Origin of the sequence: Streptomyces sp. NPDC048441 (assembly GCF_043200235.1) — a bacterium.
GTDB lineage: Bacteria > Actinomycetota > Actinomycetes > Streptomycetales > Streptomycetaceae > Streptomyces.
The window spans coordinates 1-115343 of the sequence record NZ_JBICXM010000015.1 but is presented as its reverse complement, the minus strand read 5'-3'; the positions used below and the strand labels follow the sequence as shown (position 1 = coordinate 115343).

The following is a 115343-nucleotide window of genomic DNA, read 5'->3' as shown; positions in this document are numbered from 1 at the left end:
GCGGCCAGCTCGCCGCGTCCGAGCGTTAGGCTGGCCGGAACACAACTTCATAGCCGGAACACATCTTCATATTCCGACAGGGGAGCGCCACAGCGCTGAGAGTGCGGCACCAAGGACAGGTTGGCCGCAGACCCTCTGAACCTTGCCCGGGTCATTCCGGGTAGGAAGTTCGGACATCACTCAAGCTGTTGCGCCCTGCCCGCAGCCCCTTCAAGGCTGTGGGCAGGGCCGCGTCTCTTCCTGGTCACTCCAGGAGGAATGAACTCAGTTGAACTCAGTGAGCACCACCCGCAGCACCAAGAAGATCACCGTGACCGCGGTCGCGGTCGGCCTCGGGCTCGTCGCGCTCTCCGCGTGCGGCAGCTCGTCGGGCGGTGGCGACAAGGCTGACTCCAAGAGCGTCACGCTTGTCAGTCATGACTCTTTCAACGTTTCCAAGGACGTACTGAAGGCGTTCGAGAAGAGCTCCGGCTACAAGGTCAACGTCCTCAAGGACGGGGACGCGGGCGCCGCTGTGAACAAGGCGATTCTGTCGAAGGACAACCCGCAGGGGGATGTGTTCTTCGGGGTGGACAACACCTTGCTCTCGCGCGCGCTCGACAACGGTCTCTTCCAGTCGTACGAGGCCAAGGGCTCGGACCAGATCGTCTCGCAGTTCCGCGTCGACCAGGACAAGCATCGGGTCACGCCCGTCGACAGCGGCGACATCTGCGTCAACTACGACAAGAAGTACTTCGCCGACAAGAAGCTGGCGCCGCCGAAGTCCTTCGGGGATCTGGCCAAGCCCGCATATAAGAACTTGTTGGTGACCGAGAACGTCGCGACCTCCTCGCCCGGTCTCGGCTTCCTGCTCGGCAGCGCCGCCGAGTACGGCGACGACGGTTGGCAGGGCTACTGGAAGAAGCTCAAGGCCAACGGCGTCAAGGTCGTCGACGGCTGGGAGCAGGCCTACAACGAGGAGTTCTCCGGGTCTGCCGGGGGGAAGAAGGCCAAGGGGGATCGGCCGCTCGTCGTCTCGTACGCCTCGTCCCCGCCGGTCGAGGTGCTCTACGCGAAGCCGCAGCCCAAGGAGGCGCCGACCGGCGTCGCGACCGGTACCTGCTTCCGGCAGGTCGAGTACGCGGGCCTGCTCAGCAACGCCAAGAACGAGAAGGGCGGCAAGGCGCTTCTCGACTTCCTGATCAGTGACAACTTCCAGAACGATATGCCGCTGAACATGTTCGTGAACCCGGTGCGGGAGTCCGCCGAGCTGCCCGAGCTGTTCGTCAAGCACGGCGTGAAGATCGACGATCCGGAGACCATGGCTCCGAAGAAGATCGCCGACAACCGCGAGCAGTGGGTCAAGTCGTGGACCTCGCTCGTACTGAAGTAAGCAAGTCCCCGACGGGCAAGTCCCCGACGGGCGAGTCCCCGACGGGCAAGTCCCCTAAGGGCCAGTCCCGTAAGGGCGGCCAGTCCCGTAAGGGGCTCTCGCGTGGGAGCGCGGCGCGGCTCGGTCTGATGGCCGTGCCCGTCGCGTTCTTCGCCGTCTTCTTCGCCTATCCCGTCGCCGCCATCGTCGCGCGCGGCCTGAAGGTGGGCGGGGACTGGCAGTTCGGGCGGATCGCGGATGTCGTCGGGCAGTCCGACGTACGGCACGTGCTGTGGTTCACCACCTGGCAGGCGCTCGCGTCGACCGCGCTCACGCTGCTTGTCGCGCTCCCCGGCGCGTACGTCTTCGCGCGCTTCGAGTTCAGGGGCAAGGAAGTGCTCCGGGCGATCGTCACTGTGCCGTTCGTGCTGCCGACCGTCGTCGTCGGGACCGCGTTCCTCGCGCTGCTCGGGCGGGGTGGACTGCTGGATGAGATGTGGGGCGTGCGGCTCGACACGACTGTGTGGGCGATTCTGCTCGCACATGTCTTCTTCAACTACGCCGTCGTCGTACGGACCGTCGGCGGACTCTGGTCGCAGCTCGACCCGCGCCAAGAGGAAGCCGCGCGGGTGCTCGGCGCCTCGCGGTGGACGGCCTGGCGGACCGTGACGCTGCCCGCGCTCGGCCCCGCGGTCGCCGCGGCGGCTCTGATGGTCTTCTTGTTCACGTTCACCTCGTTCGGTGTCGTGCAGATCCTCGGCGGACCCGCGTACTCGACCCTCGAAGTCGAGATCTACCGGCAGACCGCCCAGCTCCTCGACCTGTCGACGGCCGCCGTCCTGACCATCGTGCAGTTCGCAGCGGTCGGCATGATCCTCGCCGTGCACGCGTGGACCGTGCGCAGGCGGGAGGGCGTGCTGAAGCTGGTCGACGCCTCGACGGTCCCGCGACGGCCGCGCGGCGCGGGGCAGTGGACGTTGCTCGCCGGGGTCATGGTCACCATCGCCGTGCTGATCCTGCTGCCGCTCGGAGTGCTGATCGAGCGCTCGCTGAGCGCTCCCGGCGGCTATGGCTTCACGTACTACAAGGAGCTGACCTCGGCCGACGGGGGCGCCTTCCTCGTCCCGCCGATCGACGCGGTCTGGAATTCACTTCAGTACGCGCTCGCCGCCACCGCCATCGCCCTGGTGATCGGCGGGCTCGCCGCGGCGGCGCTCACGCGGAAGGCCGGGCGGCTCGTGCGCGGTTTCGACGCGCTGTTGATGCTGCCGCTCGGGGTGTCCGCGGTGACGGTCGGCTTCGGGTTCTTGATCACGCTGGACAAGCCTCCGCTGGACCTGCGGGCCACGTGGATTCTGGTGCCGCTCGCGCAGGCGCTTGTGGGCGTGCCCTTTGTCGTACGCACCATGCTTCCCGTCCTGCGCGCGGTGGACGGACGCCTGCGCGAGGCCGCGGCCGTCCTCGGGGCCTCGCCGCTGCGGGCGTGGCGGGAGGTCGATCTGCCGATGGTGCGGCGGGCGCTGCTCATCGCCGCCGGGTTCGCCTTCGCGGTGTCCCTGGGGGAGTTCGGCGCGACCGTGTTCATCGCGCGGCCGGACAGCCCGACCCTTCCGGTGGCCGTGGCTCGGCTGCTCGGGCGGGCCGGTGAGCTCAACTACGGTCAGGCGATGGCCCTTTCGACGATCTTGATGGTGGTGTGTGCGGTGTCGCTGCTGCTGCTCGAACGGCTCCGTACCGACCGCACGACCGGGGAGTTCTGATGGCCTTGCTGGCGCTGGAGAAGGCGACAGTACGTTTCGGGGCGCGGGCCGTGCTCGACCGTGTCGGGCTCGCGGTCGACGAGCACGAGATCGTGTGCGTGCTCGGGCCGAGCGGCAGCGGCAAGTCGACGCTGCTGCGGGCGGTCGCCGGGTTGCAGGAGCTCGATGGCGGGCAGGTGTTGTTGGACGGGAGGGACCAGCGTGGCGTGCCCGCGCACAAGCGTGGGGTCGGGCTGATGTTCCAGGACCATCAGCTGTTCCCGCAGCGCGATGTGGCGGGCAATGTCGCCTTCGGGCTGCGTATGCATGGCGCTTCGCGGGGCGAACAGGCCGACCGGGTGGCCGAGTTGCTCGAACTGGTAGGGCTGCCGGGTGCGCAGCGGAGGGCCGTCGCCTCGCTCTCGGGCGGTGAGCAGCAGCGGGTGGCTCTTGCGCGGGCGCTCGCGCCGCGGCCTCGGCTGCTCATGCTCGATGAGCCGCTCGGGCAGCTCGACCGGTCGCTGCGGGAGCGCCTTGTCGTCGAACTCCGGGAACTCTTCGGTGAGTTGGGTACGACGGTCCTTGCGGTGACGCATGACCAGGGCGAGGCCTTCGCGCTCGCGGACCGGGTCGTGGTGATGCGGGACGGGCGGATCGCCCAGTCCGGTACGCCACTTGAGGTCTGGCGGCATCCGGCGGACGAGTTCGTGGCGCGGTTCCTCGGCTTCGACAACGTCGTCGACGCGACGGTGGCCGGTGAGGTGGCGGACACCGTCTGGGGCAAGATCCCGGTGCCGGAGGGTGCGCGGGACGGGCGGTGCCGGATGCTGGTGCGGCCCGCCGGCGTGCGGCTCGTGCCTGCGGATGAGGGGCTGCCGTGCGTGGTGACGGCGCGGACGTTCCGAGGGACGCATGTCGCCGTCCACCTGGAGCCTGGGGTGGGGCCGCGGCTCGAGGCGGCCTGTGCGTTGCGGGATGCGCCTGGGGTGGGGGAGGCCGTGGGGGTCGGGTTCGACGTGGGGGATGTTGTGGTTCTGGGGTGAGGCCGGGTGGGGCGAAAACCATGGTGCTCGGGGAGCCGTTGCCGATCTAGGGTGCGCTCCATGACGTCACTGGAGTACGACCGCTACTGCGCCGAAGTGGTGGATCAACTGGGCCTGCTGCGGGCCACCCTGGCCGGAGCCGATCTCTCGGCCACGGTGCCGACCTGCCCGGAGTGGACGCTGGGCCACCTCGCCCGCCATACCGGCGGTGCCGTTCGCTGGGCCGAGCAACTGGTCGCAGGCCGGGCCACGGAGGACATTCCGGAGGAGGAGATCCCGGGCATCCGCGGCCCTGAGGGCGACGATCCCGCCGCCCTCGACGCGTGGCTCGCGGAAACCGCGGAGCTCGCCGCGAAGACGTTCTCCGCCGCGCGTGCCGATACGGCGGTGTGGACCTGGGCCGAGCCGCGGAACGCCGGGTTCTGGGTTCGGCGTATGACGCATGAGGTGGCCATTCACCGGGCGGACGCGGCGATCGCCGCGGGTGTCCCTTACGAGGTCGCGCCGGATGTCGCTGCCGATGCGATCGATGAGTGGCTGGAGATCGTGCGGTACGTGCAGCGGGCCGATCCGGAGGACAGCGCCGCTGAGTTGCGGGGGGCGGGGCGCAGTATTCATCTGCATGCGACTGACGCGGCGGCGGAGCTGAACGCGGAGTGGCTCGTCGAGTTCGGTGACGATGGATTCGCCTGGCGGCGGGGGCATGAGAAGGCGACTGTCGCCTTGCGGGGGCCGCTTACCGAGGTGCTGCTCGCGTTCTATCGGCGGCGGTCGCTGGATGGAGGAGCCGTGGAGGTGTTGGGGGAGCGGGAGTTGCTGGAGTTCTGGTTGGAGCGGGCTTCGTTCGGGTAGCAGCTCATTTGCCCCCCAAGCGTTTGAAGAGCCGGGGCCCTACAAGGGGCTGAATCCCCGCAGTACGCCCGGCACCTCATCCACCGTGTCCACCAAGGCGATCCGCGATTCCATCGAGCGGCCCCGCGCCAGTGCCTGGAGCAAGGGCCATGCGGGGAGGCGTTCCGTCCAGTGTTCTCGGTTCACCAGGATCATCGGCGCGGGCCTGCCCCGCGACTCGTAGTAGTTGGGCGTTGCCGCGTCGAAGATCTCCTGGACCGTGCCGGCCGCGCCGGGGAGGAAGACCACGCCCGCGTTCGAGCGGGCCAGGAGGCCGTCCTCTCGGGTGGCGTTGGCGAAGTACTTGGCCAGCTGGGTGGCGAAGGCGTTCGGCGGCTCGTGGCCGTAGAACCAGGTGGGGATGCCCACCGACGCGCCGCCGGACGGCCAGCGCTCGCGGATGTCGAATGCGGCCCGCGCCCAGTAGGTGATCGACGGGGTGAAGGACGGCGCCTTGGCCAGGAGTTCGAGGGCCTCGTCCAGCATCTCGTCGCGGAACACGGACGCGTACGAACCCAGGTTCGCCGCCTCCATCGCGCCGGGGCCGCCGCCCGTGGCGACCGTGAATCCGGCGCGGGCGAGCGAGCGGCCGAGCCGGGCGGCGCCTTCGTACGCCTCCGTGCCGCGGGCCATCGCGTGACCGCCCATGACGCCCACCACCCGCGCGCTGAGGAGCAGTTCGTCGAGGGCGTCGGAGATCGAGTCGTCGTGGATCGCGCGGAGCATCGAGGAGAAGACGTCGCCGTCGGCCTTCGTCTCCTGGAACCAGGCGTAGGCGCGGGCGTCGGGCGTCGCCTCGTAGCCACCGTCGGCCAGGCCCGCGAACAGGTCGTCCGGGGTGTAGAGAAGACCTCGGTAGGGGTTGAAGGGGAGGCCCGGGACGGGCGGAAAGACCAGGCCACCGGCCGCCCGTACCGCGTCCGCCGCGCTGTCCTCCATGGGGCAGCCGAGGAAGACCGCGCCTGTGGCGTCGCAGGCCCGTAGCGCGGACGTACGCTCCATCAGGTCTATGGCCTGGACGCGGCAGCCGGCGAGCGAGCCGCGCGCGGCGGTCTCGTCGAACTCGGCGAGCGTCTCGATCTCGCGGTCGGCCCCCGGCAGTTGGGGCGACGGCCTGGGGGCGGATGCGGGTTCGGGAGTCGGCTGCATCCGCCCATGCTAAGCAGGCGGCCCCGGGCGAAGGGGGCGGGTGCCCCTCAGCCCTCGACAGCCGCAGGGTCCATCCACATGATTTCCCAGGTGTGGCCGTCCAGGTCGTCGTAGGCGCGGCCGTACATCGTGCCGTAGTCCTGCGTCTTGCCCGCCGTGCCACCGGCCGCCACGGCCTTGTCGACCAGCTCGTCGACCTTCTCCCGGCTCTCCGCGCTCAGACAGATCAGCGTCTCGCTCGTCTTCGTCGAGTCGGCGATCTCCTTCTCGGTGAACTGCTGGTAGTGCTGCTTGCTCAGCACCATCGCGATGATGGTCTCGCTGATCACGACGCAGGCGCAGTCGTCCGTCGAGAACTGCGGATTGATCGTGTAGCCGAGTTCCGTGAAGAACTTCCTCGAGCTCGCGACGTCGTTCGATGCGAGGTTCACGAAGATCATCTGCTGGTACATGAGGCGTCTCCCGTTGCGGTGGTTCTGCGCGGCGCGTGCGGTCCGTGTGCTGTCCTACGGAGGGGTAGACGTACGTTCGACGCAGAACTCATCGCCCATCGCGGATTTTCCTCGCGCCACTTCGGCGGAAGCCCCTCACCCCGCGAGCGGCAGCGCGGCCAGCTCCGCGACGGCCCAGGTCAGCGGCCCGAACACAGCCGCGAGCGCGCCCGCGCGCAGTGCCGCCGTGCCGCGCAGCATCGCCGTCGGTGCCCCCAGCTGGAGCAGCGCCGCCGTCGTGTCCGAGCGCGCGTGCTTGGCCTCGATCGCCGCCGTGGCCAGGGTGAGGACCGCGCAGCCCGCGACGAGCAGCGCGCCGAGCGTGGTCAGCGGGCCGACCGCGGGCCGGTCACCGGAGTACAGGGTGAGCGCCGCGTACGCTGCCGAGCCCACCGCGCACAGCACCCCCAGCGGCCGCCCGATCCGCCGGGCCTCCTCCTGGAGCGCACGCCCCGCGAGCAGCCGCATCGCGCCCGGCCTGACCGCTTGCAGGATCCGCCCGCAGAGATACGTGAGGCCGGGCCCCGCCATCGCGAGGCCGAGCGCGGTGAGCGTCCATCCGGTGAGCACGCCCGCCGGGCTGCCGGTCAGGCCGCCCGGCATCGCGAGGCCCGACGTGCCCTCGGCACGGCTCGCGTACGTCTCGACGGCGAGGCCCGCCGCGAGCAGCGCGACCCCCCAGGGCAGCCCGCTCGGCGGTGCGGCCGGTGCGGCCGGTGCGGCAGGGACGTCCGGCCGCGCCGGGTCGTCCTGACCGCCGCCCTTGTCGCCGCCCTTGCCGTCGCCGGGCTTCGCGGTGCGGGGCCGCAGCACGGCGGCGCTGGCCGCGGAGGCGATCAGCGGGACCAGGGCGAGCAGGGTGAGGGCGGCGGCCAGCGGCAGTGGGTAGTCGGCGGCCAGCAGCTCGGCCGCGGCGCCGTCGAACGGGAGGCCCGTCAGATCGCCGCGCAGGTGCAGGAAGAACAGGAGCGCCACCATCGAGCCCAGCGTGCACGCCACGGCCGTGGAGATCGCGGCGAGCACCGTGAGCCTGGCCGGGCCGAGGCCCACCGCGGAGAGCCCGGAGCGCGGCTGGGTCGCGGGGTCGGTGCGCGCGACGGTGACGGCGAAGTACACGGTGGCCGCGATGGGCGCCACGCACCAGGCGAGCCGAAGACCGGCCCCGCCCGACGCGTCCGGATGCCCCATCGCGTACCCCAGCGTGCAGAGCAGCAGAAAGCCGGTGCCCGCCGACGCCGCCGCGACGAGCAGCCGGCGCAGCTGGACCAGGGGATGGGCGCCGCGGGCTAGACGGAGAGCGAGCACGCGGCCCGGCCTTCCGAGTCGGAGGGGTCGGAGGCGCCGGTAGCAGCACCCGGGACATCCGTGTCCGCCGCCGCGAGGCCCCCGGCCCCCGGCAGATGCACCGTGTTCACGCGCCTCCCGTCGAGCAGCGTGACCGTCCGGTCGGCCAGCGCCGCGATCTCCGTGTCGTGCGTGGCGAGGACCACCGTGATGCTGTGCGAGCGGGCCGCGGTCGTCAGCGTACGAAGGACGTGGGCGCGGTCGGCGCGGTGCAGCGGCGCCGTCGGCTCGTCGGCGAAGATCACGGACGGCATGGTGACCAGGGAGCGGGCGATGGCGATGCGCTGACGCTGGGCCTGGAGCAGCGCGTGCGGCCGCTTGCGGGCACAGTCGCCGATGTCGAGGCGGTCGAGCCACTCCTTGGCCGCGGTCTTGGCGACCCGGTGTCCCTCGCCGCGCAGCATCAGCGGCAGCGCGACGTTCTCCCAGGCGGTGAGTTCGGGCACGAGGTGCGGCTCCGGGTCGATCCACCCGAAGCGGTCCCTGCGAAGCCGCTCGCGGACCAGCGGGCCCATCGTGTGCACCGGCGTGCTGTTGAACCAGACCTCGCCGCGCTCGGGCAGGAGCTGGCCGGAGAGACAGCGCAGGAGAGTCGTCTTGCCGCTGCCGCGCGGGCCGGTGACGGCGAGGATCTCGCCCTCGCGCACACCCAGCGATACGCCGGTGAGCGCGGGCGAGCCGTTGTGCGTGACGTGCAGGGCGCGTGCCCACAGCACGTCGTTGTCCGGCGGGGCCACCATCACGTACACCTCGGTTCAGATCAGTTTGCCTCCCCCGTACGGGGGAACGAAGGCGGGGCCGATCGGTCACTGGGCACGCTAGGGATCCAGGCCGCGCTGCCTGGAAACGACGCGGCCCGGGGGCACCCGTTCTCACTCGAACGGGCGCCCCCGGGGCCGCTGTTGATCACTCGATCACGCGATCACGCGATCACATGATGTGGATCAGAGCTTCGTCCAGGCCTCCGTGAGGACCTGGCGCAGGATGCCCTCGATCTCGTCGAAGGTCTCCTGGGTGGAGATCAGCGGCGGGGCGAGCTGGACGACCGGGTCGCCACGGTCGTCGGCACGGCAGTACAGGCCGTTCTCGAAGAGCGCCTTGGAGAGGAAGCCGTACAGGACGCGCTCGGTCTCCTCGTCGTTGAACGTCTCCTTGGTGGCCTTGTCCTTCACGAGCTCGATGCCGTAGAAGAAGCCGTTGCCTCGGACGTCGCCGACGATCGGCAGGTCGTGCAGCTTGCGCAGGGTCTGGTAGAACGCGTCCTCGTTGTCGAGCACGTGCTGGTTCAGACCCTCCTTCTCGAAGATGTCGAGGTTGGCGTTGCCGACCGCGGCCGAGACCGGGTGGCCGCCGAAGGTGTAGCCGTGCAGGAAGGTGTTGTCACCCTTGTAGAACGGCTCGGCGAGCTTGTCCGAGATGATGCAGGCGCCGATCGGGGAGTAGCCCGACGTCATGCCCTTGGCGCAGGTGATCATGTCCGGGACGTAGTCGAACTTGTCGCAGGCGAACATCGTACCGAGGCGGCCGAAGGCACAGATGACCTCGTCCGAGACGAGCAGCACGTCGTACTTGTCGCAGATCTCGCGCACCCGCTGGAAGTAACCGGGCGGGGGCGGGAAGCAGCCGCCCGCGTTCTGCACCGGCTCCAGGAACACGGCCGCGACCGTCTCGGGGCCCTCGAAGAGGATCTCCTGCTCGATCTGGTCGGCGGCCCAGCGGCCGAAGGCCACCGGGTCGTCGCCGTGGATCGGGGCGCGGTAGATGTTCGTGTTCGGCACCTTGTGCGCGCCCGGTACGAGCGGCTCGAAGGGTGCCTTGAGAGCGGGCAGACCGGTGATGGACAGGGCGCCCTGCGGGGTGCCGTGGTAGGCGACCGCGCGGGAGATGACCTTGTACTTCTGGTGGTTGCCGGTGAGCTTGTGGTACTGCTTCGCCAGCTTCCACGCGGTCTCGACGGCCTCGCCGCCACCGGTGGTGAAGAAGACCTTGTTCAGGTCGCCCGGAGCGTGGTTCGCCAGGCGCTCGGCGAGCTTGACGGCCTGGGGGTGGGCGTAGCTCCAGATGGGGAAGAAGGCCAGTTCCTGCGCCTGCTTGTACGCCGTCTCTGCGAGCTCGTGACGACCGTGACCGGCGTTGACCACGAACAGGCCGGAGAGGCCGTCGAGGTACTTCTTGCCCTTGTCGTCGTAGATGTAGGTGCCCTCGCCACGCACGATGGTGGGCACGGGTGCGTTCTCGTAGTCCGACATGCGGGTGAAGTGCATCCACAAGTGGTCGTACGCGGTCTGGCTGAGGTCCTTGCTCACGGCTATCGGGTTCCCCACATATAGGTCTGCTTCTTGAGCTTCAGGTAGACGAAGCTCTCGGTGGAGCGCACGCCGGGGAGGGCGCGGATGCGCTTGTTGATCACTTCGAGAAGGTGGTCGTCGTCCTCGCAGACGACCTCCACCATCAGGTCGAAGGAGCCCGCGGTCATCACCACGTACTCACATTCGGCCATGGCCGTCAGCGCCTCCGCGACGGGATCCAGATCGCCCTCGACGTTGATGCCGACCATCGCCTGGCGCCGGAAACCCACGGTGAGCGGGTCCGTGACGGCGACGATCTGCATCACGCCCTGGTCGAGCAGCTTCTGGACGCGTTGCCGCACGGCCGCTTCGGAAAGGCCCACGGCCTTGCCGATGGCGGCGTACGGACGGCGTCCGTCCTCCTGAAGCTGTTCGATGATCGCCAGGGAGACGGCGTCGATGGACGAAGAACCGTTCCCTTGCCGGGAACCACTGGAATCTGCGCTGCGACTGGCCACGACCCCATGGTGCACAGGACTCGACAGTTCCGCAAGGTCAGATCGATGAAATTCGTTGTTTGGAGACTCGATACTCACGGATTTCGCAGATCTGGACCCCCGGGTATGTTGAAAGCGTCGGTACACCGACTAGGGTGGGTGTCTCATCCACTGGACATCTGACTGGAGGGCCGGAAGTGACCACCGAGCTGCGCCGCCTGCGTAACTACATCGACGGAGAATTCCGGGACGCCGCCGACGGCCGGACCACCGAGGTGGTCAACCCCGCCAACGGCGAGTCCTACGCCACCGCGCCCCTGTCCGGGCAGGCCGACGTCGACGCCGCCATGGAGGCGGCCGCCGCCGCGTTCCCCGCCTGGCGTGACCTGACGCCCGCCGAGCGCCAGAAGGCCCTGCTGAAGATCGCCGACGCCTTCGAGGAGCGCGCCGAGGAGCTCATCGCGGCCGAGGTCGAGAACACGGGCAAGCCGACCGGGCTCACCCGGTCCGAGGAAATCCCGCCCATGGTCGACCAGATCCGCTTCTTCGCGGGCGCGGCCCGGATGCTCGAAGGCCGCGCGGCCGGCGAGTACATGGAGGGTCTGACCTCCATCATCCGCCGCGAGCCGATCGGCGTCTGCGCGCAGGTCGCGCCGTGGAACTACCCGATGATGATGGGCGTTTGGAAGTTCGCCCCGGCGCTCGCCGCGGGCAACACCGTCGTCCTCAAGCCCTCGGACACGACCCCCGCGTCGACCGTCCTGATGGCCGAGATCATCGGTTCGATCGTCCCCAAGGGCGTCTTCAACGTCGTCTGCGGTGACCGTGACACGGGCCGCGCGATGGTCGAGCACAACACCCCGGCGATGGCCTCCATCACCGGCTCGGTGCGCGCCGGTATGCAGGTCGCCGAGTCCGCCTCCAAGGACCTCAAGCGGGTCCACCTGGAGCTGGGTGGCAAGGCGCCGGTCGTCGTCTTCGAGGACGCCGACATCCCCAAGGCCGTCGAGGACATCTCGGTGGCGGGCTTCTTCAACGCGGGCCAGGACTGTACGGCCGCCACGCGCGTGCTCGTCCACGAGTCCATCCACGACGAGTTCGTGACCGCGCTCGCCAAGGCCGCGGCCGACACGAAGACCGGCCAGCCGGACGACGAGGACGTGCTCTTCGGCCCGCTCAACAACGCCAACCAGCTGAAGCAGGTCTCCGGCTTCATCGACCGCCTTCCGGCGCACGCCAAGGTCGAGGCGGGAGGTCAGCGGGTCGGCGAGAAGGGCTTCTTCTACGCCCCGACCGTCGTCTCGGGCCTGAAGCAGGACGACGAGATCATCCAGAACGAGGTCTTCGGCCCGGTCATCACCGTCCAGTCCTTCACGGACGAGGCGCAGGCCGTGTCGTACGCGAACGGCGTGGACTACGCGCTCGCCTCCTCGGTCTGGACGCAGAACCACGCGCGCGCGATGCGCATGGCCAAGGTCCTCGACTTCGGCTGCGTCTGGATCAACACGCACATTCCGCTGGTCGCGGAGATGCCGCATGGTGGCTTCAAGAAGTCCGGCTACGGCAAGGATCTTTCCGCGTACGGGTTCGACGACTACACGCGCATCAAGCACGTGATGACGTCGATCGAAGGCTAGGCGCGTCGCGTCTGCCGGGTTGCTCGGTGTGGGCCTCCGCGGGCGCGTGGGGGCTGGTCGCGCAGTTCCCCGCGCCCCTTACGGGGCCCTGTTCCCCGGCCCTGTAGCCCGGCTATTAATCGTGTGACTGCCCCTTCGCCCCCGCGTACCGTTGCGTACGCGGGGGCGGCTCCGTGGTGTGCTTCCTTCTTTCTCTTCTCTGCAAAAGATCCGTAGCGCACCCACTCCCCGCCCCCGCCTTTCTTGTACCTACGGGGGTGGGACCTGATGAAGACGACCGACGATCTCGCGGGACTGCTGCTGCGCCGTCGGCAGAGTGTGTACGTTCCCTCCGGCGCCGGACGGTCCGCCGTGACCGATGCGGCCGTGACCGATGCGGCCGTGATCGATGCCGCCGTGGTCGTCCTCGAAGCCGAACTCGCCGACCGCGGTCACCTGTTGACCGTCCCGCTGCGTCGCGCGCTGACCGCTCTGTCCGTCGGCGACCTCGCCACGACCGGCCGCAAGCTGCTCGCCGACGTCGACGCGCTGATGGGCTCGGACCGCCACCACGCCCCGCTGTTCCAGGGCTTCCCGGACGAGATCCCGTACCAGCACGCCTACGACCGCTTCACCTCCCTCGTCGTCGCGCATCTCGCCGCCCAGCCGCACCAGCCCTGCATGAACTGCGCGGGCACCAAGGCCCGCGTCCGCGCGCTCGCGCCCTGCGCGCACCTGCTGTGCGACGACTGCCACCGCAAGAAGGAGGACTTCGGCTGCTGCGACGAGTGCTGCGTCTGGTACGCCTGCCCCATCTGCGAGAACCGCTACGAGACGGACGGGCCCACCGACCCCTGGATCGACTCCGGGACAGGACTCGGCGGTGACGGCGGCGAGATCCTGCGCACGCTGTGCCTCGCGGCGCCGGGCGATGCCTCCGCCGAGCTCGCCGCCCTGCTCGCCCGCCGTACGCCCCTGAGCCCGCAGGACCACGACGACCTGGTCCTGCTGCTCGGCCACCTGGACCCCGCCGACGCCGCCGACTGGCTCCCGGCGGACATACCCCTGCGCGAGAGCAAGGCACTCGCCCTCGCGCCGCTGCTCGATGTGCTCGTCCCGCCGGACGTGCGCGCGCTCGTGGGGCGGTACGCGGACACCGCCACGGATGTGCTGCGCGTGCTCGTAGTCCGTTCCGAAGGCGACCCCGACCTGCTTGAACTGCCGCGCCTGCGCGGACTCCCGCGTCCCGTACGCCGTGAACTCCTCGCCCTCCTCGACGGGTTCGACCTCCGGCGCCTCGCCGAGGACATGGGGCGCAACCCCCGCGCCTGGAAGCGGGTCGGCGAAATCCTGCACCCCTTCGAACAGCCCCACCGCCACACGCGCGTGGCGCTCGCCTTCGCCGTCCTGCGCGGGACCCGCGTCGGTGACGGCCCGCTGTCCGAGGTGCTGCTCGCCGAAGCCGCACACCACGATGACGTCCGCCTCGCAGGTGACCGGCTGCGGATCATCACCTGGCAGGGGCGCGTCGAGGAGGCGCTCGGCCGCTGGGACACCACGGCCGCGGCGGGGCTGCTGCGCGAGCGCCCCGGTGAACTTCTCCGCCGCCTCGACCTGTTGCTGGCCCGCTCGGGCTCGCCGACCCTCCCGGAGCCGGTGGGCGAGGCGCTCGCGGAAGCCCTGCCCCGCTCCGGTCCCGGCCCGCTGCTCGGCGCGTACGGCCGTATGAAGGTCCGTTCCGTGCCGGGACACCGCCGCGTCTTCTTCCCGCGCGGCCGGGTCACCAAGGCGTACGCGGTCGAGGACCACCGGCCGCCGCTGCCCTCCCGCGTGGCGGGGCGTGCCGGAGAGCTGATCGAGGCGGAGGCCGTGCGGCGGCTCGCCGAGCGGGAGGGCGAGCGGTACGACGTGGCCGTCATCGACGCCTCGCTCGCCGACCTGCCGGTGCCGTTCGCCGAGCGCGCTTCGGCGGCCTCGCTGGTCGCCGTGCCGCGCGGCAGCTCGCTGCCCATGCCCGCGGACAGCGAGACCGTCCGGCTCTTCCTGCACTGGCTGCAGCCCAAGGGTGTGCGCGTCGACCTCGACCTGTCCGTCGCGCTCTACGACGACCTGTGGCGCTTCATAGGCCTGTGCGACTACACGCATCTGACGTACGCGGGCGGCGCCGCCCGGCACTCCGGAGACCTCACATCGGCGCCCGCCCCGCACGGCGCCACCGAGTACCTGGACCTCGACCTGCCGCGGCTCGCCGGCACGGGAGTGCGCTTCGTCGTGCCCGCGGTCCTCTCGTACAACAACGTGGCCTTCGATGAACTCCCGGACGCCTTCGCGGGGTTCATGGCGGTCACGGGCAACCGCCGGGCGGCGTACGACCCGCGCACGATCCGGCAGCGCTTCGACCTCGCGGGCCAGGCGGCGCTGCGCGTGCCGATGATCCTGGACCTGCGGACGCGGCACGCCTGGTGGGCCGACGTCACACTCGGCACGGGCGACGGCAACCACGACGTGTGGCGTTACCGCAAGCAGCTGGGCCGCATGGGCAACGACCTGCTCGACACCTTCCAGCCGCGCGGCAGGGCCACCCTGTGGGACCTCGCCTGCTGGACGGCGGCGGCCCGCACCGAAGGGCCCGTGTACGTGCGCGGCCGGGGCCACGTCCTGTGGGGCTACCTCCGTGCCGATGACGAGCCGCGCGCCGACTTCGCGCTGCGCGTCCGCGACGGCTGGGAGCCGGACGTGCTGCGCGCGGAGCCGGAGCTGGCGGGCCGCCGGGCCCTTCTGGCGCTGCTGCACGGCGAGTTGGAGGGCGCGGACGACGTCGCGTCCGGCACGGTGTACCGCCTCTACCCCGGTCCGGTCGACGCGGCACCGACGGCGCGGATCACGGCGGGGGACCTGGCGGGGTGGCTGGAGCCGGCGTGATCGACAGGGTGTCGTTTCCCGGCCGCTCGGCTCGACGCAGCGTCCATTGCCTGTACGTGGCACGCAGGCGCATGCTGCCGGGGTGCGAGCGAACCCCAGAGCCTCCTCAGTTTCCCGTAGGTCCCTGCTGCGTGCCATCGGCGGCGGGGCGGCCGTCAGCACGCTCGCGGGCTGCGGCGTGCCCGCCGCGTACATCGGACCCGGCGAGCGCGCCGCGGGCGACCGCTCCCGGCAGGACGGGACGCTGACCTTCGCCAACTGGCCGCTGTACATCGACACCGATGACGATGACTCGACGAAGCGGCCCTCGCTCGACGCCTTCGAGAAGCGGACCGGCATCGACGTCCGCTACACGGAGGAGATCAACGACAACGACGAGTTCTTCGGCAAGATCAGCCCGTCCTTGATGAACCACCAGGAGACCGGCCGCGACCTGATCGTCATCAGCGACTGGATGTGCGCCCGCTTCGTACGGCTCGGCTGGGTCCAGGCGATGGACCGCGCCCGGCAGCCGAACGTCACCAAGTACCTCGATCCGCTGCTGCGTTCGCCCAGCTTCGACGCGGGGCGCAAGCACACGGTGCCCTGGCAGTCCGGCATCACCGGCATCGCGTACAACAAGCGCAAGGTCGGCCGCGAGATCAAGCACGTCTCCGATCTGTGGGCCGACGACCTCAAGGGCCGGGTCACGCTGCTCTCCGGACTCGATGAGTCGTTCGCGCTGCTCATGCAGGGCGACGGTGTCGACATCACCAAGTGGAAGGCCGACGACTTCCACCGGGTGTGCGACAGGGTGGAGAAGCTGGTGGCGTCGAAGCACATCCGCCGCTTCACCGGCAACGACTACATCAAGGACCTGTCGAGCGGGGACGTCCTCGCCTGCCAGGCGTACAGCGGTGACGTGATCCAGCTCCAGGCGGACGACCCGGACATCGAGTTCGTGGTGCCGCAGGAGGGGGCCGAACTGTGGGCCGAGTCCCTCATGATCCCGAACCTGGCCCGCCACAAGCGGAACGCGGAACGGCTCGTCGACTACTACTACGAGCCCGAGGTCGCCGCGGAGCTCGCCGCCTGGGTCAACTATGTCTGCCCGGTTCCCGCGGCCCGCGACATCCTCGCCTCCTCCAAGGACAAGGAACTGGCCGCGCTGGCCGAGGACCCGCTGATCTTCCCGGACGACGCCATGCGCAAGCGGCTCGCGATCGCCCGGGACATCACGTCGGAGGAACGAACGGAGTTCGCGAAGCGGTGGAACGCGATCGCGGGGCTGTAGGGGAGGAAGCCTGCGCCGCCGCTCCAGTTCCACTCGGACGCCCTGACCGACTTGTGTCTCACTTTGAACACCCGAGAGCCCCGTTGCGTTTCATGGGTAACTGCATGGCGCGCAACCGGAGGCCGACGGCAGCTACGTCTTCCGTTCCTCCAACTGTCGTGCAGACAAGGGCAGTTGATGCCCATCTGGGTACGACATGCGGTCTTCCCGACCCTGAGGGGGCCGCGGAAAAGGAACGAACGTGATGCCCAAGCGAATCGGCCTTCTCGCGGCGCTCGCCGCTCTGCCCGCCGCCCTCCTCACCGTGGCCGTCTCGTCCCCGGTGTTCGCGGCGGACACCCCGGCCTATCAGATCGACCTGGCGCAGCTGAACAGCTCCGGCGCCAAGGGGACGGCCCTCCTGAGCCTGCGCGGCAATGCGCTGACGGTGTGGATCAAGTCCGAGGGCATGGTGCCGGGACAGCCATCGGCGCAGCACCTGCACGGTTCCACCGACGGGCACGACTTCCAGTGCCCGGACGACGGCGACGACACGAACGGCGACGGCATCCTCGACAACACCGAGGCCACCGTCCACTACGGCGACATCAACATCTCGCTGACCGTCTCCGGAGGCACCGACGCGGGCAGCGGCCTCGCCGTGGACCGGATGCCGGTGGCCGACGCGGCGGGCAAGGTCTCCTACAAGCGGACCATCACCGTCGGGCAGGACGTGGTCGACCACATCAAGGACCTGCACATCGTGCAGCACGGCGTCGACCGCAACGACAACGGCAAGTACGACTTCGAGGGCGCGGGCAAGAGCGAACTCGACCCGAAGCTTCCCCAGGAGGCCACCGCCCCGACCGACTGCGGTGTGGTCAAGGGCGCGGCGGTCGGGTCCGTCCCTGTCGGCGGGGTCGAGACCGGCGGTGGGGCGGCTGCGGGAGGCGTGTCCTCCGGGGCTCTGATCGGTAGTGCCGGGGCTGCTTCGGTGGCGGCCGCCGCTGTGCTGGTTCTCGCGCGCCGGCGGATGACGCCGACGCCCGTCGCCGCGGTGGCGAAGACGAAGGCAGGGGGTGCCGCGTGAGCCGTACGGTCCGGAGGATGTGGGCCCGGGTTCGGTACACCTCCGCGGCTGTGGTCGCCGCCCTCGCGGCGGCCCTGCTGCTCACCGCCTGCGCCGGTCAGGACACGGCTGCCTCCTCGCAGGCGCGCCCGGCCCGTAGCGTCCCGAGCGCGGAGCGGGGCGGCGCGTCGGGCGGTAAGGCTCCGGCTGCGGGGCCGGACCAGGGCGTCGAGACCCTGTCCCGGTCGGTGCCGCAGAAGGTCGCCATCCCCTCCCTCGGCGTGACGAGCGAGCTGGAGACGCTGGGGCAGAACGGGGGCGGGGCGATGACGACGCCGAAGAATCCTGATCTCGCGGGCTGGTACGAGCCGGGCCCCACCCCGGGCTCCCAGGGGCCCGCTGTGATCGCCGGGCATGTGACCTGGAACGGCGCCGACGCGGTCTTCAAGAACCTGAAGACGATGAAGGCCGGGGACACCGTCGAGGTGACGCGCGAGGACGGGAAGACGGCCACCTTCACCGTGGACCGTGTCGAGGAGCACCCGAAGAAGGAGTTCCCCACCCTGGAGGTGTACAAGAACATCGACCACGCGGGGCTTCGCCTGATCACCTGCGGCGGTGATTTCGACGCTGACCGGCACTACTACCCCAACAACGTCACGGTGTTCGCGAGCCTGACGGGTGTCGCGTGATCAGCGGCGGATCAGCTCCGGTCCGGTCACTGCTCACCCCGCGGCTCAGCTGAGGGCGGCCCGTGCGATCCGCTCGGCGATCGGGTTCATGTTCTCGCCCTTCGCGTCGGTCGCGTTGACCGAGTAGACGAGGGTGCGGGTGCCGTCCTCGGTGGAGGCGATCATGTTCGTGTAGCCGTAGCGGGAGCCGGTCTTCAGCCAGACCACCTGGTCGCCGAGCTTCATCCGCTGGAGCCCCGCACCGAAGACGGCGTCGTCGATCTTCGCGGGCAGCGTGAACATTTCCTCGAGTTGTGGCTGCGGCACTACCTTCCCGCCGAACAGTGCCTGGGTGAACACCTCCAGGTCGGCGGTGGAGGAGATCATGTCGCCCGCTGCGAACCTGTCCGACTGGTTCCACTCCGTGACGTCGACCAGGCGCGTGATGCCGTCCGGCTGCTTCATGCTCTGGTAGCCGCGGTTGTGCGGGCCGTGGATGCGTGGGTCGGCGCCGGGGAAGTAGGTGTCGCGCAGCTGGAGCGGCCTGAAGATCCGCTGGGCTGCCTGATGGGCGTACGAGTCGCCGGTGACCCGCTCGATCAGCAGGCCGAGCACGGTGTAGCCGATGTTGCGGTAGTGCTGCTCGGCGCCGGGGGAGTGCTCGGGGCCCTTGGCGATGGCCGATGCGACGACCTCCCGCGGCTTCAACGTGTCGTAGCGGTGGGCGTATTCGTCGTCGAAGCCGTCGCCCGACTTCAGGCCACTGGTGTAGTTGAGCAGGCTGCGAACGGGGATGGGCTCGAACTTCCCCTTCGGGAACAGGCCCGGCAGGTAGCGCTGCACCGGCTTGTCGAGGTCAAGCTTGCCCTCGGCGGCCAGCTGTAGCGCCACGGCCGCCGTCACGATCTTGGTCGTCGACCCGGCGCGGAAGCGGCCGTGCGGGTCGGCCTTCCGCCCCGTGACCAGGTCGTGTACGCCGGAACTGCCGCGCCAGGTCCCGTCGGTGCCGCCCACACGGACCAGGGCGGCGGTCGCGTCGGCGTTCGGGAGTCCCTTGATCGCGTCGCGCAGGGCCGCGGCGTCGGGTGCGGAGTCCTCGGCGGGGGCCGTCACGGCCGGGGCGGTGTGCGCCTGGGCGAGTGCGGGGGCGGTCACGGCGCCGGTGAGACCGAGAGCGAGGGCGGCGGCGAGGGTGGTGCGGGCAGGGAACTGCACGGTGTGACTCCAGGGTGGGCTGCGGTGTGCTGTTTCTGCTTCCATCCTGGTGATCGGTCGGGCGGGGCGGATCCTCACTGGGGAGGGCGGGGGCCCGGTGAGCCCTGAGGGGGCAACACCCATACAGATCAGGGGTGTTGGCGGGGTGTCCCCTAGGGGGCGGCTCCTCAGGGAACGGCTCCTCAGGGAACGGGCGCCGTCACCTCGTCATCAGCAGGATGACGAGGACGATGCCGACCAGGAGAGCGATGGTCAACATGCGGCCGGCCGGGTGCCGTGGATTGAGCCGGTGGCCGCGGTAGCCCCGCTCGTCGCGCTCATACACGAAGAGAGGCTCCTCCGGCTTGTCGTCGTCGCTGTTCCCCATGCCCCACAAGTTAGTTGAGGGTCGCCCCGCTACGAGGGTGTGCTTTCGGACGCGCCGCACAGGGCGCGCAACGTGTCGACGCGGTTGGTCGTGATCGAGTCGACGCCGATGTCGATGAGGCGGCGCATCGAGCGCTTCGTGTCCGGGGTCCAGGCCGAGACGAGGAAGCCCTGACGTTGCAGCTGGACGGCCAGCTCGCGGTCGAGCAGAGAGAAGCGGTAGTTGAGCCAGCGGGGCCTCAGCGCGTCGAGCACGCCCCGGCGAGGCGGGGCGAGGGACGTCCAGGTCAGGGCGATCTCGGCGACGGGATCGGCGGCACGCACCGCGAGCATCGTCTCGGCGCCCGCGCAGTAGTACGCCCGCTCCGTCGCCCCGCAGTCGGCGATGGAGCCGACGACCGTGCCGACGGATTCGGGGGTCGCGCCCGGCAGATCCACCATGAGCCGGTGGCCGTCGGTCGCCGCGACGGCCTCTTCGAGGGTGGGCACACCGCCCCCGGTGAGGCCGTGCACCTCGTCCGCGGAGAGCGTGGACAGGGGGCGGTCGATGTCCCACAGGCGTTTGAGGGTCGCGTCGTGCAGCAGGACGGGGACGCCGTCACGGCTGAGACGGACGTCGATCTCCACCGCGTCCGCGCCCCGTTCGAGCGCGGAGCGCAGGGACGGGAGGGTGTTCTCACGGAAGCGGTAGGGATCGCCTCGATGGGCCACGGCAGTCACGGTGCGCATGAGCCCATTGTGGTGCCGGGCTAGGGAGCGAGCCAGGCCTGCGTGTACGTGTCGATCTCCGCGACGAGCTTCGACTTGCCCGCCGGGTCGAGGAACGACACCTCGACGGCGTTCTTCGCCAGGGCCGCGATGCCCTGCTCGTCGAGGTCGAGGAGGCGGGCGGCGACCGCGTACTCGTTGTTGAGGTCCGTGCCGAACATGGGCGGGTCGTCGGAGTTGATGGTGACCGGGACCCCGGCGGCGACGAACTGCTTGATGGGGTGCTCGTCGAGGGTGGCGACGGCGCGGGTCGCGATGTTCGACGTCGGGCAGACCTCGAGCGGGATGCGGTGCTCCGCGAGGTGGGCGAGGAGCTTCGGGTCCTGGGCGGCGCTCGTGCCGTGGCCGATGCGCTCGGCGCGCAGGTCGGTGAGGGCGTCCCAGATGGTCCCGGGACCCGTGGTCTCGCCCGCGTGCGGGACGGAGTGCAGGCCTGCCGCGATCGCGCGGTCGAAGTACGGCTTGAACTGCGGCCGCGGCACGCCGATCTCGGGCCCGCCGAGCCCGAAGGAGACCAGGCCTTCGGGGCGCAGCTTGTCGGTGGTGGCGAGCCGCACCGTCTCCTCGGCGGATTCGAGCCCCGCCTCGCCGGGGATGTCGAAGCACCAGCGCAGTACGACACCGAGCTCGTCCTCGGCCGCCTTGCGGGCGTCCTCGATGGCGTCCATGAAGGCGCGGTCGTCGATGCCGCGGCGCACGGAGCTGAAGGGGGTGACGGTCAGCTCGGCGTAGCGGATGTTCTGCCGGGCCATGTCGCGGGCGACCTCGTACGTGAGCAGGCGGACGTCGTCCGGGGTGCGGATCAGATCCACGACCGAGAGGTACACCTGGATGAAGTGGGCGAAGTCCGTGAACGTGAAGAAGTCGGCGAGGGCCTCTGCGTCCGTGGGCACCTTGGAATCGGGGTGACGGGCGGAGAGGGCCGAGACGATGCGGGGGGATGCCGAGCCGACGTGGTGCACATGCAGTTCCGCCTTGGGCAGTCCGGCGATGAAGACATGTGGGTCGCGTGGGTCGTGTGGCTCACGGGTGCGGTGTGGATCGGTCACGGTTTCCTCCCCAGGAACGGGCTTGATCGGCTGATCGGGTGGGTCGGGGATCATCGTAGGCGGCGGTCCCGTCGGTGCGGGTGGTGGCCGTAGCATGACGGAACGTACGAAAGAGGTGACGCGGCATGTCTGAGGGTTCGGGGGAGTCGGGCTCGTCCGAGGGGCGGGATCCTTGGGCTCCGCCGCCGGAGGTGCCGGATGCGGCGGCTTCTGGGCCGGTGCCGTTGGAGAAGCGGGACCCTTGGGCTCCACCGGAGGAGGTGCCGCCGGGGGCGGGGTGGTCGACTCCTTCGGGGCCGGTCGCTTCCGGGCCCGGCGGGCCTTTCGCGCCGCCTTCGCCTTCGCTTCCGGCGGGTGCGGGGGGCCAGGGTGAGCCGGTGCCGCCGCCTCCGATCGGGCCTGAGGGGCCGGGGCAGGTGCCTTTCGGGTATCCCGGATATCCGGGATATCCGGGATACCCGGGGTATCAGGGGCAGGTGCAGGGCCCGCCCGGCTACGGCTGGCCCGCGATGCCGATGGCGCCCGCCAACGGGATGGGCGTGACCGCCCTCGTCCTCGGGATCATCGCGGCCGTGGGCTTCTGCCTGTGGCCCCTGGCGATCGTCCTCGGCATCCTCGCGATCATCTTCGGCGCGATCGGCCGCGGCAGGGCGAAGCGTGGCGAGGCCACGAATCCCGGTCAGGCCCTGGCCGGAATCATCTGCGGGATCACAGGCATCGTCCTGGGCGTGGCCCTGCTGGTCGTCCTGATCGCGGTCCCGGACGACGCGTTCGAGGAGGACGGGGCGGCTTCGGGCGACGCCGGCTACTCGACGACGCTGGTCGTCCGTTCCTGACCGTCCGCCCGATTATCCCGCAGCGCCACCCAGTCGTTCCCGCGCCTCCATCAACGCGAAGCCCAGCAGATTCGGCCCCCGCCACCTCTCCGGGTCCTGGGCCCGGTCGTCGTCGGCCGCCAGGCCGATCCCCCAGATGCGATCCATCGGGCTCGCCTCCACCAGGACCCGTGTCCCCGTGCCGACCAGGAACGAGCGGAGGGCGTCGGCCGACGCGAATTTGCGGACGCTGCCCTCGACCACGATCCCGAACCGCTCCCGTGCCCATATCGCCTCGTCGAAGCCCCGGACGAGACGCCCCGCCTTCTTCGCCTCCGCGGGCGTACGCGAGGCGAGGACCGCCCGCTCCGCCTCCGCGTCGGAGAAGAGCCGGGCCTTGGACGCCATCATCCAGTGCTCCGCAGTCCCGTACTCCACTCCACCCACGGTGAACGGCGACACCCACCACTGGCTGAAGCAGCTCGCGCCGAGCGTTCCATCGCGGCGCGGAGTGTGTCCCCAGAAGTGCAGATACTCGACCTGTTCCCCCGCACGCACAGCGCCGACCAGCGTGTCCACCGAGTCGATCTTCGTCATGCACGCGAGTCTGGCACGCACCACTGACACTCCGTCCTAGGTTTTCCAGGACGACTCGACACCTGGTCGACAGATTCCGTCGCGTAACCAAAAGGCAACAACGGAATCACTTGTTGGAGGCCTACTGCTCTGTCAGGATCGGCACTCAAATCGATCTGGAGCTACGCCGACCCCAGCTAGACGGGGAGGGCGGCGGAGGAGAGCGTCATGCACAACTTCCAGGCGCAGGACCACTTCGCGGAAGGCGCGCAGTACATCGCGGGGCGGCTGACCAAGGGCACATCGGGGCGTTCTCACGCCGTCGTCGACCCGGCCACCGGCGAGGACGTCCACCGTTACGAACTCGCGGGCGAGAAGGACGTCGACGCCGCTGTCGCCGCAGCGACGCACGCCTTCCCCGAGTGGGCGGGCGCGACCCCCGGAGAGCGCTCCGACGCCATGCACCGCTTCGCCGCCGTACTGGCGGACCGTGCCGAGGAGTTCGCCCAGGCCGAGTCGCTCCAGTGCGGCAAGCCCATCAAGCTGAGCCGGGAGTTCGACGTACCGGGCTCCGTCGACAACGCCGCCTTCTTCGCGGGAGCGGCCCGGCATCTCCAGGGCCAGGCGGCCGGTGAGTACTCCGGTGACCACACCTCGTACGTACGGCGTGAGCCCATCGGTGTCGTCGGGTCGATCGCACCCTGGAACTATCCGCTCCAGATGGCGGCCTGGAAGGTGCTTCCCGCCATCGCCGCGGGCAACACCATCGTCCTCAAGCCCGCCGAGCTCACCCCCTTCACCTCGCTCCTCTTCGCCCAGGCCGCCACCGAGGCGGGCATCCCGGACGGTGTCGTCAACATCGTCAGCGGGGCGGGGCGGGACGCCGGTGAGCGGCTCGTGGGCCACCCCGACGTCGCCATGACCTCCTTCACCGGGTCCACCGGCGTCGGCAAGCGCGTCGCCGAGATCGCCACCTCCACCGTGAAGCGGCTGCACCTGGAGTTGGGTGGCAAGGCGCCGTTCGTCGTCTTCGACGACGCCGATCTGGAAGCCGCCGTGCACGGCGCCGTCGCCGGCTCGCTCATCAACACCGGGCAGGACTGTACGGCCGCCACGCGCGCGTACGTGCAGCGTCCGCTGTACGACGCCTTCGTGGACGGCGTCGCCGCGCTCATGGAAAGCGTGCGGCTCGGTGACCCCTTCGCCGAAGACACCGATCTCGGGCCGCTCATCTCGCACGCCCACCGCGACCGCGTCGCCGGTTTCGTCGACCGGGCGCGCTCCTACGCGCGCGTGGTCACCGGTGGCGAGGCGCTCGACCACCCCGGCGCCTTCTACAAGCCCACCCTCATCGCCGACGCCACGCAGGACAGCGAGATCGTGCAGGCCGAGATCTTCGGCCCGGTGCTCGTGGTGCTGCCCTTCGACTCCGACGAGGAAGGGATCAGGCTCGCGAACGACACCCCGTACGGACTCGCCGCATCCGCCTGGAGCCGCGACGTGTTCCGTGCCAACCGCGCGACCCGCGAGATCAAGGCGGGCTGCGTGTGGGTCAACGACCACATCCCGATCCTCAGCGAGATGCCGCACGGCGGATACAAGGCATCCGGCTACGGCAAGGACATGTCCGCCTACTCCTTCGAGGAGTACACCCAGATCAAGCACGTCATGTTCGACAACACCGCGGTGGTCCGCAAGGACTGGCACCGCACGATCTTCGGGGACCGATAGTCATAGCCGACCAGGCCGCCCGACCAGCGGCCGATCATCATCCCGAAAGGGCAACCAAGCGTATGGAGCAGTACGAGTCCGACCTCCTCTCCCCGGCCCAGCTGGCCGCCATGCACCGCAGCATGAGGAACGGCAGGGCAGCCCTCACCCGCCGTTCGATGCTGCGCGCCTCCGCGGGCGGCGCGTTCGCCATCGGCGGGCTAGGCGCACTCAGTGCCTGCGGGATCCCGGCAGCGAGCAAGAGCCAGGGCGAGGTCTCGTCCGAGGACCACTCGGTCAAGGAGAAGCGGATCACCTTCTCCAACTGGACCGAGTACATGGACGTCGACGACAACGAACGCCGCCCGACCCTGGACGCGTTCACGAAGCGCACCGGCATCAAGGTCAAGTACACCGAGGACATCAACGACAACGTCGAGTTCTTCGGGAAGATCAAGCCGCAGCTCGCAGCGGGCCAGGACACCGGACGCGACCTCATCTGCGTCACGGACTGGCTGGCGTCCCGGCTCATCCGCTTCGGCTGGGTCCAGAAACTGGACCCGGCCAACCTGCCGCACGCGTACGCCAACCTGTCCTCCCAGTTCCGTAATCCGGACTGGGACCCGGGAAGGGCCTACTCGTACCCCTGGACCGGCATCTCCACCGTCATCGCGTACAACAAGAAGGCGACCGACGGCGAAGAGATCACCTCGGTGTCGCAGCTCCTGGACAACCCCAAGCTCAAGGGCCGCGTCGGCTTCCTCTCCGAGATGCGCGACAGCGTCGGCATGACGCTCATCGACATGGGCAAGGACCCCGCGAAGTTCACCGACGACGACTTCGACGCGGCCATCGCCCGCCTCCAGAAGGCCGTCGACAAGAAGCAGATCCGTCGCTTCACGGGCAACGACTACACCTCGGACCTCGACAAGGGCGACCTCGCCGCGTGCCTCGGCTGGGCGGGTGACATCGTCCAGCTCCAGGCCGACAACCCCGACATCGCCTTCCACATCCCGGACCAGGGCTACATCACGTCCACGGACAACCTGCTCGTCCCGAACAAGGCGCGCCACAAGAGCAACGCCGAACGGCTCATCGACTACTACTACGAGCCCGAGCCCGCCGCCCGCCTCGCCGCGTACATCAACTACGTCTGCCCGGTCGACGGCGTACGCCCCGAGCTCGCGAAGCTCGACAAGAAGGCCGCGGAGAATCCGCTGATCATCCCCGACAAGGAGATGGCCGCGAAGTCCCACGGATTCCGCTCGCTGACGCCGGAGGAAGAGACGGCGTACGAGGAGAAGTTCGCCAAGCTGACCGGTTCCTGATCGATTCTCGAGCGGCGCCCCCACGCCCCCTGTAGTCCCTCGACTCTCCCTCGACCCCCTGGACGCACCATGACGACTGCTACAGAACACGGCGGCGACGTCCGCCTCACCGGGATCAGCAAGACGTACGGCTCCTTCAAGGCCGTCCGACCGCTCGACCTCACCGTGCCGCAGGGCTCCTTCTTCGCGCTGCTCGGCGCGTCCGGCTGTGGCAAGACCACCACGCTCCGCATGATCGCGGGTCTCGAGGAGCCCAGCTCGGGCACCGTCCACCTCGGCGACCAGGACGTCACGGCGCTGCCCCCGTACAAGCGGCCCGTCAACACGGTCTTCCAGTCGTACGCGCTCTTCCCGCACCTCGACATCTTCGAGAACGTCGCCTTCGGCCTGCGCCGCCGCGGCATCAAATCGGTGAAGGGCAAGGTCGGCGACATGCTCGACCTCGTCCAGCTCGGCGAGCAGGCCCGCAAGAAGCCGCACCAGCTCTCCGGCGGCCAGCAGCAGCGCGTCGCCGTCGCCCGTGCCCTGATCAACCACCCCAAGGTGCTGCTCCTGGACGAGCCGCTCGGCGCCCTCGACCTGAAGCTGCGCCGCCAGATGCAGCTCGAACTCAAGCGCATCCAGACCGAGGTGGGCATCACGTTCATCCACGTCACGCACGACCAGGAGGAGGCCATGACGATGGCCGACCAGGTCGCGGTGATGAACGCGGGCGGCGTCGAACAGCTCGGCGCCCCCGCCGAGCTCTACGAGAACCCCCGCACCACCTTCGTCGCCAACTTCCTCGGCACGTCGAACTTCATAGAGGCCGAGATCGCAGGACGCAGCGGCGACGACCTCACCCTCAAGGCAGGCGACGGCAAGCTCACGCTGCCCGCCGCACGATGTACGGCGCCCACCACCACGGGCGGCAAAGTCATCCTCGGCGTACGCCCCGAGAAGATCTCCCTCACGCACGCCGACGACGCGGGGCAGATTCCGGACGGGCGCAATCGCATCACGGGCCGCATCGCCGACAGCAGCTTCATCGGCGTATCCACGCAGTACGTCATCAGCAGCCCGCTCTGCGACGGCTTCGAGGTCTACGCCCAGAACATCGAGCGCGACACGCGCCTGGTCCCCGGCGTCGAGGTCGTCCTGCACTGGAACCCCGCGCACACCTTCGGCCTCGACCCGGCCCAGGACATCGACGCGGGCGTCGAGAAGGTCGAGGAGGACGCCTCCGCATGACGACGACCCTCAACGGCGCACCGCCGACGAAAGAGCCCGACGAGGCGCCCCGCAAGATCCGCAAGATCCGCAAACGCGGCCGCCTCGTCCCCTACTGGCTGCTGCTCCCCGGCATCCTCTGGCTCGTCGTCTTCTTCGCGCTCCCGCTGGTCTACCAGGCGTCGACGTCCATCCAGACCGGCTCCCTGGAAGACGGCTTCAAGGTCACCTGGCACTTCGCCACCTACTGGGACGCGCTGAACGACTACTGGCCGCAGTTCCTGCGCTCGGTGATGTACGCCGGTGCCGCAACGATCCTGTGCCTCATGCTCGGCTATCCGCTCGCGTATCTGATCGCGTTCCGCGCGGGCCGCTGGCGCAACGTCATCCTCGTCCTGGTCATCGCCCCGTTCTTCACCAGCTTCCTCATCCGTACGCTGGCGTGGAAGACGATCCTCGCGGACGGCGGCCCCGTCGTGGGCGCCCTCAACACGCTGCACGTCCTGGACGTCACCAGCTGGATCGGCGTCACCGACGGCGACCGGGTCCTCGCCACACCCCTGGCCGTGATCTGCGGACTCACGTACAACTTCCTGCCGTTCATGATCCTGCCGCTCTACACCTCGCTCGAGCGCATCGACGGCCGGCTGCACGAGGCCGCGGGCGACCTCTACGCCAAGCCGTCCACGACCTTCCGCAAGGTGACCTTCCCGCTCTCCATGCCGGGCGTCGTCTCCGGCACACTGCTCACCTTCATCCCGGCAGCGGGCGACTACGTCAACGCCGATCTGCTCGGTTCGACGGACACCCGCATGGTCGGAAACGTCATCCAGACGCAATTCCTGCGCATCCTGGACTATCCGACGGCCGCGGCTCTCTCCTTCATCCTGATGGCAGCGATCCTCGCCATGGTCACCTTCTACATCCGTAAGTCCGGGACGGAGGATCTCGTCTGATGGCTGCCTTCTTCCGCTGGCTCCGTGGCAAATTCGTCATCATCGCGGGTCTGCTGACACTCGCGTATCTGCTGCTCCCGAACGTCGTCGTGACGGTGTTCTCCTTCAACAAGCCGAAGGGGCGCTTCAATTACGCCTGGCAGGAATTCTCGCTCGACGCCTGGAAGGACCCCTGCGGCGTCGCCGACATGTGCGGCTCGCTCTCACTGAGCCTGCAGATCGCGGCCTGGGCGACGATCGGCGCGACCGTGCTCGGCACGATGATCGCCTTCGCGCTCGTCCGCTACCGGTTCCGGGCGCGCGGCGCGGTCAGCTCGCTGATCTTCCTGCCGATGGCGATGCCCGAGGTCGTCATGGCCGCCTCGCTGCTCACGCTCTTCCTCAACATGGGCGCGCAGCTCGGCTTCTGGACGATCCTCATCGCCCACATCATGTTCTGCCTCAGCTTCGTGGTGACCGCCGTCAAGGCGCGCGTGATGTCCATGGACCCGCGCCTGGAACAGGCCGCGCAGGACCTCTACGCGGGCCCCGTGCAGACCTTCGTCCGCGTCACGCTGCCGATCGCCGCACCGGGAATCGCGGCGGGCGCACTGCTCGCCTTCGCGCTCTCCTTCGACGATTTCATCATCACGAATTTCAACGCGGGCTCGACCGTGACCTTCCCCATGTTCGTCTGGGGATCCGCACAGCGGGGTACGCCCGTTCAGATCAATGTGATCGGTACGGCGATGTTCCTTGTCGCGGTACTGCTCGTACTCGGCGGCATGATCGTCGGAAAGCGCCGCAGCAAGCAATCCGCTTGAGCTCTTCAAGAATTCCGAAGGATCTGAAGGAGTTGGAAATCATGGCCCCAAGCGCCATGACCCGTTGGACCAAGTCTCTCGCCGACGCCCAGCCGGTGTCCTACTGGCTGGACGACCCGGGCAGGCCTCGCGCCGAGCCCGCCCTCACCGCCGACGAGCAGTGCGATCTCCTGGTCGTCGGCGGTGGCTACAGCGGACTGTGGACCGCGCTCATCGCCAAGGAGCGCGACCCGCACCGCGAAGTGGTCCTGCTGGAAGGCCGCGAGGTGGGCTGGGCCGCCTCCGGCCGCAACGGCGGCTTCTGTGCCGCGTCCCTCACGCACGGCATCTCGAACGGCCTGTCCCGCTGGCCCGGTGAGATCGGGAAGCTGGAGGAGCTCGGCGCCCGCAACCTCGACGAGATCGAGGCGGCCGTCAAGCGCTACTCCATCGACTGCGACTTCGAGCGCACCGGCGAGATCGACGTGGCCACCCAGCCGCACCAGCTCACCGAACTCCACGAGATGTACGAGGAGATGGCGGAGCACGGCCTGGCGGGCGGCTCCGAGCTGCTCGACGCGGAAGCCCTGCGCGCACACGTCGACTCGCCGACCTTCCTCGGCGGACTCTGGGACCGCGAGGGCGTCGCCATGCTGCACCCGGCGAAGCTGGCCTGGGGTCTCAAGCGCGCCTGCCTGGAGAAGGGCGTACGCGTCTACGAGCACACGCCCGCCCTCCAACTCGCCTCGTCCGGCGCCGGAATGGCCGTACGCACCCCGTACGGCCGCGTCCGTGCCCGGCATGTCGCGCTCGCCACGAACATCTTCCCGTCCCTGGTCAAGCGCGTGCGTGCGTACACCGTCCCGGTCTACGACTACGCGCTGATGACGGAGCCGCTGACCGAGGAGCAGCTCGCGGCCATCGGCTGGCAGAACCGCCAGGGCCTCGGCGACAGCGCCAACCAGTTCCACTACTTCCGGCTCTCCGCCGACAACCGCATCCTGTGGGGCGGCTACGACGCGATCTATCCGTTCGGCGGCAAGCTGCGCGCCGAGCACGACGACCGCCCCGAGACGTACGCGAAGCTCGCGGGCCACTTCTTCACCTGTTTCCCGCAGTTGGAGGGCGTCCGGTTCACGCATGCGTGGGGCGGCGCGATCGACACGTGCTCGCGCTTCTCGGCGTTCTTCGGCACGGCCCACGCGGGCCGCGTCGCGTATGCGGCGGGCTATACGGGACTCGGTGTCGGGGCCACCCGCTTCGGCGCCGACGTCATGCTGGACCTGCTCTCCGGCGAGCGCACGGAACGTACGTCTCTGGAGATGGTCCGCACGAAGCCGCTGCCGTTCCCGCCCGAGCCGTTCGCGTGGACGGGCGTCGCGCTGACCAAGTGGTCCCTCGCGCGGGCGGACGAGAACGGCGGCAGGCGCAATCTGTGGCTGAAGACGATGGACAAGCTGGGCCTGGGCTTCGACAGCTGAGCGGCTCGACAAGCTCCGGGGCTCGGACGGCCCGCTGTCGACTGTTCGTCAACAAGTTCCCGGAACCCGCGTAATGCTCAGGCCCGGCCTCCCTCTCTCCTGTGACATGCAGAGCTGTCGCACAGAGAGAGGGAGGTCCCCCCATGACTGTCTCGGGGGCGAAACCAGCGGTCGAATGGCTGGTGTCGGTGGCGCCGGACCCGGAGGCCTGCCGCTGGGAATGGGAGCGGAATCCCCTCGGGGTCGCGCTCCTTCCGGCGGGCAAGCTCTGGGACGTACTGATCCTTCCCGGCGAACTCGGCTATCCCACGCTCGACGTCCTGACGCGCTGCATCGACCGTCCGGGCCCGGTGCTCGCCGACTTCGGCGACTCCCGCATGGGGTTCTTCGTCCCCGCGGGCACGGTTTCCCGCTGGATCGGCACGGGCGTACGCGGCGCGGGGCGCGGCACCTGGATCGTGGTCCCTTATCCGGGGCGCGCCACGGGCGGTGTGCGCTGGCTCGTCACGCCGGACGGGTCGGGCACGCTGACGGACCCGGCATTGCTCGAACTCGCGATGCACGAGGCGGCGGCGCAGTTGGCGCCGCGGGACGGGGAGCCACCGAGTTTTTGACGGGGCCTTGACAACTTGATTGGTCTGGACCAAATTGAGCGACCCACCCTCCATCCCCCATGCCCGGAGGCAGTTGTGGATCGTTCCTCGTCGCGTTTCCTGAGGCGTCTCACCGTGGCCGTGACCACGGCCTGCGCGCTCACCGCGTCCGGCCTGCTCGCCGCCGAGGCCTCGGCGGGCCCTGGCCCAGCGCCGAATACTGCCGCCGACCACGCCCTTGTCGGCTATCTGCACTCCAGCTTCGCCAACGGGTCCGGCTACACCCGGCTCTCGGACGTCCCCGACAGCTGGGACATCATCGACCTCGCCTTCGGTGAACCGACGTCCGCCACGTCCGGCGACATCCGCTTCAGCCTCTGTCCGCGGGCCGAGTGCCCGAACGTGGAGTCCAAGGACGAGTTCAAGGCGGCGGTCAAGGCCAAACAGGCGGCGGGCAAGAAGGTCCTGATCTCCATCGGCGGCCAGAACGGCCAGGTCCAGCTGACCACCACGCAGGCCCGCGACACCTTCGTCTCCTCGGTCTCCGCGATCATCGACGAGTACGGACTCGACGGCCTGGATATCGACTTCGAGGGCCACTCCCTCTCGCTGAACGCCGACGACACGGACTTCAAGAGCCCCAAGACCCCGTCGATCGTGAACCTCATCGCGGCGGTCAAGACCCTCAAGTCCAAGTACGGCAGCGGCTTCACGCTCACGATGGCCCCGGAGACCTTCTTCGTGCAGCTCGGATACCAGTACTACGGCACCGGGAAATGGGGCGGCCAGGACCCCCGCGCCGGCGCCTACCTCCCGGTCATCCACGCCCTGCGCGACGACCTCACGCTGCTGCACGTCCAGGACTACAACTCCGGCCCGATCATGGGCTTGGACAACCAGTACCACTCGATGGGCGGCGCGGACTTCCACATAGCGATGACCGACATGCTGCTCACCGGCTTCCCGGTGGCGGGCGACGCGAACAACGTCTTCCCCGCGCTGCCCCCGGAAAAAGTAGCCATAGGTATGCCCGCATCGACGAACGCGGGCAACGGCCACGTCCCCACGACCGAGGTCAACAAGGCCCTGGACTGCCTGACGAAGGGCACGAACTGCGGCTCGTACAAGACGCACGGCACCTGGCCGGGGCTGCGCGGCCTGATGACCTGGTCGATCAACTGGGACCGCTTCAACAACGGGGAGTTCTCGAAGAACTTCGACAGCTACTTCGGCTGAGGGGAGTCCGACCCGCTGCCGGGGCGGCGTCCGTACCGCGCCACCACAAGCACCATCCCTCGCAGCACCATCCCGAACAGGCACCAGCTGGCGACGACGTCCAGCGGCCAGTGATATCCGCGGCGCATGAGACCGAGCCCGACCCCGAAGTTCAACAGGGCGCAGGCGATGAGCAGTTCACGCCGTGCGTACGTGCCGCGCAGGTAGGGGAGCAGGAGCAGCACCGCCCCGCCGTAGGCGACCATGGCGGTGGCGGTGTGCCCCGAGGGGTAGTAGCCGCTGCCGTCCATGCCGGGCGGTCCGGTGCGGCCGATGAGCTCCTTGAGCGGGATCACGAGCGCGGGGACCGAGGCCATGGCCACGGCGGCGGCCGCAGGGGCCAGCCACCAGCGGAACGTACCGGCGACGCGAGCGCGCCACCCCGCGTAGACCACGACCACGGCGAGAACTGGCACGGCGATGGCGACCCCGCCCAGATCGGCGAGGAATTCGGCGGCGCCGTCCGGGAGGCGGCTTCCGGTGATCCAGGGACCGAGCCGCTCGTCCGCGTCGCGGAGGGGGCCTTCGGTGATCACTTGCCAGGTGATGAGCGCGAAGAGCAGCGCGCACAGAGGGAGAAGGGCAGGGAGAAAAACAATCGGCCGTCCCGGAACAGGGGGGGTAGTTCCGAGACGGCCGATCTGACCGGCGAACCGCGCGCCCCGGGGGGTTTGGGGCGGACGGCCATCCGATCGGTGAGGAGTTCCAGAGCCTGAAGCTCCGGGTGTGTGCGCGAGGGCACGACCAAGACGGGGCTGGGGAGGCTCCGCCCTGGTGTCGCCCACAGTCCCCTGTGGGCGGGGTGTTTCTCTCATCTGCAGAAACCGTACGTCAGGGAGTGACGGGCCGACAGGCGGAACGGCAACCCGTCATGGGGCCCGCACACGTTCTTCACATGCCCTGACGGTCACCCCAGGTCACGGCCGCTCTCGCGAAGCGAGGTACGCACACGTCAGGGCATGTACGGAAACATGCGGAGCCGGGATCTTCCCCCTTTGGGGTGATCCCGGCTCTCATGGCCGTTTCTGATCGTCCGCGATCAGATACCGACGAACGCTGCCTCGATGATGTCCAGACCCTCGGTCAGGAGGTCCTCGCCGATGACCAGCGGCGGCAGGAAGCGCAGGACGTTGCCGTACGTGCCACAGGTGAGGACGAGCAGGCCCTCCGCGTGGCAGGCCTTGGCGAGCGCGGCCGTCGCCTCCGGGTTCGGCTCCTTCGTGGCGCGGTCCTTGACCAGCTCGATGGCGATCATCGCGCCACGGCCGCGGACGTCGCCGACGATGTCGTACTTCTCCGCGATGGCGTTCAGGCGGGCCTTCATGACCGCCTCGATGGCCTTCGCCTTGCCGTTGAGGTCGAGCTCCTTCATCGTCTCGATGGCGCCGAGCGCACCGGCGCAGGCCACCGGGTTGCCGCCGTACGTGCCGCCCAGGCCGCCGGAGTGTGCGGAGTCCATGATCTCGGCGCGACCGGTGACCGCGGCGAGCGGCAGGCCGCCCGCGATGCCCTTGGCGGTCGTGATGAGGTCCGGGACGATGCCCTCGTCCTCACACGCGAACCACTGCCCCGTACGGCAGAAGCCGGACTGGATCTCGTCCGCGACGAAGACGATGCCGTTGTCGTTGGCGAACTTCACGATCTCCGGCAGGAAGCCCTTGGCGGGCTCGATGAAGCCGCCCTCGCCGAGCACCGGCTCGATGATGATCGCGGCGACGTTGTCCGCGCCGACCTGCTTGCTGATCTGGTCGATGGCCTGCTTGGCGGCCTCGGGCCCGGCGTTCTCCTCGCCCGTCGGCCAGCGGTAGCCGTAGGCCACCGGCACGCGGTAGACCTCGGGCGCGAACGGCCCGAAGCCGTTCTTGTACGGCATGTTCTTGCTGGTCAGCGCCATCGTCAGGTTGGTACGGCCGTGGTAACCGTGGTCGAAGACGACGACGGCCTGGCGCTTGGTGTACGCACGGGCGATCTTCACGGCGTTCTCGACGGCCTCGGCGCCGGAGTTGAAGAGCGCGGACTTCTTCTCGTGGTCACCCGGCGTCAGCTCGGCGAGCTGCTCGGCGACGGCGACGTATCCCTCGTACGGCGTGACCATGAAACAGGTGTGCGTGAAGTCGGCGAGCTGCGCGGTCGCCCGGCGCACGACGGCCTCGGCGCTGGCACCGACCGATGTCACGGCGATGCCGGACCCGAAGTCGATGAAACGGTTGCCGTCGACGTCCTCGATGATGCCGCCGCCCGCGCGCGCAGCGAAGACCGGCAGGACAGAACCCACGCCGCCGGCGACCGCGGCGGTACGGCGGGCCTGCAACTCCTGAGACTTCGGCCCGGGGATGGCGGTGACGACGCGGCGCTCCTGCGGAAGTGCGGTCATGGGGTGCTCCTGGGGGTGGGGCGAGGCTGACGCTCGATGCTTGCTTTCGTGCTGCTTTCTTTCGCAGGTTAGGGGTGGAGGGCGGGGGCGGGCATGCTCCACGGGGGAGTTGTTCGGCGTGGCGGTTGTCCGTGGTGGACATAGTGGCGGGTGGCCGGGGTGCGGCTTTCGTCCCGTTCGGCGGGCGGTGCGGGGCGGGGCGTTCCCGCAGGTCCCGGGCGCGTATGCGGTGAACTACCCGTGTGGGGGCACTAGATTGACGGCTGTACCGACAGACCGGCAGGTCAGGGGGCAGGGGCCATGGACTCCGAAGGCACGCACGACGCTCGCGGCACGCACGCCACACCGGTGCCGCGTCCGGCGGCGCCTCCTGGTTCCGCCGGGCCGCGTGACCGGCAGGGGACGCACATCACTCCGCCGCGCCCCGTGCGGGCGCCGGGACCGGCTGCCGCGGGGGTGCCGCCGCAGCCCGACGGCTCCGCCTTTCTGACCTGGCTGCGTACGCCGCGGCCGGGGGTGCAGCCGGGGGTGTGGCGGTTCGGGCACATGCCGCGGCCCGAGCAGGAGCCGGAGGTGACCCCGGCGCGACAGCTGTTCAGCGGGGCGTTGATCGCATTCCTGGTGGGGTGGCTGGTCTGGTCGCTGCTCTGGAACGGCTATCTCGGCGGCTGGTGGGTCGTACCGCTGGAGCTCTTCCTGCCGGACGCCTGGCTCTACAGCGGCAACAAGATCGGCAACGCGGTCGTCTGGTACGGCTACTACACCCTCATCGTGCTCGTCATCATGATCGGCCTCGGACGTGTCGGCCGCTGGGACGAGATCTGGCGCCGCTACGTAGCCCCCCGCTTCCGCCGCCCCGCCCCGGCGCAGGCGCCGCCCGCCCCCGGCGAGGACCCCGCCCAGTGGCCCCAGCTGCGAGAAGCCGGGGCGGATGCCGCCGCCGAGCGGCTCGCCGCCGATGCGCGGGCCGGGCTCATGCGGGATGTCGACCACGCCCGGATCAACCGGGCCTGGCGGTCGGTGCGGGCCGGGCGCAACTCCCTCTCCGCGTTCAGTGACTCCGTCGTGCGGGACGGGGCCGCCGCCTGCGCTCATCCCTCCGGGGACCGGGATCTGCCCGCCCGCGCCGCCCGCCATGACCTCGCCACGGCGCAGGTGCGGCTCGGGACGACCGCCGATGATCCGCGCAACCCGTACGCCTACCGGGGGGCCGGGCTCGGGCTCGGGCCCGAGCTGCTCGGGACCTCGCTGCTCGCCGTGGGGCCTGCCGGGTCGGGCAAGACGAGCGGTGTGGTGTGGCCGGTCGCCGAGTCGTTGTGCCTGGGGGCGCTCGCCGGGCGAGCCGCCGTGGTCGTGGTCGGGGCTGCGGGGGCCGGGCTCGGGCCCGCCGATGACTATGACGTGGTGGTGCGGGTCGGGCACCCCGACTCCGTGTACGACCTCGATCTCTACGGCGGCACGAACGACCCGGACGAGGCGGCCGCCGTGCTCGCCGAAGCGCTCGTCGGCGACCTCGTCGACCCGCACCCCGGAGGAGACAGCCGCCGCTCGACGACCGTGCTGGCCCAACTGCTCGGCCCCTACTACGCCGTGCACCGGCGTTTCCCCTCCGTGCCCGAGCTGCGCGCCCTGCTCGACGGCGCCCCCGGACCCCTCGGCGCGCTGCGCAAGGCGCTCCAGGACGCGGGGCAGGAGGCGATGCTGCGGGAACTCGACGCCCGCGAGCGGCAGTTGGCCCACCCCGGTGACCCGGGATCCGTCATCGCCGACCGCATCGCGCTGCTCGACCGCCCGGCCTTCGCCGCATTCTTCGACACGTCGGGCCAGAGCACGCCCTTCTCGCTGCGGGCCCTCGACCATCCCGTACGCGTCCGCATCGACCTGCCCGAGCGCGGTCACGCCGACGCGTCGCGGATCCTCGCCCGGCTGATCCTCGCCCAGTTCATGGCGAGCTCCATCGCCCGCGAGGACCGCTCGCTCTTCGCCTGTCTCGTCCTTGACGACGCGACGGGGACGGTCACTCCTGAGTCCGTACGCCGGCTGCAGCGGCTGCGCTCCTCGAACGCCGGGGTCGTGCTGACCCTGCGTACGCTCGACGACGCACCCCGCCAACTGCGCACCCCGCTCCTTGGCTCGGTCGGCTGCCGTATGGCGCTGTCCGGTCTCACCCCGTGGGACGGGCAGGACTTCGCGGAGGTCTGGGGCAAGGAGTGGATCGAGGCGCGGGACGTCACCGACCGGCAGATCATCGCCGAGACCCCGCTCGGCAAGACGGTGCACATGCTGCGCCGGGTGATCACCGGCAACGCTCCGACCGCGCGCGCCGTGACCGTCCGCCAGGTCGAGCGCGAGCGGTGGTCCGCCTCCGAGCTGGCGCACGGGGTACCGCCGGGCCACGCCGTGCTCTCGCTGACGGACGTCCGGGGAGAGCACGCGCCGCCGCTGCTCGTGGATCTTCGGGGTTAGCCGCCGGTGCGTAAGCAGGTGGGCAGGCAGGGACGCACGTACGAGGTAATCGGTCCCGTACGTACCGTACGGTGAGGCAGAATCGACACAGGTCGTTCATACGTACCGGCCAAAAGATCCACATCTCGTCCGGGATTCACCGGGATTCAATGGCCGACCGGAACGCGTGCCTCACCCGCCGCCGCCCGGCCTGCCCCGCCGCCCAGACCTGCTGATCCGACCTGAAGGTCCCATGCCGCCGACGCTCGCCTCCCTCGTCCATCACTCCGCGCTGAAGCTCACCGTGCGCGCCGGTGAGGAACACCTGGACGCGCCCGTGCGCTGGGCGCACGCCAGTGAGCTCACCGACCCCGTGCCCTACATGGAGGGCGGTGAGCTCCTCATGATCACCGCGCTCAAGCTGGACGCGGAGGATCCGGAGGCGATGCGCCGCTACGTGAAGCGGCTCGCCGCGGCAGGGGTCGTCGGGCTCGGGTTCGCGGTCGGGGTGCATTACAAGGACATCCCGGAGGCGCTGGTCCAGGCTGCGGCGGACGAAGGGCTTCCGCTGCTCGAAGTGCCGCGCCGCACCCCGTTCCTCGCCATCAGCAAGGCCGTCTCCGCGGCCATCGCCGCCGACCAGTACCGCGCGGTGACGGCGGGCTTCGCGGCCCAGCGCGAGCTGACCAAGCAGGCGCTGAGCGACGGACCCGAGGGACTGCTCGGCGCGCTCGCCGGACAGGTGGACGGCTGGGCCGCGCTGTACGACGCGTCCGGCGCCCTCGTCGCCACCGCGCCCGAGTGGGCCTCGCGCAGGGCCGCCCGGCTCACCACCGACGTCGAGCGGCTGCGGGACAGGGCCGCGCCCGCGAGCGCGGTCGTCGCCGGCGCCGAGGACCGGGTGGAGCTGCACTCGATCGGCACGGGACGGCGGCCACGCGCCGCGCTCGCCGTCGGCACGGCGTCCACCCTCGGCACCGCCGAGCGCTACGCACTGCACTCGGCCATAGCGCTCCTCACGCTCACCACGGAGCGGAACCGCTCGCTCCAGGCCGCCGAGGCGCGGATCGGCTCCGCGGTCCTGCGGATGCTGCTCGCCGGGGAGCCCGATCACGCGCGGACGGTGGCAGGGGATCTGTACGGGGGCCTGCTCGATGCCCCGTTCCGCCTCGTGGTGGCGGAAGTACCGGCCTCGGCCCCGGAAGGCGGCGACCCGTTCGCCGCGCTGACCGAGGCCGTCGAGTCGGCCGCCGCGCGCGCAGGCGAGGCACTCCTCGTCGTCCCGTACGGCGAGCGGCTCGTGCTGCTCGTCGTGGACGGAGGCGCGGGCGCGGCGGCGTGTGTCTCGTACGCGCAGACGCTGGAGGCCGCGCGTTCCGATGCGCCGGAGCAGGGCACGGGCGACGAGTCGGCTCTTCTCCTCGGCCTCTCCGCACCCGCGGGACCGATCGCGGCCGCCACCGCGTACAAGCAGGCCGACCAGGCGCTGTCCGTCGCCCGGCGCCGGGGCCGCGCGATGGTCGAGCACGAGGATCTCGCCGCGGGCTCGGTCCTGCCGCTGCTCGCCGACGACGCGGTGCGCGCGTTCGCCGACGGACTGCTGCGCCCCCTGTACGAACACGACGCCACAGGCCGCGGCGACCTCATCGCCTCCCTGCGCGCCTGGCTCTCGCGCCACGGCCAGTGGGACGCGGCAGCGGCGGACCTGGGAGTCCACCGCCATACGCTGCGCTACCGGATGCGCAGGGTCGAGGAAATCCTGGGCCGCTCCCTGGACGACCCGGACGTCCGGATGGAGCTGTGGCTCTCCCTGAAGGCGACTTCGAGCGGTACGGAGTAGCTGCGGGGGAATTACGCCCCTGCCAATCCGGCACGGGTTCCCCGGTCAGTACTCCGAGTCGGACAAACGTCCCGCACCCTTACCGCCCCTACGGTGGGGAACGTACCCCCCAAGACACACCTTCGCGGAAGGGCCGGGAATCGACATGACTTCCATCCACGCCTTCTGGCTCGCCGGTCGCCAGACCACCGGTGAGACCACTCTCGACGTCACATCGCCCTGGGACGGGCGGATCGTCGGCAAGGCGGCCGTCCCGACCGACGCCCAGGTCGAGGAGGCCGTCGCCGCCGCGTACGCCGTGCGCGACGAGTTCGCCGCGACCCCGGCGCACGTGCGGGCCGCCGCCCTCGACCACGTGAGCCGCAGGCTCGTCGAGCGGACGGAAGAGATCGCCCAGCTCATCTCCGCCGAGAACGGCAAGCCGATCAAGTGGGCCCGTGGCGAGGTCGGCCGTGCCGTCTCCGTCTTCCGGTTCGCCTCCGAGGAAGCCCGCCGGTTCAACGGCGGCGAGGCCCAGCGCCTCGACACCGACGCCGGTGGCCAGGGGCGACTCGCCTTCACCCGCCGCTTCTCCAAGGGCGTCGTCCTCGGCATCGCACCGTTCAACTTCCCGCTGAACCTCTGCGCCCACAAGATCGCCCCGGCCATCGCGTCCGGCACGCCGATCATCCTCAAGCCGGCGCCCGCGACCCCGCTCTCCGGCCTGATCATCGGCGAGCTGCTCGCCGAGACCGAGCTGCCCGCCGGGTCCTGGTCGGTCCTTCCGGTCGCGAACGACAAGATGCCCGCCCTCGTGCAGGACGAGCGCCTTCCCGTCATCTCCTTCACGGGCTCCGAGAAGGTCGGCTACGCGATCCTGGACTCGGTGCCGCGCAAGCACTGCACCCTGGAGCTCGGCGGAAACGGCGCCGCCGTGGTCCTGTCCGACTTCTCCTCCGACGAGGACCTCGACTGGGCGGCATCGCGCATCGCGACCTTCTCGAACTACCAGGGCGGCCAGTCCTGCATCTCGGTGCAGCGCGTCATCGCCGACGCCTCCGTGTACGACCGGCTCGTGCCGCGCGTCCTCGCGGCCATCGAGGGCCAGGCCACCGGTGACCCGTCCGACCCGAAGACCGACGTCGGTCCGCTCGTCAACGAGGACGCCGCCAAGCGCGTCGAGTCCTGGGTCGACGAGGCTGTCCAGGCGGGCGCGCAGCTCCTTGCCGGCGGCAAGCGGGACGGCGCCTCGTACGCCCCGACCGTGCTCACCGACGTACCGGCCGATGCCACCATCGCCGTCGAGGAGGTCTTCGGACCCGTCCTCACGATCAAGAAGGTGGACGGCGAGGCGGAGGCGTTCGCCGCCGTCAACGACTCCAAGTACGGCCTCCAGGCGGGCGTCTTCACGCACGACCTGCAGACCGCCTTCCGCGCGCACCGCGCCCTGGAGGTCGGCGGCGTGGTCATCGGCGACGCCCCTTCCTACCGGGCCGACCAGATGCCGTACGGCGGCGTCAAGCAGTCCGGCGTGGGCCGCGAGGGCGTCCGCTTCGCGATGGACGACTACACGTACGAGCGGGTCATGGTCATGACGGGCCTCGCTCTGTAGGCAGCCCTTTTACGTCAGTTCACGAACCGGACGGCCGGAGCCCACTGTGCGGGGGCTCCGGCCGTTCTCGTGCGCAAGGGTGGTGCGCGGCGGCCAAACGCTGCGCGAGGACTGGTGAGCTCCGGGCGAATCGGGTACATACGATCCATACGATCGAGTAGCACCAGTCAGTAACCGACCGGGTCAAGATCGGGTCAATCGGAGCCGATCGGCCCCACTCCGCGGCGAGGTGAGCTCCTCAATGCCCGCACCAACCCCTAAGCCTTCCGTCACCGAACGCGAGGCCCGGCAGGTTGCCGAGGCCGCCCGTGAGCAGGACTGGCGCAAGCCCAGCTTCGCCAAGGAACTCTTCCTCGGCCGCTTCCGGCTCGACCTGATCCACCCGCATCCGATGCCCGCCGACGAGGACGCCCAGCGCGGCGAGGAGTTCCTCGCCAAGCTTCGCGACTTCTGCGAGACGAAGATCGACTCGGCCCGCATCGAGCGCGAGGCGCAGATCCCCGACGAAGTGATCAACGGGCTCAAGGAGCTCGGCGCGCTCGGCATGAAGATCGACACGAAGTACGGCGGGCTCGGCCTCACGCAGGTGTACTACAACAAGGCCCTGGCCCTGGTCGGCTCCGCGAGCCCCTCCATCGGCGCGCTGCTCTCCGCCCACCAGTCGATCGGCGTACCGCAGCCGCTCAAGCAGTTCGGCACCCAGGAGCAGAAGGACGAGTTCCTGCCGCGCTGCGCCCGCACCGACATCAGCGCGTTCCTCCTGACCGAGCCGGACGTCGGCTCGGACCCCGCGCGCATGGCGATGGCGGCCGTCCCGGACGGCGACGACGCGTACGTCCTGGACGGCGTGAAGCTCTGGACCACGAACGGCGTCGTCGCCGACCTCCTGGTCGTCATGGCGCGCGTCCCCAAGTCCGAAGGACACAAGGGCGGCATCACGGCCTTCGTGGTGGAGGCCGCGGCGGACGGCATCACGGTCGAGAACCGCAACGCCTTCATGGGCCTGCGTGGCCTGGAGAACGGCGTGACCCGCTTCCACCAGGTCCGCGTCCCGGCCGCCCACCGCATCGGCCCGGAGGGCGCGGGCCTGAAAATCGCCCTGACGACCCTCAACACCGGCCGCCTCTCGCTGCCCGCGATGTGTGTCGGCGCGGGCAAGTGGTGCCTGAAGATCGCCCGCGAGTGGTCGGGCGAGCGGGAGCAGTGGGGCAAGCCGGTCGCGTTCCACGAGGCGGTCGGCGCGAAGATCTCCTTCATTGCGGCGACCACCTTCGCCCTGGAAGCCGTACTCGACCTGTCGTCCCAGATGGCCGACGAGGACCGCAACGACATCCGCATCGAAGCGGCGCTCGCCAAGCTGTACGGCTCCGAGATGGGCTGTCTGATGGCGGACGAGCTGGTGCAGATCCGCGGCGGCCGCGGCTTCGAGACGGCGGAGTCCCTCGCGGCCCGCGGCGAGCGCGCGGTCCCGGCGGAGCAGGTCCTGCGCGATCTGCGCATCAACCGCATCTTCGAGGGCTCGACGGAGATCATGCACCTGCTGATCGCGCGCGAGGCGGTGGACGCGCACCTGAAGGTGGCAGGCGACCTGATCGACCCGGACAAGTCCCTCTCGGACAAGGCGAAGGCAGGCGCGAAGGCAGGCGGCTTCTACGCCCGCTGGCTGCCGAAACTGGTCACAGGGCCGGGTCAACTCCCTCGCTCGTACGCCGAGTTCCACCCCGGCGGCCACGCCGACCTCTCCCCGCACTTGCGCTACGTGGAGCGGAGCGCCCGCAAGCTGGCCCGCTCGACGTTCTACGCGATGTCGCGCTGGCAGGGAAAGATGGAGACCAAGCAGGGCTTCCTCGGCCGCATCGTCGACATCGGCGCGGAACTCTTCGCGATGAGCGCGGCGTGCGTACGCGCCGAACTCCTGCGCACGACGGAGGAGCACGGCCGCGAGGCCTATCAGCTGGCCGACACCTTCTGCCGTCAGTCCCGTATCCGCGTCGACGAGCTCTTCGAGCGCCTGTGGACCAACACGGACGGCGTCGACCGGCAGGTGGTCAAGGGCGTCCTGTCCGGTACGTACACCTGGCTGGAAGAGGGCGTCGTCGACCCCAGCGGCGAGGGGCCGTGGATCGCGGACGCGACACCAGGTCCTTCCAAGCGGGAGAACGTCCACCGCCCGATCCGCTGACGCGCCGCTCCGGGGCGTTCCCCCACAGGAACGCCCTGGAGCAGTCCCGGAGCAGCCCCGGAACACGATTCCTGCCAACTCTTACCGACCAGATCGGGGCGCAGTGCACCCACACACAGCCGCCCAGGCAAGAATGGGGGGATGAGCGAAAGTCCAGCCCCCCTCGCCGACCCGCATCTCGTCTTCGACCCCGTCGTCACGGACAGTCCGCGGGACATCGTCGTCCTCGGCTCCACGGGGTCGATCGGCACCCAGGCCATCGACCTCGTGCGGCGCAACCCCGACCGCTTCCGCGTCACCGCGCTCTCCGCCGCGGGAGGCCGTGTCGGGCTGCTCGCCGAGCAGGCCAGGCAGCTGCGGGTGCGGACCGTCGCGGTGGCCCGCGAGGACGTCGTACCTGCGCTGCGCGAGGCGCTGAAGGGGCAGTACGGCAGTGAGCCGCTGCCCGAGATCCTCGCCGGGCCCGACGCGGCCACGCAGCTCGCCGCATCCGCGTGCCACACCGTCCTGAACGGCATCACCGGGTCCATCGGGCTCGCACCCACGCTCGCCGCGCTCGAAGCGGGCCGCACGCTCGCGCTCGCCAACAAGGAGTCGCTGATCGTCGGCGGCCCCCTCGTGAAGGCGCTCGCCAAGCCTGGGCAGATCATCCCCGTCGACTCCGAGCACGCGGCCCTCTTCCAGGCGCTCGCCGCGGGCACCAGGGCCGATGTGCGCAAGCTGGTCGTCACGGCCTCCGGGGGCCCGTTCCGCGGACGTACGAAGGCCGACCTGGCCGACGTCACGCCGGACGACGCGCTCGCGCACCCGACGTGGGCGATGGGCCCGGTCATCACGGTCAACTCCGCGACCCTGGTCAACAAGGGCCTGGAAGTCATCGAGGCGCACCTCCTCTACGACATCCCCTTCGAGCGCATCGAGGTCGTGGTCCACCCCCAGTCCTACGTCCACTCCATGGTCGAGTTCACGGACGGCTCGACCCTCGCCCAGGCCACCCCGCCCGACATGAGCGGCCCGATCGCCATCGGCATCGGCTGGCCCGAGCGCGTGCCGGACGCGGCGCCCGCCTTCGACTGGACGAAGGCGTCGAGCTGGGAGTTCTTCCCCCTCGACAACGACGCTTTTCCGTCGGTCGGGCTCGCCCGGCACGTGGGGAAGCTCGCGGGCACGGCCCCGGCGGTGTTCAATGCCGCCAACGAGGAGTGCGTGGACGCGTTCTTGAACGGCGCCCTGCCCTTCAACGGGATCATGGAGACTGTCACGAAGGTCGTCGCCGAACACGGCACGCCGTCGGTGGGAACTTCCCTGACCGTCGCGGACGTCCTCGAAGCGGAGACCTGGGCGCGAACCCGGGCACGTGAACTGACGGCGAAGGCGACCGCGGAGGCCCGCGCATGACGACCTTGATGATGATCCTCGGCATAGTCGTCTTCGCGCTCGGGCTGCTGATCTCGATCGCCTGGCACGAGCTGGGCCACCTGTCGACCGCCAAGCTGTTCGGCATCCGCGTGCCGCAGTACATGGTCGGCTTCGGGCCGACGATCTTCTCGCGCAAGAAGGGCGACACCGAGTACGGCGTCAAGGCCATCCCTCTCGGCGGCTACATCCGCATGATCGGCATGTTCCCGCCGGGCCCCGACGGCCGTATCGAGGCACGCTCGACGTCTCCGTGGCGCGGCATGATCGAGGACGCGCGGTCGGCCGCCTTCGAGGAGCTCCAGCCCGGCGACGAGAGCCGCCTCTTCTACACGCGCAAGCCGTGGAAGCGCGTGATCGTGATGTTCGCGGGCCCGTTCATGAACCTGATCCTCGCCGTGGCGATCTTCCTCGGCGTGATGATGACGTTCGGCATCAGTACGCAGACGACGTCGGTCGGCAAGGTGTCCGACTGCGTCATCCAGCAGAGCGAGAACCGCACGAAGTGCGCGAAGGGCGACACGGTCGCTCCCGCCAAGGCCGCGGGCCTGAAGCTCGGCGACAAGATCGTGGCCTTCCAGGGGAAGCCCGTCGACGACTGGTCCGCGCTCCAGGGGAAGATCCGGGAGACCATCGGCCCGGCCACCCTCACGGTCGAGCGCGACGGCAAGAAGGTCGACCTGCACGCCAACCTGATCAAGAACCAGGTCAGCAAGACGGACGGCGACGGCGGCTATGTGGAAGGGAAGTACGTCTACGCGGGCTTCCTCGGCTTCACCCCGGCCACCGGCATCGTCCAGCAGGGCTTCGGCGACTCCGTGAACCGCATGGGCGACATGATGGAGAACGGCGTCGAGTCGCTCATCGCACTGCCGTCCAAGATCCCCGACCTGTGGGACGCGGCCTTCGGAGACGGCGACCGCAAGCAGGACTCCCCGATGGGCGTCGTGGGCGCGGCCCGCGTGGGCGGCGAGGTCTTCACGCTCGACATCCCGCCGGAGAACCAGATCGCGATGATGCTGTTCCTGGTGGCGGGCTTCAACCTCTCCCTGTTCCTCTTCAACATGCTGCCGCTGCTTCCGCTGGACGGCGGGCACATCGCGGGAGCCCTGTGGGAGTCGATCCGGCGCCGGGCGGCCAAGCTCCTCAAGCGGCCCGACCCGGGCCCCTTCGACGTGGCGAAGCTGATGCCCGTTGCCTACGTAGTGGCCGGAATCTTCATCTGCTTCACGATCCTGGTCCTGATCGCGGACGTGGTTAATCCGGTGAGAATCTCCTAGTAACGCGAAGTTTGCGGCGGCCGGGCACTCTTTGTGTCCGGCCGATCACCATTGGGTGGACTTGTGGGCGGGATGTGCCCGAGCCCGGTGTGGTGCCGTAATCTCGAAGCCTGGAGCCCGCCGATCTCGGGACCTTGATCCACACCTTGGGGATGCTCGCCAGATGACTGCCGTTTCTCTCGGAATCCCGTCCGTACCGACCAAGCTCGCCGACCGCCGTGTCAGCCGCAAGATCCAGGTAGGTACGGTCGCCGTCGGCGGGGACGCACCGGTGTCGGTGCAGTCGATGACGACGACGCGTACGTCCGACATCGGGGCGACGCTTCAGCAGATCGCGGAGCTGACCGCGTCCGGCTGCCAGATCGTGCGGGTCGCCTGTCCTACGCAGGACGACGCGGACGCGCTTGCCACGATCGCGCGGAAGTCGCAGATCCCGGTGATCGCCGATATTCACTTCCAGCCGAAGTACGTGTTCGCGGCGATCGACGCCGGTTGCGCCGCGGTGCGGGTGAACCCGGGCAACATCAAGCAGTTCGACGACAAGGTCAAGGAGATCGCGCGCGCCGCGAAGGACTCGGGCACGCCGATCCGGATCGGCGTGAACGCGGGCTCGCTGGACGCACGCCTTCTTAAGAAGTACGGCAAGGCCACTCCGGAGGCGCTCGTCGAGTCCGCCCTGTGGGAGGCGTCCCTCTTCGAGGAGCACGGCTTCAGGGACATCAAGATCTCGGTGAAGCACAACGACCCGGTCGTCATGGTCAACGCCTACCGTCAGCTGGCCGCGGCCAGCGACTACCCCCTGCACCTCGGTGTGACGGAGGCGGGTCCCGCCTTCCAGGGCACGATCAAGTCGGCGGTCGCCTTCGGCGCGCTGCTCTCCGAGGGCATCGGCGACACGATCCGCGTCTCCCTCTCGGCCCCTCCGGCCGAGGAGGTCAAGGTCGGTATGCAGATCCTGGAGTCCCTCAACCTCAAGCAGCGCCGCCTGGAGATCGTCTCCTGCCCGTCCTGCGGCCGCGCCCAGGTCGACGTCTACAAGCTGGCCGAAGAGGTCACCGCGGGCCTCGACGGCATGGAGGTCCCCCTCCGCGTCGCCGTCATGGGCTGCGTCGTGAACGGCCCCGGCGAGGCCCGCGAGGCCGACCTCGGCGTGGCCTCCGGCAACGGCAAGGGGCAGATCTTCGTCAAGGGCGAGGTCATCAAGACGGTCCCCGAGTCGAAGATCGTGGAGACCCTCATCGAAGAGGCGCTGAAGATCGCCGAGCAGATGGAGAAGGACGGGATCCCTTCCGGGGAGCCGACAGTCGCCGTCGCGGGCTGATTCTTGTCACGTGGGCCCCGCCACCGGGTTGGTGGCGGGGCCCACGTGCGTCCGGGGGCCGGGTTTCCCCGGGTTTCCCCGGATTTGCCCGCCAACCGGCCCGCGGGGAAGGGGAGACAAAGCCCCCTCCAAGCCACCCCAGGGCACAAGGCGCCCTCGCCAGGTACAGTGCGGAGATCTAGCAGACCGTTTGGTGAGGGCCCCCGCACGTGTTGACTCAGACCACCACCAGGGTCCTCGAACCGAGTGACCTGGACGCCGCGCTCGCCGTGCTCGACCGCGAGCCGGTGGCGAATGCCTTCGTGGCATCGCGGGTGCGTGTCGCGGGCCTCGACCCCTGGCGGCTCGGCGGCGAGATGTGGGGCTGGTACGAGGACGGAATGCTGGAGTCCCTCTGTTACGCGGGCGCCAACCTCGTCCCGATATGCGCGACTCCCCGTGCCGTACGCGCCTTCGCGGACCGCGCCCGCAGGGCAGGCCGCCGCTGTTCCTCCATCGTCGGCCCCGCAGAGCCCACCGCCCAGCTGTGGCGGCTGCTCGAACCGTCCTGGGGGCCTGCCCGCGAGGTTCGGCCCCAACAGCCCCTGATGGTCACCGACCGGCTTCCCCCGGACATCGCCCCCGACCCGTACGTCCGTCGCGTCCGCAAGGACGAGATGGAGACGATCATGCCGGCGTGCGTGGCGATGTTCACCGAGGAGGTCGGCATCTCGCCGATGGCCGGTGACGGCGGCCTGCTCTACCAGGCGCGGGTCGCCGAACTGGTAGGCGCCGGACGGTCGTTCGCGCGCCTCGACCGTGAAGGCAAGGTCGCCTTCAAGGCCGAGATCGGCGCGGCCACGGGCCTCGCCTGCCAGGTGCAGGGCGTCTGGGTGGCGCCCGAGTACCGGGGCCAGGGCCTCGCGGCGCCCGGCATGGCGGCGGTCCTGCGCTACGCCCTCGAGGACGTGGCACCAGTCGTCAGCCTGTACGTCAACGACTTCAACACAGCGGCCAGGGCGGCGTACCGGCGCGTGGGGTTCCAGGAGGTCGGGGCGTTCATGAGCGTCCTGTTCTAGCCCCTGTGCGTCTCGCCCGCGCCCCGCACGTACCCGCGTCAGCGAGTTAAAGTTCGGCGCATGACTGACGACGTCGTGTTCGGGCCGCTGGACCTCGCCGCGCACGTGGACGAAGCGCTGCGCGTGCAGGCCCACGCGTTCGGGCTCAGCGACGACGAGGTCACCGTGCGGCGGCAGATCGTGCTGCGGCACATCACCTACCCCGGCGCCCGCGCGCTCGGCGCCACCACCCCCGAGGGGCGGCTCGTCGGCTTCGTCTACGGAATGCCCAACGACCGCGGCCACTGGTGGTCCACGGTCGTCGAGCCGTATCTGCGCGCCCAGGACATGGACGGCTGGCTCGACGACTCCTTCGTGATCACCGAGCTGCACGTCCAGCCCGGCTACCAGAACCGAGGCGTCGGCCGCACCCTCATCACCACCATCACGGACGCCGTGAGCCAGCCCCGCTCGATCCTCTCCGCGATCGACACGGAGAGTCCCGCACGCGGCCTCTACCGCTGCCTCGGGTACGCGGACCTGGCCCGCAACGTCCAGTTCCCCAGCGCGCCGAAGCCGTACGCGGTGATGGGTGCGCCGCTGCCGCTGAGGCGGCCCGGCACCTAACCGATTTCCGCCCGCACCCGGCCCCCGGCTAACCTCCTGCACATCATTCTTTCCACGCAGGAGATCACCATGGCCCAGGTCCAGCGCATGTCCCGATTGATGATCAAGACACTGCGCGACGACCCGGCGGACGCCGAGACGCTCAACCACAAGCTGCTCGTCCGGGCCGGATACGTCCGCCGCACCGCCGCAGGCATCTGGTCCTGGCTGCCGCTCGGCAAGAAGGTCCTGGAGAACATCAGCCACGTCGTGCGCGAGGAGATGGACGCCATCGGCGCCCAGGAGGTCCTCCTGCCCGCGCTCCTGCCCAAGGAGTCGTACGACGTGACGGGCCGCTACGACGAGTACGGCGACCTGCTCTTCCGCCTCAAGGACCGCAAGGGCGCGGACTACCTCCTCGGCCCCACGCACGAGGAGATCTTCACCCAGATCGTCAAGGACCAGTGCTCGTCCTACAAGGACCTGCCGGTGATCCTCTACCAGATCCAGACCAAGTACCGCGACGAGGCCCGCCCCCGCGCCGGTGTGCTGCGCGGCCGCGAGTTCCAGATGAAGGACTCGTACTCCTTCGACACGACGGACGAGGGCCTCGCCGAGTCCTACGCCCTGCACCGCGCCGCGTACATCAAGATCTTCGAGCGCCTCGGTCTCGACCACCGCATCGTCTCCGCCGTCTCCGGCGCGATGGGCGGCTCGGCGTCCGAGGAGTTCCTGGCGCCCGCGCCGGCCGGTGAGGACACGTTCGTGGACTGCCCCGCGTGCGACTACGCGGCGAACACGGAGGCGGTGTCGTTCGTCGCCACCGAGACTGCGGACGGCTCGGCGCACGGCCCTGTCGAGGACCTGGACACCCCCGACACCCCGACCATCGAGACGCTCGCGGCGCACCTCGGCGTGCCCGCGTCCGCGACCCTCAAGAACCTCCTGGTGAAGGTCGACGGCGAGATCGTCGCCGTGGGCGTCCCCGGCAACCGCGAGGTCGACCTCGGCAAGCTCGGCGAGCACCTGGCGCCGGCCGTCGTGGAGCTGGTGACGGCCGAGGACTTCGAAGGCCGCGACGATCTCGTACGCGGCTACGTCGGCCCGCAGGGCCTGGAGAAGGTCCGCTACATCGCCGACCCGCGGGTGGCGGCAGGCACGGCCTGGATCACCGGCGCGAACAAGATCAACACGCACGCGAAGAACGTGGTCGCGGGCCGCGACTTCGAGGTCGACGAGTACCTCGACGTCGTGGTCGTCGAGGAGGGCGACCCCTGCCCCAAGTGCGGCACCGGTCTTCAGCTCGACCGCGCGATCGAGATCGGCCACATCTTCCAGCTCGGCCGCAAGTTCGCCGACGCCTTCCAGCTGGACGTCCTCGGCCAGCAGGGCAAGCCGGTCCGCGTGACCATGGGTTCGTACGGCATCGGCGTCTCGCGCGCGGTGGCCGCGCTGGCCGAGCAGACGGCGGACGACAAGGGCCTGTGCTGGCCCAAGGAGATCGCCCCCGCCGACGTCCACGTGGTGGCCGCGGGCAAGGCGCTCCAGACGGAGCTGGCGCTTGATGTGTCCGAGCAGTTGAATGCGGCGGGTGTGCGGGTTCTGGTCGATGACCGGGCTGGTGTGTCGCCGGGCGTGAAGTTCACGGACGCGGAGCTGATCGGTGTGCCGACCATCCTGGTGGCGGGGCGGCGCTCTGCCGAGGGTGTTGTGGAGCTGAAGGACCGGCGGACCGGGGAGCGCGAGGAGCTGACTGTGGCCGAGGCGATCGCGCGACTGACTGCCTGAGGGGGCTGGGGCGGGGGCCCTGCGGGGCCTTCCCCCATCCCGCCCCTTCCCGGCTGCGTCTATTGGCGGCTCCGCCGCGCAGGGGCTCCGCCCCAGACGCCGGGGAAATCTCAGCCCGTCCGGCGTTTGAGGACGAACTCGGCGGAGCCGGTGATTGACGGTACGCAAGGCCCCCGCGCCGAGCGGGTTTTCGGGAAGGGGCAGGGCTGGGGACAAGAAACCCGCCCCCTACAACCAACCCGCGAACTCCAACAACAGCTCCGCATCCTGCTCCCGCCCCACACGGCGGGCCCGCACCCCCGACTCCACGGCCCGGAACAACGTCCAGCCCCGCAACCGCTCCTGATCCACATCAAGCGACTCGGCCAGCTTCTTCACCCGGCGGCGGGTGATCGAAGACCCCGAGGGCGAGGCGATCAGGTCCTCGACGCGGTCCCGCACAAGACGGGCCAGGTCGAACGCGCACTCACCCACCACCGGATCCGGCCCCACGGCAAGCCACGGCAAGCGGTCCCCCTGAAGCACCTTGCTCTGCCGGAAGGTGCCATGCAGCAGCCGCACCTCCGCGTCCCCGCCCAGCAACTCGTCCCGAGCCGCGAGCGCCGCGTCGACCAGCGGCGTGACCTCCCCGTCGGCAGCCGCCCGCATCGCGTCGGCCTGCCGCCCCGTCCGCTCGGCCACCGTCTCGAAGCGGTGCCCCGCAGGCGGCTCCACCCACAGGCGGCGCAGTGTGCCCGCGGCCTCCAGGAGGGCCTTGGCCTCCGGCAGCGAACGGACCGAGACATCGCGGTGCAGCCGCTCGAGGAGCAGCGCCCCGTCCGCGGCGGTCGAGGGCGGATCCAGGAGCCGTACGGCACCGAGGCCGCCCCAGTGCGCCAGCGCGGCCCGCTCGCTCTCGGGCCGCGACCTCGGCGGCACGAGCTTCAGCACGGCGGGCGTGCCGTCGGCGAGGTGTACGAGGGCGACGAGGCTGCTGCGCCCGCCGGGCACATGGACCCGCTCGATGGTCAACTCGCGTAGGGCGGCGGCCCGTTCCACCGCCTGAGGCAGTTTCTCCAGCCAGTCGTCACCGTCCTGCGCCGCCTCACCGAGTGCGGTGACGAGACGCTGCGGCGGTTCGAGAGCCATACGCGAGTTGTTCCCTTCCTGACCTTCGTGACTGTCGTGAGCGCCTTGCGCGGTGGCTGCCTTACGCCTTGGGCGCCGGCCGCTCGGCGAGACCAGGGAAGGTTACGCTCCCGCCGCGCCACCGCGCCGCACGGACCGCCGCCTCCCGCAGCGCCTCCGCGGCGCTCCCGCGCCGGGCGCCCGTGGACGCCCGTACGAGATCCGAGTAGACCCCCGCGACCCGCTCCTCGAGCTGCGTCGCAAGACGCACGGCCGCCGCGGAGTCCGGGACGGTGAACGGCAGCGCGTAGGCGGCGGCCGACGGCTCGGGCTCGCCGCCCAGGTCGCGCACGGCGCGCTGCAGTTCGTCGCGCCGGGCGCGATGCGCGTCGTACGCCGTGCGCGCCTCGGTCCTGCGCCCCTCGCCGACCCGGCCGCCGACGACCCCATAGCCGTACACGGCGGCGTGCTCGGCGCCGAGCGCGGCCTGCACGGCCTTCAACTCACCTTTGGAATCGCCCACTTCGCTCACTGCACTCACTTGTCGCCCTCCGTCAGCAGATACGCGTGCGCGGCACCGGCGGCCGCCACCGATGCGAGGAGCCTGGCCAGCTCGTCGGGCGCGTCGAGCAGCGCGCTCCCGCGCCGCCCCGCCAGCTCACGCTCGGCCTTGGCGAGATCCCGTACGGCTTCCTTCTCGTCCGTGGGTACGGAGGGGGAAGCAGCAGGCGAGGGCGACACAGAAGGAGAAGCGGACGGAGAAGCGGAAGCGGAGGCAGACGGAGAAGCCAACCCCTCGGCGAACGCCGCCTCGTGCCGCTTCACCTCCACCCGCAGCGGTTCGAGCCGCCCGGCGAGTGCGGGATGCGCGGCGAGCACGGCGTCGTACCGCCCGAGCAGCTCCCCGCTGTCCCGAGCGGCACGCGCGCGTAGGCGCTCGGCGGTGGAAGGGCGCTCGTCGGAGTCCGTGGAGGCGGAATCCGAGCAGCCCGAGAGCAGCGCGGCCCCGGCCGCTCCGGCGGCCCCGGTCAGCAGACTCCTGCGGCGCGGCCCTGGACGGGAGCGTGAGGCGATGGGATACGACGGCACAGCAGACGTCCTCGGAAGGAAGGCCAGCAAGGCAGGCAGGGGGACAGGCAGGGTGAAGCGGGGCGGTCCGAGCCGGGCGTGAGCCCGGTGATCACCGTACCTTCGGCCTGCCCTCGTACGCGTGAGCGGCTCGAAGCCGGGTGCACGGCGGTCGGACGACGGGTGGACAGCGGGCCGATGGCGGCGGCAACACCTCTCGGGAGCGGATACCCTTTGACCTGACACACGACGATCCCACAACAGCACACGCGGCCGAGGAGTCACCCGGATGAGCACCACCCAGAGCGAGAGGCTGCGAGAACTGCTGGAACCGCTCGTCAGCTCGAAGGAACTGGATCTCGAAGAGATCGAAGTGGCCTCGGTCGGACGTAAGCGTGTGCTGCGAGTCGTCATCGACTCCGACGACGGCGTGGACCTGGATCAGATCGCGGAGATCAGCCGCGAAGTCTCCGAGAAGCTCGACGAGAGCGACGCGATGGGCGAGGGGGAGTACACCCTCGAAGTCGGCTCCCCGGGCGCCGAGCGCCCGCTGACGGAGCACCGCCACTATCTGCGTGCCGTCGGCCGCCTGGTGAAGTTCCAGCTGACGGAGGGCGGCGACGACGTGATCGCCCGCATCCTCGAGGTGGACGACGAAGGCGTGGATCTTGAAGTACCGGGCGTGAAGGGGCGCAAGCCCACCGCCCGCAGGCTCACCTTCGACGCGATCGCCAAGGCGCGCGTCGAGGTCGAGTTCAGCCGCAAGGACAAGAAGGAAGAGGAGGCGTAGCCGTGGACATCGACATGAGTGCCCTGCGGGGTCTGGTCCGGGAGAAGGAGATCTCCTTCGACCTGCTGGTCGAGGCGATCGAGTCCGCTCTCCTCATCGCGTACCACCGCACCGACGGCAGTTTCCGTCGTGCCCGCGTGAAGCTGGACCGCGAGAGCGGCCATGTGACGGTGTGGGCGACGGAGGACCCGGCGGACCTCGAAGAGGGTCAGGAGGCCAAGGAGTTCGACGACACCCCGTCGGACTTCGGCCGCATCGCCGCGACGACCGCCAAGCAGGTCATCCTCCAGCGTCTGCGCGACGCCCAGGACGACGCGACCCTCGGCGAGTACGCGGGCCGTGAGGGCGACATCGTCACCGGCGTGGTCCAGCAGGGCCGCGACCCGAAGAACGTGCTCGTCGACATCGGCAAGCTCGAAGCCATCCTGCCGGTGCAGGAGCAGGTGCCGGGCGAGGAGTACACCCACGGCTTGCGCCTTCGTTCGTACGTCGTCCGGGTGGCGAAGGGTGTCCGTGGCCCCTCGGTCACGCTGTCCCGTACGCACCCGAGCCTCGTCAAGAAGCTCTTCGCGCTCGAGGTGCCCGAGATCGCCGACGGCTCGGTCGAGATCTCGGCCATCGCCCGCGAGGCCGGTCACCGGACCAAGATCGCGGTGCGCTCGACCCGCTCCGGGCTCAACGCCAAGGGCGCCTGCATCGGCCCGATGGGCCAGCGTGTGCGCAACGTCATGGCCGAGCTCAACGGCGAGAAGATCGACATCGTCGACTGGTCGGACGACCCGGGCGAGATGGTCGCCCACGCGCTCTCACCGGCGCGGGTCAGCAAGGTGGAGATCGTCGACCTCGCGGCCCGTTCCGCGCGGGTGACGGTGCCCGATTACCAGCTGTCCCTCGCGATCGGCAAGGAGGGCCAGAACGCCCGCCTGGCCGCGCGGCTCACGGGCTGGCGCATCGACATCCGCCCGGACACCGAGCAGCCGCAGGACTCCCGCGAGTCCTGATCGGACCCTGATCGAGTTCTGATCAAGACAACAACCGTTCGATTTTTGCCCCAAAGGGGTGACGTCGGTGCGGGGAGGTAGACTTAAACGTGTCTGGCCGGACGCAAGCCCGCGCCTGCCCTGAACGCACCTGTGTGGGGTGCCGGGAGCGAGCGGCCAAGAGCGATCTGCTGCGCATCGTGGCGAAAGAGGGCGCTTGCGCCCCCGATCCAAGCGGTACGCTGCCCGGCCGGGGTGCGTATATCCACCCCGTCCCGGTCTGTCTCGACCTGGCGGTCCGACGCAGAGCGTTCCCGAGGGCCTTCCGGGCCCCGGGCCCGCTCGACACGGAGGACTTGCGCCGAGCCGTCGAGACAGTTGCCCAGCAGGCAACACCGTAAGGAAGGTCGCGCGGAACCCCGCGCGGCCCTGGTATTCCGCGAGTTGGAAGTAGGTCGAGATTGCGATGAGCACTCGATGAGCACGCGATGAGTACGCCCATGAAGTAGCGACGGTCCGGCGTAACCCGGACCTAAAAGGAGCGAAGTGGCTAAGGTCCGGGTATACGAGCTCGCCAAGGAGTTCGGCGTAGAGAGCAAGGTCGTCATGGCCAAGCTCCAAGAACTCGGTGAATTCGTACGTTCGGCGTCCTCGACGATCGAGGCGCCGGTAGTACGCAAATTGACTGACGCATTGAACACGGGCGGTGGCAACGGCAAGCCCGCCGCCGCCAAGCCCGGGGCGCCGCGCAAGCAGGCCGCCCCCAAGCCGGCGACGCCGTCGGCCCCCTCTCCCGCGCAGGCCGCCCGTCCGGGTCCGGCCGCGCCCAAGCCTCCGGCGCCGGCTGCCAAGCCCGCCGCCGAGGCCGACAAGCCTGCCGCAACCCCGGCGGCCTCCGGCCCGCGTCCCGGCCCCAAGCCGCCGACGCCCAAGCCGGCACCGGCCGCCCCGGCGGCTCCCGCGGCTCCGGCTCCGGTCACCCCGGCCGCGCCCGCCGCACCGGTCTCCCCGGCTCCGGCCGCACCGGAGTTCACCGCTCCGCCGGCCGCTCCGGCTGCCCCGGCCGCCTCCTCGGCGCCGGCAGGCCCCCGTCCGGGCGCTCGCCCGGGTGCCCCCAAGCCCGCGGGCCGTCCGGCCCCCGGCCAGGGTGGTCAGGGTGGTCAGGGCCGTAGCGACCGCGGTGACCGCGGCGACCGTCAGGGTGGCGCTCCGCGTCCGCAGGGCCAGGGTGGCGCAGCGCGCCCCGGTGGCCGTCCGGCAGGACCGCGTCCCGGCAACAACCCCTTCACCTCTGGTGGCTCCACCGGCATGGCGCGCCCGCAGTCGCCTCGTCCGGGCGGCGCCCCGCGCCCCGGCGGCCAGGGTGGCCCCGGTGCTCCCGGCGGCGCCCCGCGTCCGCAGGGCCAGGGCGGCGGCCAGGGTGCTCCTCGTCCGCAGGGTCAGGGCGGCGCTCGCCCCAGCCCCGGCGGTATGCCTCGCCCGCAGGGCGGCGCTCCGCGTCCTGGTGGCGGTGCCCCCGGCGCGGGCGGTAACCGTCCCAACCCGGGCATGATGCCGCAGCGTCCCGCTGCGGGCAGCCCGCGTCCCGGCGGTGGCCCCGGCGGTGGCCGTGGTCCCGGTGGCGGCGGTCGTCCCGGCGGTGCCGGTGGCGGCGGCGGTCGTCCCGGTGGCGGCGGCTTCGCAGGCCGTCCCGCTGGTCCCGGTGGCGGCGGCGGCTTCGCCGGCCGTCCCGGTGGTCCCGGTGGCGGTGGCGGCGGTTTCGCAGGCCGTCCCGGTGGCGGCGGTGGCCGTCCCGGCTTCGCGGGTCGTCCGGGTGGTCCCAACGCCCGTGGTGGCACGCAGGGCGCCTTCGGCCGCCCCGGCGGTCCCGCGCGTCGTGGTCGCAAGTCGAAGCGGCAGAGGCGCCAGGAGTACGAGTCGATGCAGGCTCCGTCGGTCGGCGGCGTCATGCTGCCGCGCGGCAACGGCCAGGCGGTCCGCCTGTCCCGTGGTGCCTCGCTGACCGACTTCGCCGAGAAGATCAACGCCAACCCGGCGTCGCTCGTCGGCGTGATGATGAACCTCGGCGAGATGGTCACTGCCACGCAGTCCGTCCCGGACGAGACGCTGAAGCTCCTCGCGGACGAGATGAACTTCGTCCTCGAGATCGTCAGCCCGGAGGAGGAGGACCGCGAGCTCCTCGAGTCCTTCGACATCGAGTTCGGCGAGGACGAGGGCGGCGAGGAAGCACTCGTCGCGCGTCCGCCGGTCGTGACCGTCATGGGTCACGTCGACCACGGTAAGACCCGACTTCTGGACGCGATCCGCAAGACGAACGTCATTGCGGGCGAGGCCGGCGGTATTACGCAGCACATCGGTGCGTACCAGGTCGGCGCCGAGGTCAACGGCGAGGACCGTCGGATCACCTTCATCGACACCCCCGGTCACGAGGCGTTCACCGCCATGCGTGCCCGTGGTGCGAAGTCCACCGACATCGCGATCCTCGTGGTCGCGGCGAACGACGGTGTGATGCCGCAGACGATCGAAGCGTTGAACCACGCCAAGGCGGCCGACGTGCCGATCGTGGTCGCGGTCAACAAGATCGACGTCGAGGGTGCCGACCCGACCAAGGTGCGCGGTCAGCTCACCGAGTTCGGTCTGGTGGCAGAGGAGTACGGCGGCGAGACGATGTTCGTCGACATCTCCGCCAAGCAGGGCGAGAACATCGAAGCCCTCCTCGAGGCCGTGGTCCTGACCGCGGACGCCTCGCTCGACCTGCGGGCCAACCCGGAGCAGGACGCGCAGGGTATTGCGATCGAGTCCCACCTGGACAAGGGCCGCGGCGCCGTCGCGACCGTCCTGGTCCAGCGCGGTACCCTCCGCGTCGGTGACACGATGGTGGTCGGCGACGCGTACGGCCGAGTCCGCGCGATGCTCGACGACAAGGGCGAGAACGTGGAAGAGGCGGGTCCTGCGACTCCGGTCCTCGTCCTCGGTCTCACCAACGTCCCGGGTGCCGGCGACAACTTCCTGGTCGTCGACGAGGACCGTACGGCCCGTCAGATCGCCGAGAAGCGTGCCGCCCGTGAGCGCAACGTCCGCTTCGCTCGCAAGGGTGTGCGGTTCTCCCTGGAGAACCTGGACGAGGCCCTCAAGGCCGGTCTGGTGCAGGACCTCAACATCATCATCAAGGGCGACGCGTCCGGTTCGGTGGAGGCTCTCGAGTCCTCGCTGCTCCAGCTCGACGTCGGCGAAGAGGTCGACATCCGCGTCCTGCACCGCGGTGTGGGTGCGGTCACCGAGTCGGACATCGACCTGGCGACCGGCTCCGACGCGATCGTGATCGGCTTCAACGTCCGTGCGGCCGGTCGTGCCGCCCAGATGGCCGAGCGCGAAGGTGTGGACGTCCGGTACTACTCGGTCATCTACCAGGCGATCGAAGAGATCGAAGCAGCCCTCAAGGGCATGCTCAAGCCGGAGTACGAAGAGGTCGAGCTCGGCACGGCGGAGATCCGCGAGGTCTTCCGCTCGTCCAAGCTGGGCAACATCGCCGGTGTTCTTGTCCGCTCCGGCGAGGTCAAGCGCAACACCAAGGCGCGCCTCATCCGCGACGGCAAGGTCATCGCGGAGAGCCTCAACATCTCCGGTCTGCGCCGCTTCAAGGACGACGTCACGGAGCTCCGCGAAGGGTTCGAGGGCGGTATCAACCTCGGCAACTTCAACGACATCAAGATCGACGACGTCATCGCGACGTACGAGATGCGCGAGAAGCCTCGCGGCTGATCAACGCAGCTCGGGTCGGGGCCGGTCGAGGGGAAGTAAATCCCGTCGATCGGCCCCGGTCGTTCCGTGTACGGTTCTTGTGTCCCTGCCAAGTGGTTGGCGGGGCACGACCCCGAACCGGCGGGACATCCGGACACACATGTATGTGGGGACACTGTCCTTCGATTTGCTCCTCGGCGACATTCACTCGCTGAAGGAGAAACGCTCCGTCGTCCGCCCGATAGTCGCCGAACTCATGCGTAAGTACGCGGTGAGTGCGGCGGAGACCGGGAACCAGGACCTCCATCGCAGGGCCGAGATCGGCCTGGCGCTGGTCTCCGGGGAGACGGGGCACCTCACCGACGTACTGGACCGGTGCGAGCGTTTGGTCGCCGCCCGTCCGGAGGTGGAGCTGCTCTCGGTTCGACGCAGGCTCCACGGCGACGAAGACTGATTGCACAGCAAGGCGAAGAAGGAGACGGAGCAGTGGCCGACAACGCGCGGGCGAAAAGGCTGGCGGACCTCATTCGAGAGGTGGTTGCCAAGAAGCTTCAGCGCGGGATCAAGGACCCGCGGCTCGGTACGCATGTGACCATCACGGACACCCGGGTCACGGGTGATCTGCGGGAGGCGACCGTCTTCTACACGGTCTACGGGGACGACGAGGACCGCGCGGCGGCCGCCGCCGGTCTGGAGAGCGCCAAGGGCGTCCTCCGTTCCGCGGTCGGCGCGGCTGCCGGTGTGAAGTTCACCCCGAGCCTCGCCTTCGTGGCGGACGCACTGCCGGACAACGCCAAGGCCATCGAGGACCTCCTCGACAGGGCGAGGCTCTCGGACGAGAAGGTGCGCGAGGTGTCCGCGGGCGCCGAGTTCGCCGGCGGGGCCGACCCGTACCGCAAGCCTGAGGACGAGTCCGACGAAGAAGACGAAGAAACGGACGGCGACGCCCGCGCATGAGCAGCACCAGCAACAAGACGCCGGACGGACTTGTCATCGTCGACAAGCCGTCCGGCTTCACTTCGCATGACGTGGTCGCCAAGATGCGCGGGATCGCCAAGACCCGCCGCGTCGGCCACGCGGGCACCCTCGACCCCATGGCGACGGGCGTTCTCGTCCTCGGGGTCGAGCGGGCGACCAAACTCCTCGGCCATCTCGCGCTGACGGAGAAGGAGTATCTCGGCACGATCCGTCTTGGCCAGAACACACTCACGGACGACGCCGAAGGCGAGCTCACCTCGTCCGCCGACGCCTCCGGCATCAAGCGGGAGGCCATCGACGAGGGCATCGCCAAGCTCTCCGGCGACATCATGCAGGTGCCGTCGAAGGTCAGCGCCATCAAGATCGACGGCAAGCGGTCGTACGCGCGAGCGCGCGAGGGCGAGGACTTCGAGATCCCCGCACGCCCGGTGAAGATCTCCGCCTTCACCGTGTACGACGTCAGGGACGCCGTGGCCGAAGACGGCACCCCCGTCCTCGACCTGGTCGTTTCGGTGGTCTGCTCGTCGGGGACGTACATCCGCGCGCTGGCCCGCGACCTCGGCGTGGACCTCGGGGTCGGCGGCCATCTGACGGCGCTGCGGCGCACGCGCGTCGGTCCTTACAAACTGGACGCGGCGAAGACCATCGACCAGCTCCAGGAGGAGCTGACGGTGATGCCGGTGGCGGATGCCGCCACCGCCGCGTTCCCGCGCTGGGACGTGGACGAGCGGCGGGCGAAGCTGCTGCTCAACGGCGTGCGGATCGAGATGCCTGGGGAGTACGCCGGTGTTGGCGCCGTCGCGGTGTTCGACCAGGAGGGCCGGTTCCTGGTCCTGGCCGAGGAGCTGAAGGGCAAGGCCAAGAGCCTCGCGGTCTTTGCCTGAGGCCTTCCCGTCGTGGAGCGGCGCACAGTTGTCCGCCGCTCCACGGGAACCCCCTGTCTGAAGGTGTATCCATCTGGCCGTACGGATTCACCCCATCGGGCAGGCGCTCGGAGTGAACCGAGGGGGCGGAAGGGGGCGCGTTCGCGACGCGTTCTGTCCTGCTGATCACCGGAGACCTACCGTCGGAAGGACGGGGCGCTGCGGGGAGGTCGGGCATGACGGGACAGAACGACCCGGCGGCGCTCGACGGCTCCCTGGTACGGATCTGCGATCTGGCCGGGCGTCCACGGGGGATGGGATTCGCCGCCGACGACCACGGCACGGTGATCACCAGCCATGAGGCCGTCGACGGCCTCGCGCGGATAGTGCTGCACGCGGCGGGGGAGCGCGTCTGCGTGGTGGGCGCCGACGCCGTCGTCGCTCTTCCCGAGGCCGATCTCGCACTCATCCGTACGGAGGAGCTCGCCCTGCGGCCGCTGCCGGTCACGGTGCGGGACGCCGTTCCTGTGGGCGCCTACGTACGCATCGTCGCGCGCGGGCAGCGTGAGGCGCGGGTTCTGGGCCCCGCCTCTGTGACGTACACGGCGACGGACCGCTTCCATCTGATCGACGCCGCCATGGAGTTGGCGATCGGCACGGACGGCGCCGACGCGCTGCGGCTGGGCGGCGGGGCAGCGGGCGGGCCGGTCGTCGGCGCCTCGTCCGGGGCCGTGCTCGCCGTCCTGGGCACCGCGCTGCACGGTGAGCACCGGGCGGCGGGGTTCGCGGTGCCGCTGCGGGAGGCGGCCGCCGTCGATCCGGGCGGGCCGCTCGCCGAGCTCCTTGCCCGCAACGCGGCGACGGTTCCGGCGTACGGCCGCGATCTGAACCTGGCGGGCGCGCTGCATCTGACGGCGACGTCGGTCGGCTCCGACGGGCCTCGCCCCGCCCTCCTGGAACCGGTCGAACGCCCCGATACGACACGGGAGTTGGCGGACTTCACCGGCGGGCCCGCACAGGTGCTCGGCCTGGTCGGCGACCCCGGCACAGGCCGGACGACTGAACTCGCCGCGCTGGCCGCACGCCGGGCGAGGGGCGCGGAGCCCACCCCCACGCTGTGGCTGCGGGGAGCCGACCTTCAGGGCGCCGACGGGGGAGTGGGCGACGCGGTGGAGCGGGCCCTGGAGCGGGCGGGCCGGATCCTGGAGGCCTCAGCCTCTGCCTCAGCCTCTGCCTCAGCTCCGGCCTCTGCCTCAGCTCCGGCCTCTGCCTCAGCTCCGGCCTCGGCCTCGGAGGAGGTGCTTGCCGCGGCGGACGACGGGCTCGGGGACATTTCCGCGGGGCGCGTGGCGCGGCTCGTGCGGGACGCGGGGCGGCCGTTGTTGCTGTTGCTCGACGGACCTGAGGAGATGCCGCCGGTCCTCGCGCACCGCCTCGCGGAGTGGAGCGCGGGTACGGGCGAGTGGCTGCGGGGGACGGGGGCGCGGCTCGTGGTGGCCTGCCGGGCGGAGTACTGGGAGCAGGCCGCGGCGCACTTTCCGGCGGAGCTGCTGCCGGGGTGCGCCTGCCTCGGGGATCTGCCCGAGCGGCAGGCGCGGATCGCTCGGGCGCGGTACGGCATCCCGGACGGGGCGCTGGCCGCGACGGACGCGCGGCATCCTCATACCCTGCGGCTGCTCGCCGAGGTGCGGGCGGCTCTGCCGGAGGAGCCGCCGCCGGGGCGTCCTGGCCGGGAGGAGATCTTCGAGGCGTACGTGGACGTGCTCTGCCTGCGGGTGGCGGTGCGGCTCGCGGCGGCGAACGGACTCCGGGGCGCGGCGGTACGACGCCTCGCGGCGAAGGTGTCCGGGCAGCTGCACGAGGCCGCCCGGCGGTGCCTCGGGCCGGGGCAGGGGGAACTCGACCGGGCGTCGTTCGAGGAGGTGTTCCCGTGGGGAGCGAGGTGGGCGTCCGCGGTGCTCACGGAGGGCCTCCTTGTCCCTGCCGGGGGTGGCTACCGGTTCGCCCACGAGGAGCTCGCGGACTGGATCCAGGGAATGCATCTGGATGTGGACGGGGCCCTGTGGTCGCTGGTGCACCGGCATCGCGCCCCGCTGCCGGAGGCGGCACTGCCGGTACCCCGGCATCGGATCGGCCCTGTGATCCAGGCGCTGCTGCTTCTCGGCCGACAGCGGGGCCCTGCGGAACTGGAGGCCCGGCTACGGGACTTGGCCCGGTTCGGAAAGCTTCACCCATCGCCCGTCGAGTCGCCCCCCGGCATCGTGGGCTGTGCCCACCCGTCCCGCCGTGCGGGACGATTGCCCACAGCGGCGGGGACGGCGACGGACGGCGAGGGCAAGGGCGCGCCCGTTGTGGGTGGTGCGTCGTGTGGCGCGAATGCCAAGGCCGCCCCTGTTGTGGGCAGGCGTTCCGCAGGGCGATGGGGGTCCCCCCGATCGAGCGAAGCCGAGAGTGGGGGAGGGTGGGCACAACCCCGACCGCTGGGTGCCGAGAAGCAGGGGGACACGGGCAACGCGCCCCCACCCCCAGGTGCCGATACACAAGGGGACACGGGCAACGCACCTGCGGAGCCCCCGCCTGCCGATACCCCGGGCGACGCCCATTGGTGGGCCACGCACCTGCTGAGAGAGACCCTCTCCAGGGTGGGCGACGCCAGCCCCTTCCTCGGGCTGCTCAAGGAGCTCGCCGAGCAAGGCGCCCCGCACCCCGCCGAGTTCTGGCTGGGCCTGCCCCTCACCGATGCCGACCGGTTCGACCTGCTGCGGGACGCAGTGATCCACGACCCCCCGCCCGGCCCCAGCCGGGCCCGCTGCCTGGACGCGGTCGCCGAGCTACTGGCCACCGCACCCGCGACAGCGCAACCGCACCTCACCCGATGGTTCACCGACGAGCGTCCCCTCGAAGCCACCCCCCACGCCACCGTCGCCTCCGCCGCGCAGGCCCTCCTCCACACCCACCGCCACCGCGCCATCGACGACCTCATCGAGGCCCTGGTCGACTGCGCCCACGCCCGCGCCGACGAACTCCTCGCCGTGCTCGCCGAGGAGGAGCCGTCCGCCATCTGCCGGGCCGTGGACCGCTGGGTCCACGACGAGCGCCCCGCTCGGCATGTCGCCGCCGTCACCTACGGCCTGCGTGCCGCCCCACACGCCACGACGGACGCCGACCGCAAGCTCCTGCGGTACGCGGCCTTCGCCCTGCTCGCCCGCACCGCCGACGACACGCTGCACGGCGCCGCCCTGGCCCTCCTCGTGCGCGACCCGCAGACCCGCGAGCGCCACCTGCCACCCGCCCTGAAGCGTTTCTCCGCAGGCGACCCACAGCTGCCCATGAGCGCCCTCGTCGCGGCCCTGGCCACCCACCCCGACCCCGTCATCGCCGCTTTCCGGACCCGACTGCACGGACCGGGACCCGCACCGGGAGAGGTACTGCGCGGCCTGGCCGACGTGACGGCGCCGGGACTCGCCCGGCGGGTGGCGGATCTCGTACGCGACGTGCTGGAGCTGCGCCCCGACCTGGCGGGGCACGTGGCCGCGTATCTCGACCTGCGTCTCGAGCAAGGACCTGGCGTCCGCGCCGTCATCCTCCCGCTCACGGTGGGCCTGCTGCGCGACCGTCCGCCGCAGGTGCGCGCGGCGCTCGCCGCCGCCGTCGCCGCACCCGGCACCGACGCCTCGCGTGCCCTGCGCACCGAGCTCCTGGAGGCGCTGCTCGCCGAAGAGCGGGAGCCCGACGTCCTGGACGCGGTGCTCTGCGCCGTGGCGGGCGGCGCCGACAAGGAACGGGTCCGCGAGCTCGTGCACCGCACCGCCGTCCTGCTGGTCCGCACCCCGGCGGGCGCGACCTGCTTCGACCGGCGCCTGGTCGAGCTGGCCCGTTCCGTACCGGGCTTCGCCGCCCTGGTCGGCCAGTGGATGGGCGGCGCCCCGCAGGACTGGGCCGCCCTCGTCGGCCCCAGCGCCCGTCGCATGATCGAGAACCTCGCCGGCGTACGCGTCCCCGCGTGACCCCGCGTGACCCCCGCCACCCCATCCGATGCGAGCCGGATCGCGCGGGCATGGCAGTCTTAGACCTGCGCAATCGGCAACGGGACGTACACACACTCGGACACGGGTTCGGCGAGGAGCAAAGACAGTGCAGCGCTGGCGTGGCTTGGAGGACATCCCCCAGGACTGGGGGCGCAGCGTCGTCACCATCGGTTCCTACGACGGCGTACACCGCGGACACCAGCTCATCATCGGCCGCGCGGTGGCACGTGCCCGTGAGCTCGGAGTGCCCGCCGTGGTCGTCACCTTCGACCCGCACCCCAGCGAGGTCGTGCGCCCCGGCAGCCACCCGCCGCTGCTCGCCCCGCACCACCGGCGCGCCGAACTGATGGCGGAGCTCGGCGTGGACGCGCTCCTCATCCTGCCGTTCACCACGGAGTTCTCGAAGCTGTCGCCCGCCGACTTCGTCGTCAAGGTCCTCGTCGACAAGCTCCACGCGCGCGTGGTCGTCGAGGGCCCCAACTTCCGCTTCGGCCACAAGGCCGCGGGCAACGTCGCCTTCCTGACCGAGCTCGGCGCGACGTACGACTACGAAGTCGACGTCATCGACCTGTACGTGAGCGGCGAGGCCGGGGGCGGTGAGCCCTTCTCGTCCACGCTCACCCGCCGCCTGGTCGCCGAGGGCGACGTGGCGGGCGCCGCGGAGATCCTCGGCCGCCCGCACCGTGTCGAGGGCGTCGTCGTCCGCGGCGCGCAGCGCGGACGCGAACTGGGCTTCCCCACCGCCAACGTGGAGACGCTGCCGCACACGGCCATCCCGGCCGACGGCGTGTACGCGGGCTGGCTGCACGCGCAGGACGAGGCGATGCCCGCGGCGATCTCCGTCGGGACGAACCCGCAGTTCGACGGGACCGAGCGGACCGTCGAGGCGTACGCGATCGACCGTGTCGGGCTCGACCTGTACGGCCTGCACGTGGCCGTGGACTTCCTGGCCTTCGTGCGCGGCCAGGCGAAGTTCGACTCGATCGACGAGCTGCTGGTCGCCATGGCGGACGACGTGAAGCGATCGCGCGAGCTGATCGAAGCGGACGGCGCCTAGTTCCGCGCCCCGTAAGGGGCGCCGGCGCGGGGAACTGCGCGAGCAACCACGACGCACCCGCACCCGCAGACGCTAGGGCGTGCCTTCGGCAACCAGCGCCTCGGCCCAGTGACAGGCCACCTGCGTCCCGCCCCCGCCGGACAACACCGGCAGATCCTCACTCCGGCAGCGGTCCGCCACCCCGGCCCTCTCGGCCTCACCCGAGTCGAGAACCTGGCACCGTGCGTGGAACCGGCATCCGCCCGGGATGCGGGACGGGTCCGGCGGCTCTCCGGTAAGGACCACCGGATCACCGGGAGCCTCCGGCAGGACGGACAACAGGGCCTGGGTGTACGGATGCTGAGGCGACGTCAGAACCTCCTCCACCGTCCCCGTCTCGACGATCCGCCCCAGGTACATCACCGCGACACGGTCCGCGATGTTCCACGCGAGCCCCAGATCGTGCGTCACCACGAGCGCGGAGAGCCCCAGTTCCGCACGGAGCCGCAGCAGCAGAGCGAGGATCTCGCCGCGTACGGACGCGTCGAGCGAGGCCACCGGCTCGTCCGCGACGATCAGTTCGGGCTCGAGGACCAGCGCGCCCGCGATGACGACACGCTGGCGCTGACCGCCCGACAGCTCGTGCGGATAGCGCAGGAAGAACCGCTCGGGCGGGCGGAGTCCGGCCCGCGAGAGGGCCCCGGCGACCGCCGCCCGCTCGTCACCCGCGTACCCATGGATGCGCAGCCCCTCGGCGACAGCCTCGTACACGGTGTGACGGGGATTCAGCGACCCGCTGGGGTCCTGGAGCACCAGCTGTACGCGCTTGCGGTACGCCTTCAAGGCCCGCCCGGAGTAGTCGAGCGGCTTGCCGCCGAAGGTCACCTTGCCCGAGGTGGGCGCCACCAGACCGAGCAGGGAACGGGCCAGGGTCGTCTTTCCGCAGCCGGACTCGCCGACCAGGGCCACGATCTCGCCCGGCCCGATGTCGAGGTCCACGCCGTCCACGGCCCGCGCGGGCGGGGCGCCGCGGCGGCCGGGGAAGGTGATGTGCAGGTCGCCCGCAGACAGCAGCGGATCAGCCGAAAGCGGGGGATCAGCCGACAGCGGGGGATCATCGGTGGTCGTCATGCGTCGCTGCTCCTCGGTACGTGATCTGTCGGGGCCCACGGCATCGGGCCTCACGGCGTCCGCTCCGCCGTAGCCGGCGCGGACGTCGGCTGCGCCGGAAGCGCTGCGCCCGCGTGCACGCACGCCGCGCGATGCCGGGGGCCCGCGTCCCGCAGCGTCTGGTCCTCTGTCGTACAGGAGTCGATGGCGACCGTGCAGCGCGGATGGAACGTGCAGCCCGTGGGGAGCGCGGACGGGTCCGGCGGGTCGCCGGGCAGGCCGCGCGGCGCGAAGCGGGACGCCGCGTCGCCGATGCGCGGGAAGGCCGCCGACAGGGCCTTGCCGTACGGGTGTTGAGCGTTCTCGTAGACCTCGGAGGCAGGGCCCTCCTCGACGACGCGGCCCGCGTACATCACCGCGAGCCGGTCGCAGGTGTCGGAGAGCACCGCGAGGTCATGGCTGATCATGATCAGACCCAGGTCCTGCTCGGCCACCAACTGCTCGATCAGGCGCAGGATCTGAGCCTGGATCATCACGTCGAGGGCGGTCGTCGGTTCGTCGGCGATGATCAGGCGTGGATCGCAGGCGAGCGCCATCGCGATCATCACGCGCTGCCGCTGCCCGCCCGACAGCTCGTGCGGATACGCCTGCGCGCGAGCGGCGGGAAGTCCCACCTGCTCGAGCAGCTCACCGACCTTCTTCTTCGCACCCGCCGCCGTCGCCTTCTTGTGCAGCAGGATCGGCTCGGCGATCTGGTCGCCGATGCGGTGCACGGCGTTGAGGGAGTGCATCGCGCCCTGGAAGACGATCGAAGCGCCCGCCCAGCGGACCGCGCGGACCTGCCCCCATTTCATGCTGAGGATGTCCTTGCCGTCGAGCAGGACCTCGCCGGTCACCTTCGTCCCCGCGGGCAGCAGCCGCAGCAGCGCGAGCGCCAGGGTCGACTTGCCGCACCCGGACTCGCCCGCGACGCCGAGCTTCTGGCCCGCGTCGACCGTGAGGTTCACGCCGCGCACCGCGGCCGCCCCGGTCGCGTACGTCACTTCGAGATTTCGTACGTCGAGGAGGCGCTGTTCCGCGGTCTTGTCCGTGCGATGTTCCGTCACTTCGGTCTCCGTCACCTTGCTCGAATCACTCAACGGGAGACCCCCAGCCTGGGGTTGAGCACGGACTCCACGGCGCGCCCGCACAGCGTGAACGCGAGTGCGACGACGGCGATGGCGAGTCCGGGCGGAGCGAGGTACCACCAGTCGCCCGCACTGACCGCGCCCGCCTCACGCGCGTCCTGGAGCAGTCCGCCCCAGGAGACGCCTGTGGGGTCGCCGAGGCCGAGGAACGCGAGCGTCGCCTCGGTGAGGATGGCGTTGGAGATGACGAGAGTGGTCTGGGCGAGGACGAGCGGCATGACGTTGGGCAGGACGTGCCGGGTCATGATGTGGCCGTGACCGCCGCCGAGTGCCTGCGCTCGCTCGATGTACGGGCGCGACTCCACGGCGAGGGTCTGGGCGCGGACCAGGCGCGCTGTCGTCGGCCAGGTCGTCACGCCGATCGCCAGGATGATCGTCCAGATCGATCCTGACATCACCGCTGCGAGCGCGATGGCGAGCACCAGCGTCGGCATCACGAGGAACCAGTCGGTGACGCGCATGATGACCGTGGAGTACCAGCCCTTGAAGTGCCCGGCGGTGATCCCCACGAGGGTGCCGATGGTCACCGAAAGGAAGGCGGCGAGCAGCCCGACGGTCAACGACATCCGTGCGCCGTACACCAGGAGGCCTAGCAGGTCGCGCCCGAACTGATCGGTGCCGAGGGGGAATTCGCCGCTCGGCGACTCCATGGGTTTGCCCGGAGCGTCGGTCACGTTCTGCGCGTCCGAGCCGACGAGGACCGGTGCGAAGACGGCGACCAGCGCGATCACGACGAGGGCCGCGAGCCCGAAGAGCCCGGCCCGGTGGGTGCGGTACGCGCGCCAGAAGCGGGCGGCCGAGTGCCGCCTGCGGGCCCAGGCGAGGGCTCGCGCGCTCTTCAGCTGGGCCGGCGGTGCGGATTCGGCCGGTGTGGATTCGGTCGGTGCGGATTCGGTCGTCATCGGCCCACCCGGGGATCGAGCAACGGATAGATCACGTCGGCCACCATGTTCATCAGGATCACCGCGGCGGAGAAGACGAAGAACAGGCCTTGGACGAGGGGCAGGTCGGGCACGCTGAGCGCCGCGTAGAACAGCCCGCCGAGCCCCGGCCAGGAGAAGACGGTCTCGACGAGGATCGCGCCCGCCACCACCGTGCCGAGGTTCACGAACATCAGCGTGACGGTGGGCAGCATGGCGTTCGGGACGGCATGACGACGACGTACGAGATCGTCCCGCAGCCCCTTGGCGCGGGCGGTCGTCAGATAGTCGCTCCCCATCTCGTCGAGGAGGGACGAGCGCATCACGAGGAGCGTCTGCGCGTATCCGACGGCGACGAGCGTGATGACGGGGAGCACCATGTGGTGCGCGACATCGAGGACGTACGCGATGCCGGTCTCGCCCCCCGATTCGAGCCCGCCGGTCGGGAAGAGCCCGGGAATCGGACCCACCCCCACCGAGAAGGTGATGATGAGGAGCAGCCCGAGCCAGAAGGACGGTACCGAGTAGAGGGTGAGCGCGAGGCCCGTGTGGACCCGGTCCCCGAGCCCGCCGTTGCGCCAGGCCGTGCGGGTGCCGAGCCAGATGCCGATAAGGGTGTAGAGGACGAACGCGGTGCCGGTGAGCAGGAGCGTCGCGGGCAGGGCGGTGGTGATCTTGTCCATCACCGGGGTGTGGAACTGGTAGGAGGTGCCGAAGTCGCCGGTCAGCGCGTTGCCGCAGTAGTCGAAGAACTGCGTCATGACCGGCTGGTCGAGGCCGAACTCCTTGCGCATCGAGTCCAGTTGCTCGGCGGACACGCGTTTTCCGCCCGTCATCTGCTTCACCGGGTCGCCCGGGATCAGCCGGAACAGGAAGAAGCTGGTGACGAGGACGGCGAACAGCGAGACGGCGGCGCCGCCCAGCTTGCCCGCCACGTACAGGAGATAGGCACGGGTGCCCGAGGCCCGGGGCCCGCGGGCCGACGGCCCGGCGACTGCCGGATCGTCGGTCGCCGCGGTGCCCTCGGTGTCGAGCAGTGCGGGATTGCTGTCAGCGGTCATGCGTTACTCGCGGTCCTCTGCGGTCGAACGGCGGCGCAGGGCGAACAGGACTCCACCGCCGACGAGCACCACCGCGGCGGCGGCGATACCGATGATGACACCGGTCGAGCTTCCATCCTTGGAGGAACTCTTCCCATCCGCGGGCTCCGCCGACCACCAGGACCAGTAACCGTCCTGGCCGTAGATGTTGCCCGCGGCGGTCGGCATGGTGGTGATGGACTTGATCTGGTCGGTGCGGTAGGCCTCGACGGCGTTCGGGTACGCGAGGACGTTCATGTACCCGGAGTCGTAGAGCCAGGACTGCATCTGCTTGACGGTCTCGGCGCGCTTGGCCGGGTCGTACTCGGCCAGCTGCTTGTTGTAGAGCTCGTCGTACTTCTTGTCGCAGATGAAGTTGTCCGTCGCGGCGCTCTCCTTGGCCTTCACCGGGAGCGCGTTGCAGGCGTGGATGCCGAGGACGAAGTCCGGGTCGGGGTTGACCGACCAGCCGTCGAAGGCGAGGTCGTACTCGCCCGCGTACCAGGGCACGGACACATCATCGAGGCAGTTGACCTTGAGTCCAATCCCAAGATCCCCCCACCACTCCTTCAGATACTTCCCGACCGCCTTGTCGTTCGGGTCGGTGGCGTGGCAGAGGATGCGGAAGTCGAGCGGCTTGCCGTCCTTGCCGACGCGCTTGCCGTCGCCGTTCTTCTTGTACCCCGCCTGGTCGAGGAGTTGGCCCGCCTTCTTGGGGTCGTACGACAGCTTCTGCTCGGCTGAGGGCTTCCAGGCGTAGTCGGAGAAGCGGGGCGGGATGTAGCCCGCGCCCTCTACGGCGTGACCTTGGAAGACCTTGTCGACCAGCGCCTCGCGGTCGACGGAGAGGAAGAGCGCCTGGCGGACCTTCTTGTCCAGGAGGGCAGGGTTGCCGTCACCGAACTTCTTGCGGTCGCGGGTCTGGGCGCCGGGATTGGTGGCAAGGGCGAAGAAGCGCCGTCCCGGCCCTTCGTTCACCTTGATGTTGTCCGTGCCCTTGAGCTCGGCGGCCTGCGCCGGGGTGAGGGCGGGCTGGCCGGCCACGAAGGAGACCTCGCCCTTCTTGAGCGCCGCGACGGCCGCGTCCTGGTCCTTGTACGTCTTGAAGACCAGCTCGTCGAACTTGGGCGCGCCGCGCCAGAAGTTCTTGTTGGCCTTCAGCTTCACGTACTGGTCGGTCTTGTAGTCGGTGAGGATGAAGGGGCCGTTGCCGACGATGGGGAAGGTCTTGTCGTTGTTGTACTTGCTGATGTCCCCGACCTTCTCCCAGATGTGCTTGGGAACGATCGGCACATCGAGAGCAGCCATGGTGGCCTGCGGCTTCTTCAGCTCGACGACCAGCTCGGTGGGGCTGGGAGCGGTCACCTTCTTGAAGTTGGCGACGAATCCGGAGTTGGCGGTGGCGGTGCCTTCCTTGGACATCAGCTTGTTGAACGTCCAGGCGGCGTCCTCGGCGGTCGCCTTCTTGCCGTCCGACCACTTGGAGTTGTCCCGGATGGTGTACGTCCAGGTCAGCTTGTCCGCGGAGGGCTTCCACTTGGTGGCGAAGCCCGGGATCGCGTGGTTGTCCTTGGCGTCGTAGTTCGTCAGGTACTCGTTCGTGAGGCGAAGGATGCTGGTGCTGAGCAGCCGCTGCGCGAGGAACGGGCTGAGCGAGTCGACGCTCTGCGCCACCGCCACGGTGAGCGTCTTCTTACCGTCCGCCTTGGCCTCGGCCTGCTGGGGCGCCGGATTGAGGGGAGAGGCGAGACCTGCCGTCAGGGCGAGGGCGCCGGCTCCGGCGGCCAGGAGGAGATGGAGACGGCGGCGTGGTGGAGCCTTCGTGGTGGGATGAGACCGTGTTCTGCCGTGCTGATCTTGTGTGTCCATGGGTCGGTGACCTCGCGTCATCGCTCGCACAGGGATGGCTAGTTGATCAAGTAACGCCAGCTGGTTGATGTGTGTGTCTACCAGCGCCAGTCTGCGCCAGTCAACGGCAGGTGAACCCCATGTGGCCTGCGGAAATAACGAGTTGACCCGGATTTCATCCGCATTGGTCAAGACCTGTGAAGCGTGGCTGGTCGGGGGGTGACGGTGGGGGGAGGGGCAGGTGGGGGAGTGTGGGGGCGGAGGCTGGGGTGGCCCGGCGGGGTGTCGGCCCACCCGCCCATGCTCTCTTCGCTGCTTGGTCAAGGCTGCGGGGCAATCGGACGGGTGGGTGGGAAAGTTTGTTCGTCAGCGAGGACTGCGGGGGCTGCGGGGACTGCGAGGACTGCGGGGGACTGCGATGACTGCGGGGCGCCTGGTCAACGAACTGGGCCCGCACCAGAAAGCGGTGCGGGCCCAGTCATGATCGACGGAGGCTACTGCTGAGGCGCGCCCGGCGGCTGATAAGGGGCGCCGGGCTGGTACGGCTGCCCAGGCGCAGGGGCCTGCGGAGCCGCCGAGTTCTGCCACCCCTGCGGAGCCCCCGGCTGCTGCGGATAGGGCTGCGCACCGGGCTGCGGCTGAGGTTGCGGTTGCTGCTGAGGCTGAGGCGCGTACGGCTGCTGCGGCGCTTGCCCGGGGTGGGGCGCTTGCCCGGAGTGGGGCGCCTGTCCGGGATAAGGCGCCTGTCCAGGCTGCGGGGCCTGCCCGGGATAGCCCCCCTGCCCCGGCAGGGGCGGAGCCACGACCGGCGGCGGATTCCCGTCGGAAGTCCAAAGCCCCTGCTGCTGCTGAGCCCGTACAAAGTCCTCCGCGACCATCGCGGAGAGATTGAAGTACGCCTCCCGAACCTTCGGCCGCATCATGTCGAGATCGACCTCGGCACCGGCGGCGAGATGTTCATCGAACGGAATGACGACAACACCCCGGCACCGCGTCTCGAAGTGCGACACGATGTCGTCAACCTTGATCATCTTCCCGGTCTCACGCACTCCCGAGATGACGGTGATGGAACGCGAGACAAGGTCGGCGTACCCATGCGCGGACAACCAGTCCAACGTCGTGGACGCACTGCTGGCCCCGTCCACGGACGGCGTCGAGATGATGATCAGCTGATCGGCGAGATCGAGAACACCCCGCATGGCGCTGTAGAGCAGCCCGGTACCGGAGTCGGTCAGGATGATCGGGTACTGCTTCCCCAGTACGTCGATGGCGCGCCGGTAGTCCTCGTCATTGAAGGTCGTGGAAACGGCCGGGTCGACGTCATTGGCGATGATCTCGAGCCCGGACGCGGCCTGCGAGGTGAAGCGCCGGATGTCCATGTATGAGTTGAGGTGCGGGATCGCCTGGACGAGGTCACGGATGGTGGCCCCGGTCTCGCGCCGCACGCGGCGCCCGAGCGTGCCCGCGTCGGGGTTGGCGTCGATCGCGAGGATCTTGTCCTGTCGCTCGGTGGCGAGCGTGGACCCGAGCGCGGTGGTGGTCGTGGTCTTACCGACACCACCCTTCAGGCTGATGACGGCGATGCGATAGCAGGAAAGGACCGGAGTCCGGATCAGCTCCAACTTCCGCTGCCGCTCGGCCTCTTCCTTCTTGCCGCCGAGCTTGAACCGCGAACCACCGGCCGCGGGCCGACTGCTCTTGGCCTTCGGCTTGTTGTTGCGGAGAAGGCGATCGGAGGAGAGCTCGACGGCGGCGGTGTAGCCGATCGGCGCCCCGGGGTTGGTCCGCTCGCGCTGATCGTGCTGCACGGTCTGCGGCCAGGCGGCGCCGGTGCGGGGGTCGATGGGCGGCTGAGGCTGCGCCTGCGGCTGGGGCTGCTGAGCCGGAAGCGGCTGCTGCGGCTGCGGCTGAGGCTGTACGGGGGCAGGGGGCTGGGGCATTGCCTGCGGTACGGGCAGGTTCGGGTTGGCCTGCGCCAGTGCCGGGGGTGCGGGCTGGGGCTGCTGGGCTGGCGGCGCGGGCGGCTGCGGGAACCCGTAACTGCCCTGCGGGGGAGGGGAGTTGGGATTGACCGGGGCGGGAGGGCTCTGCTGCGGGAATCCATAACCGGCAGGCGGGACGGGAGCTTGGGGGGCCGGAGCCGGGGCCGGGGCCGGAGCCGGGGCCGGTGCAGGCGCACCGGCCTGCGGGAAGCCGTACCCGGTCGGCGGGACAGGAGCGGCGCCCTGCTGCGGGAATCCATAACCGGCAGGCGGAACAGGCGCTTGGGGAGCCGGAGTCGGAGCCGGAGCCGGAGTCGGGGCGGGCGCGGGCGCAGGCGTCACGGGAGTCGGAGCGGGTGCACCGGCCTGCGGGAAGCCGTACCCAGTCGGCGGGACAGGAGCATCGGCGACCGGCGCGGGCGCGACCGGCGAAGGAGCCACCGGCCCGGTAGGCGAGGGCCACGCCGGAGGCGCGGGCAGAGGAGCCTGCGGCTGAACGGGCGCAGGGGCAGGGGCAGGGGCAGGAGCGGGAGCAGGCGCGGGCTCAGCCTGCTGCGGCACCGGCGCCTGCTGCTGCACGGGCTCGGGCCACTGCGGCGCGGACGTGGGCGCGGCGGGCTGGAAGGCGGGCGGCAGCGGCGGAAGCCCACCGTGCGGCGCGGGCGGCGGAGTCCAAGAGGGCGGCACGGAGTCCTGTACCTCATCGACAGGCGAGGAGGGCACGGCGTCCTGAGGAACGGCATCGCTGATGTCGTCGACGACATCAGAGCCGTCCACCTCATCGGCTTCATCGGCTTCATCAGCCTCTACCTCATCCGCAGCCACAGCGTCGTCATCATCCGAATCCGAATCATCGGAGTCATCCGAGACAGGCGCTTCGAGGTCGACGTCGAGATCGGGGGCACGGTCGCCAAGTTCGGCTACAGGCTCGACGGAAGCGGAAGGCGAATCGCCACGGTCGTCAGCATCGACCTCACCGGCCTCATCGGCGGCCCCAGCAGACTCCTCGGAACCAGACTCCACGGAACCGACCTCGTCCGACTCATCCGCATCCGAGGCCTCCGAAGAGCCAAGGTCATCCCCTGCGCCATCCCCTGCGCCAACCCCTGAGTCATCCGCCTTCTCGGCATCAGCCCCCTCAGCAGCGGCCCGCTCCGCAATCTCTCGCTTGAGCGAGGCAGAGGAGAACCGCATGGTGGCGCCACTCTCCAGGTCGCCACCCCCAAGGCTCTCAACCTCAGCCGCAGGCTCAACCTCAGGCTTAGGAACCACCCCGGTCACATGCACAGAGGAGGCCACACCGGCAACGGCACCACTCCAGTCGGCAGCACCCCCCGAAGGCGTCTCCCCCTCAGGAGCAGCCGGCTCCGGAGAAGGCTGAAACCCGCTCCCCACAGGCAGCTTCGGCACAGCGGCAGGCGGCCCGACCGGCGGAACCGGAGGCTCAGGGGCTACGGGGGGAGCGGAGGGCGCCGAAGCAGCCGCAGTCGGAGCAGCCGGAGTCGGCTCAGCAGAGGCCGCAGGCGCACCCGCACCCGCATCCGTAGGCGACGCCGAAGGCGAAGGCGTCTCCCCCGCGCTGCCGGACGCATTCTGCGTATACCAGGCAGGCGGGGCGTAGTCGATGGTGAACTCGCCCGTCGTCTCGGCAGCGGACTCCGCGTCGGACTGATCATCGACGGGTGAGTCCCAGCCCCCGCGGATCTCGTCCCGATCGCTGTTCACAATGCCTCCTGGTGTGGTCGAGCACCCTCGTGCCGTGGTGGGGGGCGACCGTTCCTGTCGTCCGATCCGCCTTGGCTCTCCCCGTTGGTGACGCGAACGACCCACTCGTGGGTTCTGGCGTCGCGCCCTGTCCCAGCCTAATCACCAAAACCACCAGCACGGCAGGGCAGGCCACCCCACGAACACTGTCCTTTCCGTCACGCCCCGCTCCGTAGCTCCGCACACCGTCGAAACAGCAGGGGCAAACCACGCAACAAGCGACAACATGGCGCAAATTCGAGAGGCGAGCGCAAGTCCGTCCTCTCGGGCCTCTCGGGCCTCTCGGGCAGAATCCCCACCCGCCACACGCACGTGATCACCCGCCCTGCATAGTGGGTCCGATTTCGACGAAGAGCTTCGACAAAAAGCTTCGACAAAAAGCAGTGGGTGGCGGACTCGCGCCCCGAGACCCGCGTCGGTGCAGAAAGGACCTCACGAAGTGAGCTTCGGCCCGCCTCCCTCCTCGTACACGCAGTCCACGCTGGTGGCAGACAGCACACAAAGGAATCGCCGCCGCAGGAAGCTGCTCGGTGTTGTCTTCGTCGTCGTGGTCGCGGTGCTGTGCGCGGGTGGCGGCTTTCTCTGGTTCGGGGGCGACGACCCCGCGGGCGGCGACAACAAGTCGACGTCGGCCACCGTCCCGCAAGGGCGGCTGGACGTCAGGCAGACGGTCGAGAAGCGCCCGGCGAACACCTCGGGAAGCATGGCCTTCCGGTTTTCCGCCGATGACATGGGGCCCGGCGAGGAGTACACGACGCCGGGCACCTGGGCCACGGACAAGATCCTCGCCAAGGGCATCAACAGAACGCTGGTGGGATTCAAGATCGGCAAGGACGCGGCGGCGGGCGACGAGACCTGGAGCATCAGGCTCGCGGGCCCGATCTGCGGAGTGACGCGCCACGTGACCGTGCAGGGCCGCACCGCTGTCCTCCACCGGTCGGGGGAGGACGAGGAGTCGCCGTGCGACCACGTGTCTTTCGTCGACCTGAACACGGGCGACAAGCTCTGGGACAAGAGCTTCCCCACCTCCGACACGGTCTTCGGGCAGGACCCCACGAGCGTGACCCTGACGCACGGCACGGTCGCCGTTACCTGGGGCGACGGTTCGGCGGCGTACGACATGGACAAGGGGAGCCGTCTCTGGAAGAAGAGCCGTGTCTCCGACTGCAAGCACATGGGCCTTGCGGGCGATCGAGGCCTGCTCATGCTGCTCTCCTGTGTCCACCCCAAGGACACGACGTACCAGGTACGGAAGCTGGACCCGCGTACCGGCGACGCGAAGTGGACGTACCAGGTCGCTGACGGCGTCAAGGGCGTCAACCTGCTCTCCGCCGAGCCCGCGGTCATCGCGCCCGCGGCGGGCGACGTCGAGGTCACGCACCTGATCTCCCTCAACGACCGCGGAAAGCAGCGCGCCACCGTCCGGCTGGAAGGCGGCCACTACGTCGTCAACTGCGAGGACCCACTGGACTTCGGCGCGGTCGACAACTGCCCCTCGACTGTCGTCAGCGGCGACCAGGTCTTCGTCACGAGCCGCGAGGACCCGCACGGCGACATGGTCAACAACGCGAACCGGATCGTGTCGTTCGATCTCAAGACCGGCAAGACGGTCCTGAAGTTCGAGTCGGGGCGCAACCAGCTGCTCTACCCCCTGCGGATGAGCGGCGACCAACTCCTCGCGCTCCGCGACAGCACCGACCACATCACGCCCTCGGCACTGGTGAGCCTGAACCCGAAGACCGGCAAGGAAACCCCGTACTTCTACTACAGCCTGCCCATCGAGGGCTGGACACTCACCGCCCCGGACTCGAACGACATCGTCGTCCAGAACGGCCGCCTCTTCTTCGGCGCCCCACGGGCGATGGGCCCGACCGGGGGCAAGAAGAAGGAGTGGGTCTGGCTGACGATCGGAATCGAGAGCGCGAAGCAGGGGCGCGCGAGCTAATTCCTGGGCGGTAACTCCAGGGCGGTATCTCTCCGAGGCAACTCCCGAGCGGACCGGCCCGCATCATCCGCCGGTCCGCCAGGCTCCTCCCTCGGCCACCGCAGATCAGTCCATGCAGATCCGCCCATGCGGATCAGTCCATCCGCCGCGCGGTACCCAGCAGTCCGTTCTCGGCATCGGTGGCCTGCGTCATCACGTACTGCCGGTCACGATCGCCGCACCAGAGTGTCACCCCGTCCGTGAGAGTCGGCAGGGCCTCGACGTCACCGCTGGGCAGTGCCAGGGACCGCCCGATCTGAGTCGCCTCATCCGGCGACACCCGCTGTACCCCCACGAGCCGGGCCTGCCGGATCAGCCGTGGTGCCACCGGGCTCAAGTACGGCAGCACGGTCAGCACCGACTGCCAAGGGCCGGACACGACCCGCCCGCGCGGAGGCCGCATCCCGCAGTCCCGCACCACAAGCACCGGACTCCCGGCTGACGCGCCCATCGGCGGCACCCGCCCCACGTCATGCACCGACATCCCACTCGGCCCGACACCAAGCGCCCGCACCAGCTGACCCCAGGCCTCCGCCCGCCCGGTCTCCACGGCCACCCGGGCTCCCGTCGCGGCGGCCCGCAACGCGATGACCTGGGCCGTCCACAGCCCGCCGATCAGCAGCACGTCGTACGGAGTAGGCCGATTGACCCCGAGGACGGCGGGCTGCCCCTGCCCGTCCACGCCGATCACGACGCCGTCGTCACCGATGGGCAACGCGAGCGCGTCCACCTGCTCGGCGGAAATCGTATGGCGGCCGTGCCGCGGCCCGAGCAGCCCGAACCCACTGCGCACCGCCGCACGGAACCCACGGCCCGGAGCGGACGGCACGGCGGGAGCCGCGGGAGCCGCGGTGGTCGTGACGGCCATATCAGCGGGTACCTCCGAGCGGAAGAGTGGCGAGCATTCCCGGCAGCTGCTCACGATCGAGCCGCACCAGTCCGGTTCCCGCCTGCCGGGCTCCCTGCTCCAACGCACGCCGAGCAGCGACAAGTTCGGCATCACTGCGCCCGGTCACGCGCACATGCCCGCACAGAGAGACCTCCTGCCGCTCGCCGCGCCGCAGGGTGAGGCTGAACGTCGTGGCCAGCGTCGGGAGGGCGGTGAGCGATGCGACGAGCTGAGGCAGCGACGGACCACCCGCGTTCCCCAACTGCGGCCAGCGCCGCACCCAGTAGGTCGTGTGCCGACGGTTGTCGCAGCGCCACGCGCGCGCGGACTCCTCAGTCCTGCGCTCCGGCAGTTCGGCCCGCCCGGCCTGCGCCGTGACGAGCGGATTGGCACACGCCGAGGTGGCGATGGCGGCGGCCAACTGCTCCTCGGTCAGCGCAGTAGCCCGAAACCCGGCCCCGGTCAGCCGACTGGCCAGCTGATCCATGGCCCGCACCACGCACTTCTGAGCCCCCACAAGCCCACCCCCACGCGCCGCCACCGCCTCGGGGCAGAGCTCAGGATCAAGCTTCAGGGCAACCCAGGTAATCCGTACGGCTGGTGCTCCGGTCTGGGCCTGAAGGGGCGCGTAGTTGCTGACAGCCACGGACTGCTGCGGCAGATGCAGCGCGGGCGCAGGCTGGGTGTGCTGCACGATCTGCGCCGACTCGAGCCGAATCCCGTCCACCTCCAAGGCGTCTCGTACGAGCCCAACCGGCAGTGGCTGCCGCCCGCGCTCGGCCCGCAAGGCGGTGGCATCCGACTCGATCTGGAGCACGGCGGTCACGAACGTCCCGTCCCCGACCATCCCGACCTGCCGCCGATCCCGGTCTCCGTAGGCGTACGTACGGAGGGCGGGGTCGCATTCGACGGCCGGGGCGAACGCAGGCTCCGTACCCGGCGGTATCGGCGTACTCATGGCTCGGCGCTTGCGTGCCCGCAACGCCTTCGCGGTGCCGAACCATTCGTGCCATGCGTGGCCACGACGGCGTACGACGGCAAGCAGCACCAGCACAGCGGCGACGACGGCGGTCGGCACGACGGCCAGCGGATCCACCACCCACGCGGCCAGCAGAAGGGCCGCCGCGACCTCGATCAGCACCAGTCGTTGCAAGCGGGACGATCCGAACTGCGCGGAACGCGCCCGCAGATGGAACACGACAGCCCCACGGGTCGACGACGCGCCGGCCCCAACGGCCCCTGCCTGCCCCTGAGCTCCGGTCCGAGCTGCGGAAGCCATCAGCCCACCCACCCCCCCGTAAATCTCCCGAATCACCTTGCTGGGAACGGAACATGCACCCCAGAAATACCTGGGAACCTTACCCACCCCACACGCGCGATTACTCAACAGGCATAGTAGGGGCCGGGTCTGACAACGGAGGGTGGGGGTCACTTGCCCCCGGCGCTGCACGGGGAGAAGCAGACACTCATGGCATCACGGCGGGACGAACTCAACGCCTACACCTTCGCGAAGCGCCGCACGCTGGCGTCCTTCATCCAGCCGTCGCCTTCGGGTTCGGAGGAAGGCGCACCGCGCCCGCTGCGAGGCATCGTCCCCGGCATCATCGTCGGAGTGATCGTCCTGGCTGTCTTCGGCGCATGGGGCATGTTCAAACCGGCGGCCAAGCCCGGCTGGGACGAGCCGAAGCAACACGTGATCATCGCGAGCAAGTCCACGACCCGATACGTCGTCCTGGAGACGAAGGGCAAGCCCCAGCTCCACCCGGTACTCAACATGGCCTCGGCGAAGCTCCTCCTGGACGCCGACAAGGGCGATGTCATCAACGTCGACGAATCGGTCCTCGACAAGGGCAAGATCCGCCACGGCGCCACCATCGGCATTCCGTACGCACCCGACCGCCTGCCCTCCGAGTCCGAGGCGGGCGCCGTCAAGCGCTGGGCGGTGTGCGAGCGTCCGGGCGAGGGTGGCAGGGCCATCCAGAAGGCCGCATTCATCCTGGCGGAGCGCGACCAGAACAAGACCGAGGGGCGCGAACGGCTGCGCGGCGGCGAACTGTTGTACGTAGTCGGCCCCGACAAGGTCCGCTACGTCGTCGATGCGCGGGGAACCGCGTACCGAATCGCGGAGAAGAACAAACTCAACGTCCTCCTGCGCACCATTGTGGGCCTCGGCCGTGAACCGCAGCGGGTCTCCAAGGAGTGGCTCGAAACGCTGCACTACGGAGACCCGATCACCTTCCCGAAGGTGGAGGGCGTCCCCGGAGCTGCCGCCAACGTGCCGAGCCTCCAGGACCGGGAGGCGAACCAGGTCGGCATGGTCCTCCATGCATCCGACGGAGCTGAGAAGCAGCACTACGTAGTCGAGCCCGGACGGATCACCCCGGTCTCCGACTTCACCGCGAAACTGCTCCTGGCCAGCCCTGACCTTGTCAAGGTGGGCCAGGACGGCCACGCCCGCGACCTGAGCACCGGCGCCTTCACACCGGACCCCGAGAAGGCCGACGCGCAGCGCAGATGGCCGAGCGAGGCGCCGAAGGCGGCCAACGAAGCCTCCGACGAGGCAGGGAGCCGCAACACCATCTGCAACGTCCTGCGCAAGGTAAACGGCGACAACGGCCACACCACACTCAGCACATGGGCGGGAACGGACTTCCCCGCCCCGCTCCCCACCGGCTCGTCCAGCGCGTACGTCACGGCCGGATCGGGCCTGCTCTACCGGCAGTTCACCGGGTCACAGACCAAGACGGGCGGCATCTTCCTGGCCACGGACACAGGCCTGCGCTACGCGATGCAGTCCAACAGCGACAGCGCGACGGACGACGCGGGCATCGGCACTTCGGCCAAGGAGCGCAAGCAGCAACAGCAGGAGGCGCAACAGGCGCAGACCCGCCTGGGCTACGCGAATACGGACGTGACTCCAGTCCCGGCCCCCTGGTCAAAGTTCCTCCCTACGGGCCCACGCCTCTCGACATCGGCGGCACGCCAGCCGCAGGGCTCCTAGGCGTAGGGGGGGGCGGACGATGACGTACGCACAGCGCTGGTCGCACGCTGCAGCAGCCACGGCAGCGACCCTGACGGCGGTGATCGCGACGACAACGCTGCTCTCCGCATCCACCGCGACGGGGGCTTCCGGAGACCAGTGCACGTTCGGTGACAAGAAGTACGAGGGCCGCCCCTGGTCCCTGCAGCGAGTCCTCCTGGACGAGCTGTGGCGCCAGTCCACAGGGAAGGGCGTACGGGTAGCGGTGATCGACACAGGCGTGGACGTCAAGAACCCACAACTCAAGAGCGCGGTGGACGTGTCGCGAGGCCGCAATCTCCTCCGCAAGAACCTCAAGGACGACAACGGCGACAAGATCAAGCGCGGCAAGGAGAACGGCACGACGGACACCGTCGGCCACGGCACGCGCGTGGCGGGCATCATCGCGGCCCGCCCGGCCAAGGGCACCGGTTTCGTCGGCCTGGCCCCCGACGCGACGCTGATCCCCATCCAGCAGAACGACGCGGAGGGCCACGGCACCGCGGAGACTCTCGCGGCGGCAATCAACTACGCGGTCGCGGCGGACGCGGACGTCATCAACATCTCCCAGGACACGGCCAACGCGGTAAAGCCGACCCCGATCCTGAAACAGGCAGTGGACAAGGCCCTCAGCCACGAAAAGGTGATCGTGGCTTCCGCCGGCAACGACGGCGTGGGCGGCAACGTCAAACCGACCTACCCGGCCTCCTACGAGGGCGTATTGGCGGTGGCGGCATCGGACCGCAACAACGAACGGGCCCCGTTCTCCCAGTCAGGCAAGTGGGTGGGTGTGGCAGCCCCCGGCGTAGACATGATCTCCACAGTGCCCCTGGGCGGCCACTGCTCGGACAACGGCACAAGCTTCTCGGCGCCGTACGTCGCGGGGGTGGCGGCCCTGATCAAGTCCAAGCACCCCGGCTGGACGTCCCGCCAGATCACCGCCCAGATCAAACAAACAGCAGAACGCTCGGTAGCGGGCCACGACCGCCTGGTCGGCTGGGGAGTGGTGGACCCGGTCCGAGCCTTGACGGAAGACGACCACCCGATCGAGACCCCCCACGCCCGCGAGGGCGTCACTCGCGCGGAGGCCCCAACTCCCGCGAAGCTCCAACTTGATGAGACGGCGGAGGAGCGAACGGCTCGGATTGCTACGTACGTGGCTGTGGGGGCGGGGGTTGTGGTGGCGGGGCTTGGTGGGGTGGGGGTGGCTGTGCGGGATAGGCGTGCGCGGGGCCGCAGTCGTGGCCGTGTCCGTGGGGAAGACAGCTGACGGAGACCTGATGGTCCCTCATCGGCGTCTGGCTCAAGGGCAGCTTGGGTTCGTCGGACCGCCTGCCGTGTGACCCGGCGCTGCGAGGCCACCCTGTCAGCGACGTCGAACTCATAGCTGCCAGTGGCTATCGGCGGTTGCCGTATAGCCCCTGATTTGCTGAGTGTTCCAGAGCTCTCCTGGGTACGGCTACTCATGCGTCACCGAATGTCGATGCCTACCGTCACATGCATGTTCAAGGTTCGTGTATCCAGAGCCCGGACCTCCGGGCGATGCGTTCTGTATGCCATCACAGGGCTCGCAATGATGGCGCTGCTAGTCGCTGCCGTGGTGCTGGGGAACGTCGTGTGGAACGGTACGCCGTATCCTCCGGCCAGCCCGGACGCGGTCGCGCAACGGCTTAAGGCGCGGTCCGACGAGGTGCACGACGGCTTCGCGCTGCCCGAAAAGTATGCCGCGGACTCGGGCAGGATCGATACGGGCGCCTGCTACTACCGCGGGTTGAGGGGCATCGCTCACATTGACGAGGCACGAAGCGACGTCCGCAGCTTCGGCCTTGATTGGAGCGTGCCCGACGTTCCCGAAGCCACCGCCCGAGGGGCACAACGGCGCGTGCGCCAGCAGCTGGTGCAGAAAGGTTGGAAACTCACCCACGAAGGCGACCGTACAGGCGCAACCTTCCGTGAACTGGGCTTCCGATTCGAGAACCCGGAAGGCGGCGACCATGTCGACGTGCAGTGGAACGAATTGACCAAGACTCTGTTCATCAGGGTCTACGCCCCCTGTTTGCAGGTTCCCGACCAGTTCGTGGAGCACGGCTGGTCTGAAGCGGACTGGCACCCGAAGGAGCAATCCGCTGATCTTTGAAGGGATGCCCCCCTCAGGATTGGAATCGATTCGCCTCTCGTCTGGATTTACTGGCCCATCGGCTGACTTCATCCCCATCCTGGATTGGCCCTCAATTGATCAGACCCGCTCAAGAAGCGACGGGGAGTTTCGCTGGGAGTTCGCATCGTGCCTTCTGCTGGGAGAATTTGGCTGTACCGATTGCCAAATCGATCAAGCTCTCGCGTGCTTCCCTCTGGTCGGATTCTCCAATTTCCTTCAACTTGACAATCACGCTGAGGCTGTAACTCCCGCCTGGAATTTGACCAGCTGGCGTGCACGGGACGAGTACAGCGGCCATTCGACCTGAAGCTACGCCCCCTGCCCCGGCCGTGAAAGGCTTGAGGTCTTGAGCATTTCGTGTTTCACTCAGGACTTCATCTTCGACCCAGTCCTTCGAAGGCTCGGCGAGCATCATTTCCGTCCGAGCGCTAAGGATAATCTTGTCCTCGGCGCTCACGAAACAGGCTGATGTGTAGCTGCTGTCGTCATCGCCCACTCGTGTCCCGGGCGTTTCTTCGAAGGAGTAGCTGGCCTCAGACGGAAGCACCTGCCGGAGTGCCGGAACCGCCGAACGCCCCATGGACTCGCATACATCTCTGGACTCGATGGTGTCTGACTTCTGCTCAAAGGGCGGCAGATTGAGCAGATAGGCCGTAGCCCCGATCAGTGCGACTCCGGCGAGCGACGCAATAGCGGCAATGAATCTCTTCCGTGCTGCGAGCATGTATCAACTTGGCCTTTCCAGCTGGCGCGGGACGCCCTGACCGTCAAATGCGTCTGCGACATTGGTCTTGGCGTTGTTGAATCCTGATTCCGCCGCAGTTGCCGCAGCTGAGATGATATGCGTCGAATGCGTTCCTGCGCTATCTCCAGCTTTTTGGGCGGCCTTTTCGACAAGCTGATATGTGGATTCTTTGGTCCCTTCCATTTCTTGACCATTGCGGTAAATTACATTACCGGCGTCGTCCTTCATGGAACCCTCGGTGATGGCTTCAATGATTTCGTTGGCAGCCGTGCCGCCTACACCCCCGACCACGATCCCACCTGGTCCAAGCATGGGAGCAGTACCTAGACCGATTCCGATCCCTACAGCGGTTCCTCCCCAGGTGCTTGCATGCTTCAACGCAGTGTTATAGGCATCGTCCTTTGCTCCACCCTCCTGTTCTCCCTCGTACGTGCGGCCTGCGCCGATGGTGCCTTCAACCTCTCCGGCGACCCTTGCGATGTCTTCGATCCCCTTCTTGAGATTATCGTTCTGGGAAAACGAGGAATCGTTGATATATGCCTCAGGATTCCGGAAGTGATATTCCATCAGAGATGTCGTGTAGCTGTGCTGGCCCAGGTTTACAGCGGCATATCCTTCTGGGTTTCGCCCCACGGTGTAGAGGAACCGAGTGGCGTCGTGTTCGCCGAGATTAGCTGCAGATCCCGCGATCGGGAAAAGTTGGTCTTCGTTCACCCTGCCTGGATGCATCCCTCTGTGAATATCTGGCATGTACTCAGCTGCAATTTGCCCCATGCTGTCAGACATGTAGCTGTGTTCGGTAAGGTATTCAGGATTCTTGGAGATTGACTTGATGAGATCTTCCGTCAGCTTGGTCTGCTGGGCATTGTGGGCAGGCGTCTCCTTTGTCGGCATTTCTCCACCTGGATGTCCTGTGGTCGCTGCCTCGAGTGCCAAAGCCAGGTTGTTTCGTCCGGTGTCGCTGGGCTCACCCTCGGAGTCGGATTCGCTGGGCCAATCTCGTTCCTCGAACAGGTACTGAAAATTGGACTTGTTCTGCCCATTGAAGGGGTTATCTTCATCGTTCTTCGAAATGAACCGGTCGTTGAAAAAGTTCGTCGCTGCGTCAGGGCTATTCGAAAGGCCCTTCATGAACCCGGTCACCGGGTCCCATCCGGAGTCGCTTCCCGTGCGGTTGAGGTAAGGGTCGGAGGACGTTCGCTGCCATGCTCTGCCTTCGCCGTTTCCTGTGAACTTCTTCTCGGTCTCCATCAGTTGCGTGCCGTAGCTGTGAAGGAACTGGTCGTCGTAGTTGCCCCACCGCATCAGGTTGCTCATGACTTGGAATCCGAGGGGGCCGCCGCTTCCCCGCACAGGTTGATTACCGAGGTCAACCACCCTGTTTGTCCATTCCGTCATGCCAAGCGCATCGCTCTGGGTAGCGGTGGAAAGGGTTAGGCTGAGGTTCTTCTGGAGGTCGTCGAACTTTTCATGTCTCGCCTGGTTCAACTCCGGGTTTGCGTCTGGGGTATTGATGCCGACCCAGAACTCCAGCGTCCCCTTTGCCCCAAGATTGGTGGCGAATCGCTGTGAGAACAGCTCGTCGTCCGCGAACCTCTTGAGGCCGGAGTTCAACCTGTCGAATTCAGCCGTGCTGAGATCTTCCGGGTCCTTCTTGGCCAGCTTGGAGAGCTCATCTGCGTTCTTGATGGCGTCGGCTGCTTCATCCCTGTCGCTGTAGTCCACCCCGGAAAAGCCGACCGTGCTCTGATCTGCGATGGCCCGCAGGACTGTACTGGCTGTGCTGTCGCTCTCGGTGGCCTTGTTCAAGAGCTCCTGGATCTCGTCACGCAAAGCCGTGACGTCGGCCCCGCTCGTCTCAGAGGCCGCCGCCCCCTTCGCAACGCCGTCGGTGTGGCTGTCCTTCCTGACAGTGAATCCACTGCCGGACGAGGTGACCTTCAGGTTCTTGTCCTGGCCATTCTTGATGGCTGTCTTCAGCTTGCTTTGATAGTCCTTGAGCTCATCTCGAGTGTCTCTGAGGATGTCGCGGATGGACCTTGCCTGAAGGTGGGCGTCGCTGAACTCATCGGCAGTCTTGCCGATGAACTCCTTGGAAACTGTGGCGTTCACCCCAGCCCAGCTGGCCTTGTTGGCTGCGGTCGTCAGCCCCTTATGGGCCGACTCCTCCATCCGGTCGAGGTTGTCGACCATCGTCGTCCAGTCAGTGATGGCGTCGTCGAGCAGTGAGAAGTTGGCGGAACGAAGTGCTTCGAGATCCATCAGTCGCCCTTCTTCTTGCTTGGCTCTCCATACACCGGGTTCGGCTTACCGGGCTCCCCGACTCGATCGTTGAATCCTGCATCGAGAGCATCGATGCTGCTCATCTGGCGGTAGATGTAGTCCTCGTCGCCGGCATGCAACTTCTTAGTGACCCGCATGTGGTTGGAGATGTGCCCGCAGGCGTCTCGCAGAGACTTGAGTTGTTCATCCCATCGGGTGGATACCTGCTGCAGGGCTCCGCCTAGTGCGAAGCCCTGCGTCGCCAGGTTGCCTGCGGCTTTGTCGGTGGTCGGCACTGCCGATCGCCCCTCTTCCCAGAGGCGCACGAACAGGTCGTGTGCGTGCTCACCGATCTTCGCCAGCCCGGCTTCGCTGACCTGCAGGTCGCCGTAGGAGCTGGGCTCTGCGGTGGGACCGCCACCCATCCCGGGATCGGTCTGGTTCAGTTGCATGTGCGTTGGCTGGCCCTCCGCCGCCTGAGACTTCAGCTGTTCCCACTCATCCCACGCCATGGGCACATCCTTCCCCCGTGAGCCCGGCCACCCCCGACGGATGGCACCGCTCCGGCTCAACCTAACAACGCGCCTACTCTCATGGAGTGTTGTGCAGCGGCGTCTCGATTCCGTTGGCCGGTAGCGGCCCTGTCGATGTGCAGAGTCACGGCTTGTGACTGGATTTGGCACCTGTCGGCGCTTCGTCCCCTGGCCGATTCGCAACTGTCCCCTTGCAAAGTCCAGTTGGCTGTCACGCTGAGTGTGACTAGAGTGACGCGGGCGCGATAAGTGACCACCGAGCCGCCGCGATCGTGAACGATCAGAGCAGGCCGGTAACGGGGAGGGAAGGCATCGTGCTTGCTACAGATGGGCACGGAGGTACGGCGCCGTCATCGGGCGCTGACCTCAAGCGGGGGCTGGAGGCGCTGAAGACCTTCCGTCGGCGCGTCAACACGCTGCTCACGGAGTTCGAGGGTTCGGCGGGCGGTTCGAGTGAGGTCGGGGGATACAAGCTCTCCCGGGGGTCGTTCAGCGGTGGAGGCAGCGCGTTTCCCGCGGCCGACGGCCTGTACTCGCAGTACGACCAGGTGCACGAGCGGCTGACCTCACTCTCCAAGATGCTCGGTGACCAGATCGACGCCATGAGCATCGCGGTGCATGGTGCGGACGTCGGCTTCGACAATCTTGACGAGGACTTGCGACAGCGCTTCTGGGCAATCCAGACGAGGGTCGACCGTGATGAGGCCGCAGCTCAGCGTGGAATGAACGGCATGCCCGATTCGCCCCGTAGCAATGGCGACGACGGCTCTGACTCGGGGTGGCGCTAGTGAGCTTCGAAGGCCACCGTCTCAACGACATGATCGACTTGGTCGAGCAAGCGAATCCTGCCGACTTGGAGAGCGCTGGGGAGGCGCTCAAGAAGGCGCGCAACGCGATCGCCGCCGCCGCCAAGGAACTCGGTGAGCACATCGATCGAGTCGACTGGGAAGGGGCGTCGGGGGAGGCGTTCCGCAAGTGGGGCAAGAACCTCGTCACGGACACGCATCAGCTCTCCGACTTCGCCGACACCGCCAGCGTTCAGATTGCCTCGGCCGGTGCGGGGCTGGCTTCGGTCCGTAGCTCCATGCCGCCCCGGGACCAGCGCACCGACCCGAAGACGGTTGAGGACATCCCCACCCCCAAGAGGGTCGAAGGCAATGCGGAGTACGACGCCGCGGCCAAGGCGGAGAACCATAGGCAAGAGGCGATCAACCAGATGAACCGGTTGTCGTCGTTCTACCAAGTGTCGCAGCACTCGATGGCTGGGCAGGAGCCGCCTACGTTCTCGGCGATGCCGGATGTGGGAATGCCGAACGGGAAGCAGGGCCTCGCTCCCGGCCCGGAGCGGGGTGCGGCATCATCCGCAATGGCCGCCGGCAGCGCTCAGGTCATGCCTGACGGCTCTACCGCCACCGTGACGGGAGGTGACCCACGTCCGGACGAACCGTTGCCCCCGGCCCGCATTGGTGAACCCAGCCCAGTCGCCTCGCCGGACTCGATCGCTTCGCCGGATCGGCCTGTCGGCACGGAGATTGACAACGTCGGCACTCTACCGCCGCAGACCGTAAGCCCCGCCCCCGGTTCGCCACCTCCGACACAAGTTCCAACGGGTGGGGCTGGAGACCCTGTTCCTCCCATGGCAACCGGCCCCCGTATCCCTGGGACCGGCCCTATTACACGTACCCCAGTTCCTGGATCAGGCCCGAAGACCTCACTACCGAGCCAAGGCCGAACAGGTACGACAGGCCCAGCGCGACCAACCACAGGCCCTGGACGAAGTCCTTCGGTCCCGATTGGGCGTACAGGACCGACGGCCCAAGGGAGAACCATCAGCGGTCCGACGACCGCCGGGCAACCCCCTGCAGGGCGTGCCGTCACCGGAGGGGCACCTCGTCCCACTGCGCCAGGCCCGCGTTCTGGCCTGCCAGGTACTGGTGCGGGGCGCGCCGAAGGCATCGTCGGGGGGCGGCCCGCTCTTGGCCCCGCGACGGGTAACAGGTTGCCGCGCGGCCCGGTCATCGGAACCGAGGGCTCGGCTGGTTCAAGGCCAACGAACGGAGCCGGAGGACAGCGCGGAGTCGTTGGAGCGGCGCCGCACGGCACAGCCGGCAGCGGGCAGACGACTCGTCGAAGTGTCAGAAATCCCGACGGCGTGGTCGGTACTCCCAAGGAACGCACGTCTACCGCCGTAGGCCGTAGGAACGGATTCACAACCGGTGGTTCTGGCCTGGTACGTGGTCCTGCGGGAACACCACAACGTCCGGATGATGACGAGGGTGAGGGTGTGCAGCGGCCCGACCATCTGGTCGAGCACGAGGAATCACATCTGGCAGGCGACCGGCGGCACATGCCGCCGGTGATCGACTAATCGCGAGCAAGGACGTGCAGGGCATGAGGTCAGAGGCCAGTCGACGCGGCAACCGGGTCGCGCCGTTTGACCGCGGTGCAGGAAGTCGCGTCGCCTCCGTGGGCTTGGCAGTCGGTGTGCTGGCTCTCGCGTCCCTAGGGATCGCTCCGGGTGCGACGGCAGACGACACGACGACAGACGACGTCCAGTCGAAGCTGTGGCACCTGGAAGCCATGGGCGCTGATGACCTCTGGGATGTCAGTACTGGAGAGGGCATCAAAGTCGCGGTCGTCGACACTGGCGTTTCCGAGACGCCGTCACTCAAAGGCCGCGTACATCCCGGCAAGGACTTCACAGGCATGGCTGGTGCCTCGACAGATGACTACGACGGGCATGGAACCACGATGGCGGAGCTGATCGTGGGATCCGGCCGAGGCGGGGGGATCAAGGGCTTGGCGCCTGGATCAGAGGTCGTGTCCTACCGGATCGGTCTGGGTGGCAAGTTCGCGAAGAAGGGAGGCCGAAGCGCCGAAGCAATTCGGGCCGCGGCCGACAGCGATGCTCGGATCATCAGCATGTCGTTCGGTTCTGACTTCATCGACCCAGCCGAGAAGGAAGCGGTGAAGTATGCGGCTCAAAAGGGCAAGTTGATGGTCGCTGGCGTCGGAAACGACGGAGAAAAGAAGAACTTCATCGGCTATCCCGCTGCGCTTCCTTCGGTCACCGGAGTTTCCGCCGCCGACAAGTCAGGGAAGGTCGCCAAGTTTTCTGAGCGCGGAGACTATGTGGATTTGGCGGCGCCGGGCCTGAATCTCCCCCAGTGGTGCGATGAGACGTTCCGCTCATACTGCGACGACGGAGGCGGCACGAGTGCTGCAACCGCCATCGCCTCCGCCTCCGCCTCCCTGATCTGGTCCAAACACCCCAACTGGACGTCCAACCAGGTCCTCCGGGTCCTCATCGATACCGCAGGCCGCGACTGGCCCAAGGACGATCCGAGTGTCTACCTCGGGTACGGACTCGTCCGACCGGCTCCCAACTTGCTGGACGGCAAGGGAGACCCAGGCCCTGCGGATGTTGACCCCCTCACGAACCAGAAGACTCCGGGTGTTGGTTCCGGGAAGACGGCTTCCGCTTCTCCTTCCGAACCAGCTCCATCGCAAGCTTCTAAAGGTTCGGCAGGCGGCGAAGCCGCGGCGGCAGCATCAAGCTCGAAGTCAACTGAAAGCAATAGTCAGTTGTGGTTGATCATCGGTTCCATCGCTGTCGTCGTGGTGGTCGGCGGCAGCACCTTCGTAGCGATGCGTGCTCGGCGCAGGGCCTGAAGCCAGCGCAGCATCACCCGACACATCCCCAAAGAAGTTCAAGAAGGGAGCCCAGCAGTGGCTGACGGCCAGAAGTTGAACAACGAGCAAGTGGCGCTTCTGAAGAAAGAGATCGTGGGCAAGTACGAATCGGTCCAGCAGCAACTCAAGCGCCTCCAGGGCACCCTCGACACGATGGAGGTCAACTGGCGAGGCGTCGGAGCTCATGCGTTCGACAAGAAGCAGACTGAGATCAACGAGCGCATGCAGGTGATCGGGCGAATCCTGGTGGATTTCCTGGAAGGCATCAGCGGTAACGAAAAGCTCGTGGACGGGCTTGAGGACCAGGTCCGGTCGACGATGGACAGCATCGACGTGCAGTACGGCGGCAAGCACTCGGCCATCAACAGCTACTGAAGAGCAGAGGTTCTTGGGGAGCGCGTTCCCCTCAACTACCGAGAGACGGGGCAGGCATGGCAAACGTTCACTTGGACGAGCTCGCGGTCAAATACGGCGGTCTTGACGCCATTACGACTGAACTCGGCATTCAAGCAAAGCAGTTGGAAGCCGATCTCGCAGATATCAAGAGGGCCGTGGTGAAGGTGGCCGAGGGCTGGGAGGGAGAAGCCCACAAGTCGTACCTCCTGAAGCAGAAGGAGTGGGACAACCAGGTCGAGGGCATCCATCGGGCTCTCGTCGACATCGGCCAGAAGGTCAGCCAGGCCGGCGGTGACTACCGTGGTGGTGACCTGAAGGGGGCCAGCTACTTCCAGTGAGGGCTGGCAGTATCACGCAACGGGGCGGGGCAGGCGCGCGCGGGAGGCGCCTACCCCGCCCCGTTCGCGGTGGCGCAGCCCTGCCTGCCCAGGCTTTCTAGGCCATCAGGCCCTTCGCCAGTGCCCCCGTGAACTGCACCCACGCCCCACGCCCCACCGTGGCCATCGCTAGCTCTGCGTCCTTCGAATCGCGTACGGCGATCAGGTCCCCGAACACGGCTATCTCGACGCAGGCGTTGCCTGACGCCTCTGAGTGGGAGGACTTGACCCACTTCAACTCAGGCATGGGGATCCCCTCTTACAACTCTCCGGCGATCTCGAGGATGAGGTCCCTCGACTTGTTCGGATTCAACGCCACCTGTTCGACCAAGCCCAGTCGACGGCGGAAGTTGGCCAGTTGGGTCGGTGAGTCGAAGAAGGCCGCGCCGATGGGGGAGTCCACCTCGACCGTATCCAGGTGCGGGCTGCTCGCGCAGACGTACATCATCGTGTCCCCCGCCATGGGAAAGCTTTCAGCGGCGAACGGGATGACGAGGAGTCGTACGTTGGGCCGCTCGCTCTCGTCGAGGAGGCGGGACAGCTGGGCCTTGGCGGTTGTGCGGCCACCTGTATGCAGCCGCAGTGCCGCTTCGTGAACCAAACCGACGTAGGGCACTGCTGTTTCACCTGTGATGACGCTGTGATGCCGTCGGCCCGCATCCGTGCCTCGTATCGGGCGATGCGGCCGATCAGCCGCTGCACCCCCTCGATCTCCGCCGTGGCTGAGGGGCGGCGTGGGTGGCCCGGTTGCGGCGGGTGGCGGGCCGAACGACATCCTTCTACCAGGGGTCAGGCCAGATCGTGCTGGCATTCCTTGGGATATGAATGTGCTTTATGAGGCTGGTCTATTCTGTGCCGCGCAGCGGTCCGAATTGCGACGGTGTGTGGTGGTCTCCCTGGTCCTCGTGCCAATGGCAGCTGGCTGCTTGAACGTACCCATCTCCGTCGTTCAGTAGAAATAGGACGCCCCTGAGGGGGGCTACTCCATGGCGCACTAGGAAATCGGCCCCTTCTTTTGCGTTCAACTGTGTGATCTTGAGTTCTTGATAGCTGGGTTGTAGTTTCATCAACTCTACTGCTGGAAATGCGACATCGATGCGTGTGTCATGGATTCGGGGATGGAAGCTCCTCAGGAGCAATACAGAGTGCGATACCGAGTATTGCCAGACTTGAAACTTTCGCTGCCATGCGGCAATCTGATGCAATTCAACTCCCAGGCGTGGGCCAAGCCGACGGCTCGGGCACCTTTATCTTCTGTCCATTTTCGTAGAAATCGATGCTATCCCAGCTTCGATCGCCGAGTCGAATGGCCTTTCCAACGTGGTACATCTCGCGCTCAGTTGCAAACCAGTTGTCACCCATCCCGTTTCGGTACGCGTTCATGAAGCGTTCTGAAGGAGTGGTACCGGCGAAGCCATCCATAGAGACGTGTAGTCGAATATTTGGGTTGTGTGCGGCTGCCCTGACCTCGCTTTCAAAGTCTTGCCAGTTGTCAAGGTAGTGCGTGAAGCCGTTGGAGTCTGCGAATTCCCGTAGCCCTTCCTCGCGAATGCCCAATGCCACCTCGTTCGGGCATGGATCTGGCGCCAAGCCTAAGTGGTCGGTTCTGAGGAGCGGGTTGATTACGTACGTGACAGGGATAGGTGCAGGTGAGAGGCCGAGTGGGTCGGGCGTGAAGTATCGACCCGTCTCGGCATCGTAATACCGAGAATAGTTGTAATGCAGCCCCGTCTCCGGATCAAAGTACTGCCCCGGAAAGCGAAGCGGAGTGTAAGCCGAACTGTTCGCCGCCCACGCCGTCGTACCCCACAGCGTGCTCCGCGTCCGCCACGCGATTTCCCCCTGCTCGTCCACGAGCTCACTCGGCGTCCCCACCAAGTCCGTGACGATGGCGAAGAAGCGGGAGTCGATCTCCTCCTGGGGCGCGTCCTCCGCCGTGAGCGCTGTGGTCACCGAGGTCGCTGTCGCCGCCGTGATGCGTTCCGTCTGGGCAATGGGATGCAGGCCGCGATGGTCCCAGGTGAGCGTGACAGGGTTCGCCAACTCGGCGGAAGACGTCGTCTGTTCGCACAGCGTCGTCCCATCCCACGTGAAGTCGACCCGCTCGACGACCGTCTCCCCGTCGTCCGCGAGCCGCAGCTTCGCCGTGCGTCGGCCCAGTGGGTCGTACGTATAGCGCCACACCGTCCCGTCCGGCGTAACCGTCGACGTCAGGCGGTCCTCCGCGTCCCACGAGTACCGCCACGTATCCGGCTTCCGGGAGAGGCGGGTCTTCTGGCGCAGGGTGATGCGGCCGAGGGCATCGTGCTCGTAGCGGACGGCCCCGGCGTGCGTGATCCGCGTGCCGACGTAGGCCCGCCGCCCTGTCGCCTCCTGCCCAGGATGCCCGGCAGGCCAGGACGCCTCCGTCTGGTTTCCTGCCTCGTCGTAGGCGTACGCCTCGGTCCAGTTCGCCGCGTGGACGGCTGTGACCCGGCCCGCCGCGTCCAGGTCGAAGCGCCGGGCGCCCGACAGCTGATCGTCGATGCCGATCAGATTGCCGTCCGCGCGGTAGGAGTACGCGCGGTGCTGGACTGATCGGCCGCCCGGCGTCGTGACCGACTGAGTGGTGAGTCGGCCCAGTTCGTCGAAGGCGTGGTCCAGCGTGATGGAATCGCCGATGTGGCGGGTGAGTTCGTGCCCCGCGGAGTCGTAGGCGAAGTCGATGTTGCGTCCCGACGTGACCAGCCGACTGCGGCGGCCCGCCGCATCGTACGACCACGTGCTCGACGCCCCGGTTGGGGTGGTCCTGCCGGTACGGCGGCCCAGTTCGTCGTACGTGAAGGTGAGCTTGCGGCCGTTGACCGCCTCGGATCTGAGTCGGCCGAAACGGTCGCGCAGGAGGGTGAGAGTGGTGTCCGGGCTTGTCGCCTGGGCGAGTTGGTCCGTCAGGTCGTACGCGAAGGTCGTGACCGTGCCGTCCGCGTCCTTCCGCGCCACTTGCCCAAGGGCGTTGCGCTCGAAGGAGATGGTCTGGCCGGTGCCGTTCGTGCGGGACGTCAGGTGGCCCGCGCTGTTGTGGGTGTAGGTCAGGGTGCGGTCGTCGAAGTCCGTTTCCGATGTCAGGCGGCCCGCCGGATCGTAGGCGTAACTCCACTTCAGGCCCTGGGGGTTGGCTACCTGGGTGAGTCTTAGTTCCTTGTCGTGGGAGAACTCGTAGCGCACGCCGTCCGTACCCGTGCGGGCGGACATCAGGTCGAAATGGGTGTACTCGTACGTCGAGACTGCGCCCATCGCATCCGTATGGGTTGTGCAGTTGCCCTCTCCGTCGTACGTCCATGATTCCGCCGACCCGTCCGGAGTGGTCCGGCAGGCAAGCCGTCCCTCGACCGTCCACTTCAGTCCGGTCGTCGCACCCAACGCGTCCGTGATTCCGACAGGTCTGCCGAAGGAGTCCCGTTCGTAGTGGGTCACCGCGCCGAGAGGGTCGGTGATCATGGTCGGGAGGCCGGTCCGGTCGCAGCGGACATGCGTCGTGGCACCCAGCGGGTCGACGACCGTGGTGAGGTGGCCTGCCTCGTCGTACGTGAAGTGCGTCGTCCTGCCCGCCTGGTCGGTGACCGACGTGCGGTTGCCCCGCTCGTCGTACGACTGCCTCCGGACCGTGCCGTCCGGGCCCGTCACCCGCAGAGGCAGCCCGAGTGCGTTGTACTCCGCCTTTGACTCGCGACCGTCCGGCCGCGCGACTCCCACCAGGTTGCCCGCGTCGTCGTAACGGAACGACGTGGTGTGGCCGAGTGGGTCCGTGCGCGACAGCAGCCTGTTGTGGCGGTCCCGTTCGTAGCGCGTGACCGCGCCCAGTGGGTCTACATCGGCTACGACCTGCCAGGCCTCGTTGACCAGGAAGCGGCGGGTGTGCCCCTCGCCCGTCGTGGTCGTCGTTGCCCGGAGGCCGGTCGTCGGGTCCACGTCGTCGTAGGCGAGCCGCAGGCTCATGTGGCCCTCGGAGCCGCCCTCGGCTATGCAGCGGTCTTCGTCGTCGTACGCGTACGTGTAGGCGCGGTCGTTCGTGTCGGTCCACGACGTGACACGGCCCGCGTCGTCATAGGTGAAGCGCAGGGGCACGCCGGAGGAGTTGATTACCTCGGAGAGGTGGCCCTCGGTGTCGTAGCCGTAGCGGACCAGCTCCTGGTCAGCGGCCTCCGCGCCCTCCGGGCCGGCGCCGTCCGCCAGGTGCAGCGCCGTGACGCGGCCGTCGTCCGTCGTGAGCCTCAGGTGGTAACCACCGCTGTGGACGACCGACCGCGGCGCGCCCTCGGCGTCGTACTCGAAAGTGAGCCAGTTGCCGTTGCGGTCGTCGATCTGTTCCAGGATCGCCAAGTCGGGGCCGCTGTCTACGAAGTGCCACCGCCGCAGCGTGGCCGGATCGGAGACCGTGTAGCCGTTTTCCTCGCGGTCCAGCGGCCAGCGCGGGCCCCGGATCGGCAGGGTCGGCAAGCCCGGCGCCGGATGCGGGTAGGAGAGCAGCAGGCCGTCCTCGGTCACGAAGACGACGCCCTCGGAGTCGATCTCGAGGCGTTGGTCGACCGTGGAGGACCAGGAAGGGCCGAACCAACGTCCCAGGCGGTAGCCGGACTCAACGCGCCGCTTGAATACGAGGGGCAGGGCGCCCGGGAGGGCCACGTCGGTCTGCGGCAGGTACATCTTGCCGGTCGCGAGGTCGACCGGGTCCGTGCCCTTGCTCATCCGGGAGTCGTCAGTGCGCCCGTGCTTCGCGGGGTCGTCCCCCAGGGCTTCACGTGCTCCACGCCGTGTCCCTGACTCGGCGGCCTCCTTCGCCCCCTGCCGGACCCCCGACCGCACTCCGCCCTTCGCGAGGCCCATTCCCCTGGACCCCACCACCTCCGGCAGCAGCCTGCCGCCAAACTCGGCGGGATCCTCCTTGAAGCTTTCGTACCCGGCCTTCACCGCACGGTCGGGGTGCGTGGCCGTGGACGCGAGACCGCTCAGCGTCATGCTCAGGTTCTGCAGGTATGCCGCCGGGTGCGTGACGTTGTACGGGTCGATCGGGTTCAGGCCGCGTACGAAATTGACCAGGCCGCCCGTCCCTTTGAGAGCTCCGCCCATGACGTGGGTGAGCTCCGTATTGACCGACTTGAGGCCGTCCAAGGAGTTGGACTTCAGCCGGTCCAGCGGCGGCGGCTCGGCGGGAGCGTGGGTCAGGGCCGCCTTGACCGTGGCGGCGGCGAGTTGGCCCGCTTCGTTGCGCTGGCGGCGGGCCTCGGCGAGGATCTCGTGCGCCCGCGCCACGTCGGCCTTGCCCGGGTCCTTGAAGGGGGCAGGGCGAGGGCCCGGGTCCTTGTCCGCCTTGATGGCCGCGTTGTACGCGTCGGCACGCTTGTTGTACGCCTCCACCGCCGTGTCGGAAGCGCTCTTGCCTTTCTTGTACAGGTCGATGGCGTCCTGAGCCTGGCCCTGAGCCCATTTGACCGCATCCGCGTACCTGTCCAGGGCTTGACCCGCGTGATCGCAGGCGTCCGCCGCGTGCAGCCACTTGGTGGGGTGCACGGCGAACTTCTCGCGGAAGGTGTTGGCAGCCTCGCCTCTCCAGTGGGAGGAGTCGAGGCGGCGCATGCCCCTGCCGACCTTGTCGAAGGCCTTGTGGAAGTCCGTGAGGTGCCGCGCGCTCTCGCGGATCTTGCCTGGGCTGCCGTGGATCAAGTCCCCGGGGTGGTCGGTCTCGCCGAGCTGCTGCTCGTCGACGTTCGCCCCCAGCTTGGACGCGACACCCGCACCGACGGACTTGACGGCGTCCGCCGCGCCCTCGGCACCGATGTGGTCGAGACCGTCCGCCAGCTGTTCGCTGCCCCACTCGATGCCCTCGCCGGCGACCTTCTTCGTCGCGTCCCAGCCGTCCTCCAGCTCGCCGAAGCCGGAGCCGACTATGTCGCCTATGCCCATCAGCCGCGCTCTCCGCCTGCGGCCCGCTCCTCGGGTGAGGGCCCGAAGGCCTCGTCGAGCAGGAACTCGTACTCTTCGTCGGTCATGTCGGCGGTCCGCTGGACGGCTCCACTGCCGAGCATGTCCGAGGTGAGGACATCGCGGCCGGCGTCCTGCCAGCCCTGCTTCATGTTCTCCCCGGCCTTGTCGAACGACTCCTCGCTGTAGTCCGGGTCGGCGAAGGCGTGATGGTCGCCCAGCTCGTCCCAGCTCATGCCGGTGACCTCGTCCTCGGTGGCGTACGGGTTGCCACCCAGGGAGTTCGAGACCACCTTCAGCGAGCCGTCCACGTACACGTCCGTCTCGTGCAGTGTCCCCGCCGCGAGGCCCACCCCCTCGGCGAAGTCGTTCCCCTTATTGACCAGGGAACGCACGCCCCATTGCCATCGCTCGACGAAGGAATCGAAGGCGCTGAGCAAGCCAGGATGTCCCAGCTCCATCCCGGAGAGGGCGATGTCCTCGAAGCCCCGTCCCTCCCCGGCCGCACCGATCGGGCCGAGTTCTCTGAGCTCGTCCAAGGTCAGGGTGATGCCGTGAGCGATGAGATCGAGGCCGCCCGCCTGGAGGTCCTTCTGGTCACCACTCACCGCTGGGACCCCCTGTCACCCTCGCTGCCCACACCCCTGCCCACAGCCCTGCCCACAGCCCTGCCCACAGCCCCGTCCGCATCCCCGTTCCAGTTCTCATCCACCGCCGCCCAATCCGGTACGACCCCCACCACCGGCGGGAGCAGCACCTCGTCGCCCTCGCTCCCGACGTCCAGCGCCACACCGCAGGGCACACCAGCGGCCGGAACGGCGGCGTCCAACACGCGTGCACCCAGGACTCGTCGGTAGTTCCACGCCCGCTCCGCCTCGCCCCTCGCTGACGCGAACCGTGCAAGCGCCTCCTCGTCGGAGAACGCCAAGATCCACCGCACTCCGTTGAAGTCGGCCGTCAACGGCGACGCGTCATCCCCGCCGAGCGGCAACAGGACAGCCGTACGCCGGAATTCACCGAGCAGCGTCGAGAACTCCCGGCGGATCCGGACGGCGTCGCTGACGACGACGGGTCGGCGGTTCGCCCCCGGTGCGGGGCTCACGACGGTCTGGTCCGCGAGGTCCGCGAGCCGGGAGCGCCTCACTGGCCGCTACTCCGACGCCACACCGCCATTGCGCGGCGAAGGCTCCAAGTCGAACTCCCCGTCCCGTGCTCCCAGTACGAAGGCCCGCCACTCCGCCTCCGTGTACCGCAGCACGGTGTCCGGGTCGAGGGAGGACCGCATCGCCACGGCGCCCTCGGGCAGATACGCGATCTCCACGCGCTCCTCGTGCGCCTCCGTGCCCGGGGCGCTCTGCCACTCGACGCCGGAGATGTCGAGGGCGTAGAGCTCCTCCTTCTCGCGTTCCTTGCGTGCCTTTTCCTGCGCGTCGTCGCGTGCATCGGTCATGGCGGAGGGGTCCCTTCAGGACGTACGAAAGTGCTGTGAGCTCACATTACTTGGGGGCTTCACCGCTGTTCACGGCTTCCGAAGCCGTCACCCTCAGTACTCCCCGGCCATCAACCCCGTCTGCACCAACGGCTTCCCCCGCCGCCGCGACACAAAGGTCCCGCGCCCTGCCGGCATCGGCCGCGGTCGCACCCCTCCGAGCACGTCGCCCTCGCCCGGGTCACCGGCGAGCACCACACCCTGCGCCCCCAGCTCCAGCATCCGCTGCATGAACGGCTCGTACGCCGCCCGGCCCGCGCCCGCCGTCGACCGCGCGATGATGAAGCGGACGCCCACATCGCGGGCGAAGGGAAGCAGCTCGGTGAGCTGTCCCAACGGATTGCCGCTGGAGTTGGACACCAAGTCGTAGTCGTCGACGACCACATACACCGTCGGGCCCCGCCACCAACTGCGCTCGCGGAGCTGCTGAGCGGTGACGTCGGCCGTGGGTGTGCGGCGGTTCATCAGGTCGGCCAGCGCCGCCATGTGGTGGTCCATGGCGTTGGACATGGGGATGTACTCCGCCAAGTGCGAAGCCGGGGTCACGTCGAGGAGGGAGCGGCGGTTGTCGACCACGAAGAGTTTGCAGTCGTCGCCGCTGAAGCGCTCCGTGAGGCGGGTGATCAGCAGCCGCAGCAGGTTCGACTTGCCCGACTCGCTCTCGCCGAAGACGACGAAGAACGGGTCCTGCTCGAAGTCCACGAAGACCGGTTCGAGGTTGGTCTCGTCGAGGGCGAAGGACACACCTCGCTTCGGGAAGACGTTGCCCGGCGGGAGCTGTTCGGAGGGGAGCTCCCTCGGCAGCAGGCGGACCTGCGGTGCGCCCGGCTCCGTCCAGTGGCGGGACACCTCGGCGGTCAGGATGGCCGTGGCATCGGCGAGGTCCGTGTCGGACGACAGGCCGTCGATGCGCGGGACCGCCGCCATGAAGTGCTGTTTCTGCGGGGACTGGCCCCGGCCGGGCACCCCTGCGGGGACATTGGCGGCGACCTTGCGGTCGAACTCCGAATCCATGGTGTCGCCCAGGCGTAGCTCGAGGCGGTTCATGAGGTGGTCCTTGAGGTTCGCGCGGACCTCCATCGACCTCGATGCGGTGAGGATCAGGTGGACGCCGTAGCCGAGGCCGCGCGCCGCGATGTCCAGGACGGCGGGTTCCAGGCCCTCGTAGTCCGAGCGGAAGTTGCCCCATCCGTCGATGATCAGGAAGACGTCGCCCCACGGCTGGTCGCCCACCGTGATGTCACCGCGTGCCCTGCGTGCCCGGAAGTCGGCGACGGATGGGATGCCTGACGTCCGGAAATACTCCTCGCGGCGCGTCATCACGCCGTACACCTCGGCGACCGTACGCCGCACCCGCTCGGGGTCGAGACGTGAGGCGACCCCGCCGACATGGGGGAGCCCGGCCACGGATGCCATTCCGCCGCCGCCGAAGTCCAGTCCGTAGAGCTGCACCTCGTACGGAGTGTGAGTGAGGGCGAAGGACGCCATCAGCGAGCGCACCAAGGTCGACTTGCCGGACTGTGGGCCACCGACGATCTGCATGTGGCCCGCCGCTCCCGAGAAGTCGCACCGCAGTGCGTCACGGCGCTGCTCGTACGGCTTGTCGACCAGGCCGAGGGGGACGACGAGCCGCCCCGCTCCCGCGTATTCCGGCTGAGTGAGCCCGCGCCCCTGCACGGCAGCCAGCCCCGGAAGCAGCTGGTCCAGCGACGGTGGGCTGTCCAGCGGCGGCAGCCACACCTGGTGGGCCGCCGGGCCCTGTGCCTCCAGGCGGCGCACGATGACGTCGAGAACGGTGTCGGCGAGTGCGTCGTCCGTGTCCGCCCCGGACCGGGTGCGCGGATCCGGCACCGGCGCTGCGGCATAGCGCACAGGGACCTCCGCCGCCGTGAACAGCACCGGACGGCGGTCCACAGGGCGCGGCCCGCCCAGCGCCGCCGCGGCCTGCTCCGATCCCGAGCGGTACACCCCGGAGACGTACGCCGCCTTGAAGCGCACCATCTCGTCCGTGCCGTACTTCAGATATCCGGAGCCGGGCACGTTCGGCAACTGGTAGGCGTCCGGCACACCGAGCGCCGCGCGCGACTCCGCCGCGGAGAACGTACGCAGACCGACGCGGTACGAGAGATACGTCTCCAGGCCGCGCAGTCGGCCCTCCTCCAGGCGCTGCGACGCGAGGAGCAGATGCACGCCGAGCGAGCGGCCGATGCGGCCGATCTGCACGAACATCTCGATGAAGTCGGGCTTGGAGGTGAGGAGTTCGCTGAACTCGTCGATGACCAGGACCAGGGACGGGATCGGCTGGAGCGGGGCTCCGGCCGCGCGGGCCTTCTCGTAGTCGTGGATGTTGGCGTAGTTGCCCGAGTCACGCAGCAGCTCCTGGCGGCGGTTGAGCTCGCCGCGGATGGAGTCGCCCATGCGGTCGACGAGCGTCAGGTCGTCCGCCAAGTTGGTGATCACGGCGGCGACATGCGGCATCTGCGCCATGCCCGCGAAGGTCGCACCGCCCTTGAAGTCGGCGAGCACGAAGTTCAGGCTCTCGGAGGAGTGGGTGACGGCGAGGCCGAGGACCAGAGTGCGCAGCAGCTCCGACTTGCCGGAACCGGTGGCTCCCACGCACAGCCCGTGCGGGCCCATGCCCTCCTGCGCCGCTTCCTTGAGGTCCAGCATCACGGGACGGCCGTCCTCGCCGACACCGATCGGCACGCGCAGCCGCTCCGCCTGTGCGCGCGGGCGCCATGTCCGGGCCGTGTCGACCGAGTCCGCGTCCCCCAGGCTCAGCAGATCCGTGAACTCGAGGTTGGCCAGGAGCGGTTCGTCGTCGTCCCCGCCCGATGCCACTCGTAGGGGGGCCAGTTGCCGGGCCAGCGCCTCGGCGGCTTCGTAGGAGAGGAGGTCGGGCGTGCCCTCGTACACCAGGCCGTGTCCGGATTCGATGCGCAGCGACTTCGGCTGTACGACGACGGACAACCCGCCCCGTCCGCCGCTCAGTTCCCCCGGCACGACCTCCACGACCGTCACGCCTTGCAGCCCCTCGGGGGAGGCGAGGACCGACATGGGAGGCAGTGACAGGCCATCGAGTACGACGACGATGTGCGGCTCGTCCGGTACATGGGCCCCACCGGGGTGAAAGCGGGGGCGACCCTGCAGCCGGGCGGAGAGCATCGCCTCGAGCTCCATCGGGTCACCGGTGATCAGGCGGCGGCTGCCCGCACCGTCCGCGGTGCCTTCCGTCTGGCAGTGCGGCAGCCACTTGGACCACTCCCAGTCCGGGGCGGAGGACCGTCCCGCCGCGACCGCGATGACCAGGTCCTGAGGGGAGTGGAGCGAAGAGAGAGAGCCGGTCAGCGCGCGGGCCGCTGCCCGCACAGTGCTGGGGTCACCGCTGACCGTCACGTGGTAGAAGGCCCGTAGGGAGACCGCCATCGGCAGGTCCTCCAGCGTGCTGTGCGCGGACAGGAAGCGCTGCATCGCACCCGCCGTGAGCGGTTCCAGTTCGTCCACCGGCGCGGTCTGCGGCGGGACGAGCGGCGTGGCGAGTGTCTGCGGGCCGAGTCCGACGCGCACCTGCCCGAAGTCCTCGTCCCCCGTGCGGCGTTCCCAGACCCGGCTGCCCTCGGCGACCAGGGCCCACAGCTGCTCGGGGGAGGGGTGGAGGTAGTACTGCGCGTCGCGCTGGGCCCTCGCGGTGTCCAGGGCCTGCCGCCGGGTCTGCTTCAGGTACCGGAGGTAGTCGCGCCGCATGTCTGACAACTGACCTTGCGTCCCACGCCGGTAGCGGATCAGCATCGCGACGGACATGGCCACCGTCGACACGACCATCACCATGCCCATGATCTTCATGAACGGATGCGAATTGGGCATGAAGAAGAACACCACGGAGCCGCCCATGCCCAGCATGGGAAGGAGCTGCATCATCGCGCCCTCCTGCTGACCGCGCGGCAGCTCGGGCGGAGGTTGCAGGACGATTTCTTCAGTGGGCACCTGGGACGGCAGAGCCCGAGGCGGGCGCTTGACGACGATGTGGCTCACTACGCACCAATTCCCCTACAGGGCCGAGGTGTTCCGTCCGCCACCCCGTTTCCAGGCGGACGCAGGCCGCTGCGTGATCCTACTGATACTGATGGTGACCGGCCGACGGTAGGGTGCCGAGGTGGGCGTGAGCACCTGCTATTCCGGCCGAAGGGGCGTCCGGGCAACTGGGCGATGAATCCGGGCATTTAGCGGTATGTGGTGAGGGTCGGCCCCAAGAACCAGCCAGCCGGACCCGATTGTGCCGCGACACGCCGTGCGTTGCGGGACAGTCGGCGGACACGCCGAGAACGCAACACGAGCATCACTGATGACATCGCCATCAGGACCAGCAGCGTTGAGCGGGACCAGCAGCGTTGAGCGGGACCAGCAGCATTGAGCGGGACCAGCAGCATTGAGCGGGACCAGCAGCATTGAGCAGGACCACCAGCATTGAGGGGGAGCAGCAAGGTGAGCATGACGGCCTCCACGACGGCCACCGGATCGGGCCGACCCGGCCAGGGAACGCCTCCAGGGCCAACCCCCTCCGGGACCGGCACGGGATTCGGCTTCTGCCGGGTCACCATCGTCGCGCCCGACAGCCGGATCGACGTGGCGCTGCCCGATGACATCCCGGTCGCCGACATATACCCGGAGATCCTGCGCCTCTCCCGGCAGAGCCCTGCCGAAGGCGCTCCCGTCGGCTACCACCTCGTACGTCGTGACGGCGCTGTCCTCGACAGCGCCCGCTCCTTCGCGGCACAGCGCATCCTCGACGGTGAGCTCCTCACCCTGCGCCCGTTCTCGGAATCGCTGCCGCCCGCCGTCTTCGACGACGTGTCCGAGGCCGTCGCCTCCGCGGTGACCCGTGACCGCACGCTGTGGAACGGCGACCTGACGCGGGTGGCGGGCCTTTTCGGCGGCGCCGTTCTGCCGGCCCTCATCGCTTTCGTGGCGTGGACCGCAGAGCCCCGCCACGACATGAACAGCCTCCCGGGCATCCTCGCGGCCGTCACGGGGCTGTTGCTGCTCACCCTCGCCTGCGTGCGGGCGCGGATCTATGACGACCGGGGCTCGGCTGTCGCACTCGGCCTCGGCGCCCTGCCGAACGTGGCGGTGGCCGGCTCCGGACTGTTGCCCCTGACCGAGGGCGAGGGCATCGGCAGGCTCCAGTTCCTGCTCGCCTGCACGGCCGTGCTCATCGCCTCGGTGATCCTCACCCTGGTGTCGCCACGCGGGGACGGTCCGTTCGTCGCCTTCGTCTTTGCCTCCGCCGTCGGCCTGCTCACTGTCTTCATCGCGACGCTCAGGAACCTGGAGCCGATCGAGACCGCGGCGCTGTGCGCACCGCTGGCCGTGGGGGCCCTCGCGTTCCTGCCGGGTCTTTCCATGCGGTTCGCGCGTCTCCCCATCGGTTTCGAGTCCCCGCACGCCGCGCGCGGTGAGTACGGCGCGGAGCCCGAGCCGCAGCAACCGATCGACGCCGACCGCATCGCCGCCCAGGCCCGCCGCGGTCACGAACTCCTCGTCGGCCTGGTGGGCGGCTGCGCGCTGGTGTCCGTAGGGGCCGCCGCCGTACTCGGCTTCTCCGACGACGTATGGGGGCAGCTGCTGGCCTTCGCCACCGGCGTCGCGATGCTGATGCGCGCCCAGCTCTTCCGCTATACGGCACAGGTCGCCGCCACCCTGGCCGCGGGCCTGGGGGTGCTGGTGCTGCTCGGGCTCGGCCTCTGCATCAACCCGCCTCGCGAGCTGATGGACGATGCCCTGCTCGGCGACAGTGCGGCTCTCAATGTCCGTACGCTGTGGCTGGTCGCCGCGATCGCTGCCGCCACCGCGCTGGTCACCGCCGTAGGCCTGATCACGCCGCGCCGGGGAGTCACTCCCTTCTGGGGCCGTTTCGTGGAGATCGCGGAGGGCTTCGTGCTCTTGACGCTGGTCCCGCTGACCTTGGCGGTCTTCGACGTCTACGCTGCCGCTCGCGCGATGACCGGCAGCTGAACCGGCTGAAACGGCCCGCGGTAAGCCCTCCACAAGCCGACTGGTACCCTGTGTAACGGCCGTATGTGTACGCGCCCCCGGATCCCCTCGATCGAGAAGCTGATCGAGGATCGAGGACCTGGAGGCAGCGCCCAGCGGACCTCGCCTCCCGAGTTACGGAAGCTCCCCTGAGACTTAGACCAGGGGCACTCGGTGGCCACGTAAAGACTACGAGGAGTAAGCGTGTCGCTCGACGCCGCTACGAAGAAGCAGATCATGACCGAGTTCGGCCAGAAGGAGGGCGACACCGGCTCCCCCGAGGTCCAGGTCGCCATGCTCTCGCGCCGCATCTCGGACCTGACCGAGCACCTGAAGACGCACAAGCACGACCACCACTCCCGTCGTGGTCTGCTGATCCTGGTCGGTCAGCGTCGCCGTCTGCTGCAGTACCTGGCCAAGAAGGACATCAAGCGCTTCCGTGCGCTGGTGGACCGTCTGGGCATCCGTCGCGGTGCGGCGGGCGCGAAGTAAGACATCGTGAAGGGGGCGGTTCCCACGCAAGAGGGGGCCGCTCCCTTTGCTGTATGCAAGTTGCAGTATGCAAGCGTGCCGTACGTCATGTACGCCTGATGTAGGCACGCTCTACATGCGAAGTGTCACCGGCTCTTTGTAGTCTGGTCGCACAACGTCATAGACAACGTCATACGCACACTCCATACCGGACTGGGCAGAATCGGACTGCACAGTCCACAGACGTAACGGCGTCGCACATGGCGACGAGACGACGTCACACCGTACGAGGAGAAGCGCACCTCAAGGAAAGCCGCCGCCGGTCCTCGGTAGTGGCGCCCGGGGTACAGGGAGAGCTTGAAGCGTCGAGGAGAACTCGAACATCGAGCAATCGAGTACCGCCCGGGTGCTTCGATCGAAGACCGGCCCGCACCAGCAGGAGCGCTTCTCCGCCACCGTCCCCGTGCCACACGGGCCAGGGGACGAAAGACGACAAGTAACGGAGAAAACGCTAGTGGAGAACGAGACCCACTACGCCGAGGCTGTTATCGACAACGGCACTTTCGGCACCCGCACCATCCGCTTCGAGACGGGCCGCCTGGCCAAGCAGGCCGCAGGCTCCGCCGTCGCGTACCTGGACGACGACACCATGGTGCTGTCGGCCACCACCGCTTCCAAGCGGCCCAAGGACCAGCTCGACTTCTTCCCCCTGACGGTGGACGTCGAGGAGCGGCAGTACGCCGCCGGCAAGATCCCCGGTTCGTTCTTCCGTCGTGAGGGTCGCCCCTCCGAGGACGCGATCCTCACCTGCCGCCTGATCGACCGCCCGCTGCGTCCTTCTTTCAAGAAGGGCCTGCGTAACGAGATCCAGATCGTCGAGACGATCATGGCGCTCAACCCCGACCACCTGTACGACGTGGTCGCGATCAACGCCGCCTCCTGCTCCACGCAGCTGGCCGGCCTGCCCTTCTCGGGCCCGATCGGCGGCACGCGCGTGGCGCTCATCAAGGGCCAGTGGGTCGCCTTCCCGACGCACACCGAGCTCGAGGACGCCGTCTTCGACATGGTCGTCGCCGGTCGCGTCCTCGAGGACGGCGACGTCGCGATCATGATGGTCGAGGCCGAGGCCACCGAGAAGACCATCCAGCTCGTCGCGGACGGCGCCGAGGCTCCCACCGAGGAGATCGTCGCCGCCGGTCTGGAAGCCGCGAAGCCCTTCATCAAGGCGCTCTGCAAGGCCCAGTCGGACCTCGCCGCCAAGGCTGCCAAGCCCACCGGCGAGTTCCCGGTCTTCCTGGACTACCAGGACGACGTCCTCGAGGCCCTCACCGCCGCCGTGAAGTCGGAGCTCTCCCAGGCCCTGACCATCGCCGGCAAGCAGGAGCGCGAGGCCGAGCTCGACCGCATCAAGGAGATCGCCTCCGAGAAGCTGCTCCCGCAGTTCGAGGGCCGCGAGAAGGAGATCTCCGGTGCCTACCGCGCGCTGACCAAGAAGCTGGTCCGCGAGCGCGTCATCAAGGACAAGGTCCGCATCGACGGCCGTGGCGTCACGGACATCCGTACGCTCGCCGCCGAGGTCGAGGCCATCCCGCGCGTGCACGGTTCGGCGCTGTTCGAGCGTGGCGAGACCCAGATCCTGGGCGTCACCACCCTCAACATGCTCCGCATGGAGCAGCAGCTCGACACCCTTTCGCCGGTGACGCGCAAGCGCTACATGCACAACTACAACTTCCCGCCGTACTCGGTCGGCGAGACCGGCCGCGTCGGTTCGCCGAAGCGCCGCGAGATCGGCCACGGCGCGCTCGCCGAGCGCGCGATCGTGCCCGTGCTGCCCTCGCGCGAGGACTTCCCGTACGCGATCCGTCAGGTCTCCGAGGCCCTCGGTTCGAACGGCTCGACGTCAATGGGCTCGGTCTGTGCCTCCACGATGTCGCTGCTCAACGCCGGTGTGCCGCTGAAGGCCGCCGTCGCCGGTATCGCCATGGGTCTGATCTCCGAGGAGATCGACGGCAAGACGCACTACGTCGCCCTCACCGACATCCTCGGTGCGGAGGACGCGTTCGGTGACATGGACTTCAAGGTCGCCGGTACGAAGCAGTTCGTGACCGCGCTCCAGCTCGACACCAAGCTCGACGGCATCCCCGCCTCGGTCCTGGCCGCCGCGCTGAAGCAGGCCCGTGACGCGCGTCTGCACATCCTGGACGTCATGAACGAGGCGATCGACGTTCCGGACGAGATGTCCCCGAACGCGCCGCGCATCATCACGGTCAAGATCCCGGTGGACAAGATCGGTGAGGTCATCGGCCCGAAGGGCAAGATGATCAACCAGATCCAGGAGGACACCGGCGCCGACATCACGATCGAGGACGACGGCACCATCTACATCGGTGCCCAGCAGGGCTCGCAGGCCGAGGCCGCGCGCGCCACGATCAACGGCATCGCCAACCCGACCATGCCGGAGGTCGGCGAGCGCTACCTGGGTACGGTCGTCAAGACCACCACCTTCGGTGCGTTCGTGTCCCTGATGCCGGGCAAGGACGGTCTGCTGCACATCTCGCAGATCCGTAAGCTCGCCGGCGGCAAGCGCGTGGAGAACGTCGAAGACGTTGTCGGCGTGGGCCAGAAGGTCCAGGTCGAGATCGCCGAGATCGACTCCCGCGGCAAGCTCTCCCTCATCCCCGTAGTCGAGGGTGAAGAGGGCGACGACACGAAGGACGACACCGACAAGTGACGTCGCGTAGCACCACGACGACGGCCCGCCCCTCTTCGGAGGGGCGGGCCGTCGCCCGTACCCAAACCCTCCTCAAGGGCAAGGACGGCATCGGCACGGTCCGCCGTACGACGCTGCCGGGCGGCCTCCGGGTCGTCACCGAAACCCTGCCGTCCGTACGCTCCGCGACCTTCGGGATCTGGGCGAACGTCGGCTCCCGCGACGAGACCCCGTCCCTGAACGGCGCCACGCACTACTTGGAACACCTGCTCTTCAAGGGCACCAAGAAGCGCAGCGCCCTCGACATCTCGGCCGCGCTCGACGCGGTCGGCGGCGAGATGAACGCCTTCACGGCGAAGGAGTACACGTGCTATTACGCACGCGTGCTCGACACCGACCTGCCGCTCGCCATCGACGTCGTCTGCGACATGCTGACGGGCTCCCTGATCCTCCAGGAGGACGTCGACGCCGAGCGCGGCGTCATCCTCGAAGAGATCGCGATGACCGAGGACGACCCGGGCGACTGCGTGCACGACCTGTTCGCGCACACGATGCTCGGCGACACCCCCCTCGGCCGTCCCGTCCTCGGCACGATCGACACGGTCAACGCCCTGGACGCCGACCGGATCCGCCGCTTCTACAAGAAGCACTACGACCCCACGCGCCTGGTCGTCGCCGCCGCGGGCAACGTCGACCACAACAAGGTCGTACGCCAGGTCCGCGCCGCCTTCGAGAAGGCGGGCGCCCTCCAGCGCACCGACGCGACGCCGGTCATCCCGCGCCAGGGCTCCCGCGCCCTGCGCACATCGGGCCGCGTCGAGGTCGTCAACCGCAAGACCGAGCAGGCCCACGTCATTCTCGGTATGCCGGGCCTGGCCCGCACGGACGAGCGCCGCTGGGCCATGGGCGTCCTGAACACCGCGCTCGGCGGCGGCATGTCGTCGCGCCTCTTCCAGGAGGTCCGCGAGAAGCGCGGCCTGGCCTACAGCGTGTACTCGTACACGTCGGGCTTCGCCGACACCGGCCTCTTCGGCGTGTACGCGGGCTGCCGTCCGAGCCAGGTGCACGACGTACTGAAGATCTGCCGCGACGAACTCGACCAGGTCGCGCAGAACGGCCTGAGCGACGACGAGATCGGCCGCGCCATCGGCCAGCTCGCGGGCTCCACCGTCCTAGGCCTCGAGGACACCGGTGCGCTGATGAACCGCATCGGCAAGAGCGAGCTGTGCTGGGGCGAGCAGATGTCGGTCGACGACATGCTGGCCAAGATCGCGGCGGTCACCCCGGACGAGGTCCGCGAGGTCGCCCGTGACGTCCTCGGCCACCGTCCGTCGCTCGCGGCGATCGGCCCGCTGAAGGACAAGCAGGCCGCCCGTCTGCACGACGCGGTCTCCTAACTCCCTCAACTCCCTCAAGGAATCAGGCACATGAGCAAGCTGCGCGTGGCGGTCATCGGGGCGAAGGGCCGGATCGGCTCAGAGGCCGTCCGAGCCGTCGAAGCCGCCGACGACCTGGAACTGGTCGCCGCGCTGAGCCGGGGCGACAAGCTGGACACGCTGGTGGAAGCCGGTGCCCAGGTCGTGGTTGAACTGACCAGCCCCGATTCGGTGATGGGCAATCTGGACTTCTGCGTACGGCACGGCATCCACGCCGTGGTCGGTACGACGGGCTGGACCTACGACCGCATCGCGCAGCTGGAGACCTCACTGGCCGCATCACCCGAGACGGGCGTCCTGATCGCCCCGAACTTCTCCATCGGCGCGGTCCTCACCATGAAGTTCGCGCAGATCGCGGCGCCGTACTTCGAGTCCGTCGAGGTCGTCGAGCTGCACCACCCGAACAAGGCGGACGCACCCAGCGGCACCGCCACGCGCACCGCTCAACTCATCGCCGAGGCGCGCAGGGAGGCGGGCAGCGCCCCGCAGCCCGACGCCACGACGACGGCCCTGGACGGCGCCCGTGGCGCGGATGTGGACGGCGTTCCCGTGCACTCGGTGCGCCTGCGCGGCCTCCTGGCCCACCAGGAGGTGCTGCTCGGCGGCGAGGGCGAGACCCTGACCGTCCGGCACGACTCGCTGCACCACAGCAGCTTCATGCCGGGCATCCTGCTCGGCGTACGCCGTGTGGTGAGCACTCCGGGGCTGACGTTCGGCCTGGAACACTTCCTGGACCTGAACTGACACGGGGCTGAACCGACCGTCATGCGAGCAAAGATCACTTACGCCGTCACGGCTGCCGTCCTGGTCGTCTACTTCGTCCTGGTCGGCAGCCGAGGCGTGCTCCTGATACAGCACGGCACGGTGCTCACCGTCACCTTCGGTGTCGCGGTGCTCATCCTGCCGTTCATCGGCATCTGGTTCCTCTGGAAGAACACCCAGTTCGTCCAGCGCGCCAACCGCCTCGCCGCCGAGCTCGAAGCCGAAGGCGGCCTGCCCGTCGACGAGTTGAGGCGCACGCCCGGCGGCCGTATCGACCGCGACTCGGCCGACGAGGTCTTCGCACGGCGCAAGGCCGAGACCGAGGACGCACCGGACGACTGGCGCTGCTGGTTCCGCCTCGCCGTCGCCTATCACGACGCCCGGGACACCCCGCGCGCGCGAAAGGCGATGCAGCGCGCGATCGCCCTGCGCGCGGGCCGGCCGGTGAACGTCTAGCTCCGCTGCGGTTCAGGCGGTTCAGGCGGTTCAGGCGGTGCGGCGGTACTCGTCGGCCCACACCTCGATGGAGTCGGCCGCTCGATTGAAGGCCTCGTACCGCGCCAGGAAGTCGGCATTACGGTCGGTGAGCAACGGCTGCTGCCCATCTGCCCGCTGATCCCGTCGTACGAGGACGAGTGCCTGCCCCTGCACGGTGCGGGGCAGACCCAGCCACCGCACGGGCTGCTGCGTCGTACGCACCGTCACGACCTGCGCCCACGGCACGGTCTGCGTCGTCAGGAAGGCCACACGACGCAGCCCGTGCGCGCTCACCCAGGTGCCCATCCGAAGCAGCCGCAGGGCGCTCACGATGATGACCACAGCGAGCGCCGCGCAGACGGCGGCACCTGCCAGTGAGTCCGCGAACGCGATGATCACGGCGGCGACGAGGACGAACGAGGCGAGCAGCAGAAGCAGCGCGGCCGCCCCCACCCGCCATGGTCCTGGCCGATAGGGCCGCCGCCAGTGGTCGCGGTCGTCGAACGGCAGCGGAGCGTCGTCCGCTGCCTCGTCAAAGGCGCGGTCCGCCGTCAGGAAGGGCAGGGGCACGACTGATCCTCACTCAATCCACGCATGGGCTGTGCCCGGTGAGGCTACCGAGCCCTGCTGCCGCCTACCACCCTTGGGGGGCCATGGGGGTACCTCCCACGCCTTTAGGGCAGTGGGGGAGAGTCAGGGGCACTGTTGGTCGTACGAGGCTGACGCTAGCGATCGTCAGAGGCCTCGGACTGCTGCGTATGCCCGGTTGACTGATCGGGCGACAAGGCAGGCATCCCGAACAGCAGGGACCCCGCGAGCCCGGCGGCCACGACGAGGCCGACCAGGGTGCGGCCCACGACCTGCGAGGCCGAAGGGCGCTCGCGGGGCGGGGGAGTGACATTGCTGCGGAACTTGTCGGCTTCGGCGATGAAGGCGAACGGGACGGGCTCGCGCCGACGGAACATGGGGTGCGGTTCTCCTCACACGAATCGAACGAAACTCTGTTGCCTAGACAGACGCTCGAAACGCCCAAATGGTGCCCTGTTTCACCAAATTCGTCGAAGATTGTCATGACGAGCCACCGAACAGCCGATTGTCAGTGCCGGGCCATAGAGTGGGCGCCGCCCGAGTGATGCACATGGAAGGACCCCGCCAGTGAGCGAGACCCCCACCGAAGACCTCAAGCCCAGCTTCCGCAGCGAGGTCACCGTCGAGTTGGTGAAGCATGCCGCGACCGACTCCGACGTCCTGTGGGCCGCCCGTGTCTCCACCGCCGGGGAGCAGTCCCTGGAGGAGCTCACCAAGGACCCCGAGCGCTCCAAGGGCTTGATCAACTACCTGATGCGGGACCGCCACGGCAGCCCCTTCGAGCACAACTCGATGACGTTCTTCATCAGCGCCCCGATCTTCGTCTTCCGCGAGTTCATGCGGCACCGCGTGGGCTGGTCGTACAACGAAGAATCGGGCCGCTACAGGGAGCTCCAGCCCACGTTCTACGTCCCGGACGAGTCCCGCAAGCTGGTCCAGCAGGGCCGCCCCGGGAAGTACGTCTTCGTGGAGGGCACCCAGGCCCAGCAGGAGCTCACAGGCCGCGTCATGGAGGACTCGTACCGCCAGGCGTACGAGGCCTATCAGGAGATGCTCGCCGCGGGCGTCGCCCGCGAAGTCGCCCGCGCGGTCCTTCCGGTCGGCCTCTTCTCGTCGATGTACGCGACGTGCAACGCCCGTTCGCTGATGCACTTCCTCGGCCTGCGTACGCAGCACGAGCTCGCCAAGGTCCCGTCCTTCCCGCAGCGGGAGATCGAGATGGTGGGCGAGAAGATGGAGGAGCACTGGGCCAGGCTCATGCCCCTCACGCACGCGGCCTTCAACGGCAACGGACGTGTGGCTCCGTAAGGCACTGATGTACGGGTGGGCCGAGCGAGGTGTCCGTATTGCGGCATTTAGCGAAGTTCATCTAGCCTGATCAAACGGACCCGGCACTGCTTGAACCCCCGAGCAGGCAGTGCCGGGCTCCTCACTTGTCAGGTCCGCACACATCCCCCGAGGGGGGACCCCGCGCTGAGCAGCGAGTAGCGTGTTACCCATGGCTCCGACCTCCACTCCGCAGACCCCCTTCGGCAGGGTCCTCACCGCTATGGTCACGCCCTTCACGGCGGACGGCGCACTCGACCTCGATGGCGCGCAGCGGCTCGCCGCCCACCTGGTGGACGCAGGCAACGACGGCCTCGTCATCAACGGCACCACTGGCGAGTCCCCGACCACCAGCAACGCGGAGAAAGCCGAGCTCGTACGAGCCGTAGTGGAAGCAGTCGGAGACCGCGCCCACGTCGTCGCGGGCGTCGGCACGAACGACACCCGCCACAGCATCGAGCTCGCCCGCGACGCCGAGCGCGTCGGAGCCGATGGCCTCCTGACGGTCACGCCGTACTACAACAAGCCCCCGCAAGAGGGCCTGCTCCGGCACTTCACCGCGATCGCGGACAGCACCGGGCTGCCGGTCATGCTCTACGACATCCCCGGCCGCAGCGGCGTACCGATCAACACCGAGACGATCGTCCGTCTCGCCCAGCACCCCCGGATCGTCGCCAACAAGGACGCCAAGGGCGACCTCGGCCGCGCCAGCTGGGCCATCGCCCGCTCCGGCCTCGCCTGGTACTCCGGCGACGACATGCTGAACCTCCCGCTGCTCTCCGTCGGAGCCTGCGGCTTCGTCTCCGTCGTGAGCCACGTCGTCACCCCGGAGCTGCGGGCGATGCTCGACGCGTACGTCACGGGCGACGTACAGAAGGCCACCGAGATCCACCAGAAGCTGCTCCCTGTCTTCACGGGCATGTTCCGTACGCAGGGTGTGATCACCACCAAGGCGGCGCTCACCCTCCAGGGCCGCCCCGCGGGACCGCTGCGGCTGCCCCTGGTCGAGCTTTCGCCCGACGAGACGGCCCAGCTCAAGATCGATCTCGCGGCCGGCGGGGTACAGCTCTAACCACAGACTTCACACCAGACTTCAGACCAGACTTCACAACTGAATACGCGAAACCGCAGGACACGGTCCTGCACCCACACCAAACAACTGCTACTGCACGAACGTCATGCGCGCCACGTGCCCTGGAGGTACGTGGCGCGTGTGGTGAGGAGAGTCTTTTGAGTCATCCGCATCCTGAACTCGGCGCCCCGCCGAAGCTCCCGAAGGGCGGCCTGCGGGTCACCCCGCTGGGCGGCCTCGGTGAGATCGGCCGCAACATGACCGTCTTCGAGTACAACGGTCGTCTGCTGATCGTCGACTGCGGAGTGCTCTTCCCCGAGGAGGAGCAGCCCGGAATCGACCTGATCCTGCCGGACTTCACGTCCATCAGGGACCGCCTCGACGACATCGACGGCATCGTGCTCACGCACGGCCACGAGGACCACATCGGCGGTGTCCCCTACCTTCTCCGCGAGAAGCCGGACATCCCGCTGATCGGCTCCAAGCTGACCCTCGCGCTCATCGAGGCGAAGCTCCAGGAGCACCGCATCCGTCCGTACACGCTCGAGGTCGTCGAGGGCGACCGCGAGCGCCTGGGCCCGTTCGACTGCGAGTTCATCGCGGTCAACCACTCCATCCCGGACGCCCTGGCCGTCGCCGTCCGCACCCCTGCGGGCATGGTCGTCGCCACCGGCGACTTCAAGATGGACCAGCTGCCGATGGACGGCCGCCTCACCGACCTGCACGCGTTCGCGCGGCTGAGCGAGGAGGGCATCGACCTCCTTCTCTCCGACTCGACGAACGCCGAGGTCCCGGGCTTCGTCCCGCCGGAGCGCGACATCTCGAACGTGATCCGGGGCGTCTTCGCCGGCGCCCAGAAGCGGATCATCGTCGCGAGCTTCGCCAGCCACGTCCACCGCATCCAGCAGATCCTGGACGCGGCCCACGAGTACGGCCGCAGGGTCGCCTTCGTAGGCCGCTCGATGGTCCGCAACATGGGTATCGCGAGGGACCTGGGCTATCTGAAGGTCCCGCCGGGCCTAGTGGTCGACGTCAAGACGCTCGACGACCTGCCCGACAGCCAGGTCGTGCTCGTCTGCACGGGCTCGCAGGGCGAACCGATGGCCGCCCTCTCCCGGATGGCCAACCGTGACCACCAGATCCGCATCGTCCAGGGCGACACGGTGATCCTGGCGTCGTCGCTCATCCCCGGCAACGAGAACGCGGTCTACCGCGTGATCAACGGCCTGACCCGCTGGGGCGCGAACGTCGTCCATAAGGGCAACGCAAAGGTGCACGTCTCCGGCCACGCGTCGGCGGGCGAGCTCCTGTACTTCTACAACATCTGCAAGCCCAAGAACCTGATGCCGGTCCACGGTGAATGGCGCCACCTGCGCGCCAACGCCGAGCTCGGTGCCCTCACCGGCATCCCGCACGACCGCATCGTGATTGCCGAGGACGGCGTCGTCGTCGACCTCGTCGAGGGCAAGGCGAAGATCGTCGGCAAGGTCCAGGCGGGATACGTGTATGTCGACGGCCTCTCGGTCGGCGACGTCACGGAGTCCTCCCTCAAGGACCGCAGGATCCTCGGGGACGAGGGCATCATCTCGGTCTTCGTGGTGGTGGACTCCAGCACCGGCAAGTTCACCGGAGGCCCGCACATCCATGCCCGCGGCTCCGGCATCGATGACTCGGCCTTCGCGGCCGTCATGCCGAGGGTCCAAGAGGTCCTCGAGAAGTCGGCCCAGGACGGCGTCGTGGAGCCCCACCAGCTGCAGCAACTCATCCGCCGCACGCTGGGCAAGTGGGTCTCGGACAACTACCGCCGACGCCCGATGATCCTTCCCGTGGTCGTCGAGGTCTGACCCGACACCGCGCGAACTCGGAGCGGGGCGCCTCGATTTGCATCGGGGCGCCCCGCTCCAGTACGTTTACGTCTCCGCCTGAACGGGAAGCCCCCGGCACTCACGTGCTCGGAGCAACCCCGAACGGGGCGGGGAATTCCGACTCAGAATCTCTGATAAAGTCGGACTCGCCGGAAAGGGAAACGCGAAAGCCGAAAGGCCGGAGCGGGAACCGGAAAGGCGCCGAGGAAATCGGACACGAAAGAGTCTGATAGAGTCGGAAACGCAAGAACGAAACACAGAAACACAGTACAAAAGAAACACCGAAGGGAAGCGCC

The 115343-nt window shown here is 68.8% G+C and carries 89 protein-coding genes, 2 pseudogenes and 1 riboswitch (1 of these 92 running past the window's edge); of the genes and pseudogenes, 55 read left to right on the top strand and 36 right to left on the bottom strand.

Going from position 1 to position 115343, the window contains the following annotated elements; all coding sequences use genetic code 11:
- The 5 genes from rlmN to ACGFSB_RS30995 form a co-directional block, all read left to right on the top strand.
- On the top strand, positions 1-29 hold the 3' end of the coding sequence (gene rlmN / locus ACGFSB_RS31015; RefSeq protein WP_393406096.1) for a 23S rRNA (adenine(2503)-C(2))-methyltransferase RlmN. The gene continues 1078 nt to the left of window position 1, outside the view; the window shows 29 of its 1107 coding nt (coding positions 1079-1107); the start codon falls outside the window, past its left edge; it ends in the stop codon at positions 27-29.
- 39 nt (positions 30-68) lie between these two features.
- Positions 69-185: riboswitch (TPP riboswitch) on the top strand.
- An 83-nt stretch (positions 186-268) separates the two neighbouring features.
- On the top strand, positions 269-1372 hold the full coding sequence (locus tag ACGFSB_RS31010; RefSeq protein ID WP_393406094.1) for a thiamine ABC transporter substrate binding subunit: 1104 nt from the start codon (positions 269-271) through the stop codon (positions 1370-1372).
- 128 nt (positions 1373-1500) lie between these two features.
- Complete coding sequence (locus tag ACGFSB_RS31005) at positions 1501-3111, top strand: ABC transporter permease (protein ID WP_393406227.1); 1611 nt, start codon at positions 1501-1503, stop codon at positions 3109-3111.
- Positions 3111-4133 carry an ABC transporter ATP-binding protein gene (locus ACGFSB_RS31000; protein ID WP_393406092.1) on the top strand — a complete coding sequence of 341 codons (1023 nt, stop codon included), beginning with the start codon at positions 3111-3113 and terminating at the stop codon, positions 4131-4133. The genes ACGFSB_RS31005 and ACGFSB_RS31000 overlap by 1 nt, the downstream gene beginning before the upstream one ends.
- A gap of 60 nt (positions 4134-4193) precedes the next feature.
- Positions 4194-4985, top strand: a complete 792-nt coding sequence (locus ACGFSB_RS30995) for a maleylpyruvate isomerase family mycothiol-dependent enzyme (RefSeq protein ID WP_393406090.1) — start codon at positions 4194-4196, stop codon at positions 4983-4985.
- A 39-nt stretch (positions 4986-5024) separates the two neighbouring features.
- On the opposite strand, the gene ACGFSB_RS30990 is transcribed toward ACGFSB_RS30995, so the two are convergent.
- The 6 genes from ACGFSB_RS30990 to ACGFSB_RS30965 form a co-directional block, all read right to left on the bottom strand.
- A complete protein-coding gene (locus ACGFSB_RS30990; RefSeq protein ID WP_393406088.1) occupies positions 5025-6173 on the bottom strand; it encodes an LOG family protein in 1149 nt (382 codons plus the stop codon).
- 47 nt (positions 6174-6220) lie between these two features.
- Positions 6221-6625 (bottom strand): VOC family protein, encoded by a 405-nt coding sequence (locus tag ACGFSB_RS30985; RefSeq protein ID WP_393406086.1) that lies wholly within the window; start codon positions 6623-6625, stop codon positions 6221-6223.
- Positions 6626-6760: 135 nt separating this feature from the next.
- Positions 6761-7969 carry a hypothetical protein gene (locus ACGFSB_RS30980; RefSeq protein WP_393406084.1) on the bottom strand — a complete coding sequence of 403 codons (1209 nt, stop codon included), beginning with the start codon at positions 7967-7969 and terminating at the stop codon, positions 6761-6763.
- Entirely contained in the window at positions 7951-8748 is a 798-nt protein-coding gene (locus tag ACGFSB_RS30975) for an ABC transporter ATP-binding protein (protein WP_393406082.1), read from the bottom strand. The genes ACGFSB_RS30980 and ACGFSB_RS30975 overlap by 19 nt, the downstream gene beginning before the upstream one ends.
- Positions 8749-8952: 204 nt before the next feature.
- Positions 8953-10332 carry an aspartate aminotransferase family protein gene (locus ACGFSB_RS30970; RefSeq protein ID WP_393406080.1) on the bottom strand — a complete coding sequence of 460 codons (1380 nt, stop codon included), beginning with the start codon at positions 10330-10332 and terminating at the stop codon, positions 8953-8955.
- The gene (locus ACGFSB_RS30965) at positions 10317-10829 is read right to left on the bottom strand and encodes an Lrp/AsnC family transcriptional regulator (protein WP_393406078.1); all 513 of its coding nucleotides are present in this window, start codon (positions 10827-10829) and stop codon (positions 10317-10319) included. Before ACGFSB_RS30965 ends, ACGFSB_RS30970 begins: the two co-directional genes overlap by 16 nt.
- A gap of 161 nt (positions 10830-10990) precedes the next feature.
- Here ACGFSB_RS30965 and ACGFSB_RS30960 point away from each other — a divergent pair, with 161 nt between their 5' ends.
- From ACGFSB_RS30960 to ACGFSB_RS30940, 5 genes are all read left to right on the top strand, one after another.
- A complete protein-coding gene (locus ACGFSB_RS30960; RefSeq protein ID WP_393406076.1) occupies positions 10991-12430 on the top strand; it encodes a gamma-aminobutyraldehyde dehydrogenase in 1440 nt (479 codons plus the stop codon).
- Positions 12431-12697: 267 nt separating this feature from the next.
- Positions 12698-15331, top strand: coding sequence for an MXAN_6230/SCO0854 family RING domain-containing protein (locus tag ACGFSB_RS30955; protein WP_393406074.1), 2634 nt, complete (start codon positions 12698-12700; stop codon positions 15329-15331).
- An 82-nt stretch (positions 15332-15413) separates the two neighbouring features.
- Positions 15414-16604, top strand: a complete 1191-nt coding sequence (locus tag ACGFSB_RS30950; RefSeq protein WP_393406072.1) for a PotD/PotF family extracellular solute-binding protein — start codon at positions 15414-15416, stop codon at positions 16602-16604.
- A gap of 241 nt (positions 16605-16845) precedes the next feature.
- Positions 16846-17673, top strand: a complete 828-nt coding sequence (locus ACGFSB_RS30945) for a hypothetical protein (protein WP_393406070.1) — start codon at positions 16846-16848, stop codon at positions 17671-17673.
- Positions 17670-18344 carry a class F sortase gene (locus tag ACGFSB_RS30940; RefSeq protein ID WP_393406068.1) on the top strand — a complete coding sequence of 225 codons (675 nt, stop codon included), beginning with the start codon at positions 17670-17672 and terminating at the stop codon, positions 18342-18344. The genes ACGFSB_RS30945 and ACGFSB_RS30940 overlap by 4 nt, the downstream gene beginning before the upstream one ends.
- A 45-nt stretch (positions 18345-18389) precedes the next feature.
- Here ACGFSB_RS30940 and ACGFSB_RS30935 read toward each other — a convergent pair whose 3' ends face one another.
- From ACGFSB_RS30935 to ACGFSB_RS30920, 4 genes and pseudogenes are all read right to left on the bottom strand, one after another.
- Positions 18390-19538, bottom strand: a complete 1149-nt coding sequence (locus tag ACGFSB_RS30935) for a serine hydrolase domain-containing protein (protein WP_393406066.1) — start codon at positions 19536-19538, stop codon at positions 18390-18392.
- A 199-nt stretch (positions 19539-19737) separates the two neighbouring features.
- On the bottom strand, positions 19738-19905 hold the full coding sequence (locus ACGFSB_RS30930) for a hypothetical protein (RefSeq protein WP_393406064.1): 168 nt from the start codon (positions 19903-19905) through the stop codon (positions 19738-19740).
- A 29-nt stretch (positions 19906-19934) separates the two neighbouring features.
- The gene (locus ACGFSB_RS30925; protein WP_393406062.1) at positions 19935-20633 is read right to left on the bottom strand and encodes a glycerophosphodiester phosphodiesterase; all 699 of its coding nucleotides are present in this window, start codon (positions 20631-20633) and stop codon (positions 19935-19937) included.
- A 20-nt stretch (positions 20634-20653) separates the two neighbouring features.
- Positions 20654-21782 (bottom strand): annotated as a pseudogene (locus tag ACGFSB_RS30920) (adenosine deaminase); the annotation flags it as partial.
- Positions 21783-22137: 355 nt separating this feature from the next.
- Between ACGFSB_RS30920 and ACGFSB_RS30915 the strand changes: the two are divergent.
- Positions 22138-22557: a DUF4190 domain-containing protein gene (locus ACGFSB_RS30915; RefSeq protein WP_393406060.1), complete on the top strand. Its 420-nt coding sequence runs from the start codon at positions 22138-22140 to the stop codon at positions 22555-22557.
- A gap of 12 nt (positions 22558-22569) precedes the next feature.
- Here ACGFSB_RS30915 and ACGFSB_RS30910 read toward each other — a convergent pair whose 3' ends face one another.
- Positions 22570-23133, bottom strand: a complete 564-nt coding sequence (locus ACGFSB_RS30910) for an NADAR family protein (protein WP_393406058.1) — start codon at positions 23131-23133, stop codon at positions 22570-22572.
- A gap of 207 nt (positions 23134-23340) precedes the next feature.
- On the opposite strand from ACGFSB_RS30910, the gene ACGFSB_RS30905 reads away from it, so the two are divergent.
- The 8 genes and pseudogenes from ACGFSB_RS30905 to ACGFSB_RS30870 form a co-directional block, all read left to right on the top strand.
- The gene (locus tag ACGFSB_RS30905) at positions 23341-24843 is read left to right on the top strand and encodes a gamma-aminobutyraldehyde dehydrogenase (RefSeq protein ID WP_393406056.1); all 1503 of its coding nucleotides are present in this window, start codon (positions 23341-23343) and stop codon (positions 24841-24843) included.
- Between the two features lie 62 nt (positions 24844-24905).
- On the top strand, positions 24906-26150 hold the full coding sequence (locus ACGFSB_RS30900) for a PotD/PotF family extracellular solute-binding protein (protein WP_393406054.1): 1245 nt from the start codon (positions 24906-24908) through the stop codon (positions 26148-26150).
- Positions 26151-26219: 69 nt separating this feature from the next.
- The gene (locus tag ACGFSB_RS30895) at positions 26220-27380 is read left to right on the top strand and encodes an ABC transporter ATP-binding protein (protein WP_393406052.1); all 1161 of its coding nucleotides are present in this window, start codon (positions 26220-26222) and stop codon (positions 27378-27380) included.
- Positions 27377-28315, top strand: coding sequence for an ABC transporter permease (locus ACGFSB_RS30890; RefSeq protein ID WP_393406050.1), 939 nt, complete (start codon positions 27377-27379; stop codon positions 28313-28315). Before ACGFSB_RS30895 ends, ACGFSB_RS30890 begins: the two co-directional genes overlap by 4 nt.
- Complete coding sequence (locus tag ACGFSB_RS30885) at positions 28315-29118, top strand: ABC transporter permease (protein ID WP_393406048.1); 804 nt, start codon at positions 28315-28317, stop codon at positions 29116-29118. Before ACGFSB_RS30890 ends, ACGFSB_RS30885 begins: the two co-directional genes overlap by 1 nt.
- Before the next feature lie 41 nt (positions 29119-29159).
- On the top strand, positions 29160-30578 hold the full coding sequence (locus ACGFSB_RS30880) for an NAD(P)/FAD-dependent oxidoreductase (protein WP_393406046.1): 1419 nt from the start codon (positions 29160-29162) through the stop codon (positions 30576-30578).
- Between the two features lie 143 nt (positions 30579-30721).
- On the top strand, positions 30722-31192 hold the full coding sequence (locus tag ACGFSB_RS30875) for a hypothetical protein (RefSeq protein ID WP_393406044.1): 471 nt from the start codon (positions 30722-30724) through the stop codon (positions 31190-31192).
- 210 nt (positions 31193-31402) lie between these two features.
- Positions 31403-32407, top strand: a pseudogene (locus ACGFSB_RS30870) (chitinase); the annotation flags it as partial.
- Here the strand turns inward: ACGFSB_RS30870 and ACGFSB_RS30865 are convergent.
- Both ACGFSB_RS30865 and gabT read right to left on the bottom strand, forming a co-directional pair.
- Entirely contained in the window at positions 32395-32982 is a 588-nt protein-coding gene (locus ACGFSB_RS30865; protein ID WP_393406042.1) for a phosphatase PAP2 family protein, read from the bottom strand. The pseudogene ACGFSB_RS30870 and the gene ACGFSB_RS30865 sit on opposite strands and share 13 nt — an antisense overlap.
- 503 nt (positions 32983-33485) lie before the next feature.
- Positions 33486-34820 carry a 4-aminobutyrate--2-oxoglutarate transaminase gene (gene gabT / locus ACGFSB_RS30860; RefSeq protein ID WP_393406040.1) on the bottom strand — a complete coding sequence of 445 codons (1335 nt, stop codon included), beginning with the start codon at positions 34818-34820 and terminating at the stop codon, positions 33486-33488.
- Between the two features lie 300 nt (positions 34821-35120).
- On the opposite strand from gabT, the gene ACGFSB_RS30855 reads away from it, so the two are divergent.
- From ACGFSB_RS30855 to ACGFSB_RS30810, 10 genes are all read left to right on the top strand, one after another.
- A complete protein-coding gene (locus tag ACGFSB_RS30855; RefSeq protein WP_393406038.1) occupies positions 35121-37286 on the top strand; it encodes an ATP-binding protein in 2166 nt (721 codons plus the stop codon).
- 232 nt (positions 37287-37518) lie between these two features.
- Positions 37519-39105 (top strand): PucR family transcriptional regulator, encoded by a 1587-nt coding sequence (locus tag ACGFSB_RS30850; RefSeq protein ID WP_393406036.1) that lies wholly within the window; start codon positions 37519-37521, stop codon positions 39103-39105.
- Positions 39106-39250: 145 nt separating this feature from the next.
- On the top strand, positions 39251-40696 hold the full coding sequence (locus ACGFSB_RS30845) for an aldehyde dehydrogenase family protein (RefSeq protein ID WP_393406034.1): 1446 nt from the start codon (positions 39251-39253) through the stop codon (positions 40694-40696).
- Positions 40697-40937: 241 nt separating this feature from the next.
- Positions 40938-42878, top strand: coding sequence for an acyl-CoA dehydrogenase family protein (locus ACGFSB_RS30840; protein WP_393406032.1), 1941 nt, complete (start codon positions 40938-40940; stop codon positions 42876-42878).
- Positions 42879-43019: 141 nt separating this feature from the next.
- Entirely contained in the window at positions 43020-44276 is a 1257-nt protein-coding gene (gene dxr, locus ACGFSB_RS30835) for a 1-deoxy-D-xylulose-5-phosphate reductoisomerase (RefSeq protein WP_393406030.1), read from the top strand.
- Positions 44273-45574 (top strand): M50 family metallopeptidase, encoded by a 1302-nt coding sequence (locus ACGFSB_RS30830; RefSeq protein WP_393406028.1) that lies wholly within the window; start codon positions 44273-44275, stop codon positions 45572-45574. The genes dxr and ACGFSB_RS30830 overlap by 4 nt, the downstream gene beginning before the upstream one ends.
- 163 nt (positions 45575-45737) lie before the next feature.
- Positions 45738-46895 carry a flavodoxin-dependent (E)-4-hydroxy-3-methylbut-2-enyl-diphosphate synthase gene (ispG, locus tag ACGFSB_RS30825; protein ID WP_393406025.1) on the top strand — a complete coding sequence of 386 codons (1158 nt, stop codon included), beginning with the start codon at positions 45738-45740 and terminating at the stop codon, positions 46893-46895.
- A 209-nt stretch (positions 46896-47104) separates the two neighbouring features.
- Positions 47105-47953, top strand: a complete 849-nt coding sequence (locus tag ACGFSB_RS30820; protein ID WP_393406023.1) for a GNAT family N-acetyltransferase — start codon at positions 47105-47107, stop codon at positions 47951-47953.
- Positions 47954-48013: 60 nt separating this feature from the next.
- Positions 48014-48559: a GNAT family N-acetyltransferase gene (locus tag ACGFSB_RS30815; protein ID WP_393406021.1), complete on the top strand. Its 546-nt coding sequence runs from the start codon at positions 48014-48016 to the stop codon at positions 48557-48559.
- A 69-nt stretch (positions 48560-48628) separates the two neighbouring features.
- Positions 48629-50326: a proline--tRNA ligase gene (locus ACGFSB_RS30810; protein WP_393406019.1), complete on the top strand. Its 1698-nt coding sequence runs from the start codon at positions 48629-48631 to the stop codon at positions 50324-50326.
- Between the two features lie 228 nt (positions 50327-50554).
- Here ACGFSB_RS30810 and ACGFSB_RS30805 read toward each other — a convergent pair whose 3' ends face one another.
- The 3 genes from ACGFSB_RS30805 to ACGFSB_RS30795 form a co-directional block, all read right to left on the bottom strand.
- Positions 50555-51454 (bottom strand): aminoglycoside phosphotransferase family protein, encoded by a 900-nt coding sequence (locus ACGFSB_RS30805; RefSeq protein ID WP_393406017.1) that lies wholly within the window; start codon positions 51452-51454, stop codon positions 50555-50557.
- A gap of 61 nt (positions 51455-51515) precedes the next feature.
- Positions 51516-51974, bottom strand: a complete 459-nt coding sequence (locus tag ACGFSB_RS30800) for a ferritin-like domain-containing protein (protein ID WP_393406015.1) — start codon at positions 51972-51974, stop codon at positions 51516-51518.
- Positions 51971-52522, bottom strand: a complete 552-nt coding sequence (locus ACGFSB_RS30795) for a hypothetical protein (RefSeq protein ID WP_393406013.1) — start codon at positions 52520-52522, stop codon at positions 51971-51973. Before ACGFSB_RS30795 ends, ACGFSB_RS30800 begins: the two co-directional genes overlap by 4 nt.
- Positions 52523-52790: 268 nt before the next feature.
- On the opposite strand from ACGFSB_RS30795, the gene rimP reads away from it, so the two are divergent.
- From rimP to ACGFSB_RS30750, 9 genes are all read left to right on the top strand, one after another.
- Entirely contained in the window at positions 52791-53291 is a 501-nt protein-coding gene (gene rimP, locus ACGFSB_RS30790; RefSeq protein ID WP_393406011.1) for a ribosome maturation factor RimP, read from the top strand.
- Between the two features lie 2 nt (positions 53292-53293).
- A complete protein-coding gene (nusA, locus tag ACGFSB_RS30785) occupies positions 53294-54292 on the top strand; it encodes a transcription termination factor NusA (protein ID WP_393406009.1) in 999 nt (332 codons plus the stop codon).
- A gap of 89 nt (positions 54293-54381) precedes the next feature.
- On the top strand, positions 54382-54672 hold the full coding sequence (locus ACGFSB_RS30780) for a DUF448 domain-containing protein (protein WP_393406007.1): 291 nt from the start codon (positions 54382-54384) through the stop codon (positions 54670-54672).
- A gap of 145 nt (positions 54673-54817) precedes the next feature.
- Positions 54818-58033: a translation initiation factor IF-2 gene (infB, locus tag ACGFSB_RS30775; protein WP_393406005.1), complete on the top strand. Its 3216-nt coding sequence runs from the start codon at positions 54818-54820 to the stop codon at positions 58031-58033.
- Between the two features lie 139 nt (positions 58034-58172).
- The gene (locus ACGFSB_RS30770) at positions 58173-58466 is read left to right on the top strand and encodes a DUF503 domain-containing protein (RefSeq protein ID WP_393406003.1); all 294 of its coding nucleotides are present in this window, start codon (positions 58173-58175) and stop codon (positions 58464-58466) included.
- A 32-nt stretch (positions 58467-58498) separates the two neighbouring features.
- Entirely contained in the window at positions 58499-58969 is a 471-nt protein-coding gene (rbfA, locus tag ACGFSB_RS30765) for a 30S ribosome-binding factor RbfA (protein WP_393406001.1), read from the top strand.
- On the top strand, positions 58966-59874 hold the full coding sequence (gene truB, locus ACGFSB_RS30760) for a tRNA pseudouridine(55) synthase TruB (RefSeq protein ID WP_393405999.1): 909 nt from the start codon (positions 58966-58968) through the stop codon (positions 59872-59874). Before rbfA ends, truB begins: the two co-directional genes overlap by 4 nt.
- 215 nt (positions 59875-60089) lie before the next feature.
- Entirely contained in the window at positions 60090-63860 is a 3771-nt protein-coding gene (locus tag ACGFSB_RS30755) for a trypsin-like peptidase domain-containing protein (protein ID WP_393405997.1), read from the top strand.
- A 127-nt stretch (positions 63861-63987) separates the two neighbouring features.
- Positions 63988-64938 carry a bifunctional riboflavin kinase/FAD synthetase gene (locus ACGFSB_RS30750; RefSeq protein WP_393405995.1) on the top strand — a complete coding sequence of 317 codons (951 nt, stop codon included), beginning with the start codon at positions 63988-63990 and terminating at the stop codon, positions 64936-64938.
- A 72-nt stretch (positions 64939-65010) separates the two neighbouring features.
- On the opposite strand, the gene ACGFSB_RS30745 is transcribed toward ACGFSB_RS30750, so the two are convergent.
- The 6 genes from ACGFSB_RS30745 to ACGFSB_RS30720 all read right to left on the bottom strand — a co-directional run bounded on the left by ACGFSB_RS30745 (position 65011) and on the right by ACGFSB_RS30720 (position 74768).
- Positions 65011-66048 carry an oligopeptide/dipeptide ABC transporter ATP-binding protein gene (locus ACGFSB_RS30745; protein WP_393405993.1) on the bottom strand — a complete coding sequence of 346 codons (1038 nt, stop codon included), beginning with the start codon at positions 66046-66048 and terminating at the stop codon, positions 65011-65013.
- A gap of 50 nt (positions 66049-66098) precedes the next feature.
- Positions 66099-67274: an ABC transporter ATP-binding protein gene (locus tag ACGFSB_RS30740; protein WP_393405991.1), complete on the bottom strand. Its 1176-nt coding sequence runs from the start codon at positions 67272-67274 to the stop codon at positions 66099-66101.
- The gene (locus ACGFSB_RS30735; RefSeq protein WP_393405989.1) at positions 67163-68116 is read right to left on the bottom strand and encodes an ABC transporter permease; all 954 of its coding nucleotides are present in this window, start codon (positions 68114-68116) and stop codon (positions 67163-67165) included. Before ACGFSB_RS30735 ends, ACGFSB_RS30740 begins: the two co-directional genes overlap by 112 nt.
- Positions 68113-69195 (bottom strand): ABC transporter permease, encoded by a 1083-nt coding sequence (locus tag ACGFSB_RS30730; RefSeq protein WP_393405987.1) that lies wholly within the window; start codon positions 69193-69195, stop codon positions 68113-68115. The genes ACGFSB_RS30735 and ACGFSB_RS30730 overlap by 4 nt, the downstream gene beginning before the upstream one ends.
- Positions 69196-69198: 3 nt before the next feature.
- Positions 69199-71082: an ABC transporter substrate-binding protein gene (locus ACGFSB_RS30725; RefSeq protein ID WP_393405985.1), complete on the bottom strand. Its 1884-nt coding sequence runs from the start codon at positions 71080-71082 to the stop codon at positions 69199-69201.
- A gap of 473 nt (positions 71083-71555) precedes the next feature.
- Complete coding sequence (locus ACGFSB_RS30720; protein ID WP_393405983.1) at positions 71556-74768, bottom strand: SCO5717 family growth-regulating ATPase; 3213 nt, start codon at positions 74766-74768, stop codon at positions 71556-71558.
- Positions 74769-75246: 478 nt separating this feature from the next.
- Here ACGFSB_RS30720 and ACGFSB_RS30715 point away from each other — a divergent pair, with 478 nt between their 5' ends.
- Positions 75247-76752, top strand: a complete 1506-nt coding sequence (locus ACGFSB_RS30715) for a PQQ-binding-like beta-propeller repeat protein (RefSeq protein ID WP_393405981.1) — start codon at positions 75247-75249, stop codon at positions 76750-76752.
- A 133-nt stretch (positions 76753-76885) separates the two neighbouring features.
- Here the strand turns inward: ACGFSB_RS30715 and ACGFSB_RS30710 are convergent, their stop codons facing one another.
- Positions 76886-77659: a hypothetical protein gene (locus ACGFSB_RS30710; RefSeq protein WP_393405979.1), complete on the bottom strand. Its 774-nt coding sequence runs from the start codon at positions 77657-77659 to the stop codon at positions 76886-76888.
- Between the two features lies 1 nt (position 77660).
- Positions 77661-78959 carry a type VII secretion protein EccE gene (gene eccE, locus ACGFSB_RS30705; RefSeq protein WP_393405977.1) on the bottom strand — a complete coding sequence of 433 codons (1299 nt, stop codon included), beginning with the start codon at positions 78957-78959 and terminating at the stop codon, positions 77661-77663.
- A gap of 189 nt (positions 78960-79148) precedes the next feature.
- Here eccE and eccB point away from each other — a divergent pair, with 189 nt between their 5' ends.
- From eccB to ACGFSB_RS30690, 3 genes are all read left to right on the top strand, one after another.
- Entirely contained in the window at positions 79149-80681 is a 1533-nt protein-coding gene (gene eccB, locus ACGFSB_RS30700) for a type VII secretion protein EccB (protein WP_393405975.1), read from the top strand.
- A gap of 19 nt (positions 80682-80700) precedes the next feature.
- Positions 80701-81969 (top strand): type VII secretion-associated serine protease mycosin, encoded by a 1269-nt coding sequence (gene mycP, locus ACGFSB_RS30695; protein ID WP_393405973.1) that lies wholly within the window; start codon positions 80701-80703, stop codon positions 81967-81969.
- 231 nt (positions 81970-82200) lie between these two features.
- Positions 82201-82836, top strand: a complete 636-nt coding sequence (locus ACGFSB_RS30690) for a hypothetical protein (RefSeq protein WP_393405971.1) — start codon at positions 82201-82203, stop codon at positions 82834-82836.
- Between the two features lie 109 nt (positions 82837-82945).
- On the opposite strand, the gene ACGFSB_RS30685 is transcribed toward ACGFSB_RS30690, so the two are convergent.
- Genes ACGFSB_RS30685 through ACGFSB_RS30675 form a run of 3 tightly spaced genes read right to left on the bottom strand, consistent with a single transcriptional unit; the run spans position 82946 to position 86376 of the window.
- Complete coding sequence (locus ACGFSB_RS30685; protein WP_393405969.1) at positions 82946-83581, bottom strand: hypothetical protein; 636 nt, start codon at positions 83579-83581, stop codon at positions 82946-82948.
- A 3-nt stretch (positions 83582-83584) separates the two neighbouring features.
- The gene (locus ACGFSB_RS30680) at positions 83585-85864 is read right to left on the bottom strand and encodes a hypothetical protein (RefSeq protein WP_393405967.1); all 2280 of its coding nucleotides are present in this window, start codon (positions 85862-85864) and stop codon (positions 83585-83587) included.
- Positions 85864-86376 (bottom strand): hypothetical protein, encoded by a 513-nt coding sequence (locus ACGFSB_RS30675; protein ID WP_393405965.1) that lies wholly within the window; start codon positions 86374-86376, stop codon positions 85864-85866. Before ACGFSB_RS30675 ends, ACGFSB_RS30680 begins: the two co-directional genes overlap by 1 nt.
- Positions 86377-86711: 335 nt before the next feature.
- Here ACGFSB_RS30675 and ACGFSB_RS30670 point away from each other — a divergent pair, with 335 nt between their 5' ends.
- From ACGFSB_RS30670 to ACGFSB_RS30655, 4 genes are all read left to right on the top strand, one after another.
- Entirely contained in the window at positions 86712-87185 is a 474-nt protein-coding gene (locus ACGFSB_RS30670) for a hypothetical protein (protein ID WP_393405963.1), read from the top strand.
- A 1678-nt stretch (positions 87186-88863) separates the two neighbouring features.
- Positions 88864-90069 carry a S8 family serine peptidase gene (locus ACGFSB_RS30665; protein ID WP_393405961.1) on the top strand — a complete coding sequence of 402 codons (1206 nt, stop codon included), beginning with the start codon at positions 88864-88866 and terminating at the stop codon, positions 90067-90069.
- 57 nt (positions 90070-90126) lie between these two features.
- A complete protein-coding gene (locus ACGFSB_RS30660) occupies positions 90127-90465 on the top strand; it encodes a WXG100 family type VII secretion target (RefSeq protein ID WP_393405959.1) in 339 nt (112 codons plus the stop codon).
- A 56-nt stretch (positions 90466-90521) separates the two neighbouring features.
- A complete protein-coding gene (locus ACGFSB_RS30655) occupies positions 90522-90824 on the top strand; it encodes a WXG100 family type VII secretion target (RefSeq protein WP_393405957.1) in 303 nt (100 codons plus the stop codon).
- A gap of 97 nt (positions 90825-90921) precedes the next feature.
- On the opposite strand, the gene ACGFSB_RS30650 is transcribed toward ACGFSB_RS30655, so the two are convergent.
- The 7 genes from ACGFSB_RS30650 to eccCa form a co-directional block, all read right to left on the bottom strand.
- The gene (locus tag ACGFSB_RS30650) at positions 90922-91110 is read right to left on the bottom strand and encodes a DUF397 domain-containing protein (RefSeq protein WP_393405955.1); all 189 of its coding nucleotides are present in this window, start codon (positions 91108-91110) and stop codon (positions 90922-90924) included.
- Positions 91111-91122: 12 nt separating this feature from the next.
- Positions 91123-91479 carry a Scr1 family TA system antitoxin-like transcriptional regulator gene (locus ACGFSB_RS30645; protein ID WP_393405953.1) on the bottom strand — a complete coding sequence of 119 codons (357 nt, stop codon included), beginning with the start codon at positions 91477-91479 and terminating at the stop codon, positions 91123-91125.
- Positions 91480-92069: 590 nt separating this feature from the next.
- Positions 92070-96803: a putative T7SS-secreted protein gene (locus ACGFSB_RS30640; RefSeq protein ID WP_393405951.1), complete on the bottom strand. Its 4734-nt coding sequence runs from the start codon at positions 96801-96803 to the stop codon at positions 92070-92072.
- Entirely contained in the window at positions 96803-97429 is a 627-nt protein-coding gene (locus ACGFSB_RS30635; protein ID WP_393405949.1) for a hypothetical protein, read from the bottom strand. The genes ACGFSB_RS30640 and ACGFSB_RS30635 overlap by 1 nt, the downstream gene beginning before the upstream one ends.
- On the bottom strand, positions 97426-97965 hold the full coding sequence (locus ACGFSB_RS30630; protein WP_393405947.1) for a hypothetical protein: 540 nt from the start codon (positions 97963-97965) through the stop codon (positions 97426-97428). Before ACGFSB_RS30630 ends, ACGFSB_RS30635 begins: the two co-directional genes overlap by 4 nt.
- A gap of 6 nt (positions 97966-97971) precedes the next feature.
- Positions 97972-98271, bottom strand: a complete 300-nt coding sequence (locus ACGFSB_RS30625) for a DUF397 domain-containing protein (RefSeq protein ID WP_393405945.1) — start codon at positions 98269-98271, stop codon at positions 97972-97974.
- A 93-nt stretch (positions 98272-98364) separates the two neighbouring features.
- A complete protein-coding gene (eccCa, locus tag ACGFSB_RS30620; protein WP_393405943.1) occupies positions 98365-102342 on the bottom strand; it encodes a type VII secretion protein EccCa in 3978 nt (1325 codons plus the stop codon).
- 456 nt (positions 102343-102798) lie between these two features.
- Between eccCa and eccD the strand changes: the two genes are divergently transcribed.
- The 6 genes from eccD (at position 102799) to ACGFSB_RS30590 (ending at position 110175) form a co-directional block, all read left to right on the top strand.
- A complete protein-coding gene (eccD, locus tag ACGFSB_RS30615; protein ID WP_393406225.1) occupies positions 102799-104322 on the top strand; it encodes a type VII secretion integral membrane protein EccD in 1524 nt (507 codons plus the stop codon).
- A 222-nt stretch (positions 104323-104544) separates the two neighbouring features.
- Positions 104545-104832: a 30S ribosomal protein S15 gene (gene rpsO, locus ACGFSB_RS30610; RefSeq protein ID WP_160507553.1), complete on the top strand. Its 288-nt coding sequence runs from the start codon at positions 104545-104547 to the stop codon at positions 104830-104832.
- A gap of 493 nt (positions 104833-105325) precedes the next feature.
- Positions 105326-107542 carry a polyribonucleotide nucleotidyltransferase gene (locus tag ACGFSB_RS30605; RefSeq protein WP_393405941.1) on the top strand — a complete coding sequence of 739 codons (2217 nt, stop codon included), beginning with the start codon at positions 105326-105328 and terminating at the stop codon, positions 107540-107542.
- Positions 107539-108918, top strand: a complete 1380-nt coding sequence (locus ACGFSB_RS30600) for a M16 family metallopeptidase (RefSeq protein ID WP_393405939.1) — start codon at positions 107539-107541, stop codon at positions 108916-108918. The genes ACGFSB_RS30605 and ACGFSB_RS30600 overlap by 4 nt, the downstream gene beginning before the upstream one ends.
- A gap of 30 nt (positions 108919-108948) precedes the next feature.
- A complete protein-coding gene (dapB, locus tag ACGFSB_RS30595) occupies positions 108949-109701 on the top strand; it encodes a 4-hydroxy-tetrahydrodipicolinate reductase (protein ID WP_393405937.1) in 753 nt (250 codons plus the stop codon).
- 21 nt (positions 109702-109722) lie between these two features.
- Positions 109723-110175 carry a hypothetical protein gene (locus ACGFSB_RS30590; protein WP_393405935.1) on the top strand — a complete coding sequence of 151 codons (453 nt, stop codon included), beginning with the start codon at positions 109723-109725 and terminating at the stop codon, positions 110173-110175.
- 30 nt (positions 110176-110205) lie between these two features.
- On the opposite strand, the gene ACGFSB_RS30585 is transcribed toward ACGFSB_RS30590, so the two are convergent.
- Entirely contained in the window at positions 110206-110766 is a 561-nt protein-coding gene (locus tag ACGFSB_RS30585) for a PH domain-containing protein (protein WP_393405933.1), read from the bottom strand.
- Between the two features lie 155 nt (positions 110767-110921).
- Entirely contained in the window at positions 110922-111161 is a 240-nt protein-coding gene (locus tag ACGFSB_RS30580; RefSeq protein ID WP_393405931.1) for a hypothetical protein, read from the bottom strand.
- A gap of 190 nt (positions 111162-111351) precedes the next feature.
- Between ACGFSB_RS30580 and thyX the strand changes: the two genes are divergently transcribed.
- The 3 genes from thyX to ACGFSB_RS30565 all read left to right on the top strand — a co-directional run bounded on the left by thyX (position 111352) and on the right by ACGFSB_RS30565 (position 115026).
- The gene (gene thyX, locus ACGFSB_RS30575) at positions 111352-112092 is read left to right on the top strand and encodes an FAD-dependent thymidylate synthase (RefSeq protein WP_393405929.1); all 741 of its coding nucleotides are present in this window, start codon (positions 111352-111354) and stop codon (positions 112090-112092) included.
- A 190-nt stretch (positions 112093-112282) separates the two neighbouring features.
- Entirely contained in the window at positions 112283-113182 is a 900-nt protein-coding gene (dapA, locus tag ACGFSB_RS30570; protein WP_393405927.1) for a 4-hydroxy-tetrahydrodipicolinate synthase, read from the top strand.
- 158 nt (positions 113183-113340) lie between these two features.
- Positions 113341-115026, top strand: coding sequence for a ribonuclease J (locus tag ACGFSB_RS30565; protein ID WP_383285375.1), 1686 nt, complete (start codon positions 113341-113343; stop codon positions 115024-115026).
- The last annotated feature ends 317 nt before the right edge of the window (positions 115027-115343 follow it).

Bases quoted from the DNA above. Each gene is read 5' to 3' on its own strand.
- mycP (WP_393405973.1), top strand. From the start codon at position 80,701: ATGACGTACGCACAGCGCTGGTCGCACGCTGCAGCAGCCACGGCAGCG.
- ACGFSB_RS30990 (WP_393406088.1), bottom strand. From the start codon at position 6,173: ATGCAGCCGACTCCCGAACCCGCATCCGCCCCCAGGCCGTCGCCCCAA.
- ispG (WP_393406025.1), top strand. From the start codon at position 45,738: ATGACTGCCGTTTCTCTCGGAATCCCGTCCGTACCGACCAAGCTCGCC.
- ACGFSB_RS30730 (WP_393405987.1), bottom strand. From the start codon at position 69,195: ATGACCGCTGACAGCAATCCCGCACTGCTCGACACCGAGGGCACCGCG.
- ACGFSB_RS30655 (WP_393405957.1), top strand. From the start codon at position 90,522: ATGGCAAACGTTCACTTGGACGAGCTCGCGGTCAAATACGGCGGTCTT.
- dxr (WP_393406030.1), top strand. From the start codon at position 43,020: ATGAGCGAAAGTCCAGCCCCCCTCGCCGACCCGCATCTCGTCTTCGAC.
- dapA (WP_393405927.1), top strand. From the start codon at position 112,283: ATGGCTCCGACCTCCACTCCGCAGACCCCCTTCGGCAGGGTCCTCACC.
- ACGFSB_RS30930 (WP_393406064.1), bottom strand. From the start codon at position 19,905: ATGGGGAACAGCGACGACGACAAGCCGGAGGAGCCTCTCTTCGTGTAT.
- eccB (WP_393405975.1), top strand. From the start codon at position 79,149: ATGGCATCACGGCGGGACGAACTCAACGCCTACACCTTCGCGAAGCGC.
- ACGFSB_RS30735 (WP_393405989.1), bottom strand. From the start codon at position 68,116: ATGACGACCGAATCCGCACCGACCGAATCCACACCGGCCGAATCCGCA.
- ACGFSB_RS30890 (WP_393406050.1), top strand. From the start codon at position 27,377: ATGACGACGACCCTCAACGGCGCACCGCCGACGAAAGAGCCCGACGAG.
- ACGFSB_RS30725 (WP_393405985.1), bottom strand. From the start codon at position 71,082: ATGGACACACAAGATCAGCACGGCAGAACACGGTCTCATCCCACCACG.
- ACGFSB_RS30815 (WP_393406021.1), top strand. From the start codon at position 48,014: ATGACTGACGACGTCGTGTTCGGGCCGCTGGACCTCGCCGCGCACGTG.
- truB (WP_393405999.1), top strand. From the start codon at position 58,966: ATGAGCAGCACCAGCAACAAGACGCCGGACGGACTTGTCATCGTCGAC.
- ACGFSB_RS30830 (WP_393406028.1), top strand. From the start codon at position 44,273: ATGACGACCTTGATGATGATCCTCGGCATAGTCGTCTTCGCGCTCGGG.
- ACGFSB_RS30770 (WP_393406003.1), top strand. From the start codon at position 58,173: ATGTATGTGGGGACACTGTCCTTCGATTTGCTCCTCGGCGACATTCAC.
- ACGFSB_RS30690 (WP_393405971.1), top strand. From the start codon at position 82,201: ATGTTCAAGGTTCGTGTATCCAGAGCCCGGACCTCCGGGCGATGCGTT.
- ACGFSB_RS30650 (WP_393405955.1), bottom strand. From the start codon at position 91,110: ATGCCTGAGTTGAAGTGGGTCAAGTCCTCCCACTCAGAGGCGTCAGGC.
- ACGFSB_RS30855 (WP_393406038.1), top strand. From the start codon at position 35,121: ATGGACTCCGAAGGCACGCACGACGCTCGCGGCACGCACGCCACACCG.
- ACGFSB_RS30755 (WP_393405997.1), top strand. From the start codon at position 60,090: ATGACGGGACAGAACGACCCGGCGGCGCTCGACGGCTCCCTGGTACGG.
- ACGFSB_RS30850 (WP_393406036.1), top strand. From the start codon at position 37,519: ATGCCGCCGACGCTCGCCTCCCTCGTCCATCACTCCGCGCTGAAGCTC.
- ACGFSB_RS30675 (WP_393405965.1), bottom strand. From the start codon at position 86,376: ATGGCGTGGGATGAGTGGGAACAGCTGAAGTCTCAGGCGGCGGAGGGC.
- ACGFSB_RS30910 (WP_393406058.1), bottom strand. From the start codon at position 23,133: ATGACGAAGATCGACTCGGTGGACACGCTGGTCGGCGCTGTGCGTGCG.
- ACGFSB_RS30580 (WP_393405931.1), bottom strand. From the start codon at position 111,161: ATGTTCCGTCGGCGCGAGCCCGTCCCGTTCGCCTTCATCGCCGAAGCC.
- ACGFSB_RS30955 (WP_393406074.1), top strand. From the start codon at position 12,698: ATGAAGACGACCGACGATCTCGCGGGACTGCTGCTGCGCCGTCGGCAG.
- ACGFSB_RS30710 (WP_393405979.1), bottom strand. From the start codon at position 77,659: ATGGCCGTCACGACCACCGCGGCTCCCGCGGCTCCCGCCGTGCCGTCC.
- ACGFSB_RS30680 (WP_393405967.1), bottom strand. From the start codon at position 85,864: ATGGATCTCGAAGCACTTCGTTCCGCCAACTTCTCACTGCTCGACGAC.
- ACGFSB_RS30995 (WP_393406090.1), top strand. From the start codon at position 4,194: ATGACGTCACTGGAGTACGACCGCTACTGCGCCGAAGTGGTGGATCAA.
- gabT (WP_393406040.1), bottom strand. From the start codon at position 34,820: ATGACCGCACTTCCGCAGGAGCGCCGCGTCGTCACCGCCATCCCCGGG.
- ACGFSB_RS30590 (WP_393405935.1), top strand. From the start codon at position 109,723: ATGCGAGCAAAGATCACTTACGCCGTCACGGCTGCCGTCCTGGTCGTC.
- ACGFSB_RS30880 (WP_393406046.1), top strand. From the start codon at position 29,160: ATGGCCCCAAGCGCCATGACCCGTTGGACCAAGTCTCTCGCCGACGCC.
- ACGFSB_RS30810 (WP_393406019.1), top strand. From the start codon at position 48,629: ATGGCCCAGGTCCAGCGCATGTCCCGATTGATGATCAAGACACTGCGC.
- ACGFSB_RS30885 (WP_393406048.1), top strand. From the start codon at position 28,315: ATGGCTGCCTTCTTCCGCTGGCTCCGTGGCAAATTCGTCATCATCGCG.
- ACGFSB_RS30925 (WP_393406062.1), bottom strand. From the start codon at position 20,633: ATGCGCACCGTGACTGCCGTGGCCCATCGAGGCGATCCCTACCGCTTC.
- ACGFSB_RS30845 (WP_393406034.1), top strand. From the start codon at position 39,251: ATGACTTCCATCCACGCCTTCTGGCTCGCCGGTCGCCAGACCACCGGT.
- dapB (WP_393405937.1), top strand. From the start codon at position 108,949: ATGAGCAAGCTGCGCGTGGCGGTCATCGGGGCGAAGGGCCGGATCGGC.
- ACGFSB_RS30905 (WP_393406056.1), top strand. From the start codon at position 23,341: ATGCACAACTTCCAGGCGCAGGACCACTTCGCGGAAGGCGCGCAGTAC.
- eccE (WP_393405977.1), bottom strand. From the start codon at position 78,959: ATGGCTTCCGCAGCTCGGACCGGAGCTCAGGGGCAGGCAGGGGCCGTT.
- ACGFSB_RS30805 (WP_393406017.1), bottom strand. From the start codon at position 51,454: ATGGCTCTCGAACCGCCGCAGCGTCTCGTCACCGCACTCGGTGAGGCG.
- ACGFSB_RS30895 (WP_393406052.1), top strand. From the start codon at position 26,220: ATGACGACTGCTACAGAACACGGCGGCGACGTCCGCCTCACCGGGATC.
- ACGFSB_RS30625 (WP_393405945.1), bottom strand. From the start codon at position 98,271: ATGACCGATGCACGCGACGACGCGCAGGAAAAGGCACGCAAGGAACGC.
- ACGFSB_RS30685 (WP_393405969.1), bottom strand. From the start codon at position 83,581: ATGCTCGCAGCACGGAAGAGATTCATTGCCGCTATTGCGTCGCTCGCC.
- ACGFSB_RS30640 (WP_393405951.1), bottom strand. From the start codon at position 96,803: ATGGGCATAGGCGACATAGTCGGCTCCGGCTTCGGCGAGCTGGAGGAC.
- rimP (WP_393406011.1), top strand. From the start codon at position 52,791: ATGAGCACCACCCAGAGCGAGAGGCTGCGAGAACTGCTGGAACCGCTC.
- ACGFSB_RS30840 (WP_393406032.1), top strand. From the start codon at position 40,938: ATGCCCGCACCAACCCCTAAGCCTTCCGTCACCGAACGCGAGGCCCGG.
- ACGFSB_RS30985 (WP_393406086.1), bottom strand. From the start codon at position 6,625: ATGTACCAGCAGATGATCTTCGTGAACCTCGCATCGAACGACGTCGCG.
- ACGFSB_RS30745 (WP_393405993.1), bottom strand. From the start codon at position 66,048: ATGACGACCACCGATGATCCCCCGCTGTCGGCTGATCCCCCGCTTTCG.
- ACGFSB_RS31000 (WP_393406092.1), top strand. From the start codon at position 3,111: ATGGCCTTGCTGGCGCTGGAGAAGGCGACAGTACGTTTCGGGGCGCGG.
- ACGFSB_RS30875 (WP_393406044.1), top strand. From the start codon at position 30,722: ATGACTGTCTCGGGGGCGAAACCAGCGGTCGAATGGCTGGTGTCGGTG.
- eccD (WP_393406225.1), top strand. From the start codon at position 102,799: ATGACGGCCTCCACGACGGCCACCGGATCGGGCCGACCCGGCCAGGGA.
- ACGFSB_RS30900 (WP_393406054.1), top strand. From the start codon at position 24,906: ATGGAGCAGTACGAGTCCGACCTCCTCTCCCCGGCCCAGCTGGCCGCC.
- ACGFSB_RS30975 (WP_393406082.1), bottom strand. From the start codon at position 8,748: ATGGTGGCCCCGCCGGACAACGACGTGCTGTGGGCACGCGCCCTGCAC.
- ACGFSB_RS31005 (WP_393406227.1), top strand. From the start codon at position 1,501: ATGGCCGTGCCCGTCGCGTTCTTCGCCGTCTTCTTCGCCTATCCCGTC.